Below are 115,343 nucleotides of genomic sequence, written 5' to 3'. Positions count from 1 at the left end.
GGATATCTCGGGATGCCATCACTTCGTGCCAGTAATATGACACTTATTCTTCAATTTTTTCCTTACCGGATAATCAAGCGGGCATTAGGTGAACCGGTTCACCTTTTTTCAATTTTTTTTAATTAAAAATTGGATCCATTTTCTTCCGGAAACCATTGAATCCATTGGGTTTCAGGCACTTGTGCAATTGACATCCGGCAGATGATGGCAAGCAGACATCATTGCGGCAGGTCACAAAAAAAAGAAAAAATCCGCGCCTCGTAGGAACTTTCCTACACATCCCGTTGCCATACACGACGTTACTGGCAACTCGATATCCATATGCCAGCATCGCACTCCCAATGATTCCTGGCAGTGTGATTTCTTGATGTCAAACATCAGCGATCACAACTGTGAACTGGTCGAGAAATTAGTCACTGCGCCCGTACTCCCCTGTATATCCGGGTAGTCGTCGCGAAGTGTTCAAGGACGAAGTTACCGATGACTCAGACGTTTTTTGATGTTGAAGCATTGATCAAGCTGCGAAGCCAGACCCGGGCCATTTCTGACGCGCTCAAGGCGCAGGCTTCGGACTACCTGGCGACCCTGGCTTTGCTGATTCGTCCGCAGACGTTTTTCGGTGAATACCTGCAGGGCGCGCAACGCAGCAGCGGCCGCGAGACGCAGCACCATTTCAAGGAACTCAAGGCGCTCTACGACCGCATCGGCTCGGCCGCTCCGTTCCAGCTGGTCAACGAACTCGAAGTGCCCCTCAACCTGCTCAGTACCACCCCGCAACTGTTTGCGCTGGAGTACGACAAGGTACTGTCCCAAAGCGGCCAATCCATTCGCATCACCAGCCCTGTGCGCTGGGTAGTCGGGTTCAGTTCGTTCGACCTGGCCCGTTTTCGCACGGTCATCAACGACCCCAATCGCAGCAGCGCCGAGCTGTACCGCTTCGTGGTGCATTACCTGGTGCTGTTCTACTGCCTGAGCAAGTCCCCCGGTATCAGCCGCTTGCTTGAAGGCCTGCGTTTTCCCGTCACCTTCGAACGCTTGAAAGACTTCGGCGACCTGCCCTTTTGCGTCATCAGTTCGCCGGTGCGCTCACAGTTGCCCGACGAATCGGTGATCCGCAGCAGCACCCAGATCGCCGGCAACACCAGCTTCGAAGAATTGGTGGGCTTGGAAAACATCATGGAAATGAACGATGAAATTCGTCAGCGCCTGCTGCTGACGATCGAAGGAATGTAACGCGCTCGGTCACCCATTGAACCGACACGCAAACGACTTGCAGCGAATTGTTCGCACAGGAGATCACGATGGCGAAGAAGGAAAGTACCCAGCACAAACTCGACCGCGTTCGCGCGCCTCGGGTCCATATCACCTACGACGTGGATATCGGTGACGCTCAGGAAAAGAAAGAGCTGCCCTTTGTCGTCGGTGTGCTGGGCGATTTCTCCGGTAACCCGCTGGAGCCGCTGCCGAAGCTCAAGGACCGCAAGTTCATTTTCATCGACCGCGACAACTTCAACGGCGTGCTCAAGGGCATCAAGCCGCGCCTGACCTACCGCGTCGACAACACCCTGGCCAAGAACGGCACGCAACTGGGTGTGGAGCTCAACTTCAACGCCCTCGAAGACTTCGAACCGCAGAACGTGGTCAAGCAGGTCGAGCCGCTGCGCAAGCTGCTGGAAGTGCGCAACAAGCTGGCGGACCTGCGCAACAAGATGGGCGGCAACGACAAGCTCGAAGAACTGCTGATGGACGTGCTGCAGAACACCGAGAAGTTGAAAACCCTGGGCAAGGAATTCGGCCGTGAAGCCGCCGTGCCAGCCACCGACGACAAAGCGTAGGAGCCTGACGATGAACGACAAGCAAACCGTGACTCAACAGGACAGCACGCTGGTTGAAGTGGACAGCTTCACCGCGCAATCCTCGTTGCTCGACAGCATCATTTCGCAAAGCCGCGTGGCCCGCTCCGAGACCGAGCGCACCCGCACCCGCGACCTGATCGGTGAATTGGTCAACCAGATCCTGGAAGGCGAAATGACGCCAAGCAAGGACCTGATCGCCGTGCTCGATGCGCGCATCGCCGAGATCGACGCGATGCTCTCCGAGCAAATGAACGAGATCATGCACGCCAGCGAGTTCCAGCAGCTGGAAGCGTCCTGGCGCGGCCTTAAGTATCAGGTCGACCAGACCGAGACCAGCACCACGCTGAAGATCCACCTGCTCAATGCTTCGAAGAAGGACCTGGTGCGCGACCTCAAGTCCGCTTCCGAATTCGACCAGAGCGCGCTGTTCAAGAAGATCTACGAAGAAGAATACGGCACCTTCGGTGGTGCACCGTTCGGCATGCTGCTGGGTGACTACGAGTTCAACCGCAGCCCGGAAGACATGTACCTGCTCGAAGAGATTTCCCACGTTGCAGCGGCTGCCCACGCTCCGTTCATTTCGGCGGCCTCGCCAGAGCTGTTCGGCTGGGACTCGTTCACCGACATGTCCGGCCCACGGGACCTGGCGAAGATTTTCGACACCGTCGAATACGCCAAGTGGAAGTCGTTCCGCGCCAGCGAAGACTCGCGTTACGTCGGCCTGACCCTGCCCCACGTGCTCGGTCGCCTGCCTTACGGCCCGGATACCACGCCGGTCGAGGAATTCAACTTCGTCGAAAGCGTCGATGGCCGCGACCACAACAAGTACCTGTGGATGAACGCCGCCTACGCGCTGGGCACCCGGGTCACCGATGCGTTTTCCCGCTACGGCTGGTGCGTGGCGATCCGCGGTGTCGAGGGTGGCGGTCTGGTGGAAGGCCTGCCAACCCACACGTTCAAGACCGATGACGGTGAAATCGCCCTCAAGTGTCCGACCGAAATCGCCATCACCGATCGCCGCGAGAAAGAGCTGTCGGACCTGGGTTTCATTCCGCTGGTGCACTGCAAAGGTACCGACTACGCCGCGTTCTTCGGCACCCAGTCGACGCAGAAGCAGAAGCAGTACAACACCGACATCGCCAACGCCAACGCCCGGCTTTCCGCGCAGTTGCAGTACATCTTCGCCACCTCGCGCATCGCCCACTACATGAAGGCGATCATGCGCGACAAGATCGGCAGCTTCGCCTCGCGCAAGGACGTCGAGCTGTTCCTCAACAAGTGGCTGTCGAGCTACGTGTTGCTGGACGACACCGCCAGCCAGGAAGCCAAGGCCAAGTTCCCGTTGCGCGAAGCGCGCGCCGAGGTGTTCGAGGTGCCAGGCAAGCCAGGGGTGTACAAGGCCGTGACCTACCTGCGCCCGCACTACCAACTGGACGAACTGACCGCTTCGTTGCGCCTGGTCGCCGAACTGCCGCAATCGACCCGCGCCTGATCGCCAACATTGCCAGGGAGGCAAGATGACCCGTCAACACAAGCTGTTGCCATCACTGCTGGACCGCTTGCTGGACGATCGTCCGCATCAGTCCATCGAAGCGTCATCGCAACGCTTGTGTTCGCTGGCCGATTACAAGGCCAGCATCGTTCGCGACCTCGAAGTCCTGGTCAACACCCGCCAGTCCCTGGTCGCCAACGAGCTGGAGGGTTTCGCCAACCTCAGCGGCAGCATCCTCGACTACGGCATGCCCGACTTCACCAGTCGCAGCGTGCTTGATCCGAAGGATCGCCTGCTGATTCAGCGGCAACTGGAGAAGGCCATCACGGTCGGTGACCGGCGCTTTCGCAGCGTCAAGGTGCAACTGCTCGCCCAACAGACCGGCCAACGCATGCTGACCTTTCGCGTGGACGCGGTCCTGCGCCTGCAAGACGTCACCCGCCAGGTGTCCTTCGACGCGGTGCTGCAGGTCAACACCCAGGAATACAAAGTGCAGAACCTCAACTGATGCTCGACGATCTGCTGCCCTATTACGAAAAGGAACTGTCGCACCTGCGCTTTTTGGGCCAGGAGTTCGCCAGCCAGTATCCGAAAATCGCGTCGCGGTTGCTCATCGAGGGCGATAACTGCGAAGACCCGCACACCGAGCGCTTGATCGAAGCGTTCTCGTTTCTCTCTGCACGCGTGCACAAAAAGCTCGACGACGAGCTGCCGGAAATCGTCGAGTCGTTTCTCGAGGTGCTGTACCCGCATTACCTGCGCCCTACCCCGTCGATGTCGATCGTCGAGTTCAACCTGGGCAAGCAGGAGAAAGTCACCGAGGCTTTCCGCGTGCCCCGGCATACCGAACTCAGTGCCAACCCGATCGATGGCGTGGTGTGTAAATTCCGCACCTGCTACCCGGTCGAGCTGTGGCCGGTGTCGGTGCAACAGGCCTCATTCATCGAGATGGAACGCTCGGCGTTCAACGGCCACAGCGCTGACCTGGTCGCGCGCTTGCGCATTGGCCTGGTGGCCACCTCCGACGTGATGTTCGGCAAGCTGGAACTGGACAACCTGCGGTTCTTCCTCGACGGCGAAAGCACCTTGATGCTGCAACTGTACGAGCTGCTGTTCAACAACCTGGCCAAGGCCACGCTGACCTTCGAAGATCAGGGGCGCAGCCGTGAGGTCGTGTTGCCGGCCAACGCGTTGAAAGCCGTGGGTTACAGCCTGGACGAAGGCCTGGTGGACTACTCCGAGCGCTCGTTCCTCGGTTACCGCTTGCTGCACGAGTACTTCACCTTCCCCGACAAGTTCATGTTCTTCGACCTGTCGGGCTTTGCACGCATTCTGGCCGGCAAGGAGATCGAGAAGGTCGAGGTCAACTTCTACTTTTCCGACTACGACCTGAGCGACCGCCTGGCGCGCCTGACGCAGAACATCGGGCGCAATAACTTCAAGCTCAACTGCACGCCGATCATCAACCTGTTCCGCCAGCAGGCCGAGCCGATCAAGTTGACCCACGCTCAGCACGAATACGCAGTGACGCCGGATGTGCGCCTGCAAGGCTCGGCCGAAGTGGTGTCCATCGATCGCGTGCGTCGGGTGCGCAAGGTCGGCGGCATCGATCAGGTCGGCACCTGCCATCCGTTTTTCGAACCCCGTGGCGATCAGGGTCCCGGCCAAAGCTTCTGGATGGCCCGGCGCCGTGCGGTACAGAGCGGCCAACGCGATGGCTCGAACGTGTTTATCCGGATAGTGGATCGCGAGCTGGGGTTGATGGAGGCCAACAACGATGCGTTGAGCATCCGCCTGACCTGCAGCAACCGTGACCTGCCCCTGCTGTTGCCGTACGGGGGCGAGCGCGGCGATTTCAATATCCCGGGCAACTCGGTGATCAAGGACATCCGCTGCCTGCGCAAGCCCACCGCCACCGCGCGCGTGCCCCTGGGCAACGGCGTGATCTGGCGGCTGATTTCGCACCTGTCGCTCAACCACATGTCGTTGGTGTCCCGTGGTCGCGAGGTGCTGCTGGAGCTGTTGTCGCTCTACAACTACCGCAACGTGTCGGCGATCCGCAAACAGATCAACGGCATCGTTTCGGTGAGCAGTGAACCTGTGGTCGCGCGCATCGGCCACCCGCGGCCGAATTTCGTGCGCGGCGTCGGCATCACCCTCAACTTCGATGAAAGCCAATACACCGGCAGCGGTGTGTTTCTGTTCGGCATGGTGCTCGATCACTTCTTTGGCCAGTACTGCTCCATGAACAGCTTTACCCAATTAACCCTTCGCACCTTGCAGCGCGAAAAGAGAGTCGTCCAATGGCCACCGCGAACCGGCGATCAACCCCTGGTCTGATCGACCAGGCACGGGCTGAGCCGCACCGATTCGAGTTTTTCCAATTGGTGCGCTTGCTTCGCCTGCATTACAGCAGAACCGGGCGCATGGACCTGCAGACCCGACCGCACGAAGACCCTCTGCGTTTTCGCTCGCAGCTGTCGCTCAACTTCCCGGCCAGTGAAGTCAGCGACTTGCAGTTCGAGCGTGAAGGCAAGGTGTCCGTGGCCGGCCTGCCGCTGTCCGAGATGCAAGTGACCTTCATGGGGCTGGTCGGGCCGTCGGGCGTGTTGCCGCGCCCGTACACCGAGCTGTTGATCGAACGGCACATCCAGTACCGGGATGACGCGGCCCATGCGTTTCTCGACATCTTTTCGCACCGCATGACCACGCTGTTCTACGAGGCCTGGCAAAAGTACAAGTTCTACATCGAGTATGAACGCAACGGCACCTCGGATTTCGATCGTTACCTGCTCAATCTGGTGGGCTTCGGCCCCGAGGCGCAGAAGCAGAAATTCGACAGACAAGGCTCGCCCCTGCGCCGGGAATTGTTCAGCTATTTCTCCGGCCTGTTCGCGCAGAAACCGCGCAACGCGTTGAACCTGGAAGCGATGCTGTCTTTCTATTTTTCGTTGCCGTTCAAGGTCAAGCCATTTGCCGGTCGCTGGCTGAAACTCGACGCCAGCCAGTGCACGCAGCTGGGGCGCAAGAACGCCGTGCTCGGGCAAAGCGCCGTCGCCGGCAACCGGGTCTGGGACTACCAGTCGTGCGTGCGCATCGAGATCGGTCCACTGGAACTGGCCGACTATCAACGCTTCCAGCCCGGCACCGAGGACTACCAGAAACTGCTGGAACTGGTGCGTTTCTATGTCGGTGCGGAACTCGACTTCCAGTTGGCACCCAAGCTCAAACCCAAGGCCGTACCGGTCGCCCGCCTGGGCAACGTGTCCCTGGGCCGGCTCGGCTGGCTCAAGCGACCAGGCGTCGACGTGGAGCCCTCCCGCTGCGCCCTCTTCCACATTCCTTTTGATGGGGTCTCCCTGTGAACCTGAAGTCCCTGTTTGCCAAGCTCAACGACACCAGCCGTGCCGCCACCGAAAGCGCCGCGGCCCTGTGCCTGTCGGAACACCACTACGATGTCGAGATCGAGCACCTGTTGTTGCAGTTGCTCGACAGCCACGACAACGACCTGCCGGCCATCCTGCGTCATTACGACGTGGTGCCTGAGCGCTTGCAGGCGCAATTGGTCACGGCACTGGGGACGTTCAAGAAAGGCAATACGCGCACCCCGGCGCTGTCGCCGCACCTGACCCGCCTGATCGAACAGGCGTGGGTGCTGGCCTCCATCGAGTTCGGCCAGGCCCAGATCCGCACCGGTCATCTATTACAGGCCTTGCTCGATGACGATGAGCTGCGCCGGGTGGTGATCGCGGGGGCGGCCGAGCTTGAGAAAATCAACGCCGACGATCTGCGCGTGAACCTCAACGCCTTGGTGGAAGGCAGCGCCGAATCGGCCCTGGCCAAACCGCCGAGCGACATCGCCAGCACGGTCAAGGGCAATGGCAAGACTCCGGCCCTCGATCAATACACCATCAACCTCACGCAAAGCGCTCGCGAAGGCCGGATCGATCCGGTGCTCGGTCGCGAGTTCGAGGTGCGGCAGATGGTCGACATCTTGACCCGCCGCCGCCAGAACAACCCGATCCTCACCGGTGAAGCCGGCGTCGGCAAAACCGCCGTGGTCGAAGGCCTGGCCCTGCGCATCATCCAGGGTGACGTGCCGTCGGTGCTCAAGGGCGTGGCCATCCACACCCTCGACCTGGGTTTGTTGCAGGCCGGTGCCGGTGTGAAAGGCGAGTTCGAAAACCGCCTCAAGTCGGTGATCGAAGAAACCAAGCGCAGCCTGCACCCGATCATCCTGTTCATCGACGAAGCGCACACCCTGATCGGTTCGGGCGGCCAGGCCGGGCAGAACGATGCCGCCAACCTGCTCAAGCCAGCCCTGGCCCGGGGCGAGCTGCGCACCATCGCGGCGACCACCTGGGCCGAGTACAAGAAGTACTTCGAAAAGGACGCCGCCCTGGCCCGCCGCTTCCAGGTGGTGAAGGTCGAAGAGCCGGACGAAGACAAGGCGATCCACATGCTGCGCGGCCTGCTGGCCAAGATGCAGGAACACCACAAGGTCACGGTGATGGACGAAGCGCTGGTGCAGGCCGTGCGCCTGTCCAATCGCTACATCACCGGGCGCCAACTGCCGGACAAGGCCGTCAGCGTGCTGGACACCGCCTGCGCCCGGGTCGCCCTGGGGCAATCGGCGCAGCCGGGGCCGCTGGAAGACTGCAAGCGCCAGATCGACAACCTGCAGGCGGAAATCTCGGTACTGCAGCAGGAAGCCGCCAAAGGCAGCGACCATGCCCGTCGCCTGGCCACCCTGAACGCCGAGTTGCTGACCGAACAGCAGACCCGCGATGCCCTCGAGCAACAGTGGCAACGCGAGCTGCAACTGGTGGAACAGCTCGGCGCCCTCAGCCACCCGGACAATCAGGCACCGGATGCACAAGAAATTGCCGCGGTGCGCGCCGAACTGGCCAGCGTCCAGGGTGAGCAACCCCTGGTGCATGCCCTGGTGGATGGCGGCACCATCGGCGAAGTGATTTCCGGCTGGACCGGCATCCCCCTGGGCAAGATGCTGCGCGACGAAATCGACACTGTGCAGCGCCTGCCGGCGCTGCTGGGTGAGCGGGTGCTCGGCCAGGACCACGCCCTGCAGGAAATCGGCAAGCGCATCAAGATTTCCCGCGCCCGCATGGAAGATCCGAACAAACCGATCGGCGTGTTCCTGTTGCTCGGCCCGAGCGGCGTGGGCAAGACCGAAACCGCACTGGCCCTGGCCGACACCCTGTATGGCGGCGAGCGCAACCTGATCACCATCAACATGTCCGAGTACCAGGAAGCCCACACGGTCTCCAGCCTCAAGGGCTCGCCGCCGGGTTACGTCGGCTATGGCGAGGGCGGCGTGCTGACCGAAGCGGTGCGACGCAAGCCGTACAGCGTGGTGCTGCTCGATGAGGTGGAAAAGGCCCACCCGGACGTGCTCGAACTGTTTTTCCAGGTATTCGACAAAGGCGTGCTGGACGACGGTGAAGGTCGCGAGATCAACTTCCGCAACACCGTGATCATCCTCACGTCCAACACCGGGACCGAGCGCATCATGCAGTGGTGCCTCAATGCACAGCCGCAACCGACACCGGAAGCCATCGTCGAAGGACTGCGTGAGGAGTTGAACCAGGTGTTCAAGCCGGCCTTCCTCGGTCGCCTGACCATCGTCCCCTATTACCCGGTCCAGGACGCGATTCTTGAGCGCATTGTCGCGCTCAAGCTCGCGCGCATTCGCCAGCGCTTCGAGCGCAATCATCAGGCCGTCCTGGGTTATGACGAGGCGCTGGTCAAAGCCATTGCCTCGCGCTGCACCGAGGTCGACAGCGGCGCTCGCAACATCGACAACATTTTGTCCAAGACCCTGATGCCGGAACTGGCACAGCGGGTCCTTGAGCGCATGGCGCAGGACAAACCGATCCAGAGTCTGAACATCGAGTTGGGCAGCGACGGCGATTTCGCCTATCGCCTGTGCTGACCGGGCATCTACAGGTAGTGGTCATGGACAAGAAAAGTTCAGGGAAGCGTCTCGAAAAGACGGCGTTGGCCAAATGCCTGACGGCGGTGGCGATGATGGCGGTACTGAGCGCCTGCGGCGTCACCGACCGGGTCGGCAAACGTGTCGACGACACCTGGGCGGGCGACATGCTGTTCGACGACCAGGAGAAGGTCATCCTCACCTCCGACGGCGGCAACCAGCTCAATCCCGACGCGTCCGGCCATCCGCTGTCGGTGGTGCTGCGCGTGTACCAGCTGACCTCGCTGGAGCGCTTTGCCTCGGTCGACGCCGACACACTGTGGGACGACCCGCAAAAGGCCCTCGGCAATACCCTGATCGAGAACCGCGAAATCACCTTGCTGCCGGGCATGGGCCAGGTCGACAAATGGCCGCTGAACAAGGCCACCGGCTATGTCGGCGTCGCCGCGTTTTTCCGCACCGACGAGAACAGCCGCTGGAAGGTTGCGTTTGACGCCAACTCCCTGCGCAAGGACGGCATCTGGTTCTCCTCCGACGGCCTGCGGGTACTGGTGGACAACAACAGGGTGTCCGCCGTCAGTGGCGTCGATGTCCTGGACAAACCCAAGACCCAGGAGCAGCTGGCCAAAGCCGCCGCCCTGCCCGAGCAGCCGGCCAAACCCTCGCTGACCGAGCGCGTGCAGGACGCCGTGGTGCAGAAGGCCCAGGACCAGACGAGTGCCTCCGCGCAAAAAGCCGTGGACTCGAAATTGAATTCATTTTTGGAAGGCGCTCAATGAGTAAGCAAAGCCGGGTGATGTGGTCCGAAGGCATGTTCCTTTTGCCCCAGCATTTCCAGTATCAGGATGAGTTCCACCAGCATCAGCTGGCGCAGGCGACCCTGCGCAACACGCCTTTTCACTGGGGCGTGCAGTTGCTCGAAGTGGACGAGGAAGCCCTCGCCACCGGCTCCCTGCAGCTCAAGCGGCTGAAGCTGGTGTTTCCCGACGGCAGCCTGTACGACGCGCCGCAGCACGACCCGCTGCCGGCCGCCCGCGACTTGAAGGACCTGCTCAAGGGCAACGACCTGAAGGTCTACGCCGCGCTGAAACTGCCGGAGCCCTTCGGCCTGAACTACGTCGAAGACGGCCAGGAACAGAAGACCGGGCGGCGCTATCGCAAGCAGTTCGACACCTTGCCAGACCTCAACGAAGGCGACCTGGAAAACGAAATCACCAGCCTGCGCCTGAACGTGGTGATGCTCATCGACGGCGACAACCTCGATGGCTACACCTGGTGCCCGATCGCCCGGTTGTCACGCAACAACATCGGCGGCTTCAACCTCGACGGGCATTTCGTGCACCCGACGCTGCACCTGGGCACCCATGACACCCTGATCGGGCTGGGCAAGCGTTTGCTCGGTGCCCTGCAATCGAAGAGCAAGGCGCTGTCGGGGCGGCGTCGCGAGCGCGCGGACCAGATTGCCGAGTTCGGCTCAAGCGACGTCACCCTGTTCTGGCTGTTGAACACGGTGAACCGTGCGCACCCTGCCCTGGCGCACCTGCTCGCGCATCCACGCCTGCACCCCGAGCGCCTGTATCTGTTCCTGGCCGAACTGGCCGGCGGCTTGCTGACGTTCTCGCTGGACACCCAGCTCAACGACATCCCCGAGTACGACCACCACGACCCGGCGGCCTCGCTGGTCAGGCTCGACGAAATGATTCGCGTGCTGCTCGACAACGTAGTGCCAAATCAGTGCGTGGTGATCAACCTGACCCAGACCAAACCCTCGTACTGGCAAGGGCAGTTGCACGATCCACGGCTGGCGGAGGCGGATTTCTACATCTCCGTGCACGCCGACATGCCGGGCGCGAGCCTGCTGGAACTGGTGCCACGGGCGTTCAAGGTCGGCTCGCCGGAAGACATCGAAGTGGTGGTCAACAGCGCCATGCCGGGGGTCACCCTCAATCATTCGACCCGCCTGCCCAATGCGATTCCGGTGCGACTGGACAATCACTACTTCTCCATCGAACCCCATGGCCGGGTCTACGAGCGAATGATGAGTGCCCAGGCCATCTCTTTCTATGCGCCCAGCGCGTTCACCAACCTCAAGCTTGAACTGATGGCGGTACTCAAATGACCGAAGCCGTACTGCAAGGCGCCGTGGCGCCCGCCCGTGAAAAACCGACCCTCAAGGACCTGGTGCAAGACTTCATCAGCATGGCGCTGATCGTGCGCAAGGGCCGCCAGGTGACGTCGGTCAGCGCCTTCGAGGCGAGCGTCGACAGCTTCTTCAAGGCGCTGGAGCTCGACGCCCGTGGCGCCAACTACAGCGTTGAACAGGTCAAGGACACCCAGTACGCCCTCTGTGCCTTCCTCGATGAAAGCGTGTTGCGCTCCGGGGACAACGAATTGCGTCGGCACTTTGAATTGCAGCCGTTGCAGTTCCGCTATTTCGGCGTGCACCTGGCCGGTGAAGGCTTCTTCGAAAAGATCGATGCGTTGCGTGGCGACGTCAAACAGAACCTCGACGTGCTCGAGGTCTACCACCTGTGCCTGGCCCTGGGGTTCGAAGGCAAGTTCAGCCTCGGGCAAAAGGACCAGTTGCGTTACCTGGCCAATACCCTGGGCCAAGACATCGCGCGTTTTCGCAAGACCCCCAAGGCCCTCTCGCCTGACTGGGCCTTGCCCGACCAAGTCTCGCAGATGCTGCGCCATGAAGTGCCCCTGTGGCTCTACCTGGCGCTGATTGCGCTGGTCTGCGCGGGTGTCTACCTGACGCTGGACTGGCTGCTGGGCAAAGACGTAGCCGCGTTGTCCGAACAAATCAGCCAGCTGTTCAGTGCCTGAGCACAGGTCAGGTAACCGAGTCAGGAAGACATGAAGACATTATTGCGTTCGTTGAAAAGTTTTTGGTTCCTCGTCCCCGTCCTGTGGCTGGCGAGCCTGGCGGTCTGCTGGTTCGTGGCCCCGCGCGTGGGTTGGCTGCGCGGGTATGCGCTGGAAGCGATGGCGCTCGTCAGTGCCTTCTACCTGCTGATCATTGTGCTGCGTCAGTACAAGCGCATCCGCGCCGAGCACAACCTTGAAAACCTGGTGCAGATCGAAGTCGATCGTTCGCTCAAGTCTTCTGGTGAGTTCCGCGATCAGCACGTGCTGCGCGAACGCCTCAAGCACGCCATCGCGATGTTGCGCACCGACCGCTCGGCCGGTGGCGGCGGTTCGTCGGCGCTGTATGATTTGCCGTGGTACCTGGTGATCGGCATGTCTGCGGCCGGCAAAACGTCATTGCTGACCCGCTCCGGTTTGTCCGCAAGCATTGCCAACAGCGCCAACGACACGGAAAGCGGTACCCAGCATTGCGATTGGTATTTCAGCCCCGAGGCCGTGATGATCGACACGGCTGGCCGTTACCTGCGCGACGACCCGTCGGCCAGTGAATTTGCCGCCTTCCTGCGCCTGCTGAAAAAACAGCGCAGCAAGGCCGCGGTCAACGGCCTGGTGCTGGTGGTGAGCCTGCCTGAACTGCTGGCGTGCAGCGCAACCGAGCGCAACGAACTCGCCGCACAACTGGTGTCGCGCATCGAGGAATACAACGATTGCCTGGACGCCAACCCTCCGATCTACCTGATGCTGAGCAAGACCGATCAACTGCCGGGCTTCAGCCAGGCGTTTGAAGGCCTGGACCTCAACGAGCGCCAACAACCCCTGGGCATGACCTTCGGTTTGTCCGAGATCCGTAACCAGGGCCTGCGCCCGGTGCTGGATGCCAAGCTGGCAAACCTGCACGGTCATATACGTCGCCACGTCGACGCCCAGATGATTGCCTTGGGTGCCGATGCCGACAGCGCGTTGCTGAACTTCCCGAACTATTTCGCCGAGCTGTCCGGGGTGCTGGAACAGTTTCTTCAGCATTTCGCCGAAACCCGTCGCAGCGGTGCGCCGCTGTTGCTGCGCGGGCTGTATTTCACCAGTGCCTTGCAGACCGACCAGCAGCTGAGCCAGGTGTATGAAGACGACCTGGCCGAGTCGTTCGCCTTGCAGCCTGCCGCCGAGCAACCGGAGCACGGCAGCGGCAAGAAAATCAGCGACCGCAGCTACTTCATCACTGATACGTTCCGTCGGGTGATCTTCCCCGATCGCGACCTGACCCTCTATCAGTCGCGCATTGGCAGGAACACCTCCGCCAGCCCTGCCCTGCTGGGCCTGGCAGTATTGGCCGGGGTTGCGTTCATTGGCTGGCAAGCCCTGTCGTTCCAGAACAACCGGCAGTGGCTGGCCACCTTGCGCGAACAACTTAGCGAGCTGCAACAGTCCCCGGACCGTGCAGGGTTACTCGCCTCGGGCCAGGGCCTGGAGCTGCTGCGTGAGCAACTCCACGCCATCGAGAAGCACCGTGCCAACGGCGTGCCGCTGCAACTGGGCGCCGGTCTCTATCGTGGTGACGACATCTACCGCGTTGCGCAGACTGCCTACTGGCAACAACTGCGCACCCAGGCGCTGGAGCCTGTCACCTTGCAACTGCAATTGCAGATGCGCGCCTTCAATGAGTTCGCCAGGACCATGGATGCGCAGAACAGCTTTGCGCCTGCACCCAACAAGGCCGACTCAGGCAAATCCCGCGCGTCGGGCCAGAAACTGCCGACCCGCTTGAACAACCTGCCGCGCAGCAGCGGTGATGTCGCCAATCGCCTGACCGGTGCCGCCAAGGGTGCTGCGAACAAGGTCCGGGGCGAAACGCTGACGGCGCTGCGCAACCCTGCCACGGCGAGCGATGCCGCTGACTTGTCGGCGACCACCGGCGGGCTGTCGTTGTCCGAAGAAATGCTCGGCCGGCTGGATGAGCGCCAAGTCGCCTCCATCATCGAGTCCTATAACGCACTGAAGCTTTACCTGATGCTCACGCAACCAGGCACCCATCCAGACCCGGAGTTCGTCGGCGCTGCATTGCCGGTGGCCTGGGCCAATACCGCCAGTGCCGAGCATCCTGTCAGCATCGCGGTGATCGAGGACAACTCACCGGTCTACGTGCAGTTGCTCAAGAATGGCCAGGCACCCGCCTTGTCGCGTAACGAGCAGCTCATCAACGAAACCCGCAACAGCCTGAAGTCCTTCATGATTTCCAGCTCGCTGGTAGACCGTGAATACCTGCGCCTGCAACTGGAATCCAGCCGTCAGTTCCCGGCTGTCGGCTTGAGCGACCTGGTGCCGCTGCCCGGCCGTCAGCTGCTGTATGGCAGCGAAGCGGTCCCGGCGATTTTCACCCGCCAGGGCTGGGAACAGTTCGTCAAGCCTGAGCTGATCAAGCTGGTGTCGGGCAACCTGCAAAACGAAACGGACTGGGTACTCGATGGCGAAGGCGGCGACAGCATCGTGCAGAAAGCCAACTTCATCCGCGAGTTCATGACGCGCTACAAGCGTGACTACACCCAGGCCTGGTACAGCTTCGTCGACAGCGTTGGCGTTCGTCACTTCACCGACATGGCCAATGCCACCCAGCAACTGTCACTGCTCAGCGACGTGCAGAACTCGCCGGTGAAAACCCTGCTGGCGGCGGTCAACGACAACACCCAGTGGGACGTCCCTGCCCCGCGCGAAACCCCGCAGGCGGGCGTCAAGCCCGATGACGGATTCTGGAGCAGCGTCAGCGGGATCTTCGATGGCAAGAACACCGCGCCCGGTGCGCTGGTATCGCCGCTGCCGGCGGTTGACGATGGCAGCCTGGCGAAGCGCTTCGAACCGGTATCGCGGGTGTTCGCCGTGCAAAACGCCGAAGGCGCCGACAGCACGATCATGGACCGCTACCTCGCAGCCCTGCGCAAACTCAAGGTGCGGATGAACAACATCCAGCGCTCCCAGGACGTCGGCAAGAGCAGCAAGCTGCTGATCAGTGAAACCCTCGAAGGGTTGCCAAGCGAAGTGACCAGCGTGCGCAACTATGTCGAGACCACCGTCGACACCAGCCAGGGCAGCCTGTCCGATTCGTTGCAGAGCCTGTTCAGCCTGCCGATCCAGTTTGCCTGGGAAACCCTGCGCGACCCGGCTGGCCAACAGATTGCCAAGGCCTGGGCGCAGCAGATCGCCAAGCCCTGGGAGCAGGTCATGGCGCACCGTTACCCGATTGCGCCCGGCAGCCGCAATGAAGCCTCGGTCAAGGATCTGCAGCGTTTCGTCGACCCGGAATCCGGGCTGCTGCCGAACTTCAAGCGCAACGAAATCGGCAACCTGTCCGGTGGCGAGGGCCTGGGGATGAGCAGCAACAGCAAGGCCACGCCGCTGGTCAATCCGAACATGGTCAACAGCATCGACAAGGCCAGTTCGTTGGGCCAGGTGATCGCCAGCCTGTCGGACCGCGACAACGGCTTCGAGATCATGCTCGAGCCCTCCGCCAACCTCACCGACATCATTTTCACCCTCGATGGCCAGGTGCAGCACTACCGTAATGGCAGGACCAGCTGGAGCCGTTTCTCCTGGCCGGGCACGACCACCACGCCGGGCGCACGCCTGGATGTGGTGACCCTGAGCGGCGAGCGCATCACGGTGTTCGACTACCCGGGCCGCTGGGGCCTGCTGCGCATGAACGACAGTGCACGGGTGAGTGATCTGGACGGCATCCAGCAACGCTTCAGCTGGAACACCGGCAGTGGCCCGGTCAGTCTTGCCGTGCGCAACTACGGCGGCGTCAAGCTGACCGACCTGGCCAACGTCAAGGCCTTGAGTGCGCTCAATGGCGCAGAGGGTCGCCCGCTGTGAGCCAGCAGAACTTGAACCCGGGAACCGGCCAATGATCGGTTGCTTCGGCAAGGTCCCCGCGAGCCCGGACTTCGTCAGCCTGCAAGGTGCGGGTGACGACGTCTGCGAGTTCGACGGCTGGCTGCAAGGCGCACTGGCCGCCCTGCAGCACCGCGACGACTGGCGCACGCTGTTCGACGGGTTGCCGCTGTGCTTTTTCAGTTACCGCGCACGCAGCGGCAACTGGTTGCTGGGCGGGCTGATCAGCTCGAGGGATTCGAGTGGGCGGCGCTATCCGTTTTTCATTTTCCAGTCCCTCAAGGCCAGCGAAGCCGAGCCTCTGGTCAATCCGTTCACCCTGGGTGAATTGTTCAGCGGTCAGATCCGCCCGCTGTTGCACATGGCCGTCCAGGGCGAAAGCACCTCGGCGCTGTTCGAGCGCATCAAGGCCCTGCGCCCGTTGCAAGGCCAGGACTTCGAATTGTTCCGGCGCGTGCATGACAAGTTCCTGATGAATTTCAACCTGCGCGATATCAGTACCGCACTCGAAGGCGCCTACCCGGAGTTCGTCACCAACGCCGTGCTGACCCGGCTGCGGGCCCTGGAAAAGCACCTCGGCCAGGCAACGCCAATCGGCATCGCCCTGCCCTTGCCGGCGGAAAGAGGCTTGAAAAACCCCACCGCCGATCTGTGGGTCACCTGGCTGACGCACATGACCGCGGCGCGCACCGTGCCGCAGGTCAGCCTGCTGGCGGACGACTTCATGCGCCCCCGACTGATCTGTTTTGCCTCACGCAATACCTGCGATGCCTATCGCCTGTTGACCGGTATCGGTGAGCGCTCGCAGAGCTATGACGTGCTGGCGTCTTTCGATGCCTTTGACGAGCACCACCGTAATCACGCCTTTGCCGAAATCGACCGCCCGTTGGGTGACGTTATCGACCGTTTTGTCGATGCCCTGGATTCGAAGCCCGTATGAACAAGATCAAGTATTACTTCTTGCGCTATCAACCCTACATCCTGGGGGTGTGCTTTTTCCTCACGATCTTCGTGGTGTGGGGCATCGGGCGTGGGTTCGGCTTCAGTTCGCTCAACAGCCTGCTGACCGGCATCGGCGTGTTCCTGGTGCTGTCCGCCGGGTATGTGCTGCTGCTCTATCGGGGCGTGTCCCGGCATCACAACCTCGAAGGGCTGCTGCGTGAGGATGCCGACCAGGCCGTGCTGAACGCGAGCCCGGCGGATCGCGAGGAAGTCAGCCTGTTGCGCGAGCGCCTGTTGCAGAGCATCGAGCGCTTGCACAGCAACAAGCCACGGGGCAGCAACCCCAAGGATGCGCTGTATGCCCTGCCCTGGTACCTGGTGGTCGGCCAGCCGGCCGCAGGCAAGAGCACCATGCTCTACCAGTCGGGCCTCAATTTCCCTTACGCCGAGCGCGAAGGTGTGCGAGTCGCAGGCCTGGGTGGCACGCGCAACTGCGACTGGTTCTTCAGCTCCGAAGCGGTCCTGCTGGACACCGCCGGACGCTACATGAACAACCAGGAAGAGGCCGGCAAATGGCGCGCATTCCTGCAGCTGCTGCGCCAGCACCGTCAGCGTCGGCCACTCAACGGCCTGATCGTCACTGTCAGCATCCATGACATCCTGCAGACCTCGCTCGAAGATCAGGAGCGCATCGCCAAGCGCCTGCGCGAACGCATCCAGGAAACCCATGCCTTGCTGGAAGTGCGCCTGCCGGTCTACCTGGTGTTCACCAAGTGCGACCTGGTGCCCGGTTTCACCCCCTTCTATCGCCAACTGGACGAGACCGCCCGCGGCGAAGTGATGGGCAAGACCTTCTCCCACAAAGGTTATGAGCAGGCCGACTGGGGGCAGCGCTTCGGCGCCGCGATGGACGAATTGGTCAGCTATTGGCAACAGGTGGCAAGCCAGCAACTGGTCACGCAGGACATCCAGATCACCCGGCAGGATTCGGCGGTGTATCGCTTCCCGCTGGAGCTGGCGGCCCTCAAACCACGGCTGCAACTGTTCGTCGATGCCCTGCTGCGCGCCAACCCTTATCAACATGCGGAACTGCTGCGCGGCTTCTATTTCACCAGCGCCCTCGATGCCGACCAGCCGGAATCGGGTGGGCATGCACGGCAGGTGACCGAGCGCTTCTCGCTGGAAGGTGAGCGAGAGATCGCCAACGGCAACGCACAACCGCGCCCGCTGTTCATCAACAGTCTGTTCCGCAAAGTCATCATTCCCGACCAGCACCTGGTGGCGCTGTACACCACTAACCACCGCGAACGTCGGCGCAAAGCCACCTGGATCGGCGCTGCCACACTGGTCGCGGTGCTGCTGTGCAGTCTGTTGGGCTGGTCGTACGTGAACAACAGGGACACGTTGCACAGCCTTTCGGCGGAACTGACCCAGGCGGCGGCCGATGACCGTTCCGCTACCGCGCAATACACCGCGTGGCAAACCCTGGATCGACTGCGCTTCTGGACCGCGCATTACTACGCGCAGCACCACGACGAAGGCGTGCCGCTGCGCATGCGCCTGGGGCTTTATCAAGGCCACAAGGTAGAGCCACTGGTGCGCAGCCGCTATTTCGACCGGCTGGAAAGCGTGATGCTCAAGCCCACGGCCGACAACCTGACCCGCTCGTTGTACTTGCTGACCACCCTCAAGGTCTATCAGCGCAATGCCAAGGAGTTGATGCCGGTGACCGGCGTGGACAGCGTCGAACCCAAGGCGCTGCCCAACGACAACCGGGCGCAATCCATTGCGCAGTTTGGCAAGGCGACGCTGGACACCTACGTGATGCTCTCGCGTGCCCAGCGGGAAAAGGCCGACCCTGCTTTCCTGAAAGCGAAGATCCCGGACTACTGGTACCCGGCGATTGCCCGCCAAGTGGGCAATGCCGGTGTCGCCGCCGCGGACTATGAGTTCGCCAGCCGCCAGATCAATTTCTACAGCGACCAGATTCACGAGCCGGACGTGCCGCGCATCCTCGACAACGCGTTCCTGATTTCCAGCTCGCGCAACTACATCAACAGCTTGCTGACGCAGTCATTGCGCTCGATCGAAACCATCACGCTGGAGTCGGACACCTTGTTCGCCTTTGGCCGAGCCGACTTCCAGAGCCTGAAGAATGAAGGCCAAGGCCAGCTAAGCGCGATCGCCGGCAAGCTGCTCAGCACCCCCAACGTCGGGAAAATCATCATCGCCGGGCACGCCGATCAACTCGGCGATCCCCAGGGCAACCTGCAGGTTTCCCGGCAGCGGGCACAAACCATCAAGACCTACCTGGTGGGCAAAGGCGTACCGGGCGAACTGGTCGAGGCCGTCGGCGAAGGCAGCACCCGGCCCCTGGTCAAGTGCGACATGCAACAGCCAAGGGCCCAGCTGATCCGGTGCCTGGAGCCTAACCGACGGGTCGAAATCGAAGTGCGGGCGCTCAACTGACACGCCGCGCTCTATGAAGAAAAACCGCTGCCCGGGCCGATTCCGGGTTGGCGCAACAAGCCTCTGTTGATCGATTCAAAGAGGTTAAAGCGAAGGGCTGTGATCTGTTTGCAGGTGACATCCTTTTTAATGAAGGTAAGGAGAAAGTAAAAATGGCATTTGACGCATACATCCAGATCGACGGCATTCCAGGCGAAGTACTGGACGACAAGCACAAGGATTGGATCGAAGTGCTGGGCTACGAGTACGGCGCCACCCAGGCGACTTCCGCGACAGCCAGCTCTTCGGGCGGTGCTTCGTCGGAGCGTGTGGCATTGAGCGACTTCAGCATCCGCAAAGCCGTGGACAAGGCTTCCGCCAAGCTGTTCGAAGCCTGCTGCAAAGGCACGCACATCGCCAAGATCCAGTTGAACGTCAACCGCGCCGGTGGCGACAAGGTGACCTACCTGACCATCAACCTGGAAGAAGTCGTGGTGTCTTCCGTCAAGGCGGTCGCTGGCGGAAGCCAGGGCGGCGAAGACAAAGCGGTTGGCGACCTGCCGATCGAAGAGATCAGCTTCAACTTCGCGCGCATCAAGACCACCTACACCCAGCAGAGCCGTGCCGACGGCCAGGGCGGCGGTAACGTCACCGGTGGTTGGGATCGCACTGCCAACAAGGTATTCGCGTAAACCCCGGGCAATAACGGGCCGCGAGAGCGGTCCGGTTTCAGCACTGCGCCCGCGAAAGCGGGCACGGTGTTCTTTTATTCCGATCCGAGTTGCCTATGTCTGAATTTCTCAACGACCTTTCGCTGGCCGAACTGACAGCGCCCATCAACGGGGGGAGCGGCGAAGACCTGAGCTTTTCCACCCTGTTCGATCAGGTGAAAGAAGCGCGGCGAGCAGACCCCGATTATCTGACCCAGGGTGACTGGCAAACCGACCTGAAGTCTTCCGACTGGGACCTGACCCTTACCCTGGCTGCCCAAGGCCTGGCTCGACAGAGCAAGGACCTGATGCTCGTCGCCTGGCTCAGCGAAGCCCTGGCGCACAAGTACCATTTCACCGGTATCACCTTTGGCCTGACCCTGGCCGAACGCCTGCTGGACACTTTCTGGGCCGACCTCTTCCCTTCCCTCGAAGAGGGGGCCGATGAACGCGCTGCCCGCCTGGCGTGGATGAAAACAACCTTGGCCGATGTGGTGGGCGCACTGCCCATCACCCAGGGCCAAGCGTACGGCCTGCTGCGCTATGACGAATCCCGGCACGTGGAGAACCTGGCGTTGCAGAACCCCCAGGCCATGCGCGCGGCCCTCGACGAAGGCAAGATCAACGCCGAGGTGTTCCAGCGTTCGGTGGTGTTGACCGACTCCGACCACCTGCGCCAGAAAGCCTTCGAAATCGCCGCCAGCCTCAATGCCTGCCAACAACTCCAGGGCACCGCTGACAGGCTGTTCGGCGATGACGCACCGAGTTTTGCCGGGCTGCATGACGTGTTGTCCCGCGCAGGCCAACTGGCCGAGAAACTGCTCAAGGATCGCGGTATCGAACTGCACACGGCCCCTGTCGCTCCCACCCCGGTCGTCAGCGAAAACGAAGGCGCACAACCTGCAGGTGAAGCAATGACCCAGACCCAGCAAGACATTCCCGTCACGCCGCTGCGTACCACGCCGCAAACCCGCGACGAGGCGTTCACCCTGCTGGCGGGTATCGCCCAGTATTTCAAGCAGACCGAGCCCCAGAGCCCTGTCCCCTATCTGATCGAACGCGCGATCAAATGGGGCAACATGCCGCTGGAGGGATGGCTGAGCGATGTGATCAAGGACAGCAACGTGGTGGACAACATCCGCGACGTGCTGGGGACGAAGTCCTGATGGCACTGAAAAAACTGCAGGCAAAAAAAATCCCGGGCAGCTGATGGACGCCCGGGATTCAAAAATGCATAAACCGTGGTGGTGAACGCGGGGCGCATACTACGCAATGTTTCGCCCTGTAACAAGATATTTTCGTTAACCGTTCAGTTACTATAATCTATAAGCCGTTATATATCCTGATATTTTTTACGGTTAACCTCGAAACCACCTTAACTACAGGAACCAGCGATACTCACGGGCACTGATGTCATTGAGGAATGCCAGGTGGTCCTGGCGCTTGTTCTCGCAATACACATGGACGAATTCCGCGCCCAAACCTTCACGCAGTTTTTGATGGCTTTGCATGGACTGCACCGCCTCGAGCATCTCCAGCGGGAAGTCGATGCCACTGTCGCGGTCTTCGTTGAGCGGGGCGATCGGTTCGCGGCCCTGTTCAAGGCCTTGTTCCATCCCCACCAGGATGGCGGCCAGTACCAGGTACGGGTTGGCATCGGCGCCGGCCAGGCGATGTTCGACCCGCAGGTTCCTAGCGTCCGACTCCGGCACCCGCAGGCACGCGTCCCGATCCTCGAAGCCCCAACTCGCGCGCGAAGCGACGTTCACCGTGGCGCTCAAGCGCCGCATCGCGTTGTGGTTCGGCGCGAAGATCGGCATGCAGTGCGGCAACACATCCAGGCAACCGGCCACCGCATGGCGCAACGCTTGTTGCCCGTTCGCCGCCAGCAGGTTGTTGCCCGCTTCGTCGTACAGGCTCACGTGCACATGCATGCCGCTGCCGGGGTGCTGCAGGTAAGGCTTGGCCATGAAACTGGCGCGGTAGTCGTGCTTGAGGGCCACGCCTCGCGTACTGCGGCAGAACAAAGCGGCCCAGTCGGCGGCGCGCAGGCCGTCGTCCAGGTGACCGAAGTTGATTTCGAACTGACCGGGGCCCAATTCGGCGGTGATCACCGTGGCGTCGATGCCTTGGGCACGCGCGGTCTCGACCATTTCATCGAGCACCGGGGCAAAGCGCGACAGTCGTTCGATGTGCATGTTCGGCTGGTCATCGGCATCACCGGTCAGCGGGTCGCGGGCAAACTGCGGCAAGCCATCGCGCAACTGGCTATCGAACAGATAGAACTCCAGCTCGAACGCCACCACCGGAAAAATCCCCTTGCGACCCAGCCGCGCCAACACTTGGGCGAGGACTTCACGGGGTTCAAATTCGATCGGTTTTTCCGTGCCGTCGGAGGTGATCAGCATCTGCCCCAAGGGTTGCTTCTCCCAGCTCACCAGCTTGAGCGTGCCCGGCACCAGGCGCCGCAGCGCATCCGGATCGCCGTCGTTGAAGCAGTAGTCGCCGATCTTGAACAGCCCGCCCTGGGTGCCGAGCAGCACGCAGTTCTGCGGCAACTTGAGGGCACTGCCGGCGGCGACTTTTTCGAGCATTTCGATCGGGTAGCGCTTGCCGTAGAAATGCCCGGGAATGTCCAGGGAAATCAGGTCGACGTAACGCACCTCGGGGTAGCGCTGACGAAACCCACGCACTTCGGCCAGCAGATCAGAGCACACAGCATCCATCGTTTTGTTCCTTGATTGTTTTTATCAGGTGTAGACCCAGAGCACGCGGGTCAATTGGGCTGAGAGGTTGCCGTAGCGGCAGTGGGCATGGCTGGCCAGTTGAAAGCTGTCGCCGGTGCGTAGCGTCACCGGGTCGTCATCATCGAGCCACAGGGTCAGCTCGCCTTCGAGGACGTAACCGCCCTGCTCCGAGCTGTCCTTCATGTGCCGGTCGCCGCTGCTGGCACCGGGTTCCAGCTGGCTTTCGAGCATGGAAAAGGACGCGCGCATTTTTGGCGAGACCAGGATGTCGGTGATGCCGTCGGCGTAATACAGGGTGCGGCGTTCGTCCGGCCGGGTGACCCAGGGCAACGCCATGGGTTTGGGCAGGCTGTAGAAATAGGTGGTCGGCACGCCGAGGGTCTCGCTGATGGCGGTCAAGTCCGCCACCGTCGGGCGGGACAAGCCGCGCTCCACTTGCGATAGAAAACCCACGGAGCGGCCGATCTTGTCGGCCAGGTCCTTCAAGGTGTACTTCTTGTGCTTGCGCAGGTCCTGGATCAGGATCGCCAGCGCCGAAATCTCTTCTTGCATGTCCATCTAATGGCTTCCAGAAATGGCCGATTCAAATGCTGTCGCGCAGCCGGTACCAGGCTTTGCCGATGGCTTCCAGCGGCGCTGCCATGTATTTCCCGCCGGGAAAGCTGGCGTTGCTCAAACCCTGATACAACGCCAACTCATCCGGCTGGCCGAGAATGGCGTCGGACACCGCCCGTGCCCCGGCCAGGGTTGGCAGCACGCCGTGCCCGGAGTAGCCCTGCAACCAGTAGAGGTCGCCGCGTCGACCGATGTCGGGCGTGCGCTTGAGCGTCAGGTCAATGTGCCCGCCCCAGGCGAACTCCAGTTCAATGCCCTTCAATTGGGGGAACACCCTTTCCAGGCACGGCCGGGTGGCACCGGCAATGTCCTTGGGCATGCCCCCCAGATAGGTGCAGCCGCCGCCGAACAGCAGCCGGTTGTCCGGCGTGCGGCGGAAATAATCGAGCACGAACTGGTTGTCGGTGACGCAGACATTGCCCGGTAGCAGCGCGGTGGCCTGGGCCTCGGACATCGGTGCCGTGGCCACTTGATAGGTGCCAACGGGCAGTACGCAACTCGATAGCTGCGGGTCGAGCCGGTCCAGGTAGGCATTGCAGGCCAGGACCAGGACATCGGCGCGGATGCGACCGCGGTCGGTGGTGACCACGTAGCCGTTTTTGTCCTCGTGATAATTCATCGCCTTGCTTTGTTCATGAATCACACCACCCGCCCGCTCAATCGCGGCGGCCAGCCCCAAGGCCAGTTTCAGCGGGTTCAAGTGCCCGCCTTCGGGGTCGAACAGGCCGGCCTGATAGCGCTCGCTGGCCACCCACTCGGGCAACTGGGCGCGCTCGATGAAGCGCAAACCGTCATGCCCCCATTTGTGGCTGGCTTCGTGTTGCCATTCGGTCAAGAGGCTGACCCGGCGTGGCATCACGGAAGTCCATAGATGGCCGGGGCGGTAGTCGCAATCGAAGCCATGGCGTACGGGTAATTGGCGCAACTCTTTTGCTGCCCAGCGCATGCCGTCCCACAAGCGCCGTGCGCGTTCATGTCCCAGCGCGGCTTCCAGCGGTGGCATGTCACAGGACCATCCGAGAATGGCCTGGCCGCCGTTACGTCCCGATGCGGCCCAGGCGACGCGACTGGCTTCCAGCAAGGTCACGCGTTTGCCGGCCAGGGCCAGGCGTAGCGCCGTGTGCAAGCCGCTGAAGCCGGCGCCGATGATCAGCACATCGGTGTTTTGCTCGCCTTCCAATGCCGTTCGATTGACCAGGCGGTCGGCGCAGGTGTGGGCGTAGTAGCTGGCGACATGCTGGGTGGATTGCTGAAACATTACCGGCTCCATGAAATTTTATAGTTCTAATTTCATGAAAAAATACAGGTTTAATTTCATGCGTGCAAGGTTGGTATCTTCGTTGGGGATGACTTGGCGGCCTGACAGATAACCCCTCTCCCACGGCCGCCCCCGATCCACTGAAGGAGCTGGCTTGCCAGCGATGGAGGCCAATGATGACGCAGGGAGCCTGACGCCCTGCGGCGCTCTCAGGTTTTTCGCGAGCAGGCTCGCTCCCACAGGTATCGCGTACAGCCGCAAAATTCCGGTTGGCTGTCAGGCCGGCATTGCCAGCATGCCGGCGCCTTCAAACTAGCGCCTACAGGCATTTCAACTACACGTTGCTCAGCCAATAAATTTCCCACCAGTTAAAAAACTTTCACAAAAACCTCTGGACGCACCCCCACCCTTTCCCCTATAAAGCCACCTACAGGAATATTATATTCCCACCAAGAAAATGCGCTCAAGGAATGAGCCTCGCTGTCCGCTGACATTTTTTCGCTATGCGATGAGCTGCCGCCATCATCCCGAGGACGTGTCATGCAACACGAGAAAAACCATTTCATCATCAAGATCACCTGTCCCGCGGTGTCGGGCATTGTCGCGGCCGTCACCACTTATCTCGCGGACAACGGTTGCTACATCGGGGAGATGGCGCAATTCGACGACGATTTCAGCGGGCGCTTTTTCATGCGCGCGGTGTTCCGTTTCAACGATGGCCACGCCGGGGATATCCAGCAGATCAAGGCCGGTTTCAGCGACGTCGCCCAGGCCTTCGACATGCAGTGGGAACTGCATGACACCCGCGAACCCATGCGCGTGCTGCTGATGGTGAGCAAGTTCGACCATTGCCTGACCGACCTACTCTACCGCTACCACAAGGGCGAGATGGACATGACCATCACCGCCATCGTCTCCAACCACCTCGACCTGCGGCCCATGGCCGAGCGCGAGGGCATCCGGTTCATCTACCTGCCGGTGACCAAGGACACCAAGGCCCGCCAGGAAGCCGAACTAATGAAGGTGGTCGACGACACCGGCACCGAACTGGTGGTGCTGGCGCGCTACATGCAAATCCTCTCCGACGACCTGTGCAAGCAACTCTCCGGTCGGGCGATCAACATTCACCATTCCTTCCTCCCCGGTTTCAAGGGCGCCAAGCCCTATCACCAGGCGTACCAGCGCGGCGTGAAGCTGATCGGCGCCACCGCCCACTACGTCACCAGCGATCTCGATGAGGGTCCGATCATCGAGCAGGAAGTGCAGCGGGTCGATCACGTCTACCTGCCGGACGACCTCGTGGCCACCGGCCGCGACACCGAGACCGTGGCCCTGTCGAAGGCGGTCAAGTACCACCTGGAGCACCGGGTCTTCCTCAACCAGGACCGAACGGTGATCTTCCGGTGAACACTCCCCGACTGATTGACGGCAAAGCCGCCGCCGCCCGGGTGTTGATCGAGGTCCGCAAGGACGTCGACCGCCTGCGTGCGCGAGACATCCAGCCGGCCCTGGCGGTGATCCTGGTCGGCAGCGACCCGGCCAGCCAGGTGTATGTGCGCAACAAGATCCTGCGCGCCGAAGAGGTCGGCATCCGCTCCTTGGAACATCGCCTGCCCAGCGACACCCGCACCGAACAGCTGCTCGAGCTGATCGCCCGCCTGAATGCCGATCCCTCGATCCACGGCGTTCTCCTGCAACTGCCCTTGCCTGCCCATGTCGATGAACTGCGGGCACTGCAAGCCATCGATCCGGGCAAGGACGTCGACGGTTTCCACAGTGAAAACGTCGGAGGCCTCAGCCAGGGCCGCCCGGTGCTCGCGCCTTGCACGCCTAGCGGTTGCCTGTATCTGCTGGAGCAAACCTGCGGCGATCTGCGCGGCAAGCACGCGGTGGTGATCGGCCGCTCGAACATCGTCGGCAAGCCCATGGTCGCCCTGTTGCTCAAGGCCGACTGCTCGGTGACCGTGCTCCACTCGCGCAGCCCGGACCCGCAAGCCCTGTGCCGCCAGGCCGACATCGTCATCGCCGCCGTGGGCCGTCCGCGCCTGATCGACGCCAGTTGGCTCAAGCCCGGTGCGGTGGTGATCGACGTTGGTATCAATCGCATCGACGACGCCGGTCGCAGCCGCCTGGTCGGCGATGTCGACTTCGACAGTGCCCTGCCCCAGGTTGCGGCGATCACCCCGGTACCCGGTGGTGTCGGGCCGATGACCATTGCCTTCCTGATGAAAAACACCGTGACCGCGGCCCTTATGCAACACCATAGCCAATCGGAGGCCGTATGCCCTTCAATCTCCTGAAGTACGGATTGAGTTCCGAATACCCGGTCGAAGTGGACCTGCCGCCACCGCGCGAGCTGAAATCAAGCTATGACGTGGTGATCATCGGTGCCGGTGGCCACGGCCTGGCCACCGCGTATTACCTGTCCAGGTACCACGGCATCAGCAACATCGCGGTGCTGGAAAAATCCTATCTGGGCGGCGGTAACACCGCGCGCAACACGGCGGTGATCCGCTCCAATTACCTGACCAGCGAAGGCGTGCGTTTCTATGCCGAATCGGTGCGGATGTTCCAGGGCCTGTCCAACGAATTCGATTTCAACATCATGTACTCCGAGCGCGGCCAACTGACCCTGGCCCACACCGATGCCACCGTGCGCTCGTTCCGCCAGCGTGCCGAGGTCAACAAGCACTTCGGCGGGCGCACCGAAATGATCGACCGCCAGCAGATCCGCGAACTGGTGCCCAGCCTCAACCTCGACCCCGGCCACCTGCCGGTGATCGCCGGCCTCTGGCACATCGACGGCGCCACCGCACGCCACGATGCCGTGGCCTGGGGCTACGCCAAGCAGGCGGCCAAGCGCGGCGTGGAAATCCACCAGCTCACCGAAGTGCAGGACCTGATCATCGAGAACGGTGCGATCACCGCCGTGAAGACCAATCGCGGCACGATCAAGTGCGGCTGCGCGGTGCAGGCGATTGCCGGGCACAGCTCGCTCCTGATGGCCAAGGCCGGGATTCGCTCGCCGATCCAGACCTTCCCGCTGCAAGCCATGGTCACCCAGCCGTTCAAGCCCTTTCTCGATCCACTGGTGAGCTCATCGGCGCTGCACTGTTATGTGCAACAGACCAGCCGCGGCGAGGTGGTGTTCGGCGGTGGCTCCGATCCGTACCCGCTGTTCAACACCCGTTCCACGCTCGATTTGAAGGAAAGCCTGCTGGCCCACGCCATCGAGATGTTCCCGTTCCTGGCCAACGCCAAGCTGATGCGCCAGTGGGCCGGGATCACCGACATGACCCCCGACTACAGCCCGATCATGGGCCTGTCGCCGGTGAAAAATTATTACCTGGACGCCGGTTGGGGTACCTGGGGCTTCAAGGCCACGCCCATCTGCGGCAAGACCATGGCCGAACTGGTGGCCAGCGGCGGCAAGGTCCCGGAGCTGATCAAGCCGTTCGGCCTGGAGCGCTTCTCGACCTTCCGGCAAGTCAACGAAATGGGCGCCACGGCGGCCAGTCACTGAGGGAGAGCGGACCATGAAAATCATCCATTGCCCGCTTAACGGGCCACGCAACATCAGTGAGTTCACCTATGGCGGTGAGTTCAAGCCCATGCCCGATCCAGTGACGTGCAGCGATGCCGAGTGGGCTGACTACGTGTTCAACACCGACAACCTCGCCGGCGTGGTGCGCGAATGGTGGATGCACACGCCTTCGAGCTACTGGTTTCTCGCGGAACGTCACACGGTGACCGACGAAATCCTGCGCACCTTCGACCCCAAAGAACTTTTCACCGCTCGCGTCGACACCCAGGAGATCGCCGGATGAACCGCCTACCCGCCCCGATGGGCCTGCTGATCGACCGTGACCAGCCCCTTGATTTCAGCTTCGATGGCCAACCGTTCCAAGGCCTGCAAGGCGACAGCATCGCCAGCGCCCTGCTCGCCAACGGCCGCTTCCTGATTTCCCGCTCGTTCAAATACCATCGCCCGCGTGGCCCGCTGACCATGGCCGGGCAGGACGCCAACAGCCTGGTGCAACTGCCCCAGGAACCCAACGTCCTGGCCGATGCCCACGCGCTGGCGGCTGGTTTGCAGGTGACGGCGCAGAACGTCAATGGCTCGCTGGACAACGACCGCGATGCGTACCTGGGCAAGTTCTCCAAATTCATGCCGGTGGGCTTCTACTACCGCTCGTTCTACAAGCCCAAGGGCATGTGGAAAGTCTGGGAACCGATCATTCGCAAGAAGGCCGGCCTGGGCATCCTGGACCTCAAGTTCCAGCCCGAATACTACGACAAGGCCTACCTGTTCACCGACCTCGCCGTGATCGGCGCCGGTCCCGCCGGACTGCACGCGGCACTGACCGCGGCCAACGCCGGGGCCAAGGTGCTGCTCGTCGAGCAACAGCCGGTTCTCGGCGGGTCGCTGACCTATGCGCGCTTCGACATCGCCGGTACCCGCGCCGACGCCTTGCGCCGCGAACTGCTGGCGGCGGTGCAGCAGCACGCCAATATCCGCATCCTTACCGAGGCGACCTGCAACGCCTGGTTCACCGACAACTACCTGCCGGTGATCCAGGGTAAACGGATGTACAAGGTGCGCGCCCGCCAGTGCCTGGTGTGCAGCGGTGCGTTCGACCAGCCGGTGGTGTTTCGCAATAACGACTTGCCCGGCGTGATGCTGACCAGCGCCGCACAGCGCCTGATGAAGCTGTACGCGGTCAAGCCGGGCAAGCGCGCGGTGGTGCTGACTGGCAACGATGACGGTTATCTCGCCGCGCTGGATCTGTTTGACCAGGGCGTGGAAGTCGCCGCGGTGGTGGACCTGCGTCATGGCCCGTGCGATGAAGCCCTGCTCGCCGCGCTGGCGCAACGCAAGATCCCCTGCCAGCGCAACAGCACCGTGTACGAAGCCCTGCACGAAAAAGGCCTGCGCCACGTCAACGGCGTCGACGTGCGCCAGATCACCGCCCAGGGCCAGGTCGCCGAGAGCGGGCAGCACCTGGCCTGCGACCTGCTGTGCATGTCCGCCGGCTACATGCCGGTCTATCAACTGCTGTGCCAGGCCGGTGGCAAGCTGGCCTACGACGATCAACGCGCTGAATTCACCCTCAGCGGGCTGCCGCAGAACCTCGCAGTCGCAGGCTCGGTCAATGGCCGTCACCGTCTCGACAACGTGATCGCCGACGGCGTCAATGCCGGGGCCGACGCCGCCGCTGCGCTCGGGCTTGCGGTCGGCGCGCAACGGGTGCCCTTGAGCAGCGAGGTGCGGGTCAACTTCAACTGGCCGATCTTCCCCCACCCCAAAGGCAAGGACTTCGTCGATTTCGACGAGGACCTGCAAGTGGCGGACATCGTCAATGCCACGCGCATCGGCTATCGCGACGTGCAACTGGTCAAGCGTTATTCCACTGTGGGCATGGGCCCCTCGCAAGGCCGTCACTCGGCGCTGCCGACCGCGCGCCTGGTCGCCTGGGCCACCCAGCGCAACATCAGCGAAACCGGGGTGACCACCGCACGCCCACCCTTTGTCGCGGAAAAACTCGCCCACGTCGCCGGTCGCGCCTTCGACCCGTATCGGCAAACCCCCATGCATGCCCGGCACCTGCAGGCCGGGGCGAAGATGATGCCGGCGGGCATCTGGCAGCGCCCGGCCTACTACGGCCATGCCAGGGACCGCGAGGCGTGCATGCAGGCCGAAGCGCTGCATGTGCGCAACAAGGTCGGCATCATCGACGTCTCGACCCTGGGCGGGCTGGATGTGCGCGGCCCGGACGCCGCCGAACTGCTCAACCGGATGTACACCTTTGCCTTCCTCAAGCAGCCGATCGGGCGATCCCGTTATGCGCTGATGACCAATGAACACGGGGTGGTGATCGACGACGGCGTCTGCGCGCGGTTCGCCGAAAATCACTTCTACGTCACCGCCACCACCAGCGGCGTGGATCGCATCTATCAGCAGATGCTCAAGTGGAACGCGCAATGGCGACTGGACGTGGACGTCGCCAACGTCACGGCTGCGATCTGCGCGGTCAACGTCGCCGGCCCCGACTCGCGCAAAGTGCTGGAGAAGGTTTGCAGTGACCTCGACCTCAGTGCTGCCGCGTTCCCCTACCTCGGCGTGCGCCAGGGCACCGTGGCCGGCATCAAGACGCGGCTGTTGCGGGTCGGGTTCGTCGGCGAACTGGGTTATGAAATCCACGTACCGGCACGCCATGGCCTCACGCTGTGGGACGCGCTGATGAACGCCGGCAAGGCCCATGACATCCGCCCTTTCGGCGTGGAGACCCAGCGTTTGCTGCGCCTGGAAAAAGGCCATGTGATCATCAGCCAGGACACCGATGGCATGACCCACCCGGCGGAAATCGACATGGGCTGGGCCGTCAGTCGCAACAAGCCGTTCTTCGTCGGGCGCCGCTCGGTGGACATCCTCGAAGCCCAACCACAAACCCGCAAACTGGTGGGCTTCACCTTGCCCAGGGACAGCCTGCAACCGCTCGAAGGTCATCTGGTACTGAACGGCCCGGACATCAGCGGCAACGTCACGTCCTGCGAGTACTCGGCGAGCCTGGGCAAGATCATCGGCCTGGCGTACGCCGGCATCGACCAGAGCACAGCCGGACAACGGATCCCGATCCGCGTCGAAGGTGGCCGCGTGGTCCAGGCCGAAGTCGTTTCGTTACCCTTTTTCGATCCCGCCAACCTGCGCCAGGAGCTTTGAGCCATGACCAGCCTGACACAACAACACAGCGCCGGTCAGCCGGCCCTCGCCCTCCTGCCCCGCTGTGCGCTGACTGACCTGACCGACCTGCCCCGGGTCGGCTTTCGCGGCGCCGGCAGCGCGGCCTATTTGCAGGGTCGGCACTTCGTGCTGCCAGACGCGCCCAACCACGCCGTCAGCCAGGTTGACGGCAGCTGGGTAGCGCGCCTGTCCCAGACCGAATACCTGCTGCTGGGCAGTACCCAGGACCAGGGCGAACGCGTCGCCGACGAAGAGGCTCGCTGGGAGTTGGATCATCAAGCCAACTACCTGCTGCCGCGCCAGGACAGCCATGCGTGGTTTCAGCTCAGTGGCGAGCATTTGTCCGAGGTCATGGCCAAACTCTGCGGCGTGGATCTGAGTACCCAGGTGTTCGGCCCCGGGGCCGTGGCGCAGACATCGGCTGCGCGTATCAACGTGATTGTGATCAACGCCACGGCTGCGCAACAGCCGAGGTTTTATATCCTCTGTGACCGGGCATCGATGGCTTATTTTCAGGAGGCGTTGCTGGACGCGATGGAGGAGTTTTCGGGCATGGCATAAAAGATTAATACCTACGCTCACGATCAGGCGGCCGGGCGGCGGCCCCCTGTGGGAGCGAGCCTGCTCGCGAAAAACCTGAGAACACCGCGGGGTGTCAGGCTTCACGCGTCAGCGTTGACCTCCATCGCTGGCAAGCCAGCTCCTACAGTGTGATTTGTGGCCATACGCAGCTTTCGTGTGCGCTGTGGAACCTGAGCTGGCTTGCCAGCGAAGAGGTCGGCGCATCCAACATCACGGGTGACTGACACACCGCCTTCGCTGGCAAGCCAGCTCCTACAAGGGATTTGTGGCCATACGCAGCTTTCGTGTGCGCTGTGGAACCTGTAGGAGCTGGCTTGCCAGCGAAGAGGCCGGCACATCCAACAGCTCTGGTGACTGACACACCGCCTTCGCTGGCAAGCCAGCTCCTACAGTGGATCGGGTACGGCCGTGGGAGTTGGGTTGGCTGTAAGGTCGCCTTCGCGAGCAGGCGCGCGGTTACCTGAAGAAATGACTGGGGGTCTTGCCGAACTGTTTCTTGAACATGCTGGTGAACGCACTGGGGCTGTCGTAGCCCAGCTCTCCGGCAATGTCGATGATCTTCTCGCCGACGGCAATACGCTCCAGGGCCAGCAGCAAACGCGCCTGCTGACGCCATTGGCCAAAGGTCATCCCGGTTTCCTTGCGGAACAGGCGCTGGATGGTTTTCTCGTCGAGGTCCAGGCGTGCGCTCCAGTGCGCCAGGGTCGAGCCATCGCCGGGATCGCGCTGCAACGCTGAACACACCGCCTTGATCCGCGGGTCCGTAGGCTGAGGCAGGTGCAAAGGCAGGGTCGGCAAGATCCGCAGTTCATCGAGGATCAGGCGCATCACCCGGCCTTCGCGCGAATCCGCTTCGTAGGGCGCAGTGATCTGCACCGAAACCTTGATCAACTCACTGAGCAACGCCGAAATACTCACCGCCCTGGGTTCCGCTGGCATGTCCGCAGCCGCCTCGGGACGTACAAACAGGCTGCGCATTTTCAACGGCCCGACGCAGCGGATCGAGTGAATGTGCCGGCTCGGCATCCAGATCCCACGGCTGGGCGGCACCGTCCACTGGCTCAATCCCGAGTGCACCACCATCACGCCTTCGATGGCGTAGATCAGTTGGTGGGCTTGATGCGAGTGCGCTTCGATCACCCAGTTTTCCGGGTAGTCGGTGGCGCTGCTGCTCACGGCGCAGGCGCGCCCGTCGATCTCCCTGAGGAATTCATCCAGCGACTTGATCATGATGCCCTTTTTGCGATAGTCGATTCCCGAATTGCGCGAGACAGGCAATCGGACGCCCCCTAGGATAGCGCTGAACCCTGAAATGGCCAGCGCTTTTACCCAGTGCCCGCCGTGCTTTTTCTCTGGAAGGATCCCATGTCCATCAGTACCACCGCCTCCGCCACTACCTCCAAGAAGGCCACCGCCTCGGTGGCCAGCCAGGCCAGCCCGTTGGTGATGCGCGTCATCGGTGCCTGTGCCCTGGCGCACCTGATCAACGACCTGATCCAGGCCGTGCTGCCGTCAATCTACCCGATGCTCAAGGCCACCTATGGCCTGACCTTCACCCAGGTCGGCCTGATCACCCTGACCTTTCAACTGACCGCTTCGCTGCTGCAACCCTGGGTCGGCTACTACACCGACCGCCACCCCAAGCCGTGGCTGCTGCCGGCCGGCATGGTCTGCACCCTGATCGGTATTCTGATGCTGGCTATGGTCGGCAGCTTCGGGGCGATCCTGGTGGCTTCAGCCCTGGTGGGCATTGGCTCCTCGACCTTCCACCCGGAAACGTCCCGCGTCGCACGCCTGGCCTCGGGTGGACGCTATGGCCTGGCCCAGTCCACCTTCCAGGTCGGGGGCAACGCCGGCAGCGCCTTCGGCCCGTTGCTGGCAGCGGCCATCGTCATCCCCTACGGCCAGGGTAACGTCGCCTGGTTCGGCCTGTTCGCGGTCTTCGCCATCCTCGTGCAATACGGCCTGAGCCGCTGGTACCGCAACCACCTGAACCTGTTCAAGCTCAAGCAAGGCACCCAGGCCACCCATGGCCTGTCCAGGCAGCGGGTGAGTTTCGCCCTGGTGGTCCTGGCCTTGCTGGTGTTCTCCAAGTATTTCTACATGGCCAGCTTCACCAGCTACTTCACCTTCTACCTGATCGAGAAGTTCGACCTGTCGGTGGCCAGTTCGCAGCTGTACCTGTTCCTGTTCCTCGGCGCCGTAGCGGCCGGCACCTTCTTCGGCGGCCCGATCGGCGACCGGATCGGGCGCAAGCAGGTGATCTGGTTCTCGATCCTCGGTGCCGCGCCCTTCACCCTCGCCCTGCCCTATGTCGACCTGTTCTGGACGGGCGTACTGAGCATGATCATCGGCTTCATCCTCGCCTCGGCCTTCTCGGCCATCGTGGTCTTCGCCCAGGAACTGGTGCCCGGCAACGTCGGCATGATCGCCGGGGTGTTCTTCGGCCTGATGTTCGGTTTCGGCGGCATCGGCGCCGCGCTGCTCGGGCACCTGGCGGATATCCACGGCATCGAGTACGTGTACACACTGTGCTCGTTCCTGCCGTTGCTGGGGATCCTCACGATCCTGTTGCCGTCTACCAAAGGCGTTTAGCGGCCAGGTTATGCGCCAGCGTCAAGGCATTGCCCAGTGCCGCGCCGCTGGCGGTGTTGTCGAAGATGCACCAGGCAGCCAGTCCGTCGGCGGCGGCTGCCTGCATCTCGCCTGCCAGGCGTTCCAGCCGCGGCAGGTCATAGGGGCTGTGATAGATGCGCGGCGAGCCGTGCAGCCGCCAGTATCGGAACCCCGGCCAGCCCCGAGGCGTCGAGTCGGTGCTGATGCGCGAAGGATCCACCGCAGCCTGGGCGACGCGATAGTGCACCAGCAATGCCTCGGCTCCTGTCCAGGATTCATGTCGGGGCTCAAGCACCACAGGCCCGGAAAAACACCGCCTGAGACTGACGAAAAACGCCTCGGCCAGCGCCTCGACGAATTCCAGCGACGGCGGCAACTGCACCAGCAGGCCCCCCAGACGATCGCCCAACCCGGCACATTGCAGCACAAATTCCTCGAGCGCCTGGTTACAGTCCTGCAAGCGCTGCACATGGGTGATCTGCTTGGGCACCTTGACGCTGAAGCGAAAACCGTCCGGTACGCTGGCGCCCCAGCGCTGGTAGGTTTGGACGCGATGCGGGCGATAAAACGAGCTGTTGATCTCGACGCAGTTCAGTCGTGCCGCATAACGCTGCAAGTGGGTGCCCGCAGCCGTAAAGGCAGCCGAATATTCCCGGCCCAGGCTCCAACCGGCGCACCCTGTGAAAATTGACTGAACGTTCACATCCATCCACCTCTCCCCCCCCAGCTTATGACTAAGGGCGCGAAGCGGCTGCAGCGGTTCCTTTTTTCATTCACGACAGCGGATCAATGGTCGAGCGCCATAAGTGATCGCCTTTACCTGCAAACAGTTGCAACCAACGGGCATCAATCCCGGTCGACATCGAAAAGCCAGGCATGGGGGTTTGCAGATGATAGGCGTGATTGTGCCAGTCCATAACGAGGAACAGCGCCTCGAAGAGTGCATCGAGTCGCTGCTGGCGGCAGCTTTTCACCAGGACCTGGACCGTGAAGAAGTCAGGATCCTGATCGTCCTCGACGACTGCACCGACGCTTCCCTGGACATCGCCCAGGCCTATGACGTGTGGACGCTGAGCTGCAACCACCGCAACGTTGGCAAAACCCGGGCCCAGGGTGCCGAACACCTGCTGGCGAAGGATGCACGCTGGCTGGCCTTCACCGATGCCGACAGCGTGGTCCCCGATACCTGGCTGGCAGAGCAGATCCGCTTCAACGCGGATGCAGTCTGCGGCCTGGTCGAAGTCAGCGACTGGTCCGAACACCCGGAGCGGGTGCGCGAGCGCTACCACGCCAGTTATCACACCGTAGACGGTCACCGGCATATCCATGGCGCCAACCTCGGTGTTTCCTCGGCGGCCTACCGCAAGGCAGGCGGATTCCAGGCCTTGCCCGCCCACGAAGATGTGCAGCTGGTCGCTGACCTGGAGCGCAGCGGCGCGCGCATCATGTGGACGGGGAGGAACCGGGTCACGACCAGCGCTCGCCAGCACTGCCGGTGCCGCGAAGGCTTTGGTGACTACCTCAAGTCGTTGGCCTTTTAACTATTGGCAGGTCTCGGCAAGGTCAATCGAGGTCGCCGAGCGGCTCCAGTATTCGAGCAGGAAATCCGCTTCTTCATGGCGCACCAGGCGATGCAGGTGCAGGCGTTCGGCAAGCGCCCCGTGAACGTCGCGGCCGTCCTGCGAACAACCCTCGATCGGATGCAACCAGTGGCAGGCCAGCACGCTGCCCGCCGGGCCCAGGCTGCGCAAGGTCTGCTCGATGACCTGATGCCATTCGCCTGCATCGAGGAAGTAGCCCACCTCGCTCAGCACGATAAGATCAAACTCTCCGCTGGGCCAATCCTGGGGAATACGGGCCTGTTCGACGCGGACATGCTGCAAGCCGCTCAAGCGCTGGCGCGCCAGTGTCACCGCCTTCGCGTTGATGTCCTGGCAGAACAAGGCATCGCTGCGCCCGGCCAGCACCGCACTGAGTTCACCGTTGGCACAGGCCGGCTCGAACACACGCTGATAACGCTGGCGCGTCAGGCTGGCCAGCGTCAGTTCGCGCTTGCGCTTTTCGTACCAGCGGGTCCGAAAGGACCAGGGGTCATCGCTGGCCTCGAACATTTGCTTGAAGTAGTCGGGCGAGAGGCTCATAGGAACACCAGTTCAAAAGGTTGCAGCAGGCGTTCGAGGGTTTCTCGACTCAAGACCGCCGGTGCCTGTCCCTCAGGGCTGACCTGTGAGACATGGGCGGCAATGGCCTGGCGCTTTTGCGCCAACACCTGCGGTTCAAGCCGGTATTTGTGCGCCCGCGCCCAGGGGATCCGGGCATCGTCCGGCCGCGCCCAATGCCACGCCCAGACCGGCACTTCGATCAAGCAGGCCCCTTGCTGAGCGACCGCACAGGCAGTCGCCCGGCCGGTCGCTTCGTGATCGCAGTGGCCGTCCAGTCGCCAGGTGGTGATCACCCGATCGTGCGGGCGGATCAATGCCATCAGCCGCTCGATCAATAACGCCTCCTGCCCCGCCACGCCACTGTCGGGCAAACCCAGGCGCTGCCAGTCCAGTGCAGTGACATCGAGCCCCATGCAGGCGAGCGCGCGCATGCTCTCTTTCGGGCGCTGTTGTCGCAGGCGCGTCGGAGTCCAGTGCCGTGACTGCGGATGGCTGGCTTCGCCATCGGTGACCGCGATCAGCAGGACGTCGGCCTCCCTGCCCTGCATCCCGGCCAGGATGCCCGCGCAACCGAGGACTTCATCGTCAGGATGCGGGGCGACCACCACCAGGCGCTGCCCGGTGGGCACCAGTTGACGGTGGGTGATGGTGGGCACCCGCGCCAACCGTTCACTGGCCTGCCATTGGGCCAGCGATGTGCCCGGGCCCTGGATGAGATTTGGCCCTTGAGAAACCGGCTCGGCGCTCACAGCTCCCAACCCTCTTGCGGGTGCACGGCAAGCTGCTTTCCAAGCTGCGCCAGGTCCTTTTGCGCATGGCTCTGACGCACGAAGACCGGCAGGTCGGCAGCGAGCCTGGCGAAGTGACTGTCACGACAGAACGGTGTGGCCCCCAACCCGCGCCCGACATGGGCCAGCACGCTGTCCACCACGACTTCGACCTGGGCACGCAGGCGTCGGACCGGAAGTTGCGCTGAGCCTTGGGGGTTGTCATCGATCCAGTGAGCGGTCTCCCGAAGCACCGCCCGGGCTGCGCACAGCGCCGTATCGACGGCCCCCAGATGAGCCTGCGCATGGGCGTCGCAATACGGCTGCGTACAGTGCTGGCGAAGGTAACCGGCGAGCGCGCAGGCGGCGCCGTACCAGCACGCGGCAATCCCGCCGCCACCATGCCAGAAGCCGGGTCGGTCGACATACTGCCCGGGCGCCCCGACACAACGGCCAAGCGCGCCTTCGAACAGCAGGTCGACACTGGCTGTACTGCCCATGCCAACCGCCTGCCATCCCTCCTCGAGCAGTTTGATCGTGGGCTGGCGCAACGTGACCGCGACCAACTGCGGTCGCTGCTGTTCGTCCCATGCCGTCACGAGCGCATGATCGAGCACGGCGGCGCCGGAACACCAGGCTTTGCGCCCTTGCAGGTACACGTTGCCTGCCTGCCGATCGACGATGTTGAGCCGGGCAAAGGCCGGCTCGGCCGCCCAGGTTCCCCAGCTGCCCGCGGCCGCAGGCCAGTCGGGCTCGAGTTCTTTCATGATCGCCAACGCATCGGTATGGCCTTCGAACAACTTGACCAGCCCCAGGTCGCTGGCGGAGACGGTGGCCAGGGTGCGCCAGCGCTCCAGCGTACGGCCTTGCCCCGGCATTGGCAGGTCGGCAAATCCAGCGCTGATCAGTTGTTGCAGCAGCGGTTGCAGCGCAGCGTCCGCGGTGCGTATCGCAGGCCGGCAGGCAAACGTCTGCAGCAGACTGTCGAGGGTTGCCGCATGGCTCATGCCGATTCTCCCTGGTCGCGACTCAGTGCTCTTGATATTCAAGACTTGAAGTTGAGAGGCAAGCGGCCTGCAGGAGTTCATTGCATCTGCGCTGGAAAGGCTGAGCCAGTTTTTAGAACCACCCACGCCCGGGCAATGTCTCTGTTCTATAGACACCCTTCAATCGATGGGCAACGGCGGAGAACGCAGATGACCAGCTCGCCAGCGCATGCTCGCGCGCAAAAATTGATGTTTGAACGCAACGGCTGGGTGCCGAATAACCCGCGCCTGCCGGTGCTGATCTATCCCAAGGCCATCGCTGTCCAGGGCGACGATCCCGCAGCGCTGTTCGAGCAAACCTTCAGCGCCAACGGCTGGCCGCCGCAATGGCGCTACGGGGTATATGACTATCACCACTACCACACCGAAGGCCATGAAGTGCTTGGGGTGGCCAGCGGGCACGCACGCCTGATGCTGGGCGGACCCGATGGCGTTGTGCTGGAAGTCGGTGCCGGGGATGTACTGCTGTTGCCGGCCGGCACCGGCCACTGCAACCTGGATTCGAGCGACGACTTCCTGGTGATCGGCGCCTACCCGCCGGGCCAGCACGCCGACATTTGCCGTGAAGCACCGAGCGCTGCGCAACAGCAGAGCATCGACACCCTGCCGTTTCCCGATCAGGACCCGGTGCAGGGTGGCCATGGCGCGGTGAGCGAACATTGGTCAAAAGGCCAGCCGTGAAAAATCCCGAACTCGTAGCCCAGGCCTAGCTCCAATGTTTACCCACAGGAGGCCAGCGCCATGAACAACGATGACCGCATCACCCCTGCCGACACGCCGACCGAGGAGGATGAAAGCCTTGCGCCTTCGCCCCCCGAAACCACCGAGGAGCAAGCCGAGGACCTGCAGCGCAAAGTTGACGAGATACAACGCAAGGTGGCGGACGGCAACTGATCCGCCGTTGCATCATTGCCGGCGGGTTACGATCAACGCCACCACGGCGATGCGCTCCACCCGTTCATAACCGGGTTTGAGCAGTTCCTCGCCGAACACGTCGGGGTCCAGCTCTCGATAGGTCCAGTCGTACCTGTCCTCGCCCAGCAGCGGCTGGACGGACTCCAGGAAGGGGTCGCCGCCGGCGACCATTGCCACCCCGGTGTACAGCACCAGGCTGCCGTTCTTGTCCAGGCGCGGCAGCGATTCGCGCACGATGCGCAGCGACAAGGCTTCCCCCAACGCGCCGCCGCCATGGCGATAGGCGCGTTGCTGGCTGTCGTTCATGTAGGGCGGATTGGCGATGATCAGGTCGAACTGCCCTTCGACACTGCCCAACACATCGCTGTGGTAAGCGCTGACATTGCTCGCCTGGGCCAGCTCGGCATTTACCGCCGACAAGCGCAGCGCCCGTGGATTGATATCCACCGCCAACACTTCGGCATCCGGCCGGGCAAGGGCGACCACCAGCGCGCCAATGCCGGACCCGCAGCCGATGTCCACCGCTCGCCGCACGGGTTCCGCGCGCTGCTGCAAATAGGCTTCGATCAATTGCGCAAAACGGTAGCTGTCGGGCCCGAAAAATACCGAATCGGACTGCGTGGTGGGGTACGCCGAATGGGCAATCAGTAAGCGCCCCAGGCTTGACCAGCGCACGGTGCTACGCCACAGATTGCCCGCTTTCTCGACGATGCCCGCCTGTTCCAGTTCAGCCAGTTGTTCTGCTGAGAACAGCCTGTGATCGAAGGGCATCGACCAGCCGAACGCATCCCGCAGGTCCTTGGCCAAGGGCGGCGCAAAGCGCTGGCACACCCGTTCGTGGGTCAAGGGCGTCGGGGTGATGAAACGGTAGTCTTCGGCAGCGAGAAGCCTGCCCAGCTCCAGCAATGTGCGATCGGCGATCTGTTGTCCTGACATGCATGACTCTCCTGAAATCAGCGCAAACGGGCCACGCATTCAATAAAACGTCGGGTGGCGTAGAGTCCCGCGGGGCGACAATGGCGCTGTGCCGACAGCCACGGGATCAATAACTGCAACTGTTGCCGCGCAGACTGGCCGTGCAGGGAATCCTGCAACGCCTTGAGCTCAGGGTCGTTCGCAAAGGCCGCATCGGCGAGGGCATCGTCGGAGGGCACCCGGCGTGGCACTGGCTGGCGTTGCGGGTCTTGCCAGTCACCGGCGATCCAGTCGTGCAGCAGCTGTTTTTCGTAGCCACTGAACACGCCGAACATGGCCGCCGTATCGCCCTCGATCAACTGCCAGAAACGGCTGTCCCGGGGTGGACCGTGGCGTTTTATCCAGCCCTTGCGTTGCAGCGCGCCGAGAAAATCCTCGATCTGGCCCGGCGTCGCCAGCCACTGGTTGACGGTCTGGCCTTCGACCTGGCAGTAATCGGAATGCATGTGCTGGCCGAAGCCGCGTTTGCGTTCGAGCATGGCGACCACTTCCTGGTGCAGGTCGAAACCTGCAATCACCGCCGTCGAGCCTGGCCCCAGGTCATTGAGTCGATAGCCGGCGGCGACCCGCCGATAGAATTCTTCGCGCCCCTGCTCCATCGGCATCAGGTCGAGCAGCGCTTCGATCGCCTTGCGCCCGTGACCGCTGCTGACGTTGTCGATTGTCACGTGCAGGGTGAAGTAGTACGGGTCGATCCCCAGCTCCCGCAGTTCATAGGCGCTGATCAGCAGGTGCAGCGGCAATTGCTCATAGCCGAGGTTGTAGCCGATCACCTCGGGCATGAACATCTCGCTGCACTGCCCCAATGCGAGTTGAATCGCACCCTGGCGAAAGTGTTCGTCGAGCAGCCCCTGCCGGTCGCCACAGTCGTGCGCAGCCAGCAACTTGCGGTAGATCACCACGTGATTCTGCCGGTGATCGCCGTTGCCCAGCTCTTCCAGATAAGTGCTCAGCAGCCCGTCATACCGCAGGTCCTGCCAGTGCTCAAGCACACCGGTCAGCCAAGCGCCATCGACCTCCTTGGTCGGGGCCACCCGCTGCAGGAAAAACAGGGCATGGGCTTTGTTCGAGAAATACCGACGTGGCCCGCCCTGCTTGCGCGCTTCGAGGTAGAAGGCATAGTCGCGCGCGACATCGGCGCAATGTTGTTCCGACCATGCCGCCAACTGTCCTGGCGCTTCGGGCAGATCACAGGGGAGCTCGGCGGCCTCGGCCAGTTGCTCGCGCAGAAACTGTTCGCCCAGCGTTCGAGCTTGCGGGTCGTTGCTGTACAGCAAATCGTAGAGTTCGCGGTACTGGCCACCGGCGTCGGCATCCGCAAGCGTCGAAGGCGAACCTGTCAAGGGCGTGAATAGGGTCATTGGCTGTTCTCCTGGGCAGTACTTCGATCTATCACCGGGCGCTTTTCCTAGCGCCTGTCGTCGGACAAAGGTGTTTGCTCATCTGCCTCAGGCAGCTTCCTGTCGCGCTCGTTCCATTCCTGCTCGCCCTCTTCATCGTCGAGGTCGGCCTGTTTAAGGGGATCGTATTTGCCCGGATCGTCCGACGTGGGTAGCGTCTTGTCCGGGTCTTGTTTGTTGTCCTGAAAAGTCGATTCGCTGGACATGTCTCACCTCACAAACCGGGCCCGGGTTTTCCGGGTCGTACAGCTTTGAAGGCGTCCAGGGGATTGCGTGCGTTCGAGTAGACGAGCGGCATACACCCTTGCAGGAGATCGACATGCCAGCGAAGGCGCCCTCCCAATCAACCACTCTCTCGCGACTGTACCCGACCTACTGTAGGAGCCGGCTTGCCGGCGAAGGCTCCCTCCCAGTCAACCAGTCTCTCGCGACTGTACCCGATCTACTGTAGGAGCCGGCTTGCCGGCGAAGGCGCCCTCCCAGTCAACCACTCTCTCGCGGCTGTACCCGACCTACTGTAGGAGCCGGCTTGCCGGCGAAGGCTCCCTCCCAGTCAACCACGCTCTCGCGGCTGTACCCGATCTATTGTGGGGCCTGCCGACGATGGCGGCCTGACAGCCGACCTGTTCCCAAGTGAACGCATCCCCCTGTAGAAGCTGCCGAAGGCTGCGATCTTTTGATCTTCTATTCAGCCCGATCAATCCGATCCAGCGCCCGACTCACCGCCAGCTCGCCGAGCATGATGACCTGGGCAATCCCCAACAGGGTATTGCGACTCGTCCCTTCCATATGATCCGCCAGATCCAGCGTCATCACATTGGCCGAAGCCAGCGACTCACAGGCATGGGCCAGCAGGGTTTCGGTATCGAGTTCCGGGTTGACGATGAACATGGTGCAAAGCTTGCGCGGAGTGGCCTGGATATCGGCGGCTGAGGGGATGCGTTCGGAGGGTGTTACCGGATCGGTGTCCGGCGGGTTTGGGGTCGGCTTGATCATATGCTGTGTTCTCTAGTTGAGTGCCGCCCTTCTGCTACTAAACGAAAAGGGAGGCAACTGTACGCAGGTTAGTAGACCGGGGAACTCAGCTAAGCCGGCGCGCCCGAAAGCGCCCTACGTACAGCCACCATCAAAATACAGGTATGGAAATACCTGTCAGACGGATGCACGTGCAGCCAAATTACCGCGGGCTACTAAACCCGATCACTGACCATCAGTGACGCGAACCAAGTTACCGAGCAGCTCCAAGGCGCACAAGCCGGCGGATTCTGGCGTAACCGTAGGCAACGGCGCAAGGCGCTGTGGCTTTCGGGAAGTAACCTGGCTGGCGTTTAAACACGCTGCAAATTGCTCGAAAAAGCACTGCCAACAGAGCTGGAACAACCCTTGCTCCAAACGCTTGCATGCCGTGGGATACCGCCGCGTATCCTCCTTTTGTCAAACCCACAAACTTCCTACAGATCTGACGCGCCGCCATCTCGGACGCATCCTACGCGCAACCCGGAAGTGTCCTATTTCGACCTCTGGCCGCTTCTTGAAAGCTGTCGTGTACTTGAACTAGGGTGGAAATGAAGCCTCCCCCGTATGCCTATCCATACCAAGGAGGACTTAACGTGAACGACCTGACCGAAGCCAATGCCCCTGTCGCTGAAAACCGGACCAGCAAGCAACACCCCATTGTGGTTGCGTATCACCAGTCAACCCAGTGCTACTTTCGCCCCGAGACCGAAGAGCTGGTCTTTATTGCGGACGCCGAGGCGGGCGAGTTCGAAAACCACTGGCAAGATATGGCCCACCGGGTGAATGAGTTCCACCTGGCCAAGGAACGCTACACCAGAGTGCTTGAAAAGTATGTCGAGGCGGTTTCAACCACCACGCTGTCTCCCTTGGAAGCTGAAGCGCATGCCAAGGAAGTGACGGCGGCGGAAAGCCGGCTCGAGGCAGAACAAGAGGCGCTCCGCAAAAAGCTCGGCAGTTTTTCCCAGGAAAAAATGAGCTATGACGATGTCGTCGAATTGCTTCCAGTAGCCGGTACGGGGAAGAAACACAAAAACGGGACCAAGGCCAACCGCTATGCCTATGTCAAAAAAGGCTACTTCAGCAAAGGCCAGGATGGCCGCACGCTGCACACGGTGTCCTTGAAAGGCAACAAAAAGAAAGGCGCCGAGAACAGCATCTACGGTAAGGACAAGCATGGTAACCGACGCATCGATACGCTGAAGCTCAAGGAGCAACTGACCACCCTGGAGTGGCCAAAACTTAAGCTGGAGTTGAGCGACGTCATCAAGTGGACCGGTCTGGATTTCGATCCTGAAGCCTTTAATCAGGACGTTACCTTGTTCGACTGGGCTGAAAGCTGGAACGAAAGCCTAGTGGGCAAGACCGAGTTGGGCAAGAACGTCGACGTTTCCGGTGCCGCGCAGTTCATGCGCTTGGTGTCCAACGTCGGGGCCAGCACCGAATTCGCCCCAAACAAAGGCAATGTCGCGATCAAGGGCGAAGCGAAGGCCGTCATGACCGTCGCTTCCGGCATGGTTAACCTCCCTATCTATGTGCCGGACCGCATGGGTTGGTCATTGTCCTATACCAATGCTAAAGGCAATGACTTCGACATGGGAATGTTGCGCTTGTATCTGACACCTGAGTTGGCTGGTTTCGTCGGTGCCTCGGTGCAACTCGAAGGGCAATTGCAGGTGGTGACCAAAGGTGATCAGCAATTTCTCGCTGGTCAGCCCAATGGCCGATTACCCCGTTTCAAGGAAAGAAGAACCAGGGGGGCGGCGTTCCATCAGCAAATGGCCGCCGAAGATGAAGGCCTGCAAATCACCGGCGAAGCCTTTGCCGGCGCCCGGGTCGAGGGCAGTCTCAAAGGCGGACTGCAATGGCTTAAACCCACACCGCCAGCGGACATCAATCCCGGTCTCGCCGGACTATTGAAGTCCAGCGGCGAATTCAAAGAGTTCTGCAGTATTGGTGGCAGCATTGCCGGTTTGGCCGGGGCAGGGGCCGGTGGCAAGTTCTATTGCACTTTTATAAACGGGAAATTTTGTTTTCATGTGGCGGCCAGTTTGTGTTGGGGAATAGGGGCCAAGGGCGGGCTTATTGGCGAAGTGGGTGTCAATACGATTACGGAGTTTGGGGCTTGGTTGGTTTATCAGCTGTATCGACTGAATTATAGTTTTTTTGACTTGGTGAAAAAAGATGCCTTCAATGCATATAGTCAGTATTGTGTAATGCAAATGGATGATATGCAGAGCAACTTATAAAAAACTCATGACGTTAGGGGGGAGCGTTGATTCTGTTGAATATTATTTTAAAGAGATCGTAAAGTCCATTATAGATGAAAGTAAAACGAATCTGGATGCCTCGAAGCGACGTAATCAGCTGGCGACCAGTGTTAATGCCAACGCAGAAAAGCTCTTGAGCTTCACCCCAGAGGCAAAAGGGATTTTACTTTACCTTCTCACCCGCCATGGCGTTTGGGATCATCTCGATCCACACAACTACGGGAAGGCACTGGCACCCGATATCTACAAAGATCGTAAAGAAGCGGTGATCTGGATACTCAAAAGTATCCAGACCCGTATCGAGTGGCGAAAGGTGTTTTGCCGAATGACGCCTGATGGCTCAAGTTTGACTACAGCCGAAAATGAATTCCTGATAATCGAGCAGCAGGAACAGAAATTAGTGGATTTTCTGCGAGAGGGGTTTAATCGTGATCAGGATTTGCTTAGGGCGAAACGTGAGCTATCAATTATTTATGATCGGATAAGATCTGGTGTTGCTTGGGGGTATGCGCTGGCCATGAATGATTCACCCTACTATCAAATCAATTCCGATGACAACTTTCATTACCCCAGCCGCTGTTATTTTGGTTCGTGTGAAACAGAAACGGATCGTTGGGTTTGATACAAGGTTTTTTTTATGAAAATGTTTAAGCTTGCATTTATGCTTCCTGTTGTATTAGTGGCGGGCTGCGAACAGAACACCATGCCCGTGGGCACAGCTGAAGTTAATAGATCATCGCAAGAGTTGCAGGGTTTTATCCAAAGGGTAAAAGGCGACCTCGTCTTCGTCGAAGGTGGAGAATTCCTGATGGGGGACTATGGTGTGCAATACGGACCTGAAAAACTTCCCTACGATGCTGATAAGGATAGTAAGCCGCTGCATAAGATTGAGTTAAGTAGTTACTCTATCACCAAATACAAAATTACAAATCGGGAATATCAGTTCTACCTGAACTCCAATGATCTGCAACTTCGCCGGGACTCCAGTGACAAGTTTGCCGTCATCAGTGGACCTCCAAACACGCCCGCACACCTGGATTGGTTCGAGGCGGAAAAATATTGCAATTGGCTGACAAAGGTCAGCGAGTTACCGTTCGGTTTACCGACCGAAGCCCAGTGGGAATATGCAGCGCGCAGCCGTGGGCAATTTTTAATGGTGGCAACCAATGATGGTACTTATAAGGCGACTGATGACCCTGTAACCGAAGATTGGGAAGATGGTCCCAAGGGCATCAACATTTCCAGTTCTTGGGATCGCAAAACATTTGCTAAAGAGATGGGGTGGAAGACTGATACTCTCACCCCGTTGCCTGTGGATAGATTTCCACCTAACCCACTCGGTCTATATTCGATGTCCGATAATGGGTTTGAATGGGTCAAGGACTGGTATGACCCAACATATTACGAGAGCTCCCCATTGAAAGATCCGCAAGGTCCGGGCGCCCCTGCATATAAAGATCCTCCTTCGAATTACAAGTATGCAAAGGTACTTCGCGGCAAGGATTATGCAGATCCGCAGTGGGGAGGAGGCGTAAACGTACACAGAAGTTATAGGAGTCCAGATGGAAGTATGGCCAGCCTGTCTGGTACGGGTGATTTGTTGGTACTCACTGATAAAACAGCTCGCTGCGTAGTTAATCATCCGCGCCCTATTGAATAATGGTTTGGAAGAGATTTTTTCGCAGGAGTAATAGGATTTAATCAACGGAATAATAAAGAAACTCCGACGATCCGACTTTGCCGGCGAAGGCGATTACGCGCTGCGGCAGATACACCGCAGCGCCTGGTTCGCCGGCAAGCCGATCTCCTACAGAATTTCAAGTGTGATGAATCTCCCGATCCTTCGTCTCCGGCAGGAAGAACGTACCCAGGATCGCCGTCATCACCGCGATCACGATCGGGTACCACAGCCCATAGTAGATATCGCCGGTGGCCGCGACCATGGCGAAAGCCACTGTTGGCAGGAACCCGCCGAACCAGCCGTTGCCGATGTGGTAAGGCAGTGACATCGAGGTGTAGCGAATGCGCGCCGGGAAGAGTTCCACCAGCCAGGCGGCGATCGGGCCGTAGACCATGGTCACGTAGATCACCAGGATGGTCAGGAGCAGCAGCACCATCGGGTAGTTGGTCTTGGCCGGGTCGGCTTTCTCGGGGTAGCCGGCGTCCTTGAGGGCGGTGCCCAGGGTTGCGATGAAGGCGTCGTTGCGGGTCTTGAAGTCGGCGGCCGGCATGCCGGTGCCTTCGAAGCTGGGGATCACTTTGTCGCCGATACGAACCTGCGCGACAGTTCCCGGCTCGGCCTTCTCGTTCTTGTAGGGGATGGCCCGTTTGGCCAACACGGTCTTGGCCAGGTCGCAGGAGCTGGTGAATTTGGCCTTGCCCACCGGGTCGAACTGAAACGAACACTGGTCGGGATCGGCGATCACCGTGACCGGGTTCTTCTCCTGTGCGATGAACACGTCGGGGTTACCGTACTGGGTCAACGCATTGAAGATCGGGAAGTAGGTCAGCGCCGCGAGGATGCAACCGGCCATGATGATGCCCTTGCGCCCGATGCGGTCGGACAGGCTGCCGAAGATGACGAAGAACGGCGTACCGATCAGCAGCGAACCGGCAATCAGCAGGTTGGCGGTCTGCGCGTCGATCTTGAGCGTCTGCAGCAGGAAGAACAACGCGTAGAACTGCCCGGTGTACCAGACGACGGCCTGGCCGGCGGTACCGCCGAGCAGCGCCATGATCACGATCTTGAGGTTTTCCCAACGGGCGAAGGATTCGGTCAGCGGCGCCTTGGAGGCCTTGCCCTCGGCCTTCATCTTCACGAACACCGGCGATTCGCTGAGTTGCAGGCGGATGTAGACGGAGACGATCAGCAGCAGGATCGACAGCAGGAAGGGAATCCGCCAGCCCCAGGCTTCGAACGCCTCGGTGCCAAGCACGGTGCGGCAGGCAAGGATCACCAGCAGCGAAAGGAACAGGCCGAGGGTGGCGGTGGTCTGGATCCACGAGGTGAAGTAGCCGCGCTTGCCCTTGGGTGCGTGTTCGGCCACGTAGGTCGCCGCCCCGCCGTACTCGCCACCCAGGGCCAGGCCTTGCAACAGGCGCAGGGTGATCAGGATGATCGGCGCGGCCACGCCAATGGTCGCGTAACCGGGCAGGAAACCAACGATGGCCGTGGAGACACCCATGATTACGATGGTGATCAGGAAGGTGTGCTTGCGCCCGATCATGTCGCCCAGTCGGCCGAACACGATGGCGCCGAAGGGGCGCACGGCGAAGCCTGCAGCGAACGCGAGCAAGGCAAAGATGAAGGACGTGGTCTCGTTGACGCCGGCGAAGAAGTGCTTGGCAATGATCGCGGCGAGGGAGCCGTAGAGGTAGAAGTCGTACCATTCGAACACGGTGCCCAAGGACGAGGCGAAGATGACCTTGCGCTCCTCCTTGGTGATCCCGTGCTGGGGCGCGTTACCCGCGGTGGTGTTGTCGATTGCGGCCATGAGTCGTCTCCGTCTTTCTCTTGTTATAGGCCGGAGTACCCCACTATCTTCTTGTTGCCGCACCCTGGCCCTGGGGCTGATGTCATCGGATTACGGATTGCGCAAAGCATGCACACAGGCTGACGGCCTCGCATCGCTGCAAGGTTTCATTGAGCATAATCGGCTTCTTGCAGATATCCACTCGCCATCACGGGCAAACGGAATCAAGCGAATGAGCCTGCAACCGAGACTTTGTGCCGTTGGAAGATGTTTTGTTGCGAGGGGGATGTACAGAATGCAATAACCCCCACTCGCGCAGTGCGTGAGTGGGGGTTATCAGAAATATGGCAGGGGCGGCTGGATTCGAACCAACGCATGGCAGGATCAAAACCTGCTGCCTTACCGCTTGGCGACGCCCCTGTAGCTGCTGCCTGGAGAGCCGGGGAAGGCCCTCAGCAGGAATGGGCGGCAATTTACCAACATTCTTGCCGCCTGGGAACCCCCTCGCCCAATTATTTTATTTTAAAACAGCGACTTACCATCAAGGATCGACCTGTCCCATAAGTTCGGGCACCGATTCAGGGCGATTGGCGAAGCGCTGGGCAAGCACTGCGCAGACCATCAGCTGGATCTGGTGGAACAGCATCAGCGGCAGGATCAACACGCCAATGGTGCTGCCGGCGAACAGCACCTGAGCCATCGGCACGCCCGTGGCCAGGCTTTTTTTCGAGCCACAGAAAAGAATGGTGATGCGGTCTTGCTGGTTGAAACCCAGGGCCTTGCCCAGCACCGTGGAGGCCACCAACACCAGCCCCAGCACCACGCAGCAGGCGACCACCAGCCCGGCCAGGTCACGCAACGGGATCTGGTGCCAGATGCCTTCGATCACCGCTTCGCTGAAAGCACCGTACACCACCAGCAGGATCGAGCCCTGATCGACAAATTTCAGCCAGTTCTTGTTGCGCGCCACCCAGGCACCGATCCAGCGGCGAGCGATCTGCCCGGCAATGAACGGCAGCAACAACTGCAGGCTGATCTTCAGGATCGCGTCCAGGGTCGAGCCACCCTCGCCGTGCACGTCCAACAGCAAGGTCACCAGCAAGGGCGTGAGAAAGATCCCGAACAGACTGGACGCTGCCGCGCTGCAAATCGCCGCCGGGATGTTGCCTCGCGCCAGGGAGGTAAAGGCGATCGCCGACTGCACGGTGGCCGGCAGCGCGCAGAGGTAAAGCATGCCCATGTACAGGTCGGCGCCGATCAGCGGTGACAGCAATGGCTTGAGCGCCAGGCCGAGCAGCGGGAACAGGACGAAGGTCAGGCCGAACACCAGCAAGTGCAGGCGCCAGTGACCGGCACCGGCAATGATCGATTCCCGGGACAGCTTTGCCCCGTGGAGGAAAAACAGCAGCGCAATGGCGCCGTTGGTCAACCAGCCAAAGCCCACGGCCACCTGGCCACTGGCGGGCAACAGGCTGGCGAGCAGGACCACGCCGACCAGGGTCAGGGTGAAGTTGTCGGGCAAGAAACGGGGGCGGGTCATCAGGGGCATCCAGGCGGCCGGGAACGTTGCGACCACTCTAGCGCGCCCCCAAATTGCCGGCTAACGCTAATAAGCCAGGAGATAGCGCCTAACGGACACCTCTCAAAATCACGGGTGACTGATACGCCGCTTTCGCTGGCAAGCCAGCTCCTACGGGGGATTTGTGCCATACACAGCTTTTGTATGCGCTGCAGGCACCTGTAGGAGCTGGCTTGCCAGCGATGAGGCCGGCACATCCAACATCACGGGTGATTGATACGCCGCTTTCGCTGGCAAGCCAGCTCCTACAGACGACCGTTGCCTTCTCGATCACGCTCATAGTGCCGAGCGAGCGCAAACGCCGGCAACCAGGCCTCACGCCGCACCGTCCAGCTTTCGTAGGTAGGCGTGAACTGGTCAGGCGCATCGAATGAACCCAGGTTCACTTCGACCTCGTCATCGCTGCGGGCAAACACCGACGAGCCACAGCGAGGACAGAAATGGCGCCCGGCATAGTCCCGGGTTTCGCCCTCGATCGTCACCGCGTCCTCAGGGAATATCGCCGAAGCGTGAAAGAGCGCCCCATGGTGCTTGCGACAATCGAGGCAGTGACAAAGACCGACCCGATACGGTTGCCCCACCGCCACAAGCCGGACATCACCGCACAGGCATCCACCCGTAAATCGTTGCATGTCTGCCCTCCTCTCCAAGGGTTTGAAAGTAGCCGGTCAACGACTGTAGAGGCTAACAAAGCCTTCACAGCAAAAACTTGCGAAAAGCGACAGTAGGCTAAGCTTACGTCAGCTTATTGCCCTTGATGCTCGCGGCGGCAGTTGTTGGTTTTTCTGGAGAGCGTCTGCAACAGCTATCTCAGACAGGCCCAGACAATTTGCGCAGGATTGCCGTGATGACCGAGCCGTTACTCAGTTTTGACCAACTCAAGCGTGCTGCCGCCTCAGGCGAAATCGATACCGTTCTGGTGTGCATGGTCGACATGCAGGGCCGCCTGGTGGGCAAACGCTTCCAGGTCGAGTTTTTCATCGACAGCGGCCATGAAGAAACCCACTGCTGCAATTACCTGCTGGCCGACGACATCGACATGGAGCCGGTGCCGGGTTACGCCGCTGCCAGCTGGAGCAAAGGTTACGGCGACTTCGTGCTCAAGCCCGACATGCGCACCTTGCGCAAGGTGCCCTGGCTCGAGTGCACGGCGCTGGTGCTGTGCGATGTGCTGGACCATCACCATCGCCAGGACTTGCCCCACAGCCCGCGGGCGATCCTGAAAAAACAGGTCGAACGCCTGCGTGAACGCGGCTACACCGGCATGTTCGCCTCGGAACTGGAGTTCTACCTGTTCGACGAGAGCTACGAGGCCATCCACAAGCGCAACTACCTCAAGCCAAAAACCGCCGGGCACTACATCGAGGATTACAACATCCTGCAGACCACCCGCGAAGAGCCGGTGCTGCGGGCGATCCGCAAGCACCTGCAGGCCAGCGGCATCCCCGTGGAAAATTCCAAGGGCGAATGGGGCCCGGGCCAGGAAGAAATCAATATCCGTTACGCCGACGCCATGACCATGGCCGACCATCACGTCATCATCAAGCACGCTTGCAAGGAGATCGCTCAACTCCAGGGCAAGGCGATCACCTTCATGGCCAAGTGGCGCTATGACGCCGCCGGTTCCAGCAGCCACATCCACAATTCGCTGTGGGACAAGAACGCCAAAAAGCCGTTGTTCTTCGACGCCAAGGCCGAGTTCGGCATGTCCAAACTGATGCGTTCGTGGGTGGCCGGGCAGCTCAAGTACGCCAACGACATCACCTGTTTCCTTGCGCCCTATATCAATTCCTACAAGCGTTTTCAGGCCGGCACCTTTGCCCCTACCCGAGCGGTGTGGAGCCGGGACAATCGCACCGCCGGCTTTCGCCTGTGCGCCGAGGCCAGCAAATCGATCCGCATCGAATGCCGCATCGGCGGCGCCGATCTGAACCCTTACCTGGCCTTCGCCGCCCTGATCGCCGCCGGGCTGGCGGGCATCGATGAAAAACTTGAGCTCGCTGCGCCCTTCGAGGGCGATGCCTACGTTGACGAGCATCTGCCTGAGGTCTCCAAGACTTTGCGTGAGGCCTGTGCCGCACTGCAGGAGTCCAGCATGTTGCGCGAGGCCTTCGGCGACGAGGTGATCGACCATTACGTGCACACCGCCGAATGGGAACAGAAAGAGTACGACCGGCGCATCACCGACTGGGAACTGCAGCGCGGCTTCGAGCGCTACTGAGAGCATCATGACCAACACTGTTCAACTCATCTCGCCGGTCGATGGCCGGGTCTTCGCCGAGCGTCAGTACGCCGATATCGTGCAGATCGAGCAGGCACTGGCGACGGCCACCTGCGCCCAGGCGCAATGGAAGCGCCGGTCATTAAGCGAACGCGCGGCTTTTTGCAGCGCCGCGGTGGACGCCATGCTGGCCATGAAGGATGACATCGTCCCCGAACTGGCCTGGCAAATGGGCCGTCCGGTGCGCTTTGGCGCCGGCGAACTGCGCGGCTTCGAAGAACGAGCCCGGTACATGATCACCATTGCGCCGCAAGCCCTGGCGGCGCTCGAAGTCGAACCCGTCGCGGGCTTTCGCCGGTACATCAAGCGTGAGCCAATGGGCACCGTGCTGGTGGTCGCTCCGTGGAATTACCCCTACCTGACAGCGGTCAATACGATCATTCCGGCACTGATGGCCGGCAACAGCGTGATCCTCAAGCACGCTTCGCAAACGCTGCTGGTGGGCGAGCGATTTGCCGAAGCCATGCGCCGCGCCAACCTGCCAGAAGGGTTGTTCCAGAACCTGCTGCTCAGTCACATCCATACCGGCGTAGTCATCGGCTCCAGACAGGTGCAACAGGTGAACTTTACCGGCTCGGTGGCAGCCGGCATGGAAATGCAACGCGCTGCGGTCGAGGGTTTCCTGCGGGTCGGCCTGGAGCTCGGCGGCAAAGACCCGGCCTACGTGCGGGCCGACGCCGACCTCGAACATGCCGTGGAAAACCTGGTGGACGGCAGTTTCTTCAATGGCGGGCAGAGCTGCTGCGCCGTGGAACGTATCTACGTCGACCAGAACATCTACCCGGCGTTTGTCGAACGCTTTGCCGATCTGACCCGTCAGTACGTGCTGGGCAACCCGCTGGACGAAGCCACTACCCTCGGACCGCTGGTGAGTCCGGGGGCGGCGGATTTCGTCCGCGGGCAGATTGCCGATGCGCAGGCCTTGGGCGCGAAGGCACTGATCGACCCGCGGGCGTTTGCCGCTGACGTGCTGGGCAGCGCCTACCTCGCCCCGCAAGTGTTGGTCGACGTCAATCATCAAATGTCGGTCATGCGCGATGAAAGCTTCGGCCCGGTGGTCGGCATCATGCCGGTGGACAGCGACGAGCAAGCCATCGCCTTGATGAACGACAGCGAATTCGGCCTCAGCGCTTCAATCTGGACCCGCGACCTGGCCGCCGCCGAACGCCTGGGCGACGAGATCGACACCGGCACCCTGTTCATGAATCGCTGCGATTACCTGGACCCGGCCCTGGCCTGGACCGGGGTGAAAAACAGTGGACGCGGCGTCACCCTGTCATCCATGGGTTATGAACACCTCACCCGCGCCAAATCCTTCCATCTGCGCCACGAGACCTGAACCATGAGCCTGACTGGAAACTGGAATTACCCTACGAGCATCCACTTCGGTGTCGGCCGCATCGCGGAACTGGCCGAGACCTGTCGTAGCCAGGGGATCCAGCGCCCGCTGCTGGTCACCGACAGTGGCCTGGGACGCGCGTCGATCACCACGGCTGCGCTCGACGCTCTGCGCGATGCCGGGCTGGGCGCTGCGCTGTTCTGCGACCTCAAGCCCAATCCGGTCGAAGCCAACCTGGCCGGCGGGCTCGAAGCCTGGCGCGCAGGCAACCACGATGGTGTGGTGGCCTTTGGCGGTGGCAGTGGCCTGGACATGGGCAAGCTCATCGCCTTCATGAGTGGCCAGACCCGGCCGGTCTGGGATTTCGAAGACATCGGCGACTACTGGACCCGCGCCGATGAAAGCCGCATCGCCCCGGTCATTGCAGTACCGACCACCGCGGGTACGGGCTCTGAAGTGGGCCGTGCGGCGGTGATCATCGATGATCGCACCCACACCAAACGCATCATCTTCCATCCGAAAATGATGCCACGGGTGGTCATCAGCGACCCGGCCCTGACCGTCGGCATGCCGGCCAAAGTCACCGCCGGCACGGGCATGGACGCCTTGGCGCACTGCCTGGAGTCCTACTGCGCCCCGGGTTTCCACCCCATGGCCGATGGCATCGCGGTCGAAGGCATGCGCCTGGTGAGCAATGCCCTGGTGCGCGCCGTGCACACCCCTTCGGACCTCGATGCCCGCGGGCAGATGCTGGCGGCGGCGGCGATGGGCGCCACTGCTTTCCAGAAAGGCCTGGGCGGGATGCACGCCCTCGCGCATCCGATCGGCGCGCTGTACGACACCCACCACGGCATGACCAACGCCACCCTGATGCCCTATGTGCTCAAATTCAATCGCCCGGCCATCGAGGAACGCATCACACGCCTGGCCGCGTACCTGCACCTGCCCTCCCCGGGCTTCGACAGCTTCCTGGCCTTCGTCCTCAAATTGCGCAAGGACATCGCCGTGCCCCACACGCTATTCGAGCTGGGCGTGGATGATCAACGGGCAGACCTGATCGCGGATATGGCGATCGTCGACCCCAGTGCCGGCGGCAATCCGTTGCCGTTGACAAAGGCCGGCGTGACGGAAATTTTCCAGGCGGCTTTCCATGGCCGTCTCTGACTCGATCGAGGGTCCATGATCGAAACAGCAACACGTTAGCGGTTGGACACAGGAGCAGTACGACAAGGGGTTGAAAACCAACCCATCCGGAACCCCGGATGGCTGCGTATCAAACCTGAAGGGGCACACAACGATGAACCCAGCAAGCCAGCCCGGCACCGACGCGCCGCACGACGATGACGTCAAGGTGCTGCACAGCATGGGCTATGCCCAGCAGTTGTCGCGACGAATGGGGGTTTTCTCCAACTTCGCGATTTCCTTTTCGATCATCTGCATCCTCTCTGGCGGCATCAACTCACTGGCCCAGGGCACCTCGGGTGCGGGCGGCGCCTCGATCGGCATCGGCTGGCCGATCGGTTGCCTGATTTCCGGGGTGTTCGCCCTGGCCATGGCGCAGATTTCCTCGGCCTACCCCACCGCAGGCGGCCTGTATCACTGGGGCTCGATCCTTGGCAACCGCTTCACTGGCTGGCTCACGGCCTGGTTCAACCTGCTGGGGCTGGTCACGGTGCTCGGTGCGATCAACGTCGGCACCTACTACTTTTTCTTCGGTGCCTTCGGCCCGGCACTGGGCATGGAGGACACCACCACGACCCGGGTGATTTTCCTGGCCATCCTCACCGGGCTCCAGGCTTTGTGTAATCACCTGGGCATCGGCCTGACCGCCAGGCTGACGGACTTTTCCGGCTACCTGATTTTCGCCACCGCACTGGCGCTGACCATTGTCTGCCTGATCTCGGCCCCCAGTTTCGAGTTCTCCCGGCTGGTGACCTTCGGCAACTATTCCGGCGAAGCCGGCGGCAGCGTCTGGCCACAGGTGTCCAACGGCTGGATCTTCATGCTCGGCCTGCTGTTGCCGATCTACACCATCACCGGCTACGACGCCTCCGCGCACACCTCCGAGGAGACGCGTAATGCCGCCATGTCAGTGCCTCGGGGCATGGTCATGTCGGTGGTCTGGTCGCTGCTGTTCGGCTGGGTGATGCTCAGCGCCTTCGTGCTGATGCTGCCGAGCATGGACGAGGCGGCCAAGCAAGGCTGGAACGTGTTCTTCTGGGCGATGAACACCCAGGTCAATCCGCTGCTCAAGGACGCGCTGTACGTGGCGATTTTCATCTCCCAGGTGCTCTGCGGGTTGGCCACTGTCACCTCGGTTTCGCGCATGATCTTCGCGTTTTCCCGTGACGGCGGCCTGCCCTTCTCGAAAGCCCTGTCCTCGGTCTCGCCGACCTTTCGCAGCCCGGTGGCGGCAATCTGGACCGGCGCTACCCTCGCCGTGCTGTTCGACTGGGGCTCATCGGTGATCTCGGTCGGTGAGACACCGGTCTACACCATCGTGGTCTCCTGCACGGTGATCTTCCTGTTCTTCTCCTTCATCATTCCCATCGTGCTGGGCCTGTTCGCCTACGGGACCTCGAGGTGGCCGACCATGGGACCGTGGAACATCGGGCGCTTCTGGTACACGGTGTTTGCCCTGCTCTCGGTCCTGTCGATGGTGATCATCTTCGTCATCGGCATCCAGCCACCGAACGACTGGGCGTTGTACATCACCATCGGCTTCCTGGTGTTGACGGCCATCGTCTGGTTCGGCTTCGAAGCGCGCCGCTTCCAGGGCCCACCGGTGGGCGACATGATCGTCAAGCGCCAGGCCGAAATTGCGGCGGCTGAAGCGGCGTTGAATAAACGCTGAAGTCCTGGAGGAGCTGACTTGTCGGGCCGCCGCATCGCAGCGAAGGCGGCCTTGAGACTTGCGCTGCTCTTTCAGGCCCCAGCGCTGGCAAGCCAGCTCCTGCAGTAGTCAGGTGCATCCGCGCAAAAGCCCCTTCCTCGACATCGGCGGTCGCCATTCACGGCAGGCTCGCCCCTGCCGATGACCCTGTCCCTGGCAATAAAACAAAATCGCCATGTGCTCCCTTCGTCCCTTCATGCGTCGCATGACTTCACTGCCCGTTCCCCCCGTCTGGAGTTTCTCAATGCCCTCGCCCCATTCCCTGTCCGCCGCATTGCTCGGCCTGGCCCTCGTCTGTCCGGCGCTGGCCGAGGCCCAGGGCCTGGAGTTGGGACAAGTGCTGATCGGGGCCGAGGACCAGAGTGACGAAGACCAGGGCATCGAGGAGGCCAAGGCGCGGCTCGAGCAGGTGCCCGGCGGCACCAACCTGGTCGACATGCGCCGCCCGCTGCAGGGCCGGGTGGCGAGCAATCAGGATGTGCTGGCCTATCAGCCGGGGGTCTATGCCCAGTCGGCGGGCAACGAAGGGGTGAAGATCTCGATCCGCGGTTCGGGGATCAACCGGGCGCCGGGCGCCCACGCCTCGGGGCTGTACGCCATGCTCGACGGCCTGCCGCTGACCGGCCCCGGCGGCACGCCCTACGAACTGCTGGAGCCGCTGTGGCTTGACCACGTCGAAGTCCTGCGCGGCGCCAACGGTTTCGACCGCGGTGCCCTGGCCCTGGGCGGGGCCATCGACTACGTCAGCCACACCGGCTACAACGCCCCCAAGCTTCAGGTGCGCTACGCGACGGGCAGCCACGGTTATCAGCAGCGCCAAGTCAGTTCCGGGCAGGTGCTGGGCGACTTCGACTACTACATGGCCCTGACCGATGCCCGCGCCGACGGCTATCAGGATCACACCGCCAGCGACAGCCAGGGCGTCATCGCCAACTTCGGTTATCGCTTCAACCCGAACCTGGAAACGCGCTTCTACCTGCGCCACCGCCAGACCGACAACGACCTCGCCGGCCGGGTGACCAAGCACTCCATCGAGCACGACCCGCGGGCGGCCAACCCCGCCTACGTGGCGCGGGACGATCGCCGTGAACAACCGGGCAGCACCTTTATCGGCAACAAGACCACCTACTACATCGATGACGACTCAAGCATCCAGGCCGGCCTTGCCTACCATGACTACCCCATGGACCTGCGCGAGGGCCCCAATCGCCTGAAGGTGGCGTACACCGATGTTAGCGGCACGTTCGACTACAAGCGTCGCGACACCCTCTGGGGCCTGCAGAACCAAAGCACCCTGGGCCTGCGCGTGACCAGGCACCTGCCCAATGCCGGTGCCAGCGAGGAAGTACGCATCCCAAGCGGCAACACTGCCGGTTATGCGCCGGGCACCGCCATGCGCAACTTCACCTACCAGGGTTCGGACAGCGTCCTGCATGCGGGCAATGACCTGGAGATCGCCGACGACCTGTGGCTGACCACTGGCCTGGCGGCCATCTACACCCGCCGGGAAAGCGCGGTGACTTACCCGCAAGGGGGTGGCAAGACCAGTATGGGCGACTGGGACTACGCTCCGCGCCTGGGCCTGCGCTACCAACTGACCCCCGACCTGCAACTGTTCGGCAATCTCAGCCGCTCGGTCGAGGCACCGCACCCCTGGTCGCTGATCTACAGCTCGAACGTTCGCTTCCCGGCAGACAGCGGCCCGGCCACCGGCACCCAGCGTGATCCGATCGAGCTGCAGAACCAGACCGCGACCACCCTGGAACTCGGCGGTCGCGGCGACAGCGCGATGGGCCAATGGAGCCTGGCCTGGTATTACGCCCAGGTACGCCACGAACTGCTCTCGGTGTTGCCGGATGCCAACGCCACCACACCCTACGAGCTCAACGCCAGTCCGACCGTGCACCAGGGCGTGGAAGCCAGCCTGCTGAGCAACCTGTGGTCGGGCAACGATGGCGCAGAATTGAGCCTGCGCCAGAGCTATACCTTCAGCGACTTCCACTACCAGGACGACGAACGCTTCGGCGACAACCGCCTTCCGGGCCTGCCGATGCACTACTACCAGGGCGAACTGCGCTACGACTGGCCCCAGGGTTTCTTCGCCGCGCTGAACACGCAATGGGTGTCCAAGGTGGCGGTCGATTACGCCAATAGCTACTACGCCGATCCCTATGCGCTGTTCGGCGCGACACTGGGCTACAACGCGCCCAAGGGTGACTGGCAGACGTGGGTAGACATGCGCAACCTGACCGACAAGCACTACGCCGCCACCGTCACGCCGGGCTACGACGACAAAGGTCAGGACGCGGCGCGCTCGACGCCGGGCGAAGGCATGGTGGTGTATGTCGGGGTGTCGTGGAGCCTGTTGTGAGGTCCTGACTTGCGGCCAAGGCTCTACGCCCAACACAAAACATTGTAGGAGCTGGCTTGCCAGCGAAGAGGCCCAAAAGATCACCGCAACATTCAAGGCCACCATCGCCGGCAAGCCGGGCTCCTACAGGTCCGCGGCGAACACGCCTCCACGCCCAACACAAAACATTGTAGGAGCTGGCTTGCCAGCGAAGAAGCCCAAAAGACCACCGCAACATCCAAGGCCGCCTTCGCCGGCAAGCCGGGCTCCTACAGGTCCGCGGTGCCCACGCCTCCACGCCCAACACAAAACATTGTAGGAGCTGGCTTGCCAGCGAAGAGGCCCTAAAGACCACCGCAACATTCAAGGCCGCCTTCGCCGGCAAGCCGGGCTCCTACAGGTCCGCGGTGCCCACGCCTCCACGCCCAACACAAAACATTGTAGGAGCTGGCTTGCCAGCGAAGAGGCCCAAAAGACCACCGCAACATTCAAGGCCACCATCGCCGGCAAGCCGGGCTCCTACAGGTCCGCGGTGCCCATACCTCCACGCCTACACAAAACATTGTAGGAGCTGGCTTGCCAGCGAAGAGGCCCAAAAGATCAACGCAATATTCGAGGCCGCCTTCGCCGGCAAGCCGGGCTCCTACAGGTCCGCGGTGCCCATACCTCCACGCCCACACAAACCATTGTAGGAGCTGGCTTGCCAGCGAAGAGGCCCTTAAGGTCAACGCAATATTCGAGGCCGCCTTCGCCGGCAAGCCGGGCTCCTACAGGTCCGCGGCGAACACGCCTCCACGCCCAACACAAAACATTGTAGGAGCTGGCTTGCCAGCGAAGAGGCCCAAAAGATCACCGCAACATCCAAGGCCGCCTTCGCCGGCAAGCCGGCTCCTACAGGTCCGCGGTGAACGCGCGCGGAGCTACGAGGTTCGCGCCCCCGGGTTCTGCCAGAACGCGGGATCGGCACTCTTGAGCCGCTCGACCGCGTTATTGATATGGTTGAGCGCAGCGTGGCGCGCGCCTTCAGGGTCGCGTGCGGCGATGGCGGCGTACACGGCAAAGTGTTCGACCCGCACCGTCTTGGCCAGGTCGCGGCGGCGCTCCTCGTTGGAACGGGTGATGCGGATCGCTTCCTTGATGTACTGGGCGATGAATTCGTGCAGAGATGGGTACAGCGGATTGCCCGTTGCCCTGGAAATCGAGTGATGGAACCCCAGGTCTTCCTCGACGCCATCGCGCCCCGCCTGCTCGGCGGCATCGATGGCCTTCAGCGCCTGGTGGATAGCCTCCAGCTGCGCTGGCGAATGCCGCTGTGCCGCCAGTGCCGCCGCCTCCCCTTCGATACCGCGGCGCAGCTCGGTAACCCGCAATACGGCCTCGATAGACCCACTGACATCCAGGTCAATGGTGAACGCCTTGATGTGCGCACCTTCGCTGACGACAGTGCCGCTGCCCTGGCGAACCTCGACCAGACCGGCAGATTTCAGTCGCGAAATCGCCTCGCGGATGACCGTCCTGCTGACCCCGAAACGCTCCGATAGCACGGGCTCCGTGGGCAGGCGGGCGCCCGGCAGCACCTCGCCATTGGCGATATAGGCCTTCAGGGCCGCCGTCACCTGGTCGGACAGCGTGCCCTTGGCGGAGTCCTTCAGAACGGCCAGCGCCTCGGCGGAACAGGGAGTTTTGTCAGGAGTGGGCATAGGCATCTCTGGGCTCAAATCGGTGAACGGTACTGCATTTTAGACCCGTCGTCCTCCCTGACTTCTGCTCCTTGAATTCGTATGACGTATTATGATAAAAAACCGACCTTCATGTTAATCCGATAAAAACAAACGTCACCCACTACAAAAATAAGGATGGGGGAAACACATGACTGAATCAGTGATTCAAACCGGTGCCATCGCGCCCGCCGATCGCTTCGAGGACCTGGCGTATCGCAAGGTCGCATGGCGAATCCTGCCGCTGTTGTTGCTGTGCTACCTCGTCGCCTATCTGGACCGGGTGAACGTGGGTTTCGCCAAATTGCAGATGTCCGACGATCTGCAATTTTCCGAAGCCGTCTATGGTCTTGGCGCAGGGATTTTCTTCATTGCCTACTTCCTCGTGGAAATTCCCAGCAACCTGATCCTGCATCGGGTCGGCGCGCGGTTGTGGATCGCGCGCATCATGATCACCTGGGGCATCATTTCCTCGGCCATGGCCTTGGTCAGCACGCCCATGTCCTTCTACATCATGCGCTTCCTGCTGGGGATCGCCGAAGCCGGGTTCTACCCGGGTGTCATCCTCTATCTGTCCTACTGGTTCCCGACCCATCGCCGCGGCAAGATGTACGCCCTGTTCGCGACGGCAGTGCCGCTGTCCGGGCTGATTGGTGCGCCCCTGTCCGGCTGGATCATGAGTGCGTTCAACGGTGACCATGGGTTTGCCGGCTGGCAATGGCTGTTCTTTCTCGAAGGGCTGCCTTCGATCGCCGTCGGCATCCTGGTGATCTTCTGCCTCAGCGACCGGATCTCCAAGGCGAGCTGGCTGACCAGCGAAGAGAAACACCTGCTGCAGACCCGCATCGACGCCGAAACCGCTGGCCATCAAACCCACAGCCTGAAAGAGGTGTTCCTGCAGCCGCGTATCTGGCTGCTGACGGCCATCTACTTCTGCATGATCGCCGGCTTCTACACCGTGGGTTTCTGGTTGCCGACGCTGATTCGCCAGGCCGGCGTCAGCGATGTATTGCAGGTGGGAATGCTCACCGCCATCCCTTATGCCGCCGCGGCCATGACCATGATCCTGGTGTCGCGCAGCGCCGACCGGTTGCGCGAGCGTCGCTGGCACCTGGCGCTGACCGCGGTGCTGGGCGGTATCGGCCTGTTCATCTCCGCCACCTGGAGCGACAACTTCACGGTATCCATGATCGGCCTGACCCTGGGCTCCATGGGCGCCATGAGCACCCTGCCGCTGTTCTGGAGCCTGCCGACCGCGTTCCTCGGCGGTACCGCAGCAGCTGCCGGCATTGCCCTGATCAACTCCTGGGGCAACCTGGCGGGCTTCGTCTCGCCGTACCTGATGGGCTTCCTCAAAGACACCACCCACAGCACCACGATCGGCATGTATGTGATGGCAAGCGCGCTGTTCCTCGGTGCCCTGCTGGTCTTCAGAATTCCCGGAAAACTCGTCAACCGTTGACGTTTGGAGTAACTCATGAAAATTCTCGTGACCGGTGCCGCCGGCTTCCTTGGCCGCCGCCTGATCCAGGCCCTGCTGTCGCGTGGTTCGCTCACCGACCGCGCCGGCCAGTCCCAACCCGTCAGGCAAATCGTCGCCTTCGACATGGTTGCACTCCAGGGCATCGATGATCCGCGGGTAACCGTGGTGTGTGGCGATATCGCCGACCCTGAAGTGCTGGACAGCCTGATCGATGCCAGCACTGACAGCATCTTCCATCTGGCTGCGGTGGTTTCCAGCCAGGCGGAGGCCGACTTCGAACTGGGCATGCGCATCAACTTCACCGCGACCCGGGATATGCTCGAACGCATTCGCCTGCTCGGCACCTGCCCGAAATGGGTGATGACCAGCTCCGTCGCGGTGTTCGGCGGGCAACTGCCTGAAAAGGTCCGCGACGATCAGGTCTGGGCTCCTCAGAGTTCCTATGGCACGCAGAAAGCCATGAACGACCTGCTGCTCGCCGACTACAGCCGACGCGGTTTCGTCGACGGCCGCAGCCTGCGCATGCCGACCATCGTAGTGCGCCCGGGCAAACCCAACCTGGCCGCTTCGAGCTTCGCCAGCGGCATCATCCGCGAACCACTCAACGGCCAGCCCAGCGTGTGTCCGGTGGCCCTCGATACGCGGCTCTGGCTGATGTCGCCAGCGCTGGCCATTGAAAACCTGATCCATGGTCATGAGCTCTCAAGCGAGCGATTGACCGAGGGCCGGGTGATCAACATGCCAGGCCTGTCGATTACCGTCGAACGGATGATCGATGCCCTGCGCCAGATCGCCGGCGAGGAAGTGGCCGCACGGATTCGCCTGGAGCGCAATCCGGCGATCGAGCGCATCGTCGGCTCATGGCCCGGGTCCTTCTGCGCCACCTACTCCCGGGACCTGGGGTTCACGGCGGATGAGGATTTCAGCGCCGTGATCGAGCAGTTCATGACTGAATATCTGCCCGGATGAACCCAAGAAGGAGCTCGACATGTTGAATGCCCCTGCCCGCCCTCTGCTGGGCTGCATCGCTGACGATTTCACCGGTGCCACCGATCTTGCCAACATGCTGGTGCGCGGCGGCATGCGCACCGTGCAAAGCATCGGCATACCCGCTGCCGAGGTCGCCGGGCACCTCGATGCCGACGCGATCGTCATCGCCCTCAAATCCAGGACCCTACCCGCCGCCGATGCCGTGAAGGAGTCGCTCGAAGCCCTGCGCTGGTTGCGTGAGCGTGGCTGCGAACAGATTTTCTTCAAGTACTGCTCGACGTTCGACTCGACCGCCGCCGGCAACATCGGCCCGGTCAGCGAAGCCCTGCTGGAGGCACTGGACAGTGATTTCACTCTCGCCTGCCCGGCTTTCCCGGAAAACGGCCGCACGGTGTTTCGCGGGCATTTGTTCGTCCAGGACCAGTTGCTCAACGAGTCGGGCATGCAGCATCACCCGCTGACACCGATGACTGACGCGAATCTGGTGCGGGTGCTGCAATCGCAGAGCCAAGGCAAAGTCGGCCTGCTGCGGTATGACACCCTGACCCAGGGCGTCGAGAGCATCCGCGCCCGCATGACCCAACTGTGCGCCGAAGGTGTGCGCCTGGCGGTCGCCGATGCCGTGTCCGATGCGGACCTGCACCTGCTGGGCGAAGCCTGCGCAGGCCTTGCACTGCTGACGGGGGGCTCGGGGCTGGCGCTGGGCTTGCCGGATAATTTCCGCCGTGCCGGTAAACTGCGCGACCTGGACGCTGCTCAAGTGCCGACAGTCGAAGGCAGCGAAGTGGTGCTCGCGGGCAGCGCTTCGCAAGCCACCAATGGACAAGTGGCAAGCTGGCTGCAGGCAGGTCGCCCGGCCTTTCGGATCGACCCGTTGGCATTGGCAGCGGGAGAGCCGGTCATCGAGCAGGCACTGGCCTTCGCCGGTGACCATGCCGAAACGGTACTGATCTACGCCACCAGCGCGCCGGAGCAGGTCAAGGCGGTGCAACGCGAACTGGGCAGCGAACGCGCGGGGCACCTGGTCGAGCAGGCCATCGGCAGGATAGCCAGCGGGCTGCACCAGGCCGGCGTGCGGCGCTTTGTGGTCGCCGGCGGGGAAACCTCCGGGGCCGTGGTACAAGCCCTGGATATCCAACTGTTGCAGATCGGTGGGCAAATTGACCCGGGGGTGCCCGCCTGCGTGAGCACGCCCGGAGAACCCATGGCCCTGGCGCTCAAGTCCGGCAACTTCGGTGGCCCTGACTTCTTCGCCAAGGCACTCCAGCACCTGGCGGGAGTTCAAGCATGACCAATGAAAACGCCCTGCGCGAAGAAATCTGTGACGTCGGCGGCCTGTTGTACAGCCGCGGCTACACGGTCGGCAGTGCCGGCAACATCAGCGCCCGCCTCGACGATGGCTGGCTGATCACGCCCACGGACGCTTGCCTGGGCCGCCTGGACCCGGCGACGATATCCAAGGTCAACCTGGCAGGGGAATGGGTCAGCGGTGACAAACCGTCAAAGACCCTGGCCCTGCACCGTCAGGTCTATGATCGCAACCCGAGTGTCGGCGGCGTGGTCCACACCCACTCGACGCACCTGGTGGCGCTGACGCTGGCCGGGGTCTGGCAGCAGGATGACATCTTGCCGCCGCTGACCCCCTACCAGGTGATGAAGGTCGGGCACATCCCGTTGATCAACTATGAACGTCCCGGCTCGCCTAAAGTGGCCGAGCGTGTCGCGCAACTGGCCACCAGCGTGCGCGGGGTCATGCTCGAACGGCTGGGGCCGGTCGTCTGGGAAAGCTCGGTGTCGAGGGCCAGTTATGCCCTGGAGGAGCTGGAAGAAACGGCGCGCCTCTGGTTGATGAGTAACCCCAAACCGGCCCCGCTCGACCAGGCGGCATTGAATGAGCTGCATGAGGTTTTTGGCGTGCAGTGGTAACCCCCTTTGCCTTACGCTTGTATTTTTGCTTTCAGGAGTCTCCATGCCTCGTTTCGCTGCCAACCTCAGCATGCTCTACCCGGAACATGAATTTCTGGACCGCTTCGCCGCGGCCGCCGCCGATGGTTTCCAGGCGGTGGAATACATGTTCCCCTACGACTACAGCGCGCAACAATTGAAACAGCGTCTGGACGACAATGGCCTGGTCCAGGCCCTGTTCAACGCGCCACCGGGCAATATGGCGGCAGGCGAAAAAGGCACCGTGTCCTTGCCTGGCCGTGAAGCGGAGTTTCGCGCCGGCTTCGACCAGGCCCTGGAATATGCCGCGATCCTGGGCAATGACCGTATCCACGTCATGGCCGGGCTGCTGGCGTGCGAAGCAGACCGTGCCCGACACCACGAGACCTACCTGGAAAACCTCAGCCACGCGGCAACAGAAGCGGCCAAAGTCGGCGTCACCGTGTTGCTGGAGCCGATCAATACCCGTGATATTCCGGGCTTTTTCCTCAACCACCAGCATCAGGCACAGGCTATCTGCCAAGCCGTGGGCAAGGCCAATCTCAAGGTCCAGTTCGACATCTACCACTGCCAGATCGTCGAGGGTGACGTGGCGACGAAGCTGCGTCGGGATTTCGCCGGCATCGGTCATATCCAGATCGCCGGAGTGCCGGATCGCCACGAACCGGACATGCACAACGAGTTGAATTATCCCTACCTGTTCGAGCTGATCGATAAGCTGGGCTACAGCGGTTGGGTGGGTTGCGAGTATCGGCCGCGCGGCAACACCAGCGAAGGTTTGCAATGGCTGCGCGATTGGCAGGCCCGCTGAATCACTGACAGGCAGCCCCCTTTTTCCAAAGCGCCAGGATCTGCGAAAAACCGGCTCAAACATCTACAATCACGCCTTTCACCGCAGATCAGAAAGGTTTTACAGGTTATGGCGCTCGATCCTCCCACGATGTTGACACTCTCGATCGCCCTCGCAGCGGCCGCCGCGCTGTACCTGGCGATCGAATGGCGCAGCATTCGCGAGCCCTCGCTGCTGTTCTGGAGTGCGGGTTTTGCAACGATCAGCCTGGGGTCGACACTCGCCTTGCTGCGCGGGATCGGCCTTTTGCTGGTCGGTATCTGGTTCGCCAATGGCCTGCTGGTGGTGGCCCACTGGTGTTTCCTGCTGGGTGTCGCGCGCTTCACGCAAACGCGCCTGTCACGTGCCTGGTACCTGATTTTCGTGGTCTGGATGGCCTTGCTGTTGTTGCCGGACGAGCCGTCGTGGTCGAAGGTCATGCTGCTGGCCAATTCGCTGCTGGTCACGGTGGTGACCCTCAGGGCCAGTTTCCTCCTGCGCCCCCATGGCAAGTCGTTGAGCGTGGGCGCGGTGCAACTGCGTTATGTGCTGCTGGTCCATGGGCTGTTCTATCTGGCCAAGTCGATAACGGCGATCGTTCCCGGCACACTGATCGATCTTGCCGCCTTTCGTGGCGAGATCATTCAGATTTCACTGGTCGAGGGCACGATGGCGATCATGCTGATTGCCTTATCCATGACCGGTACCGAACGCTACAGGCGCGAAAAGCGCATCGCCCGGTTGGCCGCGCGCGATCCGTTGACCGCCCTGTACAACCGCCGCGCCCTCGAAGTACGGGCAGCGCGTCTGCTCGAAGACGTCTCGCCGGCGCGCCCCGGCGCCTTGCTGTTGATCGATATCGACAATTTCAAACAGGTCAACGACCTGTACGGCCATACGGCGGGCGATCGACTGCTGGTCACGCTGAGCGACATGATTCGTTCGGTCCTGCCCGACCGTGCACTGGCGGCGCGGCTGGGCGGTGACGAGTTCGTGATCCTGCTGCGCAACGCCTCGAATGAGCAAATAGTCGGGCTGGGCAGCGCGCTGCGTGAGCAGTTTCAGCACGCTGCCGCACAGACATTCGCCACCCCCGCAGCGGTGACCCTGAGCATCGGCGCCAACCTGTTCGACCATCCGCCAGCCAGCCTGGCGGCATTGATCGAGCAATGTGATGCGGCGCTCTACCAGTCCAAGCGTGGTGGGCGCGACAGCATTCGGCTGGTCGATCAAACCTTTACCAGCCACGAATCGGTATGAGGCGCGAGGATCGCTTATGAAACGCGCATCCAAAGAAAATAGAGAAGCCGGTGGTTACTGGGCTGGCTGAGCATTAGTGCCTGGAAAAACCGAAAGGACAAATCGGCATTCGGCTCCCGGTTCTTCGAAGCCGGAACGTTGTTCAAGCACGAATCCGCAGCGCTCCAGTACTTTTCTCGACCCCACGTTTTCCTTGAATACGTAAGCCACCAGTTGCGTCAGTTGCCAACGGTGCTGCGCCTGCTCGATCAGATGCCTGAGCGCCTGTGTCGCCAGGCCCCGGCCGCAAGTGTCGCGATCGATCCGATAGCCAACTTCGGCGCAACCCTTCGCCGGGTCGATGCTCTTGAGGTTGGCTCGACCGACAATCCTTTCACTGGCGTCTTCGATTACCAACGGATGCCAGGCGCCGATGGCGAAACCGGATAGATAGCCTTGGATATGCTCGGCGACGCCCTGCAATGAGTAAAAAGAAGATTCGCGGGCATCGATATGGGATTCGAACCATTCACGGTTGCGGACTTCGAATGCGAGCAACGCTTCGGTGTCGTTGCTTTTCAGCTCGCGAATCTTGAATGTCTTCATTCATCAACACTCCTGTGTTTCAGGCCGAAAGCGTGGCTGTCAGGTGCCGTAGTGCCCGGCGGAAGACCGGATGACAATCGGCAATCGGCAACTTATCAAGCGGGGCCCAGAAAAAGCTGAAGGCGTGGCCATGGTCATCGAGTGTTTGGTAGGTCCATTGTTCCGGCAGCGGCGCCTGCGCGTGGCACAGTTGAAACGACCATACCTGCTCGAGATGTTCGGCGTTCCAGCAACCCAGATCACTGACAACCGAGGCGTCGTCTATTCCAGACTCCTCGCTCAATTCACGAAGAGCGGCTTCTGCGGGTGTTTCTCCTGGCTCGATTGTGCCTTTGACCAGTTGCACGCCTGCCAGGGGATGGCGGAACAGAAGGATGCGCGGGTCAGTAATGCTGGAGAGAATGACGGGGCACGCCTTGTTCGGCGACATGGCGATCTCCTTATCGACGATGAAGCTAACATCATACGGTCTTTGACCCATATTTGTAGAAGCCGGCTTGCTGGCGATGGCGGCGTGACAGCGGACGGAGTACATATCCATTCCTGCGGTAACGGCCACTTAGGGTTCCGCTCTTACAGCGGGTCACTTTGAAAAGCGCAAAGTAACCAAACGCTCTTGCCCCTGGCGTTCGGTGCCTCGCTGTGGCTCGGCCTCTCGATGGGGCAAGTAAAATCAAAAGCCAAATCAAAAGCCATATCAAAAGCCATATCAAAAGCCATATCAAAAGCCATATCAAAAGCCAAAGCGAGGCGGCCTAGCGGCCGGCCTGGTCGGAAGCCGTACCCTACAGGTGACGGGGTTATCGCTGCGGATCGAGGTTATCCAGCGCGCGATTTACCGCGAGGTCGGCGAGCATGATCACCTGTTGGATGCCCAGCAACATGCTGCGTTGTGGTCCATCCACGAATGTCGCGAAATCGGTGGCCATGACGCCGGCGGATGCCAGGGATTCACAGGCGTGGGCCAGGAGTGTTTCGGTGTCGATGTTTGGGCCGATGAGGAACATCGTACTGGGGTTGTGAGGGGCAGAGGATTTCAGGATGGCGGGTTTGAGGTGAAGCTCGCGGGAAGTTGCGGATTCGGGGGGATTGGGGGTGGGTTTGGGCATGGTGAAACTCCGTTTATACCTTGTGAAGCCACCGCAACCTGTCGCTAAACAAGTAAGGGTGGCAGCTGTGCGCAGGTTAGCGAACCGAGAGGTATAAGACCCGGCAGACCCGAGAGTCTCCCGTGCACAGCCACCATATCGAAAATCGCATGCATAAAAACGCATGCGATTAAGACAAGTGTCTTATTGCGCTTATACCTTGTCGGATCGCTAAATCCGGTCACTGATTGGCAGCGACCCGAAAACGATAAAGACAAGGTACAAGGCGCACAAGCCGGCGGATTTTGGCGTAGTTGTAGGCAACGGCGCAAGGCAATGTAGCCTCGTATTTTTCCTACAGATGTTGCCTGGATCGAGTACAGGCGGGAGAGATTGGTCGACTGTCAGGCCGCCTTCGCTGGCAAGCCAGCTCCTACAGGGGAATGCGTTCGCCTGAAATCCGGTCGGCTCGTAGGCCGCCTCGCTTTGGCTTTTGATTTTTTTGCCCCATCGAGAGGCTTCGTTCCGGTTCTGCGCAGTGGGCAACCCGGCATGGATGCCGGGTTAGCCGCGCTGGGCCATGGATGGCCCATCGCGGCGGGCCCACGGAGCAGGACCGGAGCGAGGGCATGCCGAGCCACAGCGAGGCACCGAACGCCAGGGGCAAGAGCGCTTGGTTACTTGGCGCTTTTCCAAGTAACCCGCTGTAAGAGCGGAACCCTAGGTGGCCGTTACCAAAGGAATGGATATGTACCCGGTCAACAAATAACAGGTCGGCTGTCAGGCCGCCTTCGCGAGCAGGCTCGCTCCCACAATTGATCGGGTTTGGCCGTGGGAGATGGGTCGCCTGTTAGGCCGCCATCGCAGCGATGCGATACCAGTAGTGGACGGCGGATTCAGTGCAGGCTAAAAAGAAACGTTACCGATGCTGCGTCGGGAACATTTCCCGGCTCTCCAGATCACCCGGCAAAAAAGGGAGTTTGCAACGTGACTGAAGATACCAAAACCAAAGGACCCGCCTCGTACTTTCCTTCAATCGAAAAAAAGTACGGGCAGCCGGTCAGCCACTGGCTTGACCTGCTCAAGACCCTCAACAACAAGAAGCACATGGAAATGGTCGCCTGGCTCAAGACCGAGCACGGCCTCGGTCATGGCCATGCCAATGCTCTGGTCGCCTACTACCTGGCCCACGCAGGTTGAAGCAAGCTCGTCACGCAAGCTTGATAGCGCCACCCTGGATCTCGTCACGGGCGATGCGCAAATCGATGGCGTCCTGGTTGAGCCGATGGATCAGGTTGAGCAGGCGCTGGCGCAGCACCTCGTCCTTGAGCTGTTCAGCGGCGCGCATCACATCAAGCGCCGCGCCCTCGTTGTTGGAGGCCACGGAGTCGAGCAGTTTGCGGATGCTTCTTGATGGCCGGTTCATGGGTCGCTCCCTCGGTTTTGGTTGAGGCGGATCATAGGCGCGTTATGTTTCGTCCATGTTGCAGCCACCAAAGGTTTGCACGGCTTTTCAACAGGGTTGCGATGGCATGGGCTAATCTGCCCTCAGGCTCGACAGGCATGACCGTCCCCCATCAGCTCAAGGCATTGGCAATATGATCATTTCGTCCGCATCCGACTATCGCGAAGCAGCCCGTCGCAAGCTCCCGCGTTTTTTGTTCGACTACATCGATGGCGGAGCCTATGCCGAGCATACGCTGAGGGCCAACAGCGCCGATCTGGCGGACGTCAGCCTGCGCCAGCGCATCCTCAAGAACGTCGAAGCGTTGAGCCTGGAGACCACCCTGTTCGATCAGCGACTGTCGATGCCCATCGTGTTGGCGCCGGTCGGCCTGACCGGCATGTTCGCCCGCCGTGGCGAGGTGCAGGCGGTCAAGGCGGCCGAAAACAAGGGCATCCCGCTGTGCCTGTCCACCGTGTCGGTGTGCTCGATCGAAGAAGTCCGCGCCAATACCCGACAGCCCATCTGGTTTCAGCTGTATGTGCTCAAGGACCGGGGCATCATGAGAAACGCGCTGGAGCGCGCCAAGGCCGCCGGCGTGCAGAACCTGGTGTTCACGGTCGATATGCCGACGCCCGGCGCGCGCTATCGCGATGCCCATTCGGGCATGTCCGGTCCCTATGCATCGTCGCGGCGTATGTTGCAGGCCATCACCCGGCCCGACTGGGCCTTCAACGTCGGCCTGATGGGTCGCCCCCATGACCTGGGCAATGTCTCGAAGTATCTGGGCAAGGCCGTGACCCTCGAAGATTACATCGGCTGGCTGGCCAACAACTTCGACCCGTCGATCAGCTGGAGCGACCTGGAGTGGATTCGCGACTTCTGGAAGGGCCCGATGATCATCAAGGGGATTCTCGACCCCGAGGACGCCAGGGATGCGATCAGTTTTGGCGCGGACGGCATTATTGTCTCCAACCACGGCGGGCGGCAGCTGGATGGCGTGCTCTCCACGGCCCAAGCGCTGCCGCCGATCATGCAAGCGGTCGGCAATGACCTCAAGGTGCTGGTCGATTCGGGGATCCGCTCGGGGCTGGATGTGGTGCGCATGTTGGCACTGGGGGCCAAAGGGGTACTGCTGGGACGCTCCATGGCCTATGCCCTGGCGGCTGACGGTCAACGCGGGGTGGAAAACATGCTGGATATCTTCGCCAAGGAAATGCGCGTGGCCATGACCTTGACGGGGGTCACCTCCATCGACCAGATCGACGAATCCATTCTGGTGCGTCATCCCCTCAAGTAAAGACACTCACGGTCAGGAACCGCCCATGCGCATCGCCCTGCTTTCCGATATCCATCTGTCCGTCGAGGCCCTGCCGTTCCCGGCGGTTGAAGCCGACATCGTGGTCCTGGCCGGAGACATCTCCCGGCCGGCCGCGGCCATCGAGTGGGCCAGGGCATGCCCGACACCGGTGCTGTACGTGGCCGGCAACCACGAATTCTACGGCAGCGACCTGATCTCGACCTACGAGCAGTTGCACAGCTTGTCCCAAGGCACATCGATCCACGTGCTCGAACGCACGGCGCACATTCACGACGGGGTACGGTTCCTCGGCTGTACGCTGTGGTCCGACTACCGCCTGTTTGATCGAGAAGAAGATCGGGCGCAGGGTATCGACATGGCCACCAGACTCATGCGCGACTTCAGCCGCATCAAGGTTGCGCCTGATTTTCCAGACCTGTTTACCCCGGCCATTTCCCAGCTGATTTTCCTGCAGACAGTCGCCTGGCTCGAAGAGTGTTTTGCCGCCGACCGCAGCATTCCCACGGTGGTGATCTCGCATTTCGCACCGACCCGCTCGAGCATCAGCCCGGCGTTCGCCGATTCGCCGATCAACGCGAGTTTCGTGTCAGACCTCGAAGCGCGGATCAAGCAGTGGCAGCCCGCACTCTGGCTGCATGGCCATACCCACGGCAGCTTCGACTACCGGATCGGCAACACCCGGGTCATTTGCAACGCCCGGGGCTATGCCAAAAATGGCATCAATGAAAACGCTCAGTTCGAGGCCGCCCATGTGATTGATCTGAACCTCTGAACCCCCAGCTTTCATACCAAAGCGTTACCCTGCTACACCCAGGTCTGGTGGTCGGCGGCAGGATTTGCCCCTACATTGCCCGCGCCCATGGCCCCGGCGCAAAAAGCGTATCGCACGGAGCATTGCTGGATTTAGAATCAGTCGAGGCCAACCCACCCGCCCCTATTGGCAGTTTCGCCGACGGACATTGACCCATGGACATCGCACCCCGTTTCATCATCCATGAAACCGCCCACTGGATCCTCAACCACCATATGTCTTCGGCGCTCCCCGGCTATCTGGTCCTGGGCACCCGGTACAACGTCAATTCACTGTCCGACCTCCCCGAGCAGGCCCTGGCCGAGATGGGCGTTCTGCTCGCCAAGGTCCAGAAAACACTGCAAGCGGAGTTGCAGCCCAAGTGGCTCTACATCAGCCGGTTCGGCCATGATCCGCGTTTCCCCATCCATTTCCACTACATCCCGGTGTACCCCTGGGTCGAAGACCTGTTCTGGCAGGATGAGCGCTACCGCCTGCTGGAAAACTTCGGCGACAGCGCCAGCGCGCACACCTTGACCGACGGCGCGGAAATGACCCTGTTCATCTGGCGCGAATTCGGCGAGAGCCCGCAACCACCGGCCATCGAGGGCCCTTCGATCGACCAGGTCATCGAGCGCTTGCGCACCTGCTTCAGCCCGGCGAGCCAACGCCTGCTCGTTCAAGCCGGCAGCTGACATCGGCGAACGCGGTGCTAACATGACGGGCGTACCCGGATGCCTCACCAGCGCATCCCTCACCCACTGTCGGCAGTCACCGCATGATCGAAGTCACCGAAGTTTCCATTGCCCAACTGCGCGCTGCGCTCGAATCCGGCCAGACAACCGCCGTCGAGCTGGTCCAGGCCTATCTCGCCAGGATCGATGCCTACGACACGCCCCAGACGCCCACCGCGCTCAACGCGGTAGTGGTACGCAACCCCGATGCGTTGCAAGAGGCACAGGCCAGTGATACCCGTCGCGCCAAGGGCCTGGCCCTGGGCCCGCTCGATGGCATTCCCTATACGGCCAAGGACAGTTATCTGGTCAAGGGGCTCACCGCCGCCTCCGGCAGTCCGGCCTTCAAGGACCTGGTCGCCTATCGCGATGCCTTTACCATCGAACGGCTGCGCGCCGCCGGCGCCATCTGCCTGGGCAAGACCAATATGCCGCCGATGGCCAACGGCGGCATGCAGCGTGGCGTCTACGGTCGCGCAGAAAGCCCGTACAACGCCGACTATCTCACCGCCCCCTTCGCCTCGGGCTCGTCTAACGGTGCCGGGACGGCCACCGCCGCCAGCTTTGCCGCCTTCGGCCTGGCGGAAGAAACCTGGTCGAGCGGTCGTGGCCCGGCCTCCAACAATGGCTTGTGTGCCTACACGCCTTCGCGCGGGGTGATCTCGGTGCGCGGTAACTGGCCGCTGACGCCGACCATGGACGTGGTCGTGCCATTTGCCAGAACCATGGCCGACCTGCTCGAAGTGCTCGACGTGGTGGTCGCCGAAGACCCCGACACCCGCGGCGACCTGTGGCGCCTGCAACCCTGGGTACCGATTCCATCAGTCGCCTCGGTGCGCCCCGCGTCTTACCAGGACCTGGCCGCCAACCCCGCGGCATTGGCTGGCAAACGCCTGGGCGTGCCGCGCATGTACATCAATGCCGACCCTGAAGCCGGCACCAGCGAGGCCCCTGGCATCGGCGGCCCGACAGGGCAGCGCATCCACACCCGGCCTTCGGTGATCGGTCTGTGGGAACAGGCACGCCAGGCCTTGCAAGCCGCTGGCGCCGAAGTCGTCGAAGTGGATTTCCCCCTGGTCTCCAACTGCGAGGGCGATCGTCCCGGGGCGCCGACGGTGTTCAATCGCGGAATCGTGTCCAAGGAATTCCTCCATCACGAATTGTGGGACCTGACGGCCTGGGCGTTCGACGATTTCCTCCAGGCCAACGGCGATCCGCAATTGAACCGCCTGGTGGATGTCGACGGGCCGCTGATTTTCCCCCATGACCCGGGCACCCTACCCAACCGCGAAGGCGACCTTGCCGCCGGCATGGACGAGTACGTGCGCATGGCCGAGCGTGGTATCACGCCGTGGGACCAGATCCCGACAGTGCCGGACGGCCTGCGCGGCCTTGAACAGACGCGCAAGATCGATCTTGAGCAGTGGATGGATCGGTTGGGCCTCGATGCGGTGCTCTTCCCGACCGTCGCAGACGTCGGCCCGGCCAATGCCGACGTCGACCCGGCAGCGGCGGACATCGCCTGGAGCAACGGCGTCTGGGTGGCCAACGGCAACCTCGCGATACGCCATCTGGGGGTTCCGACGGTCACCGTGCCAATGGGCGTCATGCCGGACATCGGCATGCCCGTGGGGCTGACCTTTGCCGGTCGCGCCTACTACGATTCGAGCCTGCTGCGCCTGGCTTCGGCGTTCGAGGCCACAGGTTCGAAGCGCTTGATCCCGCCGCGCACCCCGCCGCTGGGCAAGTGACAGAGCGGACGGGACCGGCGCTAACGGCGTCGGTCCCGCCCCCGCCACTCACTGGTGCATCCGGGTGCGGTTGGCGCTTTATAAAAGTGCAGGATGCATCGTTGATTTGCACCGACGCTCGACGATCTCCCCTTGCCCGCCCACGTATCGGCAACGATCACGGCCTGAAAGGCATTTCTGGCGCGTGACTTGCTAGGTACACCTCAACCCTGCAGTCAACGCTGATTGCATGCATACGACAAAGGCGCCGTGTGTCCCCCGTTTTTCTGACGGTGGGCCGCATGGCGCCTTTTTTGTTTCCGGCATCGGCAATGGCCGGCAAGAAATTCGAGGGGCGAGGATGGCAAGCAAAACCGTACGCAGTGTATGTCCCTATTGTGGTGTGGGCTGCGGCATCGTCATGCAGGTCGAAAACAACCGGGTCGTCAAGGTCAGCGGCGACAAGGCCCACCCGACCAACGCCGGCAGGCTTTGCACCAAAGGCACCACCTGTGGCCAGGCCATCGCCGAGTCGGGGCGGATGGAACATGCCTACCTGCGCCAGGAACGCCAGCGAGATCCGGTGCGCATTGCCATGGACAAGGCCATCAGCGAGACGGCCAGCCGGTTGCGCGACACACTCGATCGCCACGGCCCCGATGCATTGTCGTTCTACGTGTCGGGGCAAATGTCGCTGGAAGCCCAATACCTGATCAACAAGCTGGCCAAGGGTTTCGTCGGCACCAACAACATAGAATCCAATTCCCGCCTGTGCATGGCCAGCGCCGGCAGCGGCTACAAGCTCTCCCTCGGTTCCGACGGACCTCCGGGCTCGTATCAGGACTTCGATCGCGCGGACCTGTTTTTCGTCATCGGCGCCAACATGGCCGACTGTCACCCGATCCTGTTCCTGCGCATGATGGATCGGGTCAAGGCTGGAGCGAAGCTGATCGTGGTCGACCCACGGCGCAGCGCCACCGCAGACAAAGCCGACCTGTTCCTGCCGATCCTGCCTGGGACCGACCTGGCATTGCTCAATGGCTTGCTGCACCTGCTGGTGAAAAACGGCCATACCGATCCCGCCTTCATTGCGGCGTTCACCGAAGGCTGGGACGCCATGCCCGAATTCCTCGAGGACTATCCACCAGCCAGGGTCGCGCACATCACCGGCCTGCCCGAGGCGGACATTCGTCAGGCCGCGCAATGGATAGGCGAGGCCGCCGAGTGGATGAGCTGCTGGACCATGGGCCTGAACCAGAGTACCCACGGCACCTGGAACACCAATGCCCTGTGCAACCTGCACCTGGCCACCGGCGCGATCTGCCGGCCAGGCAGCGGGCCGTTTTCCCTGACCGGGCAACCGAACGCCATGGGCGGTCGCGAGATGGGCTACATGGGACCAGGCCTGCCCGGCCAGCGTTCGGCGCTGGTCGAGGCGGACCGGGCGTTCATCGAGGATCTCTGGCGCATCCCCCGCGACAGCCTGCCGCGCGCCGCTGGCGGCGGCACCGTGGCCCTGTTCGAAGACATGAGCGCAGGCAAGATCAAGGCCTGCTGGATCATCTGCACCAACCCGGTAGCCTCCGGCCCCAACCGCCAGAAGGTCATCGACGGCCTGCAGGCGGCACAATTGGTGATCACCCAGGACGCCTACCTCGACACCGAGACCAACCGCTACGCCGATATCCTCCTGCCCGGCGCGCTCTGGGCCGAGGCCGAGGGCGTGATGATCAACTCCGAGCGCAACCTGACGCTGATGCAAAAAGCCGTGGAGCCCCCGGGCGAGACGCTGCCCGACTGGCAGATCATCGCCCGCGTGGCCTGCGAGATGGGCTTCGCCGACGGGTTCTCATACAGCACTGCCGAGGAGGTGTTCGAAGAGATCAAGCGCGCCTGGAACCCCAGGACCGGCTACGACATTCGCGGCGCCAGCTACCCGCGCCTGCGCGACCAACCGCTGCAATGGCCGTGCGCGTCCGAGGCCGCCGCGCCGCGCAATCCGATTCGCTACCTCAACGACGGCGTGAGCCAGACGCTCAAGGTCGAAGCCGATGGCAGCCAGCCGGCGATCGTGTTTGCCACCGAGCGCGGCAAAGGCTTCTTCCTCGCCCGGCCGCACATGATGCCGGCGGAAATGCCGGATGAAGCCTTTCCCTTCGTGCTTAACACCGGGCGCTTGCAGCACCAGTGGCACACCCTGACCAAGACCGGCAAGGTGGCGACCCTGAACAAGCTCAATCCGGGGCCCTTCGTCGAGATCCATCCCGAGGATGCCAGCGCGTTGGGCATCAAGGACAGGGACCCGGTCGAAGTTCGCTCCGTGCGGGGTCGGGCCGTGTTGCCGGCGGTGGTGACCGACCGGGTGCGCCAGGGTAATTGTTTTGCGCCTTTTCACTGGAACGATGTGTTTGGCGAACACCTGGCGATCAATGCCGTGACCAACGATGCCGTCGACCCGATATCGCAGCAGCCTGAGTTCAAGTTCTGTGCGGTCGCCCTGCAACGCGTCGAACTGATTGACCATCAGTTCCTGCAAACCCCAACGCCTGCTGCCATCGCCCCCTCCCCCGTGCCAGAGGAACTCGCCATGTCGAGCATCGAGACCTTCGCTGATCTGGCGGGCATCCGTCGCCTGCCCTCCCCGCAACTGAACGACAGCGAGCGCACCTACCTCGCCGGTTTTCTCAGTGGCTTGCAATCGACCGCCGGACGCCAGGCGGCTGGTGTGCCGGTGCTGCCGCCCAGCGCGCCTCTGGCTACCGAGACTCGCCTGTGGCTGGACGGGCTCCTGGGCGGGTTGTTCAGTCGGGTCGATGCGGGTATCGCACAACTGGGCAACCAGGCTGAAACTCCGGCACCCATCATCACCGACGACGCGCCCGCCGTGACATTGCTCTGGGCCTCGCAAACCGGCAATGCCGAAACCCTGGCCGAGCGTCTAGCCGCGCGCCTGCGCGACGGCGGTTTCGCCGTGGAGCTGAGCGCGATGGCCGACTTTCCCGCCAGCAAGCTGGCCAGCACGCAGAACCTGGCCCTGATCAGCAGCACCTTCGGCGATGGCGATCCGCCGGACAACGGCGAAGGGTTCTGGCACACCCTCAGCACCACCCAGACTCGCCTGGAATCGCTGCGCTTTGCCGTGCTGGCCCTGGGTGACCCGGCCTACGACCAGTTCTGCCGGCACGGCAGGCAACTCGACCAACGCCTGCAGGAACTGGGCGCCACTCGCCTGCTGGAACGGGTCGATTGCGACACCGAATTCGAAGAGCGCGCCGATACATGGCTGGCGCAACTGCAGAAGACGCTCAAGCCCGAGCCTGCGGTCGTTGTCCAGACGCACGGCGCCGCCAGCCCCGCCGAAACACCCGGCAAGGCCAAACCCCACGCCTCGCGGTTGCTGGCCAATCTTCACCTGAACAGCCAGAGCCCGCACAAGGAGACCCGCATGTTTTCCCTGGACCTGGCGGATTCAGCGCTGCGTTATGAGGCGGGGGACGCCCTGGGCGTGCATCCGCGCAATTGTCCGGAACTGGTCGATGAGTTACTCGCCCTGACCCGGTTGAATGCCGAGGCGACGGTAAACATCGAAAAAGGTGGCGAGGTGTCGTTGCGTCAGGCACTCACCGAACACTACGAAATTGCCCGGCCCAACAGCGACACCCTGGCCTTCATCGCCGAGCGCAGCACCAACCCCGGCTTGAAACAGCTGCTGGGCAATGGGCACAAGGCTCAGTTGAAACAATGGTTGTGGGGACGTCAATTGGCAGACGTACTGCAGGAGTATCCGCTCGACTGCTCGGCGAGCGAGCTGCTGGGTACCTTCAAGCGCCTGCAACCGCGCCAGTACTCCATCGCGTCGAGCGCCAAGGTGCATCCACGGGAAGTCCATCTCACCGTGGCGGCGGTGCGCTACGGCAAACGCAAGGGCGTGTCCTCGACCTTTCTCGCCGACCGCGCGCAAGACGCCGAGGTACCGGTTTTCATCCAGCCGTCGAAACACTTTCGCGTGCCCACCGATGGTGATGTACCGATGATCATGATCGGCCCCGGTACCGGCGTTGCCCCCTTCCGCGCCTTCTTGCAGGAACGCCGGGCGCGGGGCGATCAGGGCAGGAACTGGCTGTTCTTCGGTGAACAGCACGCCGCCAGCGATTTCTATTACCGCGATGAACTGCAAGGCATGCAGCACGATGGCCTGCTGACGAACCTGAGCCTGGCGTTTTCCCGTGACCAGGCCGAGAAAATCTACGTACAGGACCGCATCCGCGAACAAGGCGCCGAACTCTGGCGCTGGCTGCAGGACGGCGCCCGGTTGTACATCTGTGGCGATGCCAGCTGCATGGCCAGGGACGTCGACCAGGCGTTGCGCCAGGTCGCGCAGCACCATGGCGGCCTGGACCCGCAAGGCGCTGCCGATTATTGGCGCCAGATGAGTGAGCACAAGCGGTATTTGCGGGATGTCTATTGAGTGGTTGGAACATTGTAGGAGCCCGGCTTGCCGGCGAAGGCGGCCTTGAGTACTGCGCTGGTCTTTCGGGCCTCTTCGCTGGCAAGCCAGCTCCTACAAGTCCGAAGAAAACCACGGATTCATGGCCAACACAAAACATTGTAGGAGCCCGGCTTGCCGGCGAAGGCTGCCTTGAGTATTGCGCTGGTCTTTCGGGCCTCTTCGCTGGCAAGCCAGCTCCTACAGGTCCGAGGACAGCCAAGGACTCATGGCCAACACAAAACATTGCAGGAGCCCGGCTTGCCGGCGAAGGCGGCCTTGAGTATTGCGCTGGTCTTTCGGGCCTCTTCGCTGGCAAGCCAGCTCCTACAGGTCCGTGGAAAATCACGGACTCATGGCCAACACAAAACATTGTAGGAGCCCGGCTTGCCGGCGAAGGCTGCCTTGAGTATTGCGCTGGTTTTTCGGGCCTCTTCGCTGGCGATACGCCACTGACGCCTTCATAGGAAACATTTCGAGGCGTAATTTTCCGGCGCCTTGAAAGATTCCGCCTATGGACTACAAATACTCCAGCTATTAGCCGTCTGCCCAAGGGCGGTCTAGCCTTATCTAACGCCGGTGCGGTCTGGCCGGTCGAGACCTGATAAGAAGATAAAGCAGGAGTCAGTAACCGACTAGGCACACCTGGGTACATCGCGTTGGCAATTCGCTTGCCAGTGCCGCTGATGCCCGTTTGGCCACGATGATCAGTTGATCGACTTGCTGGGCCAACAGCCTGAGTCATTGATTTCACTCAACGCTATCGAACCTTGACCGGGACGATGGCTGAATGAACACGACCAAAGGTAGCTCACAGATGGGAACTGAAACGAAATGCCCGTTCAATCACGCCGCTGGTGGTGGCACCACGAACCGCGATTGGTGGCCGAACCAGCTGAATCTGAAGATCCTGCACCAGCACTCGCCCCTGTCTACCCCCGCGGACGAGGGCTTCAACTACGCCCAGGCGTTCAAGAGCCTGGATTTCGCCGCGCTCAAGCGTGACCTCACCGCCCTGATGACCGACTCGCAAGACTGGTGGCCGGCGGACTTCGGTCACTACGGCCCGCTGTTCGTCCGCATGGCCTGGCACTCCGCCGGCACCTACCGGACCGGCGATGGCCGAGGCGGCGCCGGCTCTGGCCAGCAGCGCTTCGCTCCGCTCAACAGTTGGCCGGACAACGTCAGCCTGGACAAGGCCCGTCGCCTGCTGTGGCCGATCAAGCAAAAGTATGGCAACAGCATTTCCTGGGCCGACCTGATCGTCCTGACCGGTAACGTCGCACTGGAATCCATGGGCTTCAAGACTTTCGGTTTTTCCGGCGGCCGACCTGACGTCTGGGAACCGGACGAAGATGTGTACTGGGGCTCGGAAAACAAATGGCTGGGCGGTGACGTTCGCTACGACAAGGCGCAAAAACCCGTGCAGGAGCCCGGCGACGGCCCGCTCGTTGCCGAACCGGGGAAAAACGAGGAGAGTCGTACGGAGCAAGGCCGCAATCTGGAAAACCCTCTGGCGGCCGTGCAAATGGGCCTGATCTATGTGAACCCGGAAGGCCCGGAAGGTAACCCGGACCCGGTGGCCGCCGGCAAGGACATCCGCGAGACCTTCGGCCGCATGGCCATGAACGACGAAGAAACCGTGGCACTGATTGCCGGCGGCCACGCGTTCGGCAAGACCCATGGCGCCGGCCCTGCCGACAACGTCGGTCCCGAGCCCGAAGCGGCCGGCCTTGAAGAACAGGGCCTGGGCTGGAGGAACAAGTTCGGCAGCGGCAAAGGCCCGGACACCATCACCAGCGGCCTGGAAGTGACCTGGACCACCACACCCACGAAGTGGAGCAACAATTTCCTGGAGAACGTGTTCGGCTTCGAATGGGAACTGACCAAGAGCCCGGCGGGTGCCCACCAGTGGACCCCGAAAAACGGTGCCGGTGCCGGGATCATTCCGGACGCGCACGACCCCTCCAAACGGCGCAATCCAACCATGCTGACCACGGACCTGGCGCTGCGCTTCGACCCGATCTACGAACCGATTTCCCGGCGCTTCCTGGAGAATCCCGACCAATTGGCCGACGCGTTCGCCCGCGCCTGGTACAAGCTGATCCACCGCGACATGGGGCCGCTGTCGCGCTACCTCGGCCCGGAAATGCCCAATGAAGAACTGCTGTGGCAAGACCCGATACCCGCAGTCGATCACCCACTGGTCAACGACAGTGACGTCGCAGCGCTGAAAAGCAAGCTGCTGGCTTCGGGCCTGTCGGTCTCGCAACTGGTTTCGACAGCGTGGGCGGCGGCGTCCACCTTCCGCGGTTCGGATAAGCGCGGCGGCGCCAACGGCGGGCGTTTGCGCCTGGCCCCACAGAAATTCTGGCAGGCCAACCAGCCCGACCAACTGGCGAGCGTGCTGGCAAAACTCGAGGGTATCCAGCAGGAATTCAACGCCGGCGGCAAGAAAATCTCCCTGGCCGACCTGATCGTCCTCGCCGGCTGTGCAGGCGTTGAACAGGCCGCGAAAAATGCCGGGCACACGATCACGGTGCCGTTCACCCCGGGGCGCATGGACGCTTCCCAGGAACAGACCGATGTCGAGTCTTTCGGTTTTCTCGAACCGATCGCCGATGGCTTCCGCAATTACCTCAAGGGTAAATACAGCGTATCGGCGGAGTCGCTGTTGATCGACAAGGCGCAGTTGCTGACCCTGACCGCACCGGAAATGACCGTGCTGATTGGCGGCCTGCGCGTGCTCAAGACCAACGTCGGCCAAACTTCCCACGGGGTCTTCACCACGCGGCCTGAAGCACTGACCACAGATTTCTTCACCAACCTGCTGGACATGGGCGTGGAGTGGAAACCGGTGTCGGACGCCCAGGAAGCGTTTGAAGCGAGCGATCGCAAGACCGGCCAGAAAAAGTGGACGGGCACTCGCGTCGACCTGGTCTTCGGCTCCAACTCGCAACTGCGCGCGTTGTCGGAGTTCTATGCCAGCAATGGCGAGGAAAAGTTCATCAAGGACTTCGTGGCGGCCTGGACCAAGGTGATGAACCTTGACCGCTTCGACCTGAGGTGAGCTGACCGCCCGGCGTGAATGGGCGAGCGCGCAGCCATGACTGCGCGCTCGCCGATCACTCAGTGGGGTGCGCGATGGATGGTCTTGAGCAGGTCTTCGGGGCTGATGTGCCCGACGACCTGCTGCACGCTGCCCGGTTGCGGCAGATCGAGGATGTGCCCCTTCATCTTACCGATCACGTGCATCTCGCAAGGCTTGCAGTCGAATTTCAACGTCAGCACTTCGTCGCCATGGATCAACTGCATCGGCGCGACCTTGGTGCGCACGCCCGTCACGCCCTTGGCCTGCTTGGGACACAGGTTGAAGGAGAACCGCAGGCAGTGCTTGGTGATCATCACCGGTACTTCGCCCGTCTCTTCATGGGCCTCATAGGCCGCGTCGATCAGCTTCACCCCGTGACGGTGATAGAAGTCGCGGGCCTTCTGGTTATAGACGTTGGCCAGGAACGACAGGTGCGACTCCGGGTACACCGGTGGCGGCGTGGTTTCGGCTTTGCGGCCGCCCCGTGGGTGGGCCGCAATGCGTGCCACGGTCAGCGCTTCGATCACTTCGCGGCGCAAGGCCTTGAGCTGCGAGTTGGGGATGAAGAACGCCTGCGGAGCGTCCAGCTTGACGTTGGTGGCGTGGTACTCGGTGGTGCCCAGTTGGCCCAGCAGATCGTGCAGTTGGTCCAGGGCCTGCTCCGGCTTGTTGGCCACGCCGAATGGCCCCTCCAGGGCGACGCTGGCGCTGATGCCCTCTTCGCTGGTGGCGGTCAGTTCCAGGCGCTCTTCACGCAGGCGCGCCAGCCAGGAAAGACCGATCCGGCGCTCGGCGGAGGTCTTTTGCAGCGCCTGGGCCCAGTTGTGATCCAGGTTGCGGCTCAACGGGTGATTCGGGCGCAACTGGTGCAAGCCCTTGGGCATCTCGTTCGGTTCGACCCGGTAGCGATAGCGTTTCTCGCCGTCCTCTTCGAATTCGCCTTTAGGCTCGGCAATGTTGGTGCGCCAGCCCACCACTTCACGCTTGACCAGCACGTTGAGGCCGTCACCGTTGGACAGCGGCTCGTGGGTGACCACCAGCAGGTCGCGCTTGCCGACTTTTTCCACCACGCCCACCGGCAGGCCGGTGAAGGTCGGCGAGTCGAAGGCGCCGATGTCGATCTTGCGCTCGCTGACGAAGTAGTCGGTGCTGCCACGGTGGAAGGTCTTGTCCGGGTCGGGCAGGAAGAAATGCGCGGTGCGGCCGCTGGACGCGCGGGCAAGGTCCGGACGATCTTCGAGCACAGCGTCCAGGCGCTGGCGGTAGTAGGCGGTGATGTTCTTCACGTAGCCCATGTCCTTGTAGCGCCCTTCGATCTTGAACGAGCGCACGCCGGCTTCCACCAGGGCGCGGATGTTGGCGCTCTGGTTGTTGTCCTTCATGGACAGCAGGTGCTTCTCGTAGGCGATCACCCCACCCTTTTCGTCCTTGAGGGTGTACGGCAGGCGGCAGGCCTGGGAGCAGTCACCGCGGTTGGCGCTGCGGCCGGTCTGCGCGTGGGAAATATTGCACTGGCCGGAAAACGCCACGCACAACGCGCCGTGGATGAAGAACTCGATCGCTGCCTCGGTTTCGTCGGCAATGGCGCGGATTTCCTGCAGGTTCAGCTCACGAGCCAGTACCAGTTGCGAAAAACCGGCCTGGTCGAGGAACTTCGCCCGCTCCAGGGTGCGGATGTCGGTCTGGGTGCTGGCGTGCAGCTCGATCGGCGGGATGTCCAGTTCCATCACGCCCAGGTCCTGGACGATCAGCGCATCGACGCCGGCGTCGTACAACTCATGGATCAGCTTGCGTGCCGGCTCCAGCTCATTGTCGTGCAGGATCGTATTGATCGTGGTGAACACCCGGGCGTGGTAGCGATGGGCGAACTCCACCAGTGCGGCGATATCGCTCACCTCGTTGCAGGCGTTATGCCGGGCGCCGAAGCTTGGGCCGCCAAGGTAGACGGCATCGGCGCCATGCAGGATGGCCTCGCGGGCAATCGCCACGTCACGGGCGGGGCTGAGCAATTCCAGGTGATGTTTGGGCAGGGACATAATATTTTTTAGTCAGGCTGTCACGGTCGAGGCGCGCATTGTAGCGGTGAAATGCCCAGGCGGCACCCGTGTACTGCCAGGTGGCGGGTTCCGGGCGCGAAGATGCAGCTGCGCGTACCACAAACCCCTTGTAGGAGCTGGCTTGCCAGCGAAGGCGGCCTTAAATATCACGCTGCTATTTCGGGGCCTCTTCGCTGGCAAGCCAGCTCCTACAGGTTCGCGTGTGGGATTACAGTTAGGCTTTGGCGGCCATTGCGGTGACTTCCACCCGCATCCCTTCCACCGCCAGAGACGCTACACCCACTGCGGCGCGTACTGGCCACGGCTTGGCGAAGAAGCGCTTGTAGACCTCGTTGAACGCGGCGCGGTCGGCCATGTCGGTGAGGTAGATGGTCAGGTGCAGCACCCGGTCCATGGAACTGCCGGCGCGCTCCAGCGCCACTTTCAACGCCTGCAGGGTGCATTCGCTTTGCAGGGTGATATCGCCCAGTTCAAGGCTGCCATCGGCACGGGTCGGAATCTGGGTGGAGACCAGCATGCCGCCGAAACCGGCGACGTCGGAGGAAATGGAGTCCGCATCGGGATCGGGAACGAAGGTCAGGTCTTGGTTTGCCATGGGGGTCTCTTGCTTGAGTGGGTAAGGCGGCGCTCGCGCATGTCAGCCGGGGCATTCATGGCGCAACGCCGGTTGCCCAGCCAGTTTACGGAACCCTCACGCCACCCGCTCGACTTTATCCGCTCGACGCTTCTTGCCCTCGCCGTTACCGCGCATCAACACCCAGCGCACGACCTTGTTCCAGGCATAACCCACCGCAACGCCGCCGACGATGGCGAGGACCACCGAGAGTACCGGATAGTCGCCAAGGCGCCGGGCCACCGACTGAAACTGGAAATGCGTCAAGTAGATATACAGCGTCGAGGACGCAATCAATGCCATGCCACGGGCCATGATCCCTGGCACGGGAATGGACCGCACCCAGATCACCAGGAGCGCGGCAGGCACGGCGATATCGACATGGCTCCAGATCTCCGCGGCGAACGGTCCATACCCCAGCATTGCCATCATGTCCTGCCAACCCACTACCAGCACGGTCACGACGCTGACGATCAACTTCTGGCGGGTTGTACCAGCGCTGTGAATGGCCATGCCGAGCACCATGATCGCCAGGTAATGCTGGGGCACGCGATTGAGCAGCGCGCTCGCATCGAACACCAAGGCACTGATCAGCACATCGGCCACCGCCAACACGCACGATGCGATGACAAAACAACGAAACGGGTCTGCACTGATGATGTTCCTGACGCGCTCGAACGACAGCACGAAGCCGATGATCACCAGCATCTGCACCAGCAGTTCTATGTACCAATAGGCGAAGTTGCCGACTGTATCGGCTGTAAACCAGTTGGAAATCAGCAGCAGCGATTGCCAATGCACTTTGTCGAACAGCATTTGCACCAACGCCGTGTACAGGATCGTCGGCACCGCGATGCTGGCAACGGACTTCACCAGCGTGCGCACGCTCCCGTACTCGTTGATGGCCTTGAATTGAAACCGTGCCAGGCTGACCCCGGAAATCAGGAACAGGGTCATGGTTTCGCCGAAAACCGGCCAGTGTGAAAACAGATGAAAATGGCCAATGACGATCAATACGATGGAAACCACGCGCATGAACACCGGCACTTCCATTGCCCGTATCGAGAACCTCGAGGCCTTGGTGTCGCTGGCCAGTTCACACAATTCAACGACCGGAATCATTTCCCATTGGTCGGGCAGATGACCGATCAGTTCCTCCAGCACCATTGAAGCCTGGACGAACGAGAGTGAATCCCCGCCCAGTTCGACGAAGGTCAATTGCGGATCGATGCGCGGCACTTCAAGAATTTGCGCCCATGCCTGGGTCAACTTGAGCGCCAGCGGAGACAGGTCCTGGCTGGAATTGACGGGCGCCGCCTGGTTATCGACCAGCGCCTGCAACGCCCGCTTGTCGATCTTGCCGTTAGGCGTCAGTGCAATGGAATCCACGAACACGAACAACGCCGGCACCATGTAGTCAGGTAGCTGCTGCCCCACATGCTCACGCAGTTCAACCGATGAAACAGGCTGGGTGGAAACACAACAGGCCACCAGTTTCACGTTCGATCGGTCGCTATCGGCCAACACCACACACTGCTTGATCCGGGGGTGCCTGGTGATCGAGCCTTCGATTTCAGCAAGCTCGATGCGATGACCACGGATCTTGACCTGGCTGTCACCGCGCCCCCGGAACATGACACTGCCATCGGCCAGATAAGTGCCCAGGTCGCCAGTTCGGTAGCAGATATCACCTTCGGCCCGGGTAAACGGATTGACCACGAACTTTTCTGTGGTCAGTGCCGCGTCACCGTAGTACCCCAGGGACAGATACGGGCTGCGTATCAGGATTTCTCCGGTTTCGCCTTCTCCAACCAACTGGTTGGCCTCATTGACCAGCAACAGTTGCGCGCCCTCGATGCCTTTACCCAGCGGGATCCTTGAGTTGTCGAGCGCCGGATCGACCTGATGAAAGGCCATCGCCTGCGGCGTTTCGGTGGTGCCGTAGAAGTTGACGCTGATGGCATTGGGGGCGATCAGGCAGATTTGCTGGTACAGGGTGTTGCTCAAGGCATCGCCACCCCAAAACAGGTAGCGCAGCTCACCGAACTGCAAGCCACTGATTTTCGCCCCGGTCTCAATGAGTTTGCCCAGGGGCGGCGTGAGGTGAATGACCGAGATCCCGTGCTGGTGTATCCATTTGGCCAATGCCGCTGGATCGACAACGGTCGACTGGGCCGGGATAACGACCTTTGCACCAATCGACAGCGGCGTGAACACGTCCCTGTAGACCGGATCGTGGCCCAGTCCCGACAGCAGGGAAAAGCAACTCTCCCTGGTCAACGAATGACGCTGGCTATGCCATTCGATGAAATGAACCAAGGGCGAGTGATGGGTGACAATCCCCTTCGGCTCGCCGGTACTGCCCGATGTGAAGGTGATATACGCCGGGTGTGCGGGGTTGACGTCGGGCAAGCCCCTTGGCTCGACGGCGAAGGCCTTCAGCGCGTCGCCGGGCATTTCCGGGATGTTGACCACGCGGACCGCGGACGAACGCAGGGGATCGACCTCGAAGGCGGCCTCGCCACAGACCAGGACAAAGCTCGGCTCGAGCACCTTGATGATCTGCTCGATGCGCGAACGTGGATAAGCCATATCGGCCACGGTGAAGGTCAAGCCGGCGCGCGAGGCACCGAGCATGGCGTAGACCAGGCCAGCGCAGCGACCGGAAACGATCACGACCCGGTCGGAAGCCTTCGCGCCCTGTCCAAGCAAAAAGGACGCAAGGCGCTGGCTGATCGCTTCAAGTTCGCCGTAGCTGCATGTGGCGTCATGAGAAACCACCGCCACGGCATCAGGTGTGCGTCCAGCGTGCTGCAGGAAATCCATGAATATCGGACGTTCGACGCAATACTCCAGATCCAGCGTCGGGTTCGGGCGCGCATCCTGCATATTATTGATCAACTCCCCAGGGCCTGTACGAGGTAGACACGACGGGAGGCTCGCAATCCGGAGATTCCCCCCCAAGAAGCTAGCACAGCTGCCATGGCCCGCCAGTGCGCCGGTCAACATGCGCAGGCCCCGTCAGCCTCGCCATTGCCTCGGACTGACCCCGGTCTTGCGCCGAAACGCCCGGGCCAGTGCCGAAGGGCTTTCATAACCGACCTCTTCGGCGATCAAGGCAATGGGCTTGCCTTCACGCAGGCGTTTCTGCGCCAGGCTGATGCGCCAGCTGAGCAGATAATCCGCCGGGGCCTGCCCGACCACCCGCTTGAAGTGCTCGGCGAAACTGGCCCGGGACATGTTGGCCGCCACCGCCAGTTCGGCCACGCTCCAGGCCTTGCCGGGTGACTCGTGCATGAGGTTCAAGGGGCGCGCCAGGCGCGTATCGGCCAGGCCTGCCATCATCCCTGGCTGCTGATTTCGACTGCTCAGGAGGTGGCGCAACAACAGGATCACCACCAGCTCGAACAGCCGATCCATCACTGCCTCACGGCCGCAGGTTCCGTCGAAGGCTTCGTTGAACAACCATTGCAGAGTGCCGGCCAAGGCCGGGATGTCCTCCAGTTTGAGCACCAGATAATCCGGTAGCGCCGTGGCCAGGGCATTGCCCGCACCGCCATCGAAGTCCAGGGACGCGCACACCAGCTGCGTATCGTTTTCCTGCGAGGCAAACAGCCGATGACGATAGGGCCGGGGAAAAAAAATCAGGGTCGGTTCCGTAAGATGCAGTTCACGGTCATCCGCGAGCCTGAGGGAGATTTCGCCCGCCTGGAGCAGATGCAGATGCCCGCAGGCCTGGCTGCCATCGAACGCCGTGGTGCCGCAAAAGGTACCGCTGTGAAAGGTCCCGGCATTGACGCCGAAATGCGCTAGCAATGTGGACAAGCGATCCATGAAGGGCCTCCGGCAGCAGTTCTGGACGATCTGTCGCATATCCTCGACGATTTGCATCCAATAGGCCAACCCGACTCTCTAGCATTCACTCCGTACCCAGCGCCCTTCGCGCATCCATTACGGAGAATCACCATGTCACGCATTATCCCTGTCAGCCTGGAACACGCCACCGAGACCACCCGCCCCTTGCTCGACGGCGTGCAGAAGAAAATCGGTTTCCTGCCCAATGTGTTCCGCGTCCTGGCTCACGCCCCCGCCGTACTGGCCTCGTATCTGCAGAACTCGGCGGCATTGGCCAAGACATCTTTGAGCGCTGCGCAGAAGGAAGCGATTTTCCTCGCCACCTCCCAGGTCAACGGCTGCGACTACTGCCTGGCGGCGCACACGTTGTTCGCCGGCAAGGCCGGGCTTTCCAGCCAGCAAATCCTCAGCGCCCGCGAAGGCCGGCTCGATGCCTATGCGTTGCTCGCCCGGCAAATCAGCGAAAGCCGTGGTCACCTGGACAGCGAGCAAATCGCCGCGGCCCGCGCCGCCGGAATCGATGACGCGAAGATCATCGAAGTGATCGCCCACGTGGCCTCGCAAACGCTGACCAACTACCTGAACAACGTCGCCCTGACCGACATCGATTTTCCGGCCATCGACGCCTGAATCACCCTGCGGCCAGCGATGGCGGCGTAACGACCACCATCGCATCGCCAGCAAGCCGGCTCCTACAGATGCGCGTAATGCCCCCATTCAACATGCCCCCGCAAATCCTGTAGGAGCTGGCTTGCCAGCGATCAGGTATTGGTCTTCAACTTGGTCCACAGCCGCGTGGTCAAGCGGGCGATGGAGGCTGGCAGGTCTTCTACCGTGAACAGCTTGTCCATCACCGACTTGGGCGGGTAGATCGCCAGGTCCTGCTTCACCGCCGGCACCACCTCGGCGTCCGCGGCGCTGTTGGGGTTGGCGTAGTGGATGCTGTTGCTGATGTTGGCGATGACCTGCGGTTGCAGCAGGTAGTTCATGTAGGTGTAGCCGTTCTTCTGGTGCGGCGCGCTCTTGGGCATGACCACCATGTCGAACCACAGGGTAGAGCCTTCATCCGGAATCGAATAGGCAATGTCGATGCCGTTGTTCGCCTCCCTGGCACTGGCGGCCGCCTGCACGATGTCGCCGTTGAAGCCGATCACCGCGCAGACGTTGCCGTTGGCCAGGTCGCTGATGTACTTGGAGGCGTGGAAATACTGGACGTAAGGCCGGATCTTCAGCAGCGCCTGTTCGGCTTTCTTGTAGTCGGCAGGCTCGTGGCTGTGGGGCGGCAACCCCAGGTAGTTGAGGGTGATCGGCAGCACTTGCGTCGGGTTGTCGATGATCGCCACGCCACATTCGCTGAGTTTCCTGATATTGGCCTCATCGAAAAACAGGCTCCAGGACCGGGTGACGTCGATGTTGCCGAAGATCGCCTTGATCTTCTCGACGTTGTAACCAATGCCCGCGGTGCCCCACATGTAGGGATAACCGTACTGGTTGCCGGGATCGTTGACCTCGAGCTTTTTCATCAGCACCGGGTCAAGGTTGCTCCAGCCCGGCAGCTGGCTCCTGTCGAGTTTCTGGATGGCCCCGGCCTTGATCAGGCGCGAGAGGAAATGGTTCGACGGGCTGACCACGTCATACCCGGTGTTGCCGGTCATCAACTTCGATTCCAGCACTTCGTTGCTGTCATGGATGTCGTAGGTGGCCTTGATCCCGGTTTCTTTGCTGAACGTGGCCAGGGTGTCGTCGGCGATGTAGCCGTTCCAGTTGGAAATGTTCACGGTTTCATCGGCGTAGGCGGCGACGCTGAACGTAGAGAGCAGTGCCACCAGGGAAACAGTATTGACGCGCATGTTCGATCACCTTCGTGTTGAAGTGCTTTTGTTGTAGGGGCAAGGCGGTGTTCTAGATTTCGCTTCTGGCCCGGGCCTTCTCTACGCGCATGCGCAGCATGGCACCGATATCCAGCAAGGGTTTGGGCGGCAGCCAGCCGGGCTGGGCGCGATCGATCACCGATTGCAGGAGCGGCGAGTCGATACCCGATGCCAGCTCCGCCAGCAGCCGTCCCCACAACGTGCCCCGCGCCACGCCGGAGCCGTTGCACCCTGCCACGGCGAACACGCCCTCCTCGACCTTGGCGAAATACGGTTGCCCGGAGCGCGAAGCGCTGAGGTGGCCTGTCCAGGTGTACTGGATGTCCTGCGCGCCCAACATCGGGAAACGCCGCTGCAAACCCAGGACATGGTGCTGGCGTCGGGTCGCCAGTTCGCCGGGCGACAAGTCGTGGGCGCGATATTCGGCGGTGTTGCGGATCATCACCCGTCGATCCGGGGTCAGGCGCACCGTAGCCCCCAGGGGCCGGGTCGACAGCACGCCCCAGGGCTCGACGGCGCCAAGGGCCTGGAATTCTGCGTCGCTCAGGGGCCGGGTCAGGCTGGCGCTGAGTTCCATGGCGAAGGTGCCGCTGTCACTGATGCCGGAACGGGGAATGAAGGCATTGAGGCAAACCAGCACTTGCCCGGCCTCGATGCAGCCCTGGGCGCCGCTGGCGCGGATACGTCCATTACCCAGGCGCTGCAGACTGCTGATCTCGGTGTTTTCAAACAGGGTCACCTGCGGCGGCAGTGCATCGAGCAGCCCCTTGACGTACTTCGCCGGTTGCAGCAACGCATTACCATTGCCGCACCAGATCGCCGCCTGGTAATGCCCGGTTCCCAGTTTCTGGCGCAACGGCTCACCTCGCAGGAACTCTGCAGAAGCACCCACCGCACGCAAGGTCTGCAGCTTGGCCTCGACCTCGGTCAACTTGCGCGGATCGCTGACCGCAAAGAAATACCCCGATTCGTGAAAGTCGCATTCGATGCCGTGCCGGGTTATGCGCTTGCGCACCTCGTCGCTGGCGGCACGGCCAATCGCGGTATCGGCCTGGTAGCCGGCGAAACCCGCAGTGCCCTGCAACTCGGCATGGCTCGGATGCTCGTGGGCGACCACGAACCCCGAGTTGCGCGCCGATGCACCTTGCGCGGCGCGCTGGCGGTCGACCACCACGATGCGTGCCTGGGGATGCAGTTGCGCCAATGAGTGCGCGGCACACAGCCCGGTGATGCCGCCGCCGATCACCAGCCAGTCGGCCTGCTGCGTGCCCTTGAGCGGGTCGCGCAACGGGCTGTCCCCGGCTTGCGCAATCCAGCCACATACGTTTTCCATGCGTCACCTCGTAGACTGTCTTTGAGCCGGCCTCTCGGACATCCGCATGCACTATTTGCATGAGTGATTGGAGATGACGGAAGCCATGACTAGAATCTAAAGGGACAGCGCAACGACAACCAACGTTATTAAATCATCCAGGTATTCTGAAAACGCATGGATAACATTCGCCACATGCCCTCGCTACAGGGCCTGCAGGCCCTGGTCGAGGTTGCAGATTCAGGCAGCTTCACCCAGGCGGCACAAACGCTGTGCCTGACACAAAGCGCCGTGAGCCGCAAAATCCAGCAATTGGAGAGTCACTACGGCACCGCGATGTTCATCAGGACCAGCCGCAGCCTGCAGCTGACAGCCGAAGGCGAACAGGTGCTAGCCAGTGCGCGGCACATCCTAGAACACCTCAAGGCCCTCGATGACCGCATCGCTCCGCAAAAGCGCCCGTTCCGCATCCGCATGCACGTGTCATTGGCGGTGCGCTGGCTGCTGCCCCGGCTGAGTGATTTCTACCGCCATCATCCACAGGTATCCCTGGCGATCGAGACCGTCGCCACCGAGGTGGTGGAACCGGCCAGCGACAGCGACGCCTACATCCTCTACCTGCCCGAACCGTCCAGGGCCGCGGATTGCCTGACCCTGTTCGAGGAAGCGCTGGTGCCGGTGTGTGCGCCCGGCCTGGGGTTGGCCTCACAGGAGGACCTTGCCGGCTTTGCGCTATTGCACCGTTCGAGCGACAGGAACGACTGGCGGTATTGGCTGGCCGCCAACGACGGCAGGTCACTGGACGAGTTTCGCCACCTTCCCTTCAACCTCGACGAACTGGCGCTGGATGCCGCCGCGCGCGGGCTGGGTGTAGCCATGACCGACATGACCTTGGCGGGCGAGTCGATCGAACGCGGCGTGCTGGTCATTCCGTTTGGCGAGCCGTTGAAGACCTGGGGGATTTACGCGCTGTGCCTGCAGCCGTCAGCGGCGGCGCACCCGGCGTGCGGGGCGATCTTGCAGTGGTTTGGCGAGCAGGTAGGAACAGCCCGCGACCTGTAGATACGCTGTTTCCGGTCAAGCTTTCGCTGAAAAGCCAGGCCGCGTCCATGGCGTCCTGACAGCCGATTCATCTCCCGCGTCTACACCCGATTCCCTGTAGGAGCTGGCTTGCCAGCGAAGGCGGCCTACCAGCCGGCCTCATCGGGTGCGTGAACACATTCCGCTGTGGATCGGGTATGGCCGTGCGAGATCGGTCGGCTGTCAGGGCGCCTTCGCTGGCAAGCCAGCTCCTACAGGGGGACCAACACCTCAGTCATCTTCATGCAACTTGATCCCCCGCGCATGCAGCAGAGGTGGTACCACCAGCACCAGCAGCGTCAGGGCCATGAACACCGCCGAGATGGGTTGGGTCAGGAATATCGTCCAGTCCCCCTCACTGATCGACAGGGCATTGCGCAACTGTTTTTCGGCCATCGGCCCCAGCAGCATGCCGACGATCACCGGCGCCACCGGGAAATCGAAACGCCGCATCAATACCCCGGCCCAGCCGATCCCCAGCATCAGCAGCAGGTCGAAGGAGGAATGGCGCATGCCGTACACGCCGATGGTGGCGAACACCAGGATTCCAGCGTTCAGGTAAGGCCGGGGGATCTGCAGCAGCTTGACCCACAGGCCCACCAACGGCAGGTTCAATACCAGCAGGATGACGTTGCCGATGTACAGCGAGGCCACCAGGGTCCAGACCAGGTCGGCGGAGGTTTCGAAGAGCATCGGCCCCGGTTGCAGGTTGTAGTTCTGGAACGCCGCCAACAGGATCGCCGCCGTCGCCGACGTCGGTATGCCCAGGGTCAGCAACGGCACCAGCGAGCCTGTGGCGCTCGCATTGTTGGCCGCTTCCGGGCCGGCCACCCCTTCGATGGCGCCCTGGCCCTTGTTGGCCGAAAACTCCTTGGGGTACTTGCTCAGCTTGCGCTCGGTGGAATAGGACAGGAAGGTCGGGATCTCCGCACCGCCTGCCGGGATCGAGCCAAACGGGAAGCCAATCAGGGTGCCCCGCAGCCAGGCCGGCACCGAGCGTTTCCAGTCGGCACGGGTCATCCACAACGACGTCAGGCGGTGCCGGCCTTCCGCTTGCTCGGTTTGATAAAGCAGGCTGTACAGGGCCTCGCCCACCGCGAACAGACCGACCGCCACCAGCACCACCTCGATGCCATCCACCAGTTCGGGCACGCCCAGGGTGTAGCGGGCAATGCCGGATGTCGAGTCGAGGCCGATCAGGCCGATGGTCAAGCCAATCCCCAGTGAAGCGAAACCACGCAGCATCGAGGCGCCGAGCACCGCCGACACGGTGGTGAAGGACAGCACCAGGATCGCGAAGTACTCCGCCGGGCCGAAATTCAACGCCAGCCTGGCCACGACCGGGGCGAACAGGGTCAGCAGCACCGTCGCAATGGTGCCTGCGACGAAGGAGCCAATCGCCGCCGTCGCCAGCGCCGGCCCGGCCCGGCCATTGCGCGCCATGAGGTTGCCTTCCAGGGCCGTGACCATGGAAGACGACTCTCCGGGCGTGTTGAGCAGGATCGAGGTGGTCGAACCGCCGAACTGCGCGCCGTAGTAGATCCCGGCGAACATGATCAGGGCGCCCGTCGGATCGACCTTGGCGGTGATCGGCAGCAGCAAGGCCACCGTCAGTGCCGGCCCGATGCCCGGCAAGACACCGATGGCGGTGCCCAGCAGGCAGCCGATGAAACCCCACAGCAGGTTGATCGGCGTCAACGCCGCGGAAAAGCCCATTGCCAGGCTGGCGAGAATGTCCATGCTGTCGATCTCCTTGGATCAGATCCAGGCGTTGACCAGCGGCGGCAGGGAAACCCCCAGCCCGGCATTGAACAACCAGTAGATCGGCAGGGTCAGGGCCATACCGATGGCCAGGTCGCGCAGTGGATGACGACTGCCAAAACCGCGGGCCGAACAGGCGAACAGCAGCCCGGCGGACAGCACGAAACCGATGACGTTGATGAGCAGCGCCACACCGATCAACCCTGCGGTGACCCAGGCTGCGCCGGCCTTGCCGCCCGCCACGGTGTGGACCTGTTGGTTATCCAGTTCGCGAAAACCGCCGCTGAACGCCTGATAACTCAACAATACGCCCACGGCCCCGAGAAACCCCGCGACCACCCAGGGGTATACATAGGCCGGCAAAATGACGAAGCCCATCTCCGGCGGAAAGCGCCAGGCGCCCACCGCCAGCACCAGGCTGAGGACCATCAAGCCGATGCCGATGGCCAACTGGGTCGGCACCACTGCGCGGGATCCGGTCATGTCAAAGCAACCCGACCTTGACCAGCATCGCGCGCAACCGCACGTGTTCCTCGTTGACGAATTTGCCGAAATCGTCACCGGTCAGCACGCTCTCCGTCCAGGCGTTGGTCTTGATGTTGTCCTGCCAGACTTTGCTCTTACTGGCGGCCAGCACGGCGTCGGTCACTTCCTTGCGCTGCTCGGGGGTAAGGCCGGCTGCACCATAGACACCACGCCAGTTGCCGATGATCACGTCGTAGCCGCTTTCCTTGAGGGTTGGCGCATCGATCCCGGGCACACGTTCGGGCGCGCCGATGGCGAGCACGCGGAACTGTTCGTTCTTGATGTATTGACCCAGTTCGGCGTAACCGCCGGTGATCACCTTGATCTGGCCACCAAGGGCCTGGGCGACGATTTCACCGCCACCGCCGGTGGCGATGTAATTGACCTTGTTGACCGGCACATCCAGCTTGCCCGCGAGCTCAGCGATGCCGATATGGTCGATCGAGCCTTTGGAACCACCGCCAAAGGTCACGCTGGTGGGCTTGGCCTTGAAATCCTTGATCAGGTCATCGAGGGTCTTGTAGGGCGAGTCCTTGCGCACCGCGAGTACGTTGTATTCGGTGAACAACCGGGCGATGGGCGTCACGTCCTTCAGGCTGATCTGCGGTTTGTTCTGCTCGATGCCCGCCACCATGATCGCACCGACCACCAGCAGCGCATTCGGGTCGCCCTTGGTGCTGTTGGCAAACTGCGCCAGGCCTAGCGTACCGCCCGCGCCCCCCTTGTTCTCAAAGGTGACGGCCTTGGCGACTTTGGCTTCGATCAGGGCCTTGCCCAGCACCCGGGCCGTCTGGTCATAACCGCCGCCCACGGAACCGGGGGCCATGAACTTGACGGTGTCCAGCGCAAAGGCCGGGGTACAGAGCGCGGCAGCGGTAACGCCGACCAGCAGGCAGCGCCTGAAATTACGGAGCAAAGCGGACATGGGCATCTCCTGAGTACCTTGTTTTTATGGGTGCCATTTGCACATCGACAGTAACCCCTGCCCGACAGCATCCGGCCTGTCTTCAAGCGTAGGCCATGACGCCACTGGTCGAGAGGTTTTCAATCGTCCCGACTGCGACGCAGACCTGCATGGGCGGCTTGCCGGCGATAGCGGCCGCCAATATTGCGGTGATCCTTCGGGCCTCTTCGCTGGCAAGCCAGCTCCTACAGGTCCGTGGAAAACCACGGATTCATGCCCAACACAAAACATTGTAGGAGCCCGGCTTGCCGGCGAAGGCGGCCGCCAATATTGCGGTGATCTTTCGGGCCTCTTCGCTGACAAGCCAGCGCCCTCGCGGGGCATATCCGAGCAAAAAAAGCTCTTTCGAGCGCATCATGGCCTAACCTCATAGGCGCAATGACTATCAACCAGTCGAGCACGCCCATGCGTCATGCCGTGAACCTACTGATCCTCATCGTTTTCGCGATATCGGGAACGAGCGCCGGATGGCTGTCGGCCGCCCCCCTGTCCGATACCCCTACCCTCGCCACGGTTTCCCCCTCCGCCAGCGTTTCCGACAGCGACCTGGAAGCGCTGCAGGGCCAACTCGGCAGCTACAAGCAGCAGGTATCACAGGCCAGCAACTACAGCCAGCTCGAAAGCCCGCAGGATCTGGTGCAGGCCCTCGTCAAGGAGGTCGATCGCCTCTCGGCACTGCTGTTGCCCGAGCAGGACCAGCTGCAGGCGCAACTGGGCGTGCTGGGCCCGCCGCCACTGGCGGATGCGCCTCCCGAAAAGGCCGATATCGCCCTGCAGAGAACAACCCTGACCGAGCAGAAGTCCCGGGTCGACGGCAAACTGAAAACCCTGGTATCTCTCAAGGCCAGCGCCGCCGAATTGCTGTCGCAGATTGCCGCCATCCGCCGCAACCTGCTGGAAACCGAAATGACCCAGCAGACCAGGAGCATACTCAACCCCTGGTTCTGGGCGCCCCTGCTCAAGCCGCCAGAGCATGACCGGGAAAAATTCAGCGCCTTCCTGCAGCAGATCGACGATACCCTGGACGCCACCTGGCATCCCGGCGAGCGACTGCTGACCTGCCTGTTGATCGGGATCGCCCTGTTGCTGTGGGTCGTGGGACGGCGCCTGGCCGAACGCGGGCTGACCTGGTTGTGCATCCATCGCATGCCGGAAGGTCGGCTGCGCCGCAGCGCCCTGGCCCTGGCCTCGGTCATCGCCACGGTGCTGACGGCCTGGATAGCCTTGCGCCTGCTGTTTTTTGCTTTCACCCGGGAAGTGCCGCTGTCGCCACAACTGGCGGGGTTCTCCCAGGACTTCGAAAAGATCGTCTATACCTGCGTGCTGATCATCGCCCTGAGTCGCGCGCTGCTGTCCACGCAGCACCCCTCATGGCGCCTGCCAAACTTTGCCGATCCCCTCGCCCTGGCGATGCAACCTTACCCGGCACGGCTGGCCTGGGCACTGCTGTTGCTGGTATCGCTGGCGCAGATGACCAATGCCACCAGCATGAGCGCGGAGCTGGTGATCTCGGTGCGCGGCCTGGTCGCCCTGATCGTCTCGGTCATGATCGCCATGCTGCTGATACGCGTCAGCAAAACCCGTCGGGAGATGGTCATGGCGGGTGTCGCCCCCGAGGCGGGCCGGACCTTCGCCGGGCTTATCTATTCCTTCGCCAGCATTGCGATCGTGATTTCACTGCTGGCCTTGCTCGCCGGCTACATATCGCTGTCGCGCTTCATCACTTACGAACTGGTGTGGTTCTACATCATCTTCGCCGGCTTTTATTTGCTGACCCAGCTGGTAAAAGACGGCTGTGAACACCTGTTTTCCCCCCGTGCTTCCACCGGCAAGTCGCTGAAACAGTTATTGGGCATTGGCGATACGCGGCTGGAACAGATTTCGATCATCCTCTCCGGTGCCGGTCGTGCCTCGTTGCTCTTGATCGCGCTGATCACCCTGGTGGTGGGTGGCATCGGATCGACGCTCGAACAACTGGCCACCAACATCCTCGCCATCCTCGGCGGCGATGGCCTGCGAAAACTCAACATCGTCCCGGCCAACCTGCTGCATGCCTTGCTCGCGGTGATCATCGGCGTCTACCTGATTCGTTCGCTGCGGCGCTGGCTGGACAACGAGTTGCTGCCCAAAACCGAAATGGACCCGGGCATGTGCGCCTCGCTCAGCACGCTGTTCTCCAACATCGGTTATGCCCTGGTGCTCCTGCTGATGCTGTCATCGCTGGGGGTCAAGTGGACCAACCTGGCCTGGATCGTCAGCGCCCTGTCGGTGGGCATTGGCTTCGGCCTGCAGGAGATCGTCAAGAACTTCGTCTCCGGGATCATCCTGTTGACCGAACGTCCGGTGAAGGTCGGCGACCTGATCAGCATCAGCGGGGTCGAGGGTGACATCCGTCGGATCAACGTGCGCGCCACCGAAATACAGCTGGCCGACCGCTCGATCGTGATCGTGCCGAACTCGCAGCTGATTTCGCAGAACCTGCGCAACGTCACCCTCGGCGGTAGCGCCCAGGGGGTGGCGAGCCTTGAACTGATGTTCCCGCTGGACATTGACCCCGAGCAGGTGCGCAGCTTGCTGTTAGACACCTTCAGCGAGCACGAGACCATCCTGGAAAAGCCGGCGCCGGTGGTGCGCTTCAGCCAGCTCAAGCCTGAAGGCATTACCCTGACCGTCACCGGTTATGTCAGCAGCCCGCGGATGGTCGTTTCGATCAAGAGCGAGCTGCTGTTCGAGATTCTCAAGCGGCTGGGCGCCGCCGGGATACAACTGGCGAAACCGCCAGCGGCGTAATGCAAATCACACTGTGAGAGCGAGCCTGCTCGCGATGGGCGTCAACGATAGCGCGCGCGGCCTGACAGACCGCATTATCCGCACGATTTTCGTCGGAACGCCGCCCGGAGCCGGCTCGCTCCCACAGGTACGCATTCTTCTACAAGTTCATCAATGGGCGATGCACACCGATTTCAGCTCGGTATACGCCTCGATCACCGCACGACCGAACTCGCGGCCCATGCCCGATTGCTTGACGCCACCGAACGGCATGGCCGGGTCGAGCAGCACGTGGGCATTGACCCACACCGTACCGGCTTCGATGCGCGGCACCAGGTTCATGGCCTTGCCCAGGTCGTTGGTCCACAGGCTGGCGGCCAGCCCGTAGCGGTTGTCATTGGCCAGCGCGATGACGGCGTCTTCATCGTCGAACGGCATCACCCCCAGCACCGGACCGAACACCTCTTCGCGCGCCACGGCCATGCTGTGGTCGATGTCGGCGAGGATGGTCGGCTGGACGAAGAAACCTTCCCCTTCCAGCAACTCGCCGCCCGCCACTACACGCGCACCTTCCTGGCGGGCCAGCTCGATGTGCTTGAGCACGCTTTGCTGTTGCTTGCGCGACACCAGCGGGTTGATCGCCGCCTCACAGTTCATGCCGGCGCCAATCGGCATCGCCGAGACCGCTGCTGCCAGGGCTTCGACAAACTGGTCGTGGATCGAGCGATGCACGTAGAAACGCGAGGCCGCCGCGCACACCTGGCCGTTGTTCAGCAGGCCGCCGAGGATCGCGCCCTGCACGGCTTTTTCGATGTCGGCATCGGCGAGCACGATCATCGGGTTCTTGCCGCCCAGCTCCAGGGAGAAGCGGGTCATGTTTTCCATGCACGCCACGCCGACGCTCTTGCCCACGGCCGTGGAGCCGGTGAACGACACTTTGCTTACCAACGGGTGCGCGGTCAGCACACCGCCGACCGAGGCCCCGCCGCCGGTCACCACGTTGAACACGCCCGCCGGAATACCCGCTTCCAGGGCCAGTTCGGCCAGGCGCATGGCAGTCAACGGGGTTTCCATCGCCGGCTTGATGATCACCGTGCAACCGGTGGCCAGCGCCGGCATCAGTTTCCAGGCGGCGATCAGCAGCGGGAAGTTCCACGGCACGATGCCGACCACGACGCCCACCGGCTCACGCTTGGTGAACGCCGTGAACTTGGCACCGGGCGGCAGCGGGATCGACACATCGAAGGTCTGCCCTTCGATCTTGGTCGCCCAGCCGGACATGTAGCGCATGAACTCCACCGTGGCGTTCAGATCCAGTGCGCGGGCCATGTTGATCGACTTGCCCTGGCTCAGGGTTTCCAGCTGCGCCAGCTCTTCGGCATGCGCCTCCACCAGGCGGGTGAAGTTCAGCAGGATGCGCTCACGGTCCGCTGGGCGCAGGCCCGACCACACACCGGACTTGAAGGCCTTATGCGATGACTGCACGGCGCGCTCGACGATTTCCAGGGGTGCGTCGAGGGTTTCGCACAGGGTTTGCCCGGTGGCCGGGTTGACCACGGCAATGCCCGGGCCTTCGGCGAACACCCACTGGCCATCGATGAAGCAGCCGTGTTGGCGATCGAGGAATGCAGCCACCTGAGGCAGGATTTCAACGTTGCTCATGAATCACCTTCAATTCTGTTGTTCTTTGAGGAAGCACACGACCGCCTGGCGATCGTCTGCCGACGCCATGCCCATGTAGGGCATGTAGGTGCCAGGCACATAGGCCTGGGGTTGGGTGATGAGTTGCGCGATGTTCTCGGCCTGCCAGTCGATGTTCTTGTTGCGCATGGCCTGCGAGTAATTGAAGCCTTCCAACGAACCGGACTTGCGCCCGACCACACCCGCAAGGTTCGGCCCCATCATGCCGGTCGTGCCCTTGGTCAACGCATGGCAGACCCCGCATTCATTGGCGAACAGTTCGGCGCCCCGGCTCTTGACCGGAGCGCAATCGGCCGCCAGGGCGGCCTGGGCCAGGGTGAAGGTCAGCAAAGCAGCGAGGGGCAAACGCAGGGTGGCGAACATGAGAAACGACCTTGAAAATCCACGCGCTCGCCAAACAGGCGAACGCCAACACTGAAAGTGCCGAGGCGACGGGGCTTCGGCAGGTTGAGAGGGATTGTCGGTGGTCTGCGACTCGCAGGTTTTGCCCTGCGTGCCAGTTGTGTTGGCGGTTCTGCCAAACTGGCGCATGGGCGCGATCGGCGATAGCAAAGCCTCTTCCAGAGTTCTGCCTATACTGCAATCCAGCCGCCCTGATCACCTGCGCTGAGGAACTGCTGGATGAATGTGACCGACTATTTTGATCGAGCAAGGATCATCAATATTTCGTCGAGAAAGGATCGCCGGGTAGAAACCGTAGAAGAATTCGCGCGCAACGGTTTTCCCTTCGATCATGACAAAGTCAGTTTTTTCCAGGCGGTGACGCCCACCGAGGACGATGGCTTCCCGAGCGTCGGCGCCCGGGGCTGCTTCATGAGTCACCTGGGGATCCTGGAAGAGGCGATACGCCTGGATGTGAAGAACATCCTGATCCTGGAGGATGACATCCAGTTTTCCAGGCGCATTTCCCAATACGGCAAACAGGCCATCGAGTCCCTGCAGGGCATGGAGTGGGACATCGCCTACTTTGGCCATCCGTTTGAAGGCGACTCCAGCTCGCCCTCCTGGAAAGCGGTCGACCAACCCATACACCTGTCCCACTTTTATGCGGTCAACGGTAAATGCATCACCCGGTTGAGGGATTTCCTGCTGCAGATTCTCGAGCGCCCGCCGGGGCATCCTGACGGCGGTCCGATGCACTATGACGCCGCCCTCAATACGCTCATTCATTCGAACAAAGACGTCCAGGCCTACTACTTCACCTGGAACCTGGGCTATCAAAGACCCTCGCGCACTGACCTGCACGCACTGTCGCTGTTCGACAGGACGCCTGTCCTGCGCGACGTCATGGGTATGCTGCGCAAGTTGAAGGCGAGGAACCTGAGACGAATTCGCTAAATCGAAAAACGCCGCTCCCGATCAGTGCACGGACCTGTGCACTGTCACCCCGCCCTGCAATCTGGCAAGCACAACCAACTCTTTGGCACCGTGGCAACAAGGCGCAAAAAATCCCGGCATTAGTATCTGGAGGGACGCAAACCTGCGCTCAAGAACAAGAACGGATGCCACACCATGCTCAAGCCCCCCTTGCTTCGCCTCTCGACCCTGGCGCTGATGATAAGCGCTGGCCAGGCGAGCGCCTACGAACTCTACGCCACTGACGACAGTCATCTGAACGCCACCCTGGAAGCGGTATTCGGGGTTTTCCACAGCCAGGAAAACTACGCCCTGTCGGGTCGTCTCGACGAAGGTTCGTCGTCATGGCGCGAAGGCTACATCAAGTACGGCCTGAGCTTCGACCAGGGCCTGGCGGGTGTCGGCACGGCTTACGGCGCGGCGAACATGCTCAGCTCCGGTACCTGGGGTGACGGAGATGCCGCGGGCTTCACCGACGGGTCGGAACGCACCACCAAGTTCGAGGACGCCTACCTCGGCTGGCGCTCCAGCGAACTGTTCCCGGCGCTGGGGGCTGACGGCATCGACCTGTCTTTCGGCCGCCAGAACATCGTAGTCGGCGACGGTTTCCTGATAGACGGCGATGCGCTGAACCTGGGCAAAGGCCTGGCCGACGGCGAGTTCAACCGCGGTGGCGCCTACTGGCTGGCCGCGCGCAAGGCTTTCGATGAAACCGCGGTGCTGCGCATCGGCGGCAAGGAAGGCTGGCGCAGTGACCTGATGTGGCTCAAATCCAACAACCGCGCCCAGGCCATGACCGAAATGTACGTCGGCACCCTGGAGCACGTGTCCGAGGCCGGCACCGTCGGCCTGACCTACATCGACACCACGGACGTCGACGAGCAGTACGCCTCCCCCGCGCAACTCGAGCGCGACGGCATGAAGACCTACAGCCTGCGCGCCACCGGCAACGCCGGGGTCAAGGACCTGTTCCTCTCCGGCGAATACGCCAAGCAGGACAAACCCCATACGGCCACCGAGGACGCCTGGTACCTGGAAGCCGGCTGGACCTTTTCCGACGCCGCCTGGACGCCGTATGCCGGCTACCGCTACAGCCGTTTCTCGGAAGGCTACGACACGCTGTTCTACGGTTTCAGCCGCGGCTTCGGCACCTGGTTCCAGGGTGAAGTGGCGGGCAACTATGCCGGCCCGTTCAACAGCAACTCACGCATCCAGCAACTCAAGTTCACCGTCACGCCGCTGGAGAACCTGACCGTCGGCGCGATGTACTTCAACTTCGACACCATCGACCGCAACCTGGGCAACACCGATGGCCACGAAGTCGACCTGTACGCCGAATGGCACCTCAACGATCACCTCACGGTGATGCCGCTGATCGGTGTCTTCCAGCCGGACAAGAGCGCCGACCAGGGCGGTACGCAGCTGGGTAACAACGACCAGAACCTCTACAGCCAGGTGATATTCGCCACGACTTTCTAAGTCATGCCGGGGCAGTGGCGCATCCGCTGCCCCCGTGGAAAAAGGCTTTTCCCATGCACAGAAAATTTCTCACGATCCAGAGCAAGATCACCCTGCTCGCCGGCCTCTGCCTGGTGTTGGTAATAGGCCTGCTGATGGGCCTGTCGCTCTACCAGACGCACCAAAGCAGCCAGCAAGTGGCCCGGGCCAGCAGCGACATGCTCGCCGATGCGGCCAAGGAACACATGCAGGCGCTGGGTAAAGTGCAAGCCATGCAAGTGCAGCGCACCTTCATGCAAACCCACGAATTCGGCCAGGGATTGTCGCGATACCTGCTGTACCTCAGGCAACTCCAACAACAGGGCACTCTGACCCGTCCACAACTGCGCCACGAGCTGAGCACCCAGCTGCAGCAGGCCCTGATAGACAAGCCCGACCTGCTCGGGCTTTACGTCATTTTCGAACCCGACGCGCTGGACGGTGCCGACGCCGGTTTCTCCGCCAAGCCGGACCTGGGCAGCAACGAAACCGGGCGCTTCTCCCTGTACTGGGTGCAGAGCAAACCCGGCGAACTGCAAGCGGTGATCGGCGACGAAGGCCTGCTGGCCAACACTGAGCCGGGCCCCAGCGGCGCACCCTACAACGCCTTCTATACCTGCGCCCGCGACACCCGCCAGGCCTGCGTGCTGGAGCCCTACTTCGACGAGGCTTCGGGCAGTCGCAAACTGGTGACCAGCGTCGCCTTCCCGCTGCTGGAGAACGGCAAAGTCATCGCCGTGGTCGGACTCGACATCAACCTCGCCGCGTTGCAAAAGAACAGCGAAGCCAGTGCGCTGCAGCTGTTCGACGGTCAGGGCCAGATCAGCATCGTCAGCCCCCGTGGGGTGATCTCCGCCAGCAGCCAGGACGCCGATCGCCTCGGGCACCCCATGGACAACGCCCAGGTGATGGACGCCCTGCGCCAGGGCCAGCCAAAGGTGTTCGTCGATCCGCAGCAGATCAAGGTCCTCGAACCGCTGCCACCGATTGCCGGCGCCGCACCCTGGGGTGTGCTGGTGGGCGTGCCACAAGCGGTGTTGCTGGCACCGGTCGCCAGCCTGCAACAGCAACTCGATGCCCAAGGCATGCAAAGCACCGCGCTGGAACTGCTGCTCGGTGGCGGCTCGGCCCTGCTCGGCCTGCTGTTGATCGGCTACGCGGCTCGGCGCATCACCCGGCCGCTGCAAGTGCTGACCCGGGTCATGGAAGACATCTCCCTCGGCGAAGGCGACCTGACGCGGCGCCTGCAAGTGCAATCGCGGGATGAAATCGGTCAACTGGCGACGGCGTTCAACCGTTTTGTCGAGCGCATTCACCAGTCGATCCGCGAAGTGTCGTCGGCGGCCCTTGGCGTCAATGAAGGTGCCCGCCGTGTGCTGGACGCCTCCCATTCATCACTGAGCAATTTCGACGATCAAGCCAGCCGCACCAACAGCGTCGCCGCCGCGATCAACCAGTTGGGCGCCGCCGCCCAGGAGATTGCGCATAACGCTTGCGGTGCCTCGCAACAGGCTTCTTGCGCCAGGCAACAGGCCGAAGACGGTCGCCAGGTGGTGCAGCGCACGATCGAGGTGATGAACGAGCTGTCGGGCAAGATCAGCGCGTCGTGCAGCAACATCGAAGTGCTCAACGACAAGACCGTGAACATCGGGCAGATCCTCGAAGTGATCAAGGGCATCTCCCAGCAGACCAACCTGCTGGCGCTCAACGCCGCCATCGAGGCGGCGCGTGCCGGTGAAGCCGGCCGCGGCTTTGCCGTGGTCGCCGACGAAGTGCGCAGCCTGGCCGGGCGCACCCAGGCCTCGGCGCTGCAGATCCAGCAAATGATCGAGGAGCTGCAAGTGGGCGCCCGCGACTCGGTCACCACCATGACCGAAAGCCAGCAGCACAGCGAAGAAAGCGTCACCATCGCCAACCTCGCCGGCACCCGCTTGAGCAGCGTCACCCAACGCATCGGCGAGATCGACAACGTCAACCAGTCCGTCGCCGCCGCCACCGAAGAACAGACCGCCGTGGTCGAAGCCTTGAACGTCGACATCACCCGGATCAACACGCTGAACCAGCAAGGGGTGGAGAATCTGCAGGCGACGTTACGCGCTTGTACGGAGTTGGAGCAGCAGGCGGCGCGGTTGAATCAGTTGGTCGGGAGTTTTCGGATCTGAGACAGCTGTTGCCTGATCTACCGCCTTCGCGAGCAAGCCCGCTCCCACAATGGGATCTTGGCCATACACATATCTTGTGTTCACTGGAGATCCCCCGTGGGAGCGGGCTTGCTCGCGAAGAGGCGATCAAATCCAACATCCATGACAACTGACACTGCGCTTTCGCGGGCAAGCCCGCTCCCACAGGGATCTGCTGCGGACACAAAAGCCTCATCCAATCTGGCACCCACAACCAATCACCTGGCATGCGCACAAACATGCCGCGTCGCACCCCACGCGTAGTATCGAAGCGCGTAAAGCAACGCTGAACCCCTCCATTGCTCACTAAAACAAAAAATCGGCCCTCGGGTCGCGGGAGACGTTTGTGCTCAAGAAAAGTGCGTTGGGCTGGCCAAAGATTGCCGGCCTTGGAATTGCGTTGGTGGTGGCCGGTCAGTTTTCCGGCTGGAACTTTGGCCTGGCGGCCGGTGGCTGGCTGAACATGCTGGTGGCCACCTTGTTGATGGCGCTGCTGTGCGGCGGGCTGGCGTTGTGTGTGGCTGAACTGTCCACCGCGTTGCCCAGCGCCGGCGGTGTGTTCGTGTATGCGCAAAGTGCCTTCGGGCCGTTCGTGGGTTACCTGGTCGGGGTGGCTTGTGCGCTGGCCTTGACCATCGGCACCGGCGCGGCGGCGACGTTCATTTGCGCCTACACCGAGTCGATTTTCGGGCTTGGCGGCTGGCCGGTGAAGATCGCCCTGTTCGCGGTGATCATCGGCATTCACCTGCGCGGCGTAGGTGAGGCCATGGGCTTGACGTTCATTGCCGGGGTGATCGCCGTCGTCGCCTTGCTGACCTTCGGCGTGGCCATGGCGCCCCATGTCGAGCTGGCCAACCTGCTGGCGTTGCCGGCCAATGTCTCTACCCCGCTCAGCCTCGGCGGCGTCTTCGCCTGCGTACCGTTCGCGATCTGGCTGTTCATCACCGTCGAGCAGACCGGTTCAGCGGCGGAGGAAGCTGATAGCCCCGGCCGTACGATGCCGCGCGGCATTCTCGCGGCCATCGGTACCCTGTTGGTCACCGCGCTGGTCGTGCTGGTGTGCGCACCGGGCGCTGGCGGTGTCGAGTTGGTGGGCTCGGCGGGCGATCCGCTGTACGCGGCGATGTCCAGCAACAGTGCGTTCGGCGCTGACTCGTGGCTGGCCAAGGTGATTGGCTGCGGCGGTGTGTTCGGTTTGATCGCCACCTTCTTCTCCCTGGTTTATGCGGCCTCCCGGCAACTGTTCGCGATGGCGCGCGACGGCCTGTTCCCGCAGTGGCTGGGCAAGACCGGCAAGCGCGGCACGCCCTGGCCGGCGCTGCTGCTGATCGGCGCCATCGGCCTGCCGCTATCGGAAGTCGATCCGGCCACCGTGATGCTCGCCGTGGTCCTGCTGCTCAACGTCTGCTACCTGTTCATTTTCGGCGCGTACCTGCGCATCAAACGCGGCCAGACGAACCTGCCACGCCCGTTCACCCTGGCCGGCGGCAAGGTCGTGGCCTGGCTGGGCCTGGCGCTGACATTGGTGGTGATCGCCGCCTGCTTCCAACTCGACCTGCTGATGCTGATCGCCCTCGCGGTGACCTTCGCCCTGTGCATTTTCAACTTTCTGCTGCGCACCCGTCGCAGCCCTGCCATCGAGGTTCCAGACCATGCCTGAACAGACCCTTTTGCAACGCCGTCACCGCGTACTCGGCAGTGCCTCGCCGCTGTTCTACGACAAGCCCCTGCACCTGGTGCGTGGCGAAGGCGTCTGGCTGTTCGACGTCGAGGGTCGCCGTTACCTGGACGTGTACAACAATGTGCCCTGCGTCGGCCACTGCAACCCCCACGTCACCGACGCCATGCACCGCCAGGCCACCACGCTGAACATCCACACCCGCTACCTCGATGAGCAGGTGGTGCGTTATGCCGAGCGCTTGACCGCGACCTTCGGCCAACCGCTGGACACTGCGATGTTCACCTGCACCGGCACCGAGGCCAACGAACTGGCGCTGCGCCTGGCGCGCTACGCCAGCGGCGGCACCGGCATCATCGTCAGTGACTACAACTACCACGGCAACTCGGCGTCGCTGGCCGAAGTCACCACCGCCCTGCCCTCACCGGAACCCTTCGCCGCCCACGCCCGCGCCGTGCCGATTCCGTGCCTGTACCACGCGCCGGCCGGCACCACGCAAACGCAACTGGCCGAGCGATACGCGGCCAACATCGCGGCGGCCATCGCCTCACTGCAGGCCCAGGGTATTCGCCCGGCCGCGTTGCTGATCGACACCCTGTTCGCCAATGAAGGCTTGCCCAGGGTTCCGGCCAGTTTCGTCGCCAAGGCCGCCGAGTTGATCCGCGCGGCTGGTGGCCTGTTGATCGCCGATGAAGTGCAATCGGGTTTCGGCCGTACCGGCGATCACCTCTGGGGGCACCAGGCCCACGGCGTCGTACCGGACATCGTCACCCTCGGCAAACCCATGGGCAACGGCTACCCGCTGGCCGGGTTGATCACCCACAAGGCGCTGGTGGAATCGTTCGGGCGCAACGCCATGTACTTCAACACCTTCGGTGGCTCGCCCGTAGCGGCGGCGGTCGGCATGGCGGTGCTGGACGAGATTGAACAAAAGCAACTACTGCAAAACGCACAAAGCGTCGGCGCTTATGTGCAGCAGCGTTTGCAGGTACTGGCAGGCAAACACTCGATCATTGGCGATGTACGCGGCAAGGGCCTGTTCTTCGCCATGGAACTGGTACGCGACCACGCCAGCAAGGAACCCGCCGGGCTGGAAGCGCGCAAGGTGGTCAACGACATGCGCGAGAACGGCGTGCTGATCAGCAAGATCGGCGCCGGCGACAACATTCTCAAACTGCGCCCGCCACTGGTGTTCAGCCGCGAAAACGCCGATCTGTTCGTCGACACCCTGGACCACGCCCTGAGCGCAATTTGAGGCCTTTGTCATGACTGAATTCCATACCCTGAACCATGATCAACAAGTCGCCCGCCTGCACGACCTGGCGCGCCACGCCCTGCAGCACTGGGAGGGCGAGTTCGGCGACATCGAACTGGTGAAATACCGCGAGAATGCGGTGTTCTCCGCCCGCCGTCACGACGGCCAGCGCGTAGCCCTGCGTATCCATCGCAACGGTTATCACTGCGAAGCGGCGCTGCGCTCCGAGCTGCAATGGATGGAAGCGCTGGAAAGCGCCGGGATTACCGTGCCGCAAATCATCCGCGCACAGAATGAAAGCCATCTGATCGAAGTCAGCCATGCCGAGATCGGCCAGCGCCATGTCGACATGCTCGCCTGGTTGCCGGGGGCTACTGCCGGCACCTCGGAGGCTGGGGTGCAGGCCGATACCGAGATCGACTTTTTGTTTGCCGAGGCCGGCAAGATGGCGGCGCGCATCCATCTGCATTCGGCGGACTGGCAGCAGCCGGACGAGTTTGTCCGGCATGCCTGGGACGAGGAAGGCCTGATCGGGGCGAATCCGTTCTGGGGGCGGTTCTGGGAGCTGCAACCGCTGAGCGTAGAGCAACGAGAGCTGCTGCAACAGGCCCGGCGCTCGGCCCGCCGGGACTTGCGTCAATACGGCCGGCACTTGGGCAATTTCGGCATGATCCACGCCGACCTGGTCCCGGAAAACCTGCTGATCGAAGGCCCGCGCCTGCGCCTGATCGACTTCGACGATGCCGGGTTTGGCTGGCATATGTTCGAACTCGCCACCGCCCTGTACTTCTGCCTGGATGACCCGCGCTATGAGCAGATCAAGGCGGCGCTCCTGGAGGGTTACCACGCGGTCAAGCCGCTGACCGAGGCAGATCGCCAGACCCTAGCGCTGTTCCTGATGCTGCGCGGCACCACGTACCTGGGCTGGATTCACACCCGCCAGGGCACGCCGACGGCGATTGAAATGGCGCCTATGTTGATTGAGCGGGCCTGCAGGCTGGCTCGGGAATATCTGCAGGCCTGATCCACCGTTTTCGCCAGCAGGCTGGCTCCCACAGGATTTGCGCCGGACACACTACCTGTGTTCACAGGAGATCCCTGTAGGAGCGGGCTGGCCCGCGAAGGGGCCATCACTTCCACCATCTATGTTGACTGACACACCGCTTTCGCGGGCACGCCACGCTCCTGCAGGTTTGTGTCGCTCACAAATGGTGAGATCGACACAAACCCTAACGCGGTCTCGATCAAGCCGCGCTGGCATGCTCAAGGCGATGGAACAAGCGGTTGAAATACACCAGGCTGTCGCGCGGTTCCCGCACACCGACATTATCCAGCTCCACGAACATCACCGAGTGCGAACCCACTTCCTTGCACTCGCTGATCCGCCCTTGCAGTTGCACCAGGGCGTCGCGCAGCACCGGCACGTCCGCGGCGCCGTCGTCCCACAGGTCCCAGGCAAAACGTTCGGCCATGGGCACCTGGGTCATGCCGGCGAAGTGGCGGGCCAGTTCTTCCTGTTCGCCACACAGCACGTTGACGCACAGGCGACCGTTGGTGCGGAATACGTCGTGGGTGGCGCTGTTGCGGTTGACGCACACCAACACGGTGGGCGGCGAGTCGGTCACCGAACACACGGCGCTGGCGGTGATGCCGCAGCGCCCGCCCGGGCCATTGGTGGTGATGATGTTCACCGCCGCAGGCAGCTGCGCCATGGCGTTGCGAAAGTCGATTTGCTGCTGGCTCAGGTCGGCCATGTCGATGCCCCTTCCTTCAGGAGGACCGCGAGGAAAGCGGCCCGTAGGTGATGGAGCAAGACTAAGGCTGCGCGCGCGCCGCAACCATTCTGACGATCCCCATGGCGAGGTTGGGTTTCCGCTAGTCGACTAGGTGGTTTCTTTATCGCAAGGGCCGGCGACAGTGGGTATCCTGCTTACAGGCTGTAAAAACAACAGCCGATGCGTGCCGCGCGTTCGCGTGCGAAAACAATAATTAGAATTTTCGTGGCAGCCCCTGATGCAAACCCGCAAACCGATTGTTTACATCGTTGACGATGACAAGGACCTGCGTACCTCGCTGGCCTGGCTGCTGGAGTCGGTCAGCGTGCAGGCGCAGTGCTTCGCCGGCGCCGATGAGTTCCTCAGCCAGTACGACCCCCAGCAGCCCGCCTGCCTGGTGCTGGATGTGCGCATGCCGGAAACCAGCGGTTTCCAGTTGCAGGAGATCCTCAACCAGCGCGGCAGCACCTTGCCGACCATTTTCGTCTCGGCTCATGGCGACATTCCGATGTCGGTCACGGCGATGAAGAACGGCGCCCTGGACTTCGTCGAGAAGCCCTACAACCCGCAGCAGATGATCGATCGCATCCAGGCGGCGCTCAAGACCGCCGTGCACGCCCAGGCCGACCAGCAGCAGCGCCAGAACCTGCAGGGCAAGCTGGCGCTGCTGACCAGCCGCGAGCGCGAAGTGTTGATGCTGGTGATCGATGGCAAGGCCAGCAAGGTAATCGCCCGGGAGCTCAACATCAGCGTGAAGACCGTTGACGTTCACCGCACCAAGATCAAGGAAAAGATGGGCGTGAGCAGCATTGCCATGCTGGTGCGCGAAGTGCTGCATTTGCCGATGGATGAGCCGGCGCGGCATTGATCTACGAACCCACACAGCACACTGTAGGAGCCGGCTTGCCGGCGAAGGCGTCAGGTCAGTCACCGAAGGTGTTGAATGACAGAGCGCCTTCGCTGGCAAGCCAGCTCCTACAGGGGATCGGGGTCAGTGCTGGCTGTAGCGCTTGCGATAAGCGCCCGGTGACACGCCAAAGCGCGATTTGAACGCCGACGAGAAGTAGCTCGAATCCGAGAAACCCCAGGCATAACACAGTGCCGAAAGCTTCTGCTCGACGTCGCTGCGGCGCAGGTTTTGCGCGCAGAAGTCCAAACGCCGATGCTTGATGTATTGCGCCACCACCAGGCCGCGCTTGGAGAACATCCGGTACAGGCCGCGCACGGAAATACCCACCTCACGGGCGATCAGTTCGGGACAGAGTTCCTCGTCGCTCAGGTGCGCGTCGATGAAGGCGATGATCTTGCGAAACTGCCGCTCATGGGGATCGACAGCACTGTCACGGGCGCTGATACCCGGCAGCAACAGGCTGGCCAGGGCATCGAGCACCGCTTCGCTTTCCTGCATGTCCAGCCCTTCCTGCTGGCGAGTCTCCAGGACCAGCTTGTTGGCCATCGCCGCCAGGGGGTTGTTGGCACCGATGCGCGTGGCGCAGTTGACCGCATTGAAGTGCGAACCACGCTCCACCACCTGACGCGGCAAAATCAGCGACAGTTGCCGGCAATCGTCGTTGTAGATCATGTCGCTCGGGCGGCTGGCGTCGATCAGGGCGATGTCGCCACAGCCCAGTTGCGCGCGGTTGTCGCCCTGCTCCAGGTGCGAACTGCCGCGCAGCTGGAACACCGCGTAGTAGTGGCCGTCGCTGCTGGTGCTGACGTCCTTGCTGGTGCGATACAGATGCACGTGCGCCATGTCGACCACACTGAGGTTGATCGCACCGCTGCGAAATTCCGTCAACTGGCCGTAGAAGTCGGTGTCCAGCGCCCTGGCGTCGAAACGCCCGCAGGCCTGGTTCACCTGGCTCAACCAACTTTCGAACGCCTCATTGCGCACCGTCGATGCTGTAGTCATGTCCGCAAAGCCTCAGGTTTTTTGTTGTTATTTCTCGACCGCTTCGTCGAGCGGTTCGGTCGTACGGTTAATTCTTTAGCCCTCACCTCCCTCGATGGCCGCCGGGCGCCATTCAACAGGCTCCGGCGTCAGCTTTCCAGTGAAGAAAGCGCTTAGATGTCCAATACCAGACGAGCGGAAAGTGCCCGGGAAACGCAGGCGCAGATCTGCTTGTTGGAGGCCTTTTCCTTGTTCGAAAGGCAGTTGTCGCGGTGCTCCGGCACGCCGTCGAGCACCTCGACGATGCAGGTGCCGCAGATGCCTTCGCGGCACTCGGTGTCGATGTCGCAACCGTGGGCCTGGAGTACGTCGACCAGGCTGGTGTTGGCCGGCACTTGCAGCACCACGCCGGAACTGGCCAGTTCGACTTCGAAGGTACCCGCCGGGGCGCTGTTGGCGGCCGGGTCGGCGGCGAAGTGTTCCAGGTGTATGGCGTCGTCGGAACGGGTGCGCGAGGCCACTTCCACCACTTTGTTCATGAAGGGTGCCGGGCCACAGGTGTAGACGTGGGCCGCAGGATTGGCGCGTTCCAGGCAGGCGCTCAATGCGCTGTCCAGGTCCGCCGGTTCCACGCCGTAGTGGAACTCCACATGCTCGGCGAAATTCGTCGCCAGCAACTGGGTAAACGCCGCGTACTGCGCCGAACGGGCGAAATAATGCAGGCGATAGGGCTGGTCGCTCTGCGCCAGTCGATAGGCCATGCTCAGCAGCGGCGTGACGCCGATACCCGCGGCGAACAGCACATGTTCGCGGGCACTTTCATCGAGACGGAACAGGTTGCGTGGCGCCCCCATTTCCAGCTCCATGCCCTCTTCCACCTGCTCGTGCAGCGCCAATGAGCCCCCGCGCGACTGCGCTTCTTTCTTCACCGCCACCAGATAGGCGCGGCGATCCTCTGGCGGGCTGCACAGTGAATACTGGCGGGTCACTCCGGTCGGCCCGGTGAGGTCGACGTGGGCACCCGGTTCATAGGTGTCGAGCGGCTGGCCGTCACTGCGCACGAGGCGAAAGGAGCGGATATCCAGCGCTTCGTCGACGATCCTTTCGATCTTCACCTTCATCATTGCATCACCTGACTATTTTTTTGTTTAACACAGCATTTGCAGGAGCTGGCTTGCCGGCGATGGCGGCCTTCAGCCTTGCATCGCCTATGTTGACGCCTTCGCCGGCAAGCCGGCTCCTACAAGGGTTCTTTTGCGAGCATGAGATCAGCGCATGAACAGGCCGCCGTTGACGTCCAGGCACGCGCCAGTTACGGACGTTGCGTTGTCGGCGATCAACAACAACACGCTGTCGGCAATGAACGCCGGGTCGCCGAGGGTGCCGGCCGGGATCATTTTCAGGATCTGCTCCAGTCGCTCCGGGGCCACGGTTTCGCGCACCACTGGCAAGTCCAGGGGCCCTGGCGAGATGCTGTTGACCGTTACCCCTTGTGGCGCCAGTTCACGGGCAAAGACCTTGGTCAGCGTCGCCACGCCGCCCTTGGCCGCCGCGTAATGCGCACCGGTGGCGGTGCCGCCGTTCTGCCCGGCCAGGGAGGCGATGTTGACGATGCGGCCAAAACCCCGCTCGGCGAAATGCGCGCCGAACACCTGGCAGGCCACGAAGGTGCCGCGCAGGTTGATCGCCATCGACTCGTCGAACTCTTCGGGCGTGATGTCCATCAGCGCCGCGACTTTCGACACCCCGGCATTGTTCACCAGGATGTCGGTGCCACCCCAGTGCGCGACGAGCAGGTCGCGGGCACGCTGGAAGTCAGCCTTGCTGCGCACATCCAGCTCGATGGCCACGGCCGTGGCGCCGCTGCCATCCAGTTCGGCGGCCAGTTGCCGCACGCCATCGAGACGCACATCGGCCAGGCCGACGCGATAACCGGCGGCGTGCAGACGGCGGGCGATGCACTCGCCCAGTCCGCGGGAGGCACCCGTTACGAGGGCTACTCGACTCATGATGTTGCCCTCACAGAAGGAATCCGAGCGCGCTCAGGCTGTCGGTGGAGTTGATCAGGCGCACCACTTTGCGCTCCAGGCTCGGCACGCCATCGGTGAAGCGGATACGGTGGTTCAGGTCGGCCACGAAGGGCGTGTGCACGCCACGCTTGTAGGCGTAAAGCAACTGCGCCGAGTTGACTTCGACGATGTCGCCAGCCGCTTCCACCAGGCGGAAACGCGAGACCGTGCGAATGGTTTTCGCCGCGTCCACCGCCGATGGCGAGTAGCCGGCGGTCAGGCGTTCGATGCGCAGGTCACGCATGCGTGCGTCGTCGTAGGCGTAGTTCAGCGTTGCTTCGAAGTCTTCGGTGTCCGGGTCGATCGGCACGATGTACTTGCCGCTTTCGCTCCACAGGGTCGCCCACTCGGCGTAATTCTTGTGGTCGAGCAGTTCGGCTTCGCGCCAGATGAACTCGATGGCCTGGGCCAAGGGACCGGTAAAACCGTGCATGTCGTGATTGCTCATTGGCTCATCATCCTTTTC

94 protein-coding genes, 1 tRNA gene and 1 pseudogene (1 of these 96 running past the window's edge) are annotated in these 115,343 nt (G+C 62.0%); 57 read left to right on the top strand and 39 right to left on the bottom strand.

The features are described 5' to 3' along the window. Window positions 1–480: 480 nt before the first annotated feature. From NQL71_RS14020 to tssA, 15 genes are all read left to right on the top strand, one after another. Window positions 481–1,233, top strand: a complete 753-nt coding sequence (locus tag NQL71_RS14020) for a hypothetical protein (protein WP_046820302.1) — start codon at window positions 481–483, stop codon at window positions 1,231–1,233. Window positions 1,234–1,301: 68 nt separating this feature from the next. Further along, window positions 1,302–1,835, top strand: a complete 534-nt coding sequence (gene tssB, locus NQL71_RS14015) for a type VI secretion system contractile sheath small subunit (protein WP_046820303.1) — start codon at window positions 1,302–1,304, stop codon at window positions 1,833–1,835. A 10-nt stretch (window positions 1,836–1,845) separates the two neighbouring features. Further along, window positions 1,846–3,348, top strand: a complete 1,503-nt coding sequence (gene tssC / locus NQL71_RS14010; protein WP_046820304.1) for a type VI secretion system contractile sheath large subunit — start codon at window positions 1,846–1,848, stop codon at window positions 3,346–3,348. A gap of 25 nt (window positions 3,349–3,373) precedes the next feature. Beyond that, entirely contained in the window at window positions 3,374–3,856 is a 483-nt protein-coding gene (gene tssE, locus NQL71_RS14005) for a type VI secretion system baseplate subunit TssE (protein ID WP_274642830.1), read from the top strand. Further along, window positions 3,856–5,688 carry a type VI secretion system baseplate subunit TssF gene (tssF, locus tag NQL71_RS14000; RefSeq protein ID WP_046820306.1) on the top strand — a complete coding sequence of 611 codons (1,833 nt, stop codon included), beginning with the start codon at window positions 3,856–3,858 and terminating at the stop codon, window positions 5,686–5,688. The genes tssE and tssF overlap by 1 nt, the downstream gene beginning before the upstream one ends. After that, window positions 5,652–6,713 carry a type VI secretion system baseplate subunit TssG gene (gene tssG / locus NQL71_RS13995; RefSeq protein WP_046820307.1) on the top strand — a complete coding sequence of 354 codons (1,062 nt, stop codon included), beginning with the start codon at window positions 5,652–5,654 and terminating at the stop codon, window positions 6,711–6,713. Before tssF ends, tssG begins: the two co-directional genes overlap by 37 nt. Next, the gene (gene tssH, locus NQL71_RS13990) at window positions 6,710–9,301 is read left to right on the top strand and encodes a type VI secretion system ATPase TssH (protein WP_274642829.1); all 2,592 of its coding nucleotides are present in this window, start codon (window positions 6,710–6,712) and stop codon (window positions 9,299–9,301) included. The genes tssG and tssH overlap by 4 nt, the downstream gene beginning before the upstream one ends. Before the next feature lie 23 nt (window positions 9,302–9,324). Continuing rightward, entirely contained in the window at window positions 9,325–10,080 is a 756-nt protein-coding gene (gene tssJ, locus NQL71_RS13985; protein WP_274642828.1) for a type VI secretion system lipoprotein TssJ, read from the top strand. After that, the gene (gene tssK / locus NQL71_RS13980; RefSeq protein WP_046820309.1) at window positions 10,077–11,420 is read left to right on the top strand and encodes a type VI secretion system baseplate subunit TssK; all 1,344 of its coding nucleotides are present in this window, start codon (window positions 10,077–10,079) and stop codon (window positions 11,418–11,420) included. The genes tssJ and tssK overlap by 4 nt, the downstream gene beginning before the upstream one ends. After that, window positions 11,417–12,130 carry a type IVB secretion system protein IcmH/DotU gene (gene icmH / locus NQL71_RS13975; RefSeq protein ID WP_046820310.1) on the top strand — a complete coding sequence of 238 codons (714 nt, stop codon included), beginning with the start codon at window positions 11,417–11,419 and terminating at the stop codon, window positions 12,128–12,130. The genes tssK and icmH overlap by 4 nt, the downstream gene beginning before the upstream one ends. A 30-nt stretch (window positions 12,131–12,160) precedes the next feature. Next, window positions 12,161–16,033, top strand: a complete 3,873-nt coding sequence (locus NQL71_RS13970) for a type VI secretion protein IcmF/TssM N-terminal domain-containing protein (protein ID WP_274642827.1) — start codon at window positions 12,161–12,163, stop codon at window positions 16,031–16,033. Window positions 16,034–16,064: 31 nt separating this feature from the next. After that, complete coding sequence (gene tagF / locus NQL71_RS13965; RefSeq protein WP_274642826.1) at window positions 16,065–16,991, top strand: type VI secretion system-associated protein TagF; 927 nt, start codon at window positions 16,065–16,067, stop codon at window positions 16,989–16,991. Continuing rightward, on the top strand, window positions 16,988–19,462 hold the full coding sequence (gene tssM, locus NQL71_RS13960; protein ID WP_274642825.1) for a type VI secretion system membrane subunit TssM: 2,475 nt from the start codon (window positions 16,988–16,990) through the stop codon (window positions 19,460–19,462). Before tagF ends, tssM begins: the two co-directional genes overlap by 4 nt. 152 nt (window positions 19,463–19,614) lie before the next feature. Beyond that, entirely contained in the window at window positions 19,615–20,133 is a 519-nt protein-coding gene (locus tag NQL71_RS13955) for an Hcp family type VI secretion system effector (protein WP_077183092.1), read from the top strand. A 95-nt stretch (window positions 20,134–20,228) separates the two neighbouring features. After that, a complete protein-coding gene (gene tssA, locus NQL71_RS13950; protein ID WP_166620562.1) occupies window positions 20,229–21,317 on the top strand; it encodes a type VI secretion system protein TssA in 1,089 nt (362 codons plus the stop codon). A gap of 213 nt (window positions 21,318–21,530) precedes the next feature. On the opposite strand, the gene NQL71_RS13945 is transcribed toward tssA, so the two are convergent. The 3 genes from NQL71_RS13945 to NQL71_RS13935 are packed head-to-tail and all read right to left on the bottom strand — an operon-like array spanning window position 21,531 to window position 24,771. Further along, window positions 21,531–22,877: a glutamine synthetase family protein gene (locus tag NQL71_RS13945; protein ID WP_248687674.1), complete on the bottom strand. Its 1,347-nt coding sequence runs from the start codon at window positions 22,875–22,877 to the stop codon at window positions 21,531–21,533. A 24-nt stretch (window positions 22,878–22,901) separates the two neighbouring features. Then, window positions 22,902–23,456: a helix-turn-helix domain-containing protein gene (locus tag NQL71_RS13940; protein ID WP_274642824.1), complete on the bottom strand. Its 555-nt coding sequence runs from the start codon at window positions 23,454–23,456 to the stop codon at window positions 22,902–22,904. A 25-nt stretch (window positions 23,457–23,481) separates the two neighbouring features. After that, window positions 23,482–24,771: an NAD(P)/FAD-dependent oxidoreductase gene (locus tag NQL71_RS13935; RefSeq protein ID WP_274642823.1), complete on the bottom strand. Its 1,290-nt coding sequence runs from the start codon at window positions 24,769–24,771 to the stop codon at window positions 23,482–23,484. A gap of 540 nt (window positions 24,772–25,311) precedes the next feature. Between NQL71_RS13935 and purU the strand changes: the two genes are divergently transcribed. The 6 genes from purU to NQL71_RS13905 are packed head-to-tail and all read left to right on the top strand — an operon-like array spanning window position 25,312 to window position 32,074. Further along, window positions 25,312–26,178: a formyltetrahydrofolate deformylase gene (gene purU / locus NQL71_RS13930; protein WP_046820318.1), complete on the top strand. Its 867-nt coding sequence runs from the start codon at window positions 25,312–25,314 to the stop codon at window positions 26,176–26,178. After that, complete coding sequence (gene folD / locus NQL71_RS13925; protein WP_274642822.1) at window positions 26,175–27,071, top strand: bifunctional methylenetetrahydrofolate dehydrogenase/methenyltetrahydrofolate cyclohydrolase FolD; 897 nt, start codon at window positions 26,175–26,177, stop codon at window positions 27,069–27,071. Before purU ends, folD begins: the two co-directional genes overlap by 4 nt. Then, window positions 27,053–28,294: an FAD-dependent oxidoreductase gene (locus NQL71_RS13920; RefSeq protein WP_046820320.1), complete on the top strand. Its 1,242-nt coding sequence runs from the start codon at window positions 27,053–27,055 to the stop codon at window positions 28,292–28,294. Before folD ends, NQL71_RS13920 begins: the two co-directional genes overlap by 19 nt. A gap of 13 nt (window positions 28,295–28,307) precedes the next feature. Continuing rightward, on the top strand, window positions 28,308–28,598 hold the full coding sequence (locus NQL71_RS13915) for a sarcosine oxidase subunit delta (RefSeq protein ID WP_077183087.1): 291 nt from the start codon (window positions 28,308–28,310) through the stop codon (window positions 28,596–28,598). Continuing rightward, window positions 28,595–31,492 carry a 2Fe-2S iron-sulfur cluster-binding protein gene (locus NQL71_RS13910; RefSeq protein ID WP_274642821.1) on the top strand — a complete coding sequence of 966 codons (2,898 nt, stop codon included), beginning with the start codon at window positions 28,595–28,597 and terminating at the stop codon, window positions 31,490–31,492. Before NQL71_RS13915 ends, NQL71_RS13910 begins: the two co-directional genes overlap by 4 nt. Window positions 31,493–31,495: 3 nt before the next feature. After that, window positions 31,496–32,074: a sarcosine oxidase subunit gamma gene (locus NQL71_RS13905; protein WP_274642820.1), complete on the top strand. Its 579-nt coding sequence runs from the start codon at window positions 31,496–31,498 to the stop codon at window positions 32,072–32,074. Window positions 32,075–32,551: 477 nt separating this feature from the next. On the opposite strand, the gene NQL71_RS13900 is transcribed toward NQL71_RS13905, so the two are convergent. Beyond that, on the bottom strand, window positions 32,552–33,373 hold the full coding sequence (locus tag NQL71_RS13900) for an AraC family transcriptional regulator (protein ID WP_077183084.1): 822 nt from the start codon (window positions 33,371–33,373) through the stop codon (window positions 32,552–32,554). Between the two features lie 87 nt (window positions 33,374–33,460). On the opposite strand from NQL71_RS13900, the gene NQL71_RS13895 reads away from it, so the two are divergent. Further along, a complete protein-coding gene (locus NQL71_RS13895; RefSeq protein WP_046820330.1) occupies window positions 33,461–34,690 on the top strand; it encodes an MFS transporter in 1,230 nt (409 codons plus the stop codon). Here the strand turns inward: NQL71_RS13895 and NQL71_RS13890 are convergent. Continuing rightward, the gene (locus tag NQL71_RS13890) at window positions 34,674–35,420 is read right to left on the bottom strand and encodes a DUF72 domain-containing protein (RefSeq protein WP_274642819.1); all 747 of its coding nucleotides are present in this window, start codon (window positions 35,418–35,420) and stop codon (window positions 34,674–34,676) included. The genes NQL71_RS13895 and NQL71_RS13890 overlap by 17 nt on opposite strands. Window positions 35,421–35,601: 181 nt before the next feature. Here NQL71_RS13890 and NQL71_RS13885 point away from each other — a divergent pair, with 181 nt between their 5' ends. Continuing rightward, complete coding sequence (locus NQL71_RS13885; RefSeq protein ID WP_274642818.1) at window positions 35,602–36,252, top strand: glycosyltransferase family 2 protein; 651 nt, start codon at window positions 35,602–35,604, stop codon at window positions 36,250–36,252. Here NQL71_RS13885 and NQL71_RS13880 read toward each other — a convergent pair whose 3' ends face one another. Genes NQL71_RS13880 through NQL71_RS13870 form a run of 3 tightly spaced genes read right to left on the bottom strand, consistent with a single transcriptional unit; the run spans window position 36,253 to window position 38,647 of the window. Next, entirely contained in the window at window positions 36,253–36,852 is a 600-nt protein-coding gene (locus NQL71_RS13880; RefSeq protein WP_274642817.1) for an SAM-dependent methyltransferase, read from the bottom strand. Next, window positions 36,849–37,622 (bottom strand): PIG-L deacetylase family protein, encoded by a 774-nt coding sequence (locus NQL71_RS13875; protein ID WP_274642816.1) that lies wholly within the window; start codon window positions 37,620–37,622, stop codon window positions 36,849–36,851. The genes NQL71_RS13880 and NQL71_RS13875 overlap by 4 nt, the downstream gene beginning before the upstream one ends. Beyond that, window positions 37,619–38,647: an acyl-CoA dehydrogenase gene (locus NQL71_RS13870; RefSeq protein ID WP_274642842.1), complete on the bottom strand. Its 1,029-nt coding sequence runs from the start codon at window positions 38,645–38,647 to the stop codon at window positions 37,619–37,621. Before NQL71_RS13870 ends, NQL71_RS13875 begins: the two co-directional genes overlap by 4 nt. Before the next feature lie 189 nt (window positions 38,648–38,836). Here NQL71_RS13870 and NQL71_RS13865 point away from each other — a divergent pair, with 189 nt between their 5' ends. Both NQL71_RS13865 and NQL71_RS13860 read left to right on the top strand, forming a co-directional pair. Then, window positions 38,837–39,367, top strand: a complete 531-nt coding sequence (locus tag NQL71_RS13865) for a cupin (protein WP_052760687.1) — start codon at window positions 38,837–38,839, stop codon at window positions 39,365–39,367. Between the two features lie 60 nt (window positions 39,368–39,427). Continuing rightward, entirely contained in the window at window positions 39,428–39,580 is a 153-nt protein-coding gene (locus NQL71_RS13860) for a hypothetical protein (protein ID WP_162837853.1), read from the top strand. A 12-nt stretch (window positions 39,581–39,592) separates the two neighbouring features. Here the strand turns inward: NQL71_RS13860 and NQL71_RS13855 are convergent, their stop codons facing one another. The 4 genes from NQL71_RS13855 to NQL71_RS13840 form a co-directional block, all read right to left on the bottom strand. Then, entirely contained in the window at window positions 39,593–40,537 is a 945-nt protein-coding gene (locus NQL71_RS13855) for a methyltransferase (protein WP_248687665.1), read from the bottom strand. A 17-nt stretch (window positions 40,538–40,554) separates the two neighbouring features. Then, window positions 40,555–41,937 (bottom strand): iron-containing redox enzyme family protein, encoded by a 1,383-nt coding sequence (locus NQL71_RS13850; RefSeq protein WP_274642815.1) that lies wholly within the window; start codon window positions 41,935–41,937, stop codon window positions 40,555–40,557. Window positions 41,938–41,984: 47 nt separating this feature from the next. Next, the gene (locus tag NQL71_RS13845) at window positions 41,985–42,182 is read right to left on the bottom strand and encodes a hypothetical protein (protein WP_166621358.1); all 198 of its coding nucleotides are present in this window, start codon (window positions 42,180–42,182) and stop codon (window positions 41,985–41,987) included. 478 nt (window positions 42,183–42,660) lie between these two features. Then, window positions 42,661–42,972 carry a DUF6124 family protein gene (locus NQL71_RS13840; RefSeq protein WP_077183075.1) on the bottom strand — a complete coding sequence of 104 codons (312 nt, stop codon included), beginning with the start codon at window positions 42,970–42,972 and terminating at the stop codon, window positions 42,661–42,663. A 614-nt stretch (window positions 42,973–43,586) separates the two neighbouring features. On the opposite strand from NQL71_RS13840, the gene NQL71_RS13835 reads away from it, so the two are divergent. From NQL71_RS13835 to NQL71_RS13825, 3 genes are read left to right on the top strand one after another with little or no spacing between them, the layout of a single operon-like run. Further along, window positions 43,587–45,239 carry a hypothetical protein gene (locus NQL71_RS13835; protein ID WP_274642814.1) on the top strand — a complete coding sequence of 551 codons (1,653 nt, stop codon included), beginning with the start codon at window positions 43,587–43,589 and terminating at the stop codon, window positions 45,237–45,239. A 7-nt stretch (window positions 45,240–45,246) separates the two neighbouring features. Continuing rightward, a complete protein-coding gene (locus NQL71_RS13830) occupies window positions 45,247–45,882 on the top strand; it encodes a hypothetical protein (protein ID WP_274642813.1) in 636 nt (211 codons plus the stop codon). 15 nt (window positions 45,883–45,897) lie between these two features. Then, window positions 45,898–46,920, top strand: coding sequence for a formylglycine-generating enzyme family protein (locus tag NQL71_RS13825; RefSeq protein WP_274642812.1), 1,023 nt, complete (start codon window positions 45,898–45,900; stop codon window positions 46,918–46,920). A 157-nt stretch (window positions 46,921–47,077) separates the two neighbouring features. On the opposite strand, the gene NQL71_RS13820 is transcribed toward NQL71_RS13825, so the two are convergent. From NQL71_RS13820 to NQL71_RS13805, 4 genes are all read right to left on the bottom strand, one after another. After that, the gene (locus NQL71_RS13820; RefSeq protein WP_077183071.1) at window positions 47,078–48,754 is read right to left on the bottom strand and encodes an MFS transporter; all 1,677 of its coding nucleotides are present in this window, start codon (window positions 48,752–48,754) and stop codon (window positions 47,078–47,080) included. Between the two features lie 324 nt (window positions 48,755–49,078). Beyond that, a tRNA-Gln gene (locus NQL71_RS13815) sits at window positions 49,079–49,153 on the bottom strand. A 121-nt stretch (window positions 49,154–49,274) separates the two neighbouring features. Then, complete coding sequence (locus NQL71_RS13810) at window positions 49,275–50,273, bottom strand: bile acid:sodium symporter family protein (RefSeq protein WP_046816433.1); 999 nt, start codon at window positions 50,271–50,273, stop codon at window positions 49,275–49,277. A 284-nt stretch (window positions 50,274–50,557) separates the two neighbouring features. Beyond that, the gene (locus tag NQL71_RS13805; RefSeq protein WP_274642811.1) at window positions 50,558–50,944 is read right to left on the bottom strand and encodes a GFA family protein; all 387 of its coding nucleotides are present in this window, start codon (window positions 50,942–50,944) and stop codon (window positions 50,558–50,560) included. A 215-nt stretch (window positions 50,945–51,159) separates the two neighbouring features. Here NQL71_RS13805 and NQL71_RS13800 point away from each other — a divergent pair, with 215 nt between their 5' ends. The 5 genes from NQL71_RS13800 to NQL71_RS13780 all read left to right on the top strand — a co-directional run bounded on the left by NQL71_RS13800 (window position 51,160) and on the right by NQL71_RS13780 (window position 59,196). After that, window positions 51,160–52,533, top strand: coding sequence for a glutamine synthetase family protein (locus NQL71_RS13800; RefSeq protein WP_046816431.1), 1,374 nt, complete (start codon window positions 51,160–51,162; stop codon window positions 52,531–52,533). A gap of 7 nt (window positions 52,534–52,540) precedes the next feature. Beyond that, window positions 52,541–53,932: an aldehyde dehydrogenase family protein gene (locus NQL71_RS13795; RefSeq protein ID WP_274642810.1), complete on the top strand. Its 1,392-nt coding sequence runs from the start codon at window positions 52,541–52,543 to the stop codon at window positions 53,930–53,932. Window positions 53,933–53,935: 3 nt separating this feature from the next. Beyond that, on the top strand, window positions 53,936–55,096 hold the full coding sequence (locus NQL71_RS13790) for an iron-containing alcohol dehydrogenase (protein ID WP_046816429.1): 1,161 nt from the start codon (window positions 53,936–53,938) through the stop codon (window positions 55,094–55,096). 133 nt (window positions 55,097–55,229) lie between these two features. Continuing rightward, window positions 55,230–56,786, top strand: coding sequence for an amino acid permease (locus NQL71_RS13785; protein WP_046816428.1), 1,557 nt, complete (start codon window positions 55,230–55,232; stop codon window positions 56,784–56,786). Window positions 56,787–57,069: 283 nt separating this feature from the next. Then, window positions 57,070–59,196, top strand: a complete 2,127-nt coding sequence (locus NQL71_RS13780) for a TonB-dependent receptor family protein (RefSeq protein ID WP_274642809.1) — start codon at window positions 57,070–57,072, stop codon at window positions 59,194–59,196. An 899-nt stretch (window positions 59,197–60,095) separates the two neighbouring features. On the opposite strand, the gene NQL71_RS13775 is transcribed toward NQL71_RS13780, so the two are convergent. After that, window positions 60,096–60,881: a FadR/GntR family transcriptional regulator gene (locus tag NQL71_RS13775; RefSeq protein WP_046816424.1), complete on the bottom strand. Its 786-nt coding sequence runs from the start codon at window positions 60,879–60,881 to the stop codon at window positions 60,096–60,098. A 163-nt stretch (window positions 60,882–61,044) separates the two neighbouring features. On the opposite strand from NQL71_RS13775, the gene NQL71_RS13770 reads away from it, so the two are divergent. The 6 genes from NQL71_RS13770 to NQL71_RS13745 all read left to right on the top strand — a co-directional run bounded on the left by NQL71_RS13770 (window position 61,045) and on the right by NQL71_RS13745 (window position 67,399). Further along, a complete protein-coding gene (locus tag NQL71_RS13770; RefSeq protein ID WP_046816423.1) occupies window positions 61,045–62,355 on the top strand; it encodes an MFS transporter in 1,311 nt (436 codons plus the stop codon). Window positions 62,356–62,370: 15 nt separating this feature from the next. Continuing rightward, on the top strand, window positions 62,371–63,345 hold the full coding sequence (gene denD, locus NQL71_RS13765) for a D-erythronate dehydrogenase (protein ID WP_274642808.1): 975 nt from the start codon (window positions 62,371–62,373) through the stop codon (window positions 63,343–63,345). Between the two features lie 19 nt (window positions 63,346–63,364). Beyond that, a complete protein-coding gene (gene otnK, locus NQL71_RS13760; RefSeq protein ID WP_248687108.1) occupies window positions 63,365–64,657 on the top strand; it encodes a 3-oxo-tetronate kinase in 1,293 nt (430 codons plus the stop codon). Further along, complete coding sequence (gene otnC, locus NQL71_RS13755) at window positions 64,654–65,292, top strand: 3-oxo-tetronate 4-phosphate decarboxylase (protein WP_077183064.1); 639 nt, start codon at window positions 64,654–64,656, stop codon at window positions 65,290–65,292. Before otnK ends, otnC begins: the two co-directional genes overlap by 4 nt. A 43-nt stretch (window positions 65,293–65,335) precedes the next feature. Continuing rightward, window positions 65,336–66,121, top strand: a complete 786-nt coding sequence (gene otnI, locus NQL71_RS13750) for a 2-oxo-tetronate isomerase (RefSeq protein ID WP_077183063.1) — start codon at window positions 65,336–65,338, stop codon at window positions 66,119–66,121. 108 nt (window positions 66,122–66,229) lie between these two features. After that, window positions 66,230–67,399: a GGDEF domain-containing protein gene (locus NQL71_RS13745; RefSeq protein ID WP_274642807.1), complete on the top strand. Its 1,170-nt coding sequence runs from the start codon at window positions 66,230–66,232 to the stop codon at window positions 67,397–67,399. A 54-nt stretch (window positions 67,400–67,453) separates the two neighbouring features. Here NQL71_RS13745 and NQL71_RS13740 read toward each other — a convergent pair whose 3' ends face one another. The 4 genes from NQL71_RS13740 to NQL71_RS13725 all read right to left on the bottom strand — a co-directional run bounded on the left by NQL71_RS13740 (window position 67,454) and on the right by NQL71_RS13725 (window position 69,093). Further along, a complete protein-coding gene (locus NQL71_RS13740) occupies window positions 67,454–67,984 on the bottom strand; it encodes a GNAT family N-acetyltransferase (RefSeq protein ID WP_274642806.1) in 531 nt (176 codons plus the stop codon). A 19-nt stretch (window positions 67,985–68,003) separates the two neighbouring features. Continuing rightward, entirely contained in the window at window positions 68,004–68,414 is a 411-nt protein-coding gene (locus tag NQL71_RS13735) for an NUDIX hydrolase (protein WP_046816425.1), read from the bottom strand. Between the two features lie 143 nt (window positions 68,415–68,557). Further along, on the bottom strand, window positions 68,558–68,716 hold the full coding sequence (locus NQL71_RS13730; protein ID WP_274642805.1) for a hypothetical protein: 159 nt from the start codon (window positions 68,714–68,716) through the stop codon (window positions 68,558–68,560). 68 nt (window positions 68,717–68,784) lie between these two features. Beyond that, a complete protein-coding gene (locus NQL71_RS13725) occupies window positions 68,785–69,093 on the bottom strand; it encodes a DUF6124 family protein (protein WP_274642804.1) in 309 nt (102 codons plus the stop codon). Window positions 69,094–70,059: 966 nt separating this feature from the next. Here NQL71_RS13725 and NQL71_RS13720 point away from each other — a divergent pair. Next, entirely contained in the window at window positions 70,060–70,272 is a 213-nt protein-coding gene (locus tag NQL71_RS13720; RefSeq protein WP_046816416.1) for a DUF4287 domain-containing protein, read from the top strand. 10 nt (window positions 70,273–70,282) lie between these two features. Here the strand turns inward: NQL71_RS13720 and NQL71_RS13715 are convergent, their stop codons facing one another. Then, window positions 70,283–70,498, bottom strand: a complete 216-nt coding sequence (locus NQL71_RS13715) for a hypothetical protein (RefSeq protein ID WP_046816415.1) — start codon at window positions 70,496–70,498, stop codon at window positions 70,283–70,285. A 172-nt stretch (window positions 70,499–70,670) separates the two neighbouring features. Between NQL71_RS13715 and lldD the strand changes: the two genes are divergently transcribed. From lldD to katG, 6 genes are all read left to right on the top strand, one after another. After that, a complete protein-coding gene (gene lldD / locus NQL71_RS13710; RefSeq protein WP_274642803.1) occupies window positions 70,671–71,816 on the top strand; it encodes an FMN-dependent L-lactate dehydrogenase LldD in 1,146 nt (381 codons plus the stop codon). Between the two features lie 25 nt (window positions 71,817–71,841). Further along, window positions 71,842–72,609 (top strand): metallophosphoesterase, encoded by a 768-nt coding sequence (locus tag NQL71_RS13705; protein WP_077183055.1) that lies wholly within the window; start codon window positions 71,842–71,844, stop codon window positions 72,607–72,609. A gap of 194 nt (window positions 72,610–72,803) precedes the next feature. Next, complete coding sequence (locus NQL71_RS13700) at window positions 72,804–73,322, top strand: HIT family protein (protein ID WP_046816412.1); 519 nt, start codon at window positions 72,804–72,806, stop codon at window positions 73,320–73,322. A gap of 83 nt (window positions 73,323–73,405) precedes the next feature. Next, window positions 73,406–75,112 carry an amidase gene (locus NQL71_RS13695; RefSeq protein ID WP_274642802.1) on the top strand — a complete coding sequence of 569 codons (1,707 nt, stop codon included), beginning with the start codon at window positions 73,406–73,408 and terminating at the stop codon, window positions 75,110–75,112. A gap of 340 nt (window positions 75,113–75,452) precedes the next feature. Next, a complete protein-coding gene (locus NQL71_RS13690) occupies window positions 75,453–79,559 on the top strand; it encodes a bifunctional nitrate reductase/sulfite reductase flavoprotein subunit alpha (protein ID WP_274642801.1) in 4,107 nt (1,368 codons plus the stop codon). 835 nt (window positions 79,560–80,394) lie between these two features. Further along, window positions 80,395–82,647, top strand: coding sequence for a catalase/peroxidase HPI (gene katG, locus NQL71_RS13685; RefSeq protein ID WP_248687114.1), 2,253 nt, complete (start codon window positions 80,395–80,397; stop codon window positions 82,645–82,647). Between the two features lie 59 nt (window positions 82,648–82,706). On the opposite strand, the gene NQL71_RS13680 is transcribed toward katG, so the two are convergent. The 4 genes from NQL71_RS13680 to NQL71_RS13665 form a co-directional block, all read right to left on the bottom strand. After that, window positions 82,707–84,704 carry a peptidase U32 family protein gene (locus NQL71_RS13680; protein ID WP_077183051.1) on the bottom strand — a complete coding sequence of 666 codons (1,998 nt, stop codon included), beginning with the start codon at window positions 84,702–84,704 and terminating at the stop codon, window positions 82,707–82,709. Window positions 84,705–84,939: 235 nt separating this feature from the next. Continuing rightward, window positions 84,940–85,320, bottom strand: a complete 381-nt coding sequence (locus NQL71_RS13675; protein WP_046816407.1) for a RidA family protein — start codon at window positions 85,318–85,320, stop codon at window positions 84,940–84,942. 96 nt (window positions 85,321–85,416) lie between these two features. Further along, the gene (locus tag NQL71_RS13670) at window positions 85,417–88,227 is read right to left on the bottom strand and encodes an amino acid adenylation domain-containing protein (RefSeq protein WP_274642841.1); all 2,811 of its coding nucleotides are present in this window, start codon (window positions 88,225–88,227) and stop codon (window positions 85,417–85,419) included. A gap of 132 nt (window positions 88,228–88,359) precedes the next feature. Next, window positions 88,360–89,172: an AraC family transcriptional regulator gene (locus NQL71_RS13665; RefSeq protein WP_274642800.1), complete on the bottom strand. Its 813-nt coding sequence runs from the start codon at window positions 89,170–89,172 to the stop codon at window positions 88,360–88,362. A 132-nt stretch (window positions 89,173–89,304) separates the two neighbouring features. Between NQL71_RS13665 and NQL71_RS13660 the strand changes: the two genes are divergently transcribed. Continuing rightward, the gene (locus NQL71_RS13660; RefSeq protein WP_077183048.1) at window positions 89,305–89,823 is read left to right on the top strand and encodes a carboxymuconolactone decarboxylase family protein; all 519 of its coding nucleotides are present in this window, start codon (window positions 89,305–89,307) and stop codon (window positions 89,821–89,823) included. A gap of 131 nt (window positions 89,824–89,954) precedes the next feature. Here NQL71_RS13660 and NQL71_RS13655 read toward each other — a convergent pair whose 3' ends face one another. After that, entirely contained in the window at window positions 89,955–91,043 is a 1,089-nt protein-coding gene (locus NQL71_RS13655) for a polyamine ABC transporter substrate-binding protein (RefSeq protein ID WP_077183047.1), read from the bottom strand. A 52-nt stretch (window positions 91,044–91,095) separates the two neighbouring features. Then, the gene (locus NQL71_RS13650) at window positions 91,096–92,397 is read right to left on the bottom strand and encodes an NAD(P)/FAD-dependent oxidoreductase (RefSeq protein WP_077183046.1); all 1,302 of its coding nucleotides are present in this window, start codon (window positions 92,395–92,397) and stop codon (window positions 91,096–91,098) included. 156 nt (window positions 92,398–92,553) lie between these two features. Here NQL71_RS13650 and NQL71_RS13645 point away from each other — a divergent pair, with 156 nt between their 5' ends. Next, on the top strand, window positions 92,554–93,438 hold the full coding sequence (locus NQL71_RS13645) for a LysR substrate-binding domain-containing protein (RefSeq protein ID WP_274642799.1): 885 nt from the start codon (window positions 92,554–92,556) through the stop codon (window positions 93,436–93,438). 249 nt (window positions 93,439–93,687) lie between these two features. On the opposite strand, the gene NQL71_RS13640 is transcribed toward NQL71_RS13645, so the two are convergent. From NQL71_RS13640 to NQL71_RS13630, 3 genes are read right to left on the bottom strand one after another with little or no spacing between them, the layout of a single operon-like run. Then, window positions 93,688–95,196, bottom strand: a complete 1,509-nt coding sequence (locus NQL71_RS13640; protein ID WP_046816400.1) for a tripartite tricarboxylate transporter permease — start codon at window positions 95,194–95,196, stop codon at window positions 93,688–93,690. 18 nt (window positions 95,197–95,214) lie between these two features. Further along, window positions 95,215–95,700, bottom strand: a complete 486-nt coding sequence (locus NQL71_RS13635; RefSeq protein WP_077183044.1) for a tripartite tricarboxylate transporter TctB family protein — start codon at window positions 95,698–95,700, stop codon at window positions 95,215–95,217. 1 nt (window position 95,701) lies between these two features. Further along, window positions 95,702–96,667, bottom strand: a complete 966-nt coding sequence (locus NQL71_RS13630) for a Bug family tripartite tricarboxylate transporter substrate binding protein (RefSeq protein WP_248687122.1) — start codon at window positions 96,665–96,667, stop codon at window positions 95,702–95,704. A gap of 444 nt (window positions 96,668–97,111) precedes the next feature. On the opposite strand from NQL71_RS13630, the gene NQL71_RS13625 reads away from it, so the two are divergent. Then, window positions 97,112–99,496, top strand: coding sequence for a DUF3772 domain-containing protein (locus NQL71_RS13625; protein WP_046816397.1), 2,385 nt, complete (start codon window positions 97,112–97,114; stop codon window positions 99,494–99,496). A 150-nt stretch (window positions 99,497–99,646) separates the two neighbouring features. Here NQL71_RS13625 and NQL71_RS13620 read toward each other — a convergent pair whose 3' ends face one another. Together NQL71_RS13620 and NQL71_RS13615 are read right to left on the bottom strand one after the other, a co-directional pair. Further along, window positions 99,647–101,137 (bottom strand): aldehyde dehydrogenase family protein, encoded by a 1,491-nt coding sequence (locus NQL71_RS13620; protein WP_046816396.1) that lies wholly within the window; start codon window positions 101,135–101,137, stop codon window positions 99,647–99,649. A 9-nt stretch (window positions 101,138–101,146) separates the two neighbouring features. Continuing rightward, window positions 101,147–101,539, bottom strand: coding sequence for a c-type cytochrome (locus tag NQL71_RS13615; protein ID WP_274642798.1), 393 nt, complete (start codon window positions 101,537–101,539; stop codon window positions 101,147–101,149). Between the two features lie 258 nt (window positions 101,540–101,797). On the opposite strand from NQL71_RS13615, the gene NQL71_RS13610 reads away from it, so the two are divergent. The 7 genes and pseudogenes from NQL71_RS13610 to NQL71_RS13585 all read left to right on the top strand — a co-directional run bounded on the left by NQL71_RS13610 (window position 101,798) and on the right by NQL71_RS13585 (window position 110,166). After that, entirely contained in the window at window positions 101,798–102,514 is a 717-nt protein-coding gene (locus tag NQL71_RS13610; RefSeq protein ID WP_046816394.1) for a glycosyltransferase family 25 protein, read from the top strand. Between the two features lie 174 nt (window positions 102,515–102,688). Next, window positions 102,689–104,011 carry an alginate export family protein gene (locus NQL71_RS13605; RefSeq protein WP_274642797.1) on the top strand — a complete coding sequence of 441 codons (1,323 nt, stop codon included), beginning with the start codon at window positions 102,689–102,691 and terminating at the stop codon, window positions 104,009–104,011. Window positions 104,012–104,064: 53 nt separating this feature from the next. After that, window positions 104,065–105,336 (top strand): annotated as a pseudogene (locus NQL71_RS36805) (methyl-accepting chemotaxis protein); the annotation flags it as partial. Between the two features lie 24 nt (window positions 105,337–105,360). Further along, a complete protein-coding gene (locus tag NQL71_RS36800) occupies window positions 105,361–106,191 on the top strand; it encodes a methyl-accepting chemotaxis protein (RefSeq protein WP_414478817.1) in 831 nt (276 codons plus the stop codon). Window positions 106,192–106,555: 364 nt separating this feature from the next. Next, window positions 106,556–107,869 (top strand): amino acid permease, encoded by a 1,314-nt coding sequence (locus NQL71_RS13595; RefSeq protein ID WP_274642795.1) that lies wholly within the window; start codon window positions 106,556–106,558, stop codon window positions 107,867–107,869. Further along, on the top strand, window positions 107,862–109,142 hold the full coding sequence (locus tag NQL71_RS13590; protein WP_274642794.1) for an aspartate aminotransferase family protein: 1,281 nt from the start codon (window positions 107,862–107,864) through the stop codon (window positions 109,140–109,142). The genes NQL71_RS13595 and NQL71_RS13590 overlap by 8 nt, the downstream gene beginning before the upstream one ends. A 10-nt stretch (window positions 109,143–109,152) precedes the next feature. After that, on the top strand, window positions 109,153–110,166 hold the full coding sequence (locus NQL71_RS13585) for a phosphotransferase enzyme family protein (protein ID WP_274642793.1): 1,014 nt from the start codon (window positions 109,153–109,155) through the stop codon (window positions 110,164–110,166). 220 nt (window positions 110,167–110,386) lie between these two features. Here NQL71_RS13585 and hpaC read toward each other — a convergent pair whose 3' ends face one another. Then, window positions 110,387–110,896: a 4-hydroxyphenylacetate 3-monooxygenase, reductase component gene (gene hpaC, locus NQL71_RS13580; RefSeq protein ID WP_046816388.1), complete on the bottom strand. Its 510-nt coding sequence runs from the start codon at window positions 110,894–110,896 to the stop codon at window positions 110,387–110,389. 259 nt (window positions 110,897–111,155) lie between these two features. Here hpaC and NQL71_RS13575 point away from each other — a divergent pair, with 259 nt between their 5' ends. Continuing rightward, a complete protein-coding gene (locus NQL71_RS13575) occupies window positions 111,156–111,785 on the top strand; it encodes a response regulator transcription factor (RefSeq protein WP_077183035.1) in 630 nt (209 codons plus the stop codon). Between the two features lie 123 nt (window positions 111,786–111,908). On the opposite strand, the gene feaR is transcribed toward NQL71_RS13575, so the two are convergent. The 5 genes from feaR to NQL71_RS13550 form a co-directional block, all read right to left on the bottom strand. After that, window positions 111,909–112,829 (bottom strand): transcriptional regulator FeaR, encoded by a 921-nt coding sequence (feaR, locus tag NQL71_RS13570; protein WP_274642792.1) that lies wholly within the window; start codon window positions 112,827–112,829, stop codon window positions 111,909–111,911. A gap of 152 nt (window positions 112,830–112,981) precedes the next feature. Further along, complete coding sequence (locus tag NQL71_RS13565; protein ID WP_046816385.1) at window positions 112,982–113,932, bottom strand: PDR/VanB family oxidoreductase; 951 nt, start codon at window positions 113,930–113,932, stop codon at window positions 112,982–112,984. Between the two features lie 144 nt (window positions 113,933–114,076). Beyond that, window positions 114,077–114,817, bottom strand: a complete 741-nt coding sequence (locus tag NQL71_RS13560; protein WP_248687133.1) for an SDR family NAD(P)-dependent oxidoreductase — start codon at window positions 114,815–114,817, stop codon at window positions 114,077–114,079. A gap of 10 nt (window positions 114,818–114,827) precedes the next feature. Continuing rightward, a complete protein-coding gene (locus NQL71_RS13555) occupies window positions 114,828–115,325 on the bottom strand; it encodes an aromatic-ring-hydroxylating dioxygenase subunit beta (RefSeq protein WP_046816383.1) in 498 nt (165 codons plus the stop codon). Continuing rightward, window positions 115,322–115,343, bottom strand: partial view of an aromatic ring-hydroxylating oxygenase subunit alpha gene (locus tag NQL71_RS13550; RefSeq protein ID WP_274642791.1) — the 3' portion only. 1,262 nt of this gene lie beyond the right edge of the window; the window shows 22 of its 1,284 coding nt (coding positions 1,263–1,284); its start codon lies beyond the right edge, outside the window — the gene reads right to left on this strand; the stop codon is at window positions 115,322–115,324. The genes NQL71_RS13555 and NQL71_RS13550 overlap by 4 nt, the downstream gene beginning before the upstream one ends.

Origin of the sequence: Pseudomonas serbica, assembly GCF_028823535.1 — a bacterium.
Taxonomy (GTDB): Bacteria; Pseudomonadota; Gammaproteobacteria; order Pseudomonadales; family Pseudomonadaceae; genus Aquipseudomonas; species Aquipseudomonas serbica.
Note: the sequence above shows the minus strand (reverse complement) of the source record. Positions and strands in the feature narration are given on the sequence as shown.

Coding starts and splice junctions, on each gene's coding strand:
- NQL71_RS14020 (WP_046820302.1), top strand. CDS start 481: ATGACTCAGACGTTTTTTGATGTTGAAGCATTGATCAAGCTGCGAAGC.
- tssB (WP_046820303.1), top strand. CDS start 1,302: ATGGCGAAGAAGGAAAGTACCCAGCACAAACTCGACCGCGTTCGCGCG.
- tssC (WP_046820304.1), top strand. CDS start 1,846: ATGAACGACAAGCAAACCGTGACTCAACAGGACAGCACGCTGGTTGAA.
- tssE (WP_274642830.1), top strand. CDS start 3,374: ATGACCCGTCAACACAAGCTGTTGCCATCACTGCTGGACCGCTTGCTG.
- tssF (WP_046820306.1), top strand. CDS start 3,856: ATGCTCGACGATCTGCTGCCCTATTACGAAAAGGAACTGTCGCACCTG.
- tssG (WP_046820307.1), top strand. CDS start 5,652: ATGGCCACCGCGAACCGGCGATCAACCCCTGGTCTGATCGACCAGGCA.
- tssJ (WP_274642828.1), top strand. CDS start 9,325: ATGGACAAGAAAAGTTCAGGGAAGCGTCTCGAAAAGACGGCGTTGGCC.
- tssK (WP_046820309.1), top strand. CDS start 10,077: ATGAGTAAGCAAAGCCGGGTGATGTGGTCCGAAGGCATGTTCCTTTTG.
- icmH (WP_046820310.1), top strand. CDS start 11,417: ATGACCGAAGCCGTACTGCAAGGCGCCGTGGCGCCCGCCCGTGAAAAA.
- NQL71_RS13970 (WP_274642827.1), top strand. CDS start 12,161: ATGAAGACATTATTGCGTTCGTTGAAAAGTTTTTGGTTCCTCGTCCCC.
- tagF (WP_274642826.1), top strand. CDS start 16,065: ATGATCGGTTGCTTCGGCAAGGTCCCCGCGAGCCCGGACTTCGTCAGC.
- tssM (WP_274642825.1), top strand. CDS start 16,988: ATGAACAAGATCAAGTATTACTTCTTGCGCTATCAACCCTACATCCTG.
- NQL71_RS13955 (WP_077183092.1), top strand. CDS start 19,615: ATGGCATTTGACGCATACATCCAGATCGACGGCATTCCAGGCGAAGTA.
- tssA (WP_166620562.1), top strand. CDS start 20,229: ATGTCTGAATTTCTCAACGACCTTTCGCTGGCCGAACTGACAGCGCCC.
- NQL71_RS13945 (WP_248687674.1), bottom strand. CDS start 22,877: ATGGATGCTGTGTGCTCTGATCTGCTGGCCGAAGTGCGTGGGTTTCGT.
- NQL71_RS13940 (WP_274642824.1), bottom strand. CDS start 23,456: ATGGACATGCAAGAAGAGATTTCGGCGCTGGCGATCCTGATCCAGGAC.
- NQL71_RS13935 (WP_274642823.1), bottom strand. CDS start 24,771: ATGTTTCAGCAATCCACCCAGCATGTCGCCAGCTACTACGCCCACACC.
- purU (WP_046820318.1), top strand. CDS start 25,312: ATGCAACACGAGAAAAACCATTTCATCATCAAGATCACCTGTCCCGCG.
- NQL71_RS13920 (WP_046820320.1), top strand. CDS start 27,053: ATGCCCTTCAATCTCCTGAAGTACGGATTGAGTTCCGAATACCCGGTC.
- NQL71_RS13915 (WP_077183087.1), top strand. CDS start 28,308: ATGAAAATCATCCATTGCCCGCTTAACGGGCCACGCAACATCAGTGAG.
- NQL71_RS13910 (WP_274642821.1), top strand. CDS start 28,595: ATGAACCGCCTACCCGCCCCGATGGGCCTGCTGATCGACCGTGACCAG.
- NQL71_RS13905 (WP_274642820.1), top strand. CDS start 31,496: ATGACCAGCCTGACACAACAACACAGCGCCGGTCAGCCGGCCCTCGCC.
- NQL71_RS13895 (WP_046820330.1), top strand. CDS start 33,461: ATGTCCATCAGTACCACCGCCTCCGCCACTACCTCCAAGAAGGCCACC.
- NQL71_RS13890 (WP_274642819.1), bottom strand. CDS start 35,420: ATGGATGTGAACGTTCAGTCAATTTTCACAGGGTGCGCCGGTTGGAGC.
- NQL71_RS13885 (WP_274642818.1), top strand. CDS start 35,602: ATGATAGGCGTGATTGTGCCAGTCCATAACGAGGAACAGCGCCTCGAA.
- NQL71_RS13880 (WP_274642817.1), bottom strand. CDS start 36,852: ATGAGCCTCTCGCCCGACTACTTCAAGCAAATGTTCGAGGCCAGCGAT.
- NQL71_RS13870 (WP_274642842.1), bottom strand. CDS start 38,647: ATGAGCCATGCGGCAACCCTCGACAGTCTGCTGCAGACGTTTGCCTGC.
- NQL71_RS13865 (WP_052760687.1), top strand. CDS start 38,837: ATGACCAGCTCGCCAGCGCATGCTCGCGCGCAAAAATTGATGTTTGAA.
- NQL71_RS13860 (WP_162837853.1), top strand. CDS start 39,428: ATGAACAACGATGACCGCATCACCCCTGCCGACACGCCGACCGAGGAG.
- NQL71_RS13855 (WP_248687665.1), bottom strand. CDS start 40,537: ATGTCAGGACAACAGATCGCCGATCGCACATTGCTGGAGCTGGGCAGG.
- NQL71_RS13850 (WP_274642815.1), bottom strand. CDS start 41,937: ATGACCCTATTCACGCCCTTGACAGGTTCGCCTTCGACGCTTGCGGAT.
- NQL71_RS13845 (WP_166621358.1), bottom strand. CDS start 42,182: ATGTCCAGCGAATCGACTTTTCAGGACAACAAACAAGACCCGGACAAG.
- NQL71_RS13840 (WP_077183075.1), bottom strand. CDS start 42,972: ATGATCAAGCCGACCCCAAACCCGCCGGACACCGATCCGGTAACACCC.
- NQL71_RS13830 (WP_274642813.1), top strand. CDS start 45,247: ATGACGTTAGGGGGGAGCGTTGATTCTGTTGAATATTATTTTAAAGAG.
- NQL71_RS13825 (WP_274642812.1), top strand. CDS start 45,898: ATGAAAATGTTTAAGCTTGCATTTATGCTTCCTGTTGTATTAGTGGCG.
- NQL71_RS13820 (WP_077183071.1), bottom strand. CDS start 48,754: ATGGCCGCAATCGACAACACCACCGCGGGTAACGCGCCCCAGCACGGG.
- NQL71_RS13810 (WP_046816433.1), bottom strand. CDS start 50,273: ATGACCCGCCCCCGTTTCTTGCCCGACAACTTCACCCTGACCCTGGTC.
- NQL71_RS13805 (WP_274642811.1), bottom strand. CDS start 50,944: ATGCAACGATTTACGGGTGGATGCCTGTGCGGTGATGTCCGGCTTGTG.
- NQL71_RS13800 (WP_046816431.1), top strand. CDS start 51,160: ATGACCGAGCCGTTACTCAGTTTTGACCAACTCAAGCGTGCTGCCGCC.
- NQL71_RS13795 (WP_274642810.1), top strand. CDS start 52,541: ATGACCAACACTGTTCAACTCATCTCGCCGGTCGATGGCCGGGTCTTC.
- NQL71_RS13790 (WP_046816429.1), top strand. CDS start 53,936: ATGAGCCTGACTGGAAACTGGAATTACCCTACGAGCATCCACTTCGGT.
- NQL71_RS13785 (WP_046816428.1), top strand. CDS start 55,230: ATGAACCCAGCAAGCCAGCCCGGCACCGACGCGCCGCACGACGATGAC.
- NQL71_RS13780 (WP_274642809.1), top strand. CDS start 57,070: ATGCCCTCGCCCCATTCCCTGTCCGCCGCATTGCTCGGCCTGGCCCTC.
- NQL71_RS13775 (WP_046816424.1), bottom strand. CDS start 60,881: ATGCCTATGCCCACTCCTGACAAAACTCCCTGTTCCGCCGAGGCGCTG.
- NQL71_RS13770 (WP_046816423.1), top strand. CDS start 61,045: ATGACTGAATCAGTGATTCAAACCGGTGCCATCGCGCCCGCCGATCGC.
- denD (WP_274642808.1), top strand. CDS start 62,371: ATGAAAATTCTCGTGACCGGTGCCGCCGGCTTCCTTGGCCGCCGCCTG.
- otnK (WP_248687108.1), top strand. CDS start 63,365: ATGTTGAATGCCCCTGCCCGCCCTCTGCTGGGCTGCATCGCTGACGAT.
- otnC (WP_077183064.1), top strand. CDS start 64,654: ATGACCAATGAAAACGCCCTGCGCGAAGAAATCTGTGACGTCGGCGGC.
- otnI (WP_077183063.1), top strand. CDS start 65,336: ATGCCTCGTTTCGCTGCCAACCTCAGCATGCTCTACCCGGAACATGAA.
- NQL71_RS13745 (WP_274642807.1), top strand. CDS start 66,230: ATGGCGCTCGATCCTCCCACGATGTTGACACTCTCGATCGCCCTCGCA.
- NQL71_RS13740 (WP_274642806.1), bottom strand. CDS start 67,984: ATGAAGACATTCAAGATTCGCGAGCTGAAAAGCAACGACACCGAAGCG.
- NQL71_RS13735 (WP_046816425.1), bottom strand. CDS start 68,414: ATGTCGCCGAACAAGGCGTGCCCCGTCATTCTCTCCAGCATTACTGAC.
- NQL71_RS13730 (WP_274642805.1), bottom strand. CDS start 68,716: ATGGCTTTTGATATGGCTTTTGATATGGCTTTTGATATGGCTTTTGAT.
- NQL71_RS13725 (WP_274642804.1), bottom strand. CDS start 69,093: ATGCCCAAACCCACCCCCAATCCCCCCGAATCCGCAACTTCCCGCGAG.
- NQL71_RS13715 (WP_046816415.1), bottom strand. CDS start 70,498: ATGAACCGGCCATCAAGAAGCATCCGCAAACTGCTCGACTCCGTGGCC.
- lldD (WP_274642803.1), top strand. CDS start 70,671: ATGATCATTTCGTCCGCATCCGACTATCGCGAAGCAGCCCGTCGCAAG.
- NQL71_RS13705 (WP_077183055.1), top strand. CDS start 71,842: ATGCGCATCGCCCTGCTTTCCGATATCCATCTGTCCGTCGAGGCCCTG.
- NQL71_RS13700 (WP_046816412.1), top strand. CDS start 72,804: ATGGACATCGCACCCCGTTTCATCATCCATGAAACCGCCCACTGGATC.
- NQL71_RS13695 (WP_274642802.1), top strand. CDS start 73,406: ATGATCGAAGTCACCGAAGTTTCCATTGCCCAACTGCGCGCTGCGCTC.
- NQL71_RS13690 (WP_274642801.1), top strand. CDS start 75,453: ATGGCAAGCAAAACCGTACGCAGTGTATGTCCCTATTGTGGTGTGGGC.
- katG (WP_248687114.1), top strand. CDS start 80,395: ATGGGAACTGAAACGAAATGCCCGTTCAATCACGCCGCTGGTGGTGGC.
- NQL71_RS13680 (WP_077183051.1), bottom strand. CDS start 84,704: ATGTCCCTGCCCAAACATCACCTGGAATTGCTCAGCCCCGCCCGTGAC.
- NQL71_RS13675 (WP_046816407.1), bottom strand. CDS start 85,320: ATGGCAAACCAAGACCTGACCTTCGTTCCCGATCCCGATGCGGACTCC.
- NQL71_RS13670 (WP_274642841.1), bottom strand. CDS start 88,227: ATGCAGGATGCGCGCCCGAACCCGACGCTGGATCTGGAGTATTGCGTC.
- NQL71_RS13665 (WP_274642800.1), bottom strand. CDS start 89,172: ATGGATCGCTTGTCCACATTGCTAGCGCATTTCGGCGTCAATGCCGGG.
- NQL71_RS13660 (WP_077183048.1), top strand. CDS start 89,305: ATGTCACGCATTATCCCTGTCAGCCTGGAACACGCCACCGAGACCACC.
- NQL71_RS13655 (WP_077183047.1), bottom strand. CDS start 91,043: ATGCGCGTCAATACTGTTTCCCTGGTGGCACTGCTCTCTACGTTCAGC.
- NQL71_RS13650 (WP_077183046.1), bottom strand. CDS start 92,397: ATGGAAAACGTATGTGGCTGGATTGCGCAAGCCGGGGACAGCCCGTTG.
- NQL71_RS13645 (WP_274642799.1), top strand. CDS start 92,554: ATGGATAACATTCGCCACATGCCCTCGCTACAGGGCCTGCAGGCCCTG.
- NQL71_RS13640 (WP_046816400.1), bottom strand. CDS start 95,196: ATGGACATTCTCGCCAGCCTGGCAATGGGCTTTTCCGCGGCGTTGACG.
- NQL71_RS13635 (WP_077183044.1), bottom strand. CDS start 95,700: ATGACCGGATCCCGCGCAGTGGTGCCGACCCAGTTGGCCATCGGCATC.
- NQL71_RS13630 (WP_248687122.1), bottom strand. CDS start 96,667: ATGTCCGCTTTGCTCCGTAATTTCAGGCGCTGCCTGCTGGTCGGCGTT.
- NQL71_RS13625 (WP_046816397.1), top strand. CDS start 97,112: ATGCGTCATGCCGTGAACCTACTGATCCTCATCGTTTTCGCGATATCG.
- NQL71_RS13620 (WP_046816396.1), bottom strand. CDS start 101,137: ATGAGCAACGTTGAAATCCTGCCTCAGGTGGCTGCATTCCTCGATCGC.
- NQL71_RS13615 (WP_274642798.1), bottom strand. CDS start 101,539: ATGTTCGCCACCCTGCGTTTGCCCCTCGCTGCTTTGCTGACCTTCACC.
- NQL71_RS13610 (WP_046816394.1), top strand. CDS start 101,798: ATGAATGTGACCGACTATTTTGATCGAGCAAGGATCATCAATATTTCG.
- NQL71_RS13605 (WP_274642797.1), top strand. CDS start 102,689: ATGCTCAAGCCCCCCTTGCTTCGCCTCTCGACCCTGGCGCTGATGATA.
- NQL71_RS13590 (WP_274642794.1), top strand. CDS start 107,862: ATGCCTGAACAGACCCTTTTGCAACGCCGTCACCGCGTACTCGGCAGT.
- NQL71_RS13585 (WP_274642793.1), top strand. CDS start 109,153: ATGACTGAATTCCATACCCTGAACCATGATCAACAAGTCGCCCGCCTG.
- hpaC (WP_046816388.1), bottom strand. CDS start 110,896: ATGGCCGACCTGAGCCAGCAGCAAATCGACTTTCGCAACGCCATGGCG.
- NQL71_RS13575 (WP_077183035.1), top strand. CDS start 111,156: ATGCAAACCCGCAAACCGATTGTTTACATCGTTGACGATGACAAGGAC.
- feaR (WP_274642792.1), bottom strand. CDS start 112,829: ATGACTACAGCATCGACGGTGCGCAATGAGGCGTTCGAAAGTTGGTTG.
- NQL71_RS13565 (WP_046816385.1), bottom strand. CDS start 113,932: ATGATGAAGGTGAAGATCGAAAGGATCGTCGACGAAGCGCTGGATATC.
- NQL71_RS13560 (WP_248687133.1), bottom strand. CDS start 114,817: ATGAGTCGAGTAGCCCTCGTAACGGGTGCCTCCCGCGGACTGGGCGAG.
- NQL71_RS13555 (WP_046816383.1), bottom strand. CDS start 115,325: ATGAGCAATCACGACATGCACGGTTTTACCGGTCCCTTGGCCCAGGCC.